This window comes from Brevibacillus sp. YAE8, from assembly GCF_057543335.1.
Window position 1 is genome coordinate 1 of record NZ_BAAIYG010000009.1, and the last position, 115,343, is coordinate 115,343.

The following is a 115,343-nucleotide window of genomic DNA, read 5'->3' on the forward strand; positions in this document are numbered from 1 at the left end:
ATGCTAAGATGTGTATAACTCATGATTGATTCTCCTGTGTAAATGGTGTTGTGGTGACTTCATTTTACACGAATCAATCATGGGCCGTTTTTTTATCTAGGTGTCGCACTTGATATTACAATCTGTCAAAGAAATGCCGTCTCGTGTATTCGCTCGGGTTGCAGCCATACTGCTTGCGAAAGGCCGCCGTGAAGTTGCTCGCGTTGCTGTATCCGACGGAAGCGGCAGCCTGGCCGATGGTGAGCTGCTCCGTTTCCATCAGGGCGAGCGCCTTTTCCAGCCGCGCCTGGCGCACTTGCTCGAAAATGCTCATGCCGTACATCTCGCGAAAGCCTTGCTTGAGCTTGCATTCGTTGATCCCCGCCAGCCGGGAAAGCTGGCGGATGCTGTACGGATTTTCCAGATTGCGCAAAATCGTCTCGCGCACGCCCGCGATGATCTCCATATCCTGCTTGCGCAGATGCGTCCTGCCGCGCGTCGCTGTTGGCTTGCTGAAGCCTTGGCTGACCAGCGCGATAATTTCCATCGCCTTGCTCTCCATGTACAGCCGTTTGAGCGGGCCTTGATACGTGCAGAAAAACATGTCGTGGACGCACTTCTGGATCGCTGGCGTCACATCGTAGGGCTCCACGCTGCCCAGATGCCGCTGCAAAAACGCCTCGAAAACCGGGCGGTCCTCGCCGTTTTCCGAATAACTGAGGAAGTGCTCGGGACTCATGCGAATCTCGACGTGCTGATTGCGAATCCCGGCTTTGCGTTCCAGATACACTTCTTCGTCTTCCAAAAAGACGACGCTGCCTTCCTTGCCGACAATCTGCTTTTCCTGGCCGTTCCAGGCGCAATACGTCTGCCCGCTCAAACTGTAGCTCAGCTCCAGAAGCTGAAAGTTTTCCCGAATCGTGTACTTCATGTCTTCTTCGAGCTGCAAATCCGTTATGACAATCTCCATGCCGGGGCGAATCCGCAGCCGGGTGATGCCGCCCGTGCCGATATGCGGAGGAGCGATCGCCTGCTGCTCCCAGGCGCGATCGCGCAAGGTTGCCTGCATGGACGCGAGAAACTGCGGAAAGTAGTCATGCATATCCGATAATTGCATATGGAATTCCATCGTCATCTATCCTTCCCGACACCCGCAGGCAGCGTCCGGTCGTGTGCCTTCCATCTGCCTCCGTCGGCGCCAGCGGCTGTTTCATCCAGACAAGAATGAATAAGATTCTTATCCCGTATAAGGGCAACTAAGGCTGCGCCGATGGCTTGGCGTAGCCAAGTTTACCCATCATGTTGACGTATTGTACCATATACAAATATCGTTCGGTCAACTGCTCCACTCCCGCCCGCGCATCCCGCAAATACTGGTTTCCCGCCTCGATGACTCCTGCGATCAGCTCCGCGAGAAAGCCCATCTCGTACTCCTTGGCGCCCGCTTCAAGCTGCGCCAGCATGCGAAGATCGTCGGCGTCGAGCTTGCGAATGCCCTTGAGCAGCATCCGCTCCAGCCAGTCAGTCAGCTTTTCGCGATAAATAAAAATCTCTTCCATCTGCCCTCCTCACCCTCCACTGCTGTCATCGTAAATCGAGCTTCAGGCTCGTCAGCGATTTGCCTTGCAGCACACTGATCGGATAGAGCATATCTCCCATCGGCTGGACGAGCAAATAGACGTCCCGCAGCGCAAGCAGGCTCTTGCTGTTTTCCAAATAGCGCAGCGTCCGGTCGAATTCGGCGTGGTACGGCAGGCGCAGAGAAACGCTGTCGCCCGCTTCCGCTTCCACCGTGATGACGAGCTGCTGCGACGCTTCCTCGTAGAAAACTTGCTGAAACGACTTCGCTCGCAGCAAAAAGACGCGGTCTGCTGCCTGCTCGAACAAAAGGCCGCTGCCCTCGCCGATCTGCTCGGACCAGTTGCGGCAAAGCGTCTCGCCCAGCTCCAGATCCTCGATGTTTTCCCGCGGCAGCACCATCATCTTCGTCTCCTCGCTCGATGACAGACGCTGCTCCCGGTTCGTCTTCGCGCTGGTCAAGCTCACCTGGGAATGCGCCAGTTCTTCCATCGTCATCAGCTCGCCCCACGGCGCCTTGCTTTTGTAGCTCGACGCAAACGAAAAGGTCGTCCCCTCGTAGTAGACAGGCCGGGCTTCCGTATAAGTGTAGATGCGCTTGTCTGTCTGGGAGAAAAAGTAATACGTAATCCCTTTGTACCCGGAGCGCGTCTCCCACGGATTGGCCCCGAGCGCGTACAAATTCAGGTGCGGCACGGTGTGGTACTTGCTCTTGAAGCTGCCGAGCAACTGCTTTTTTTGCTCCGGCCGGTCGCTTTTTTCCAGCGCGATCAGCCCCAGGTAGACGCGTGCCAGCCTGTCGAGCAACACTTCCTGCGAAAACTTGACGTGCCGCTGGAAAAACAGGTCAAGCTCGCCCTTGATGCCCCGCAAGTCTTTTTCCAGCGCGGGCATGTTCCCGTTATGGGCGGCGATTGCCAACAGCTCGATGCGCGTGCAGACCGTTTCCGACAGCTTCGCCAGCCCAATGCCGAGCACTTCGGCAAGCAACGCCTTGGCCTCTGCTGCCACCTCCGCGTCATAGCTGACATCTGTCATGTCCGCCTGAAGCTGTTCGCGGTCGTCGATCTGGTGCATCCGGCGATAGCGGAGCAGGCACTCCAGCTTGTGCAGGCAATGGCCTTTTGCCTTGCAACTGCACTTGCTTCGCGCCAGGTCGGGTTCCTGGTCGAAGGACACCGCTACCTGCGCAAACGGAAGCGTTACGGTCAAAAAAGACGTTTCCGCCACTTCCAGCTCCTCGTCATACTCCAGGCGAAACAGCACTTCCTCCACCTGTGCGGCGGTAAAAGTCCCGAGCAGCTCGGACGGGCCAAGCTGCAACAGCCAGCCAAAATCCGGTTTGGCTGCCTCTGCCTCCGCGCCCGCTCCTTCCGCCTGCCGATGATTCTTGGCGTAGTAGACAATCGCGATGACGACGTGCTTGCATATTTTGTCGGACGGGCACGAGCAGGAAAATTGCCCGATATCCGCGTACAGCAGGCACACGCTGCCGTCTGACAGCGCGCACCTGACATGATCGGGCAAAAATTCATACGAAACCGTCACGCCTTTTTCGATTTCCTTGACTGCCCGGTTGTAAATGCCTTTATTCGCGTAGGTGACCAGGTACTCTTCGTTGCACAGCCCAATAAACCGCTGAAAGTCGCTCTTGAAATCCGCCATGGCTACTTCCCGGCTGCGCGCACGACATCGTAGACCGTTTCACTGAATACCCGGCCCGGAATTTCGGCGAGCTTCAACCGATCGACTGGCTTGAAGTACATGTATCTGTACTGCTGGTCGTCATTCGGGTAAAAAGCGAGAGCTTCCAGGCTCACATCGTCCATTCCGTCGTAGTACGAAATGCTGGCCCCGCTGATTTTCAGCTCAGCTACGATGTTGCCGTACAGTTTGTAAAACTCGTAGTAGAAGCCCGCATCTTGCGGCGCGCCTTTGATCCAGCCGAATTTTTCCATCGTTTTGGCAAACGCGGTCGGCGAGTACGCCCCATCCGGGAGCCGGAGCACTTCGTCTGCTTTCAGCTCTGCTTCTGTCGGCACGAACAGTTCGCGGTTCAACTGGTCAAACGGCTGGGAAATTTCATAGTCGGCAAGCTGCGTCCGCCAGCCTTCGAGCGTCTCTGCGTCCAGCTCCATCGGGTGGACCAGCCCGATGTGCTGCTGCTCGGCCAGCTCGTACTCATCCTCATCGACCGTGTTGAACGTGCCGTCTTCCATGTAGCGGAACGTGTCTGTGAGCGACCCGTTCTCGTAAACGCCCCAGATCAGGCCGATCGCGAATTTTTGCATCAGTACGTTTTCCACGAACAGGCGCTTCCACGCTTCGGTCGTCCAGTAGCGCGACTTGGACAGCGATTCCTCCAGACGGAGCGCTTGCAGCTTGACCATGCTCTTCAAGTCTTTTTTCAGTTGGGCAAAGCTCGCCCGCGCTTGCTCCGCCAGTTGCTGATCGTCTTTTTGCGCCGGAGCGGGCAAATTTTTCACCGTCTTGCCTGTGCTGTCGTTCGTAACTTCCAGCTCCAGATCGTTGTTGACCTTCACGGTAAAGGTGCGCTCTCCATACGAGAACACTTGCTTGCCGGAAGCATCGAAGCCGAGCTGGGTGACCAGGCGATCTTCCAGCTCCTCTGCGGAAATGTTCAGATTCGCCGCTGCCATGCCCAATGCTTCCTCTGCCGCCGAGCGAACTTGCTTGTTTTTAATCGTTCGTTTAATCTGATCGATCTGCCGCAGCGCCGCCAGGTCGTCGGAGAAGGACAAAGCCCGGACTCCCTCTGCGGCGAGCGCGCCACGGGAATGATCGGTCCACTCTCTTACCATCTGGCTGATCGTATCGACGCTTCTTCTGTCACCCAGGGCGATTGCGAGCGGCATGACCCATTTTTCTTTCGCCGGGGCTCCCTGGTCGAGCCACGTGCGCAGCACCTCGGCGAACAAATCCGCGGCAGAAGCGGCGCAAAACTGCCCTTTCAAGTTCAGCACATGCGGCGACGGAGCCGTTGGCGATTCCACCGATTGCGTCAAAATATACTCGGTCAGCTCGCGTCCCAGCTCGTTGCCCTGCTCGTCGCGCAGCGCCGGAAGCAGCTCGAGCGGCAGCCATTTGATTCGGGCGAGCTTGCGCTTGTCGATCAGATTGCCCAAATTGGCGATGCCGGCATCCGGACCTTGTCCGTCTGTTTCCAGCAAGGTTTCGATCAGTGCCTTGAACTTGCTCGTCTTCTCTTTTTGCAAAAGCTCCGCGAAAATCTCTTTGCGGTTGTCGAGCGTGCGAATGGCATCGAGTGCCCATTCCTTGACCTTCGCTTTCTTTTCGCTCGTGTACACTTCCACGCACAGCTCGCCGTCCTTCGCGAGCAACAGCGCCGCGTTGGCGATGCCCGTCACTTTTTTCGACGAGTCTGACAAGCCAAAGCGAATCGCCCGGTTGCGCACCTCGCGAGCCAGAGGCTCCTTGCCGTCCAAAATCGTTTCCAGCACAAACACGCGAATATCCGTATCGAGGTTTTCCCACGCCTCCAGGCACAGCTTTGGGTAGGCTCTGACGAGTGCCTGATAATGCTCGGTCTTGACCTCGGCGTAGTAATAGTACGATTTTTTGATCGCCAAAAGCTGGCAGACGAGCTGCTTCACGTCCGCCGCCTCGTCCTGTGCCGCCAAACCGACCAGTCTGGTCAGGTCGCTCTGGAAAGCGTGCGCGAAGCACATGTGTCCAACCATCCGGCCCGACTTGCCGACAAAGCGGCTCATGAACACTGTGAGCCGGACGACAAACGGATGCTCGCCCGGCAAAAAGCCGAGCAGGTGCATCTGCTGTCTGACGCGCTCCGCATCTTCGAGATGGGCATTCGCCAGCGCTTCCTCCAGCGTGCATTTGTCCTCCAAATAATTCGCGAGCTTTTGCGTGCCCTTCAATCGGCGCAGCGCATCGAGGGCGACCGCTTCCAGCGAGGTATCGGCGGCGGAGAGATCGACGCCTTGCTCGGCCAGCGTTTTGTACAAATAGCCTTTGACGATCGGAATGGCGGCGAGGTCGAGCGCTCTTCTCGCTTTGGTGAGGTCAGAGAGCACGAGCTTTTCCGCTTGCTCCCACTGCGTGGGCGGCTGAACCAGATGATTGCGCAATTCCAGCAGCAAATCGTAAGGCGCAGTCAGCGTGACGATTCCGCGCAGCCGCACGTCATGCTGCAAAATGTCGAGCGGGAACAGCTCGAACACGATTTGCAGGACCGTCAACAACTCGCGGTCGCTCTCGTCTTGCTCGGCGAGAAACGCCGTCATCCCGCCTTTTACGTGCATCCGGTAATAAGCGAGGCTGAGCACGATTTCGATGTAGCGTTTCAAATGCCGCTGGTTGAGCAGAGAGCCTTCTGTTGCCGACTCTTCGGGGAAGTATTTCTCGCGCACCGCTGCCCTTCTCTCCTTGCAGTACGCGGGATAGAGCGACTCGCTCGTCAGCGTGTTGCTGTTGATTTGCAGCATGGCGATATCTTTGGCAATTCGCCACAGCTCGCGCGTATAGGCCGCCGTATCGCCCGTGACCAGATGGTAGTAGACAGGCTCGACCTTCTCCTGCACGCCTTCCAGCAGGACAGGCGAAATGGCGTTGGCGTTCGCAAGCAACAGCAAATGCTTAGCCCGTGTAAAGACGGACGTATAATCTCTGCTGATGCTCGCTTTATAGTCCTCGATCGTCTTTTCCATAAAAGTACGAAACAACGGCAGGCCGAACTGCTCCACGGTTGCTCGCATCGCGTCCAGCGCTTTTTGCTCGATGGCCAAAAGCTCCTGTTTGCGCCCTGGGTCCACCTCGATGTCGTGCAGTTCAAGTGTGTCGAGGAAGCAGCGCTCCATCACGCTTTGCCTTTCGTAGTAGCGGTGGCTCGCCTTGTACAACACTTCTGCCGCGCGATAAAAGACCGTTTCCTCCCCGCGTTTTTTCAGCTTATCGAGCTGGGGCATCAACGAATAGCCGTAATACCGCTGATCCTCGGCAATCGGCGGGCATTCGTTCGTCTCCCCTGTCACGTAGTCCATGATTTGGTCGAGCAGATGCGCGTTCAGCGGGCTCGCATCCTTGAATCTGTCCACGAACGGCCCAACGAGTGGATGGGCATCGAGCTTTTTCAGTACCATGTTGCTTCCTCCCTTGCCTTCCCTTTTATTTGATGATCTTTCCGATCCATTGCGACAGCTCGTCAGGCGTAATCGCGGCGACGTGCGCGCCCATGTCCGCGAGCACGCGTGCGGCATGCTTGTTGTAGGTCGCGTTTCCGTTGAAGTCAAGCGCGGTCAGCACCAGAAACTTACAGCCTGCGTCGATAATATCCTTGCTCTGCCGATACATCTCCTTGATCGGATAGCCTTCCTCCAGGTCGCTAACCAAAATGAAAATGGTCCGCGCCGGATTTTCCAACAGCGACTTGCCGTAGCGAAGCGCCTGCGCAATGTGGGTCCCCCCACCCAATTGCACGCTCATCAGCACATCGACCGGGTCGTCCAGCCTGTCGCTCAAATCGACGACTTTGGTGTCAAAGATGACGAGATGCGTCTTCAGTGCCGCCAGCTTGTAAAAAATGCTCGCCATCACCGCGCTGTAAATGACCGAGTCCATCATGCTGCCGCTCTCGTCCACGACGATGACGATGTTCCATTTGTTGTGATGCTGGATGTTGCTGTGAAAATACAGCTCGTCGATGATAAAGCGTTTGTTTGCCCGGTCGTAGTTTTTCAAGTTTTTGCGGATCGTCTTGTGCACGTCGAGATTGCGCATCGTTTTCGTGTAGCCGCGCCGGAAGCGGTTGCGCTTGCCGACGATACTCGTCTGCACTTCGGCTTCCAACTGGCGCCGCAGCTCCTCGACGACCTTGCGCACGACTTCCTTGGCGCTTTTGACGACCTCACCCTTCATCCGGCCCTTGAACTGGAGGATGTTTTTCAGCAGCGTCATGTTTGGCTCCAGCTTTTCCAGCACCTTTTTGTCCGTGAGCAGCTCGGTCATGTTGTAGCGCTCCAGCGCCTGCTTTTCCAAGATTTCCACTGTGTTTTTCGGGAAAAGCTTGCGAATTTTTTGCAGCCAGGTCGGCACAGTGAGCTGGAAGCCTTCCCTGCCGCCTTCTTTGCGGTAGCCTTGCTCCTCTCCGTGCTCGCGGCTATAGAGGAAGTCCAGAATCGAGTCCAGCTCGCGGTAGGCAAACTCGGATCGGCTGTATTCGCCGCTCTGCTCCAGGGAATCATCCGCCTGCGAGCCGAGCAAAAGCCGCCAGCGGTTGATCGCTTCGCGGTTCAAATGAGGTTCCATCTGGCAAACTCCTCCCTGATCTCGGCGTCGAGCTGCCGGGCCTGCTGCAAGGCTGGCTCCGCGATAGCCGGAGCGGTGAGCGCATCCGTACTGGTCTGGAACAAGGCCGCGACCTTTTCAGCGAGCAAGCTGATTTCCATTGGCCCAAAAAAGGCGAAGGCCAGGCGAAGCTGTGGCACGAGCTGCAAAAAGTCTTCGTAGTCGAGCCGCGTAATCATCTGGTTCAAATCCGCAAGCAGCCGTTCCTCGTAAAACAAAAAGTCGCGGCCGACGAGAAAGACGCCGTGCAAATAAGCGGCCGTGTGCAGCATCTGTTCCGGCGAGCCGAACATGTACGCTCTCGCCCGGCGGGAAATTTCCCCGCGCTCGAATGCCCCGAGATTGCACAAAATCGCGGCGGCGACACCTTCCAGCATCGGCGGCAAAACCGGGCCAGCCAGCAAGGTCAGAAGCTGATCGCGAAAAATCTCCCGTGAAGACTCGGATTGCTTTTGCTCGCTTGCCATGTACAAAAACTTGAACTGCTCGGCGATCTGCTGGCACTCATCCGGGTTTGGGTTGCCCTGCTCCGCGATTTTGGCTACGGCCTGATAGTAGACCTCGTCGATCAGCGCCGCAAGCCTTGCCGTGTCTGCGAGGCCAAACAGCCGCTTCTGCTCCCGCAAAATCGTCAGCGTCTTCAACGTTTTGCACAAGGACAAAAAGTGTCCGTCCTCCTTGACGGCCAAAACGACCGCCTCAAACAGCCGTTCGCCGAGCTTTTCCAGGCCCATGACGACCGCCATCAGCAGCCATTTGGCCAAGGCGTGGCTCTGATGCTGCGGCAAGTCCTTCATCGTGTCTTCCAGCTTTTGCGCCGCGGCCTCCTTCACCGTGCCGCCGTAGACGGAAGCTTCGATCAGCCTGGCCTCGACGTAGGAGGAATAGCCGTAGCGCCACGTTTCGCGGACCAGATTGACGAACCTGTCGTTTTGCCAATCCGGCCCGGCCTCTTTGACGCAAAACTCCGTGCCCAAAAACTGCAGGCAGTGAAAAAAGCGGCTCGCCTCCCGATGCGAGCGCTTCGCGTACAGCTCCAAAACTTTTTGATTGCGGCCCGTCGTCGCGATCGAGAGCTTGAGCGACTTGCACGTTTCCTTGAAATCGCGGACGATCGGCACATCCAGCTCGTTTGGCGCCACCTGGCCGATGCCATCTCCGGTCATCAGCTCGCGCAGCGTTTCCGTCGGCTGCGTGGTCGCAAGAGTGCGCTCGCCTTTTGTAAAAGCGGACAGCACCGCGTCTTGCAGCTCGTAAGCGCCGCCCTCCGACTTTTCGCGCAGGACGGACAGTCCGCTGATGAGGCCGTACGCTTCGATTGCGTCTGCCGTCGACACGATCTCGCCTTTTTCCCGCAGCCGTTTCACAAGCTGGGCCAAATACGACAGCGCGCTTTTCGTAAAAGGGCTTTGCTCTTTTTTGTTCAGGGCGTTCCAAACCGTCTCGTAATAGTGGACATGCGGCATGCCGCTGGCGTAGCCGTTCAACTGATCCGCTTCCTGATAGGTGTACACCATGGGGTATATTTTTTCGTCTTTGACCTTTTGCATGCGATACGCGGTCTTGCGGTTCTCCAACAGACCGTATGTATGAAAGCCGCCCGTCACCACGAGAATTTTTTCGTACTGCTGTTTTGCCTCCGCAATTTTTTGCCGCATGTGCGCTTCGCGAATCAAGTCTCCCTCCGCCTCCAAGGTCGCTTCGTCGTAGCATTTTCGCGACAGGTAGCAGTAGGCGAACACGTCTTTGACAAACGCAGGTGTCGGCTTGCGGATTCCTTCGATCTCAAACACTTTTTCCCACAGCTCGTCGAAGCTGCGGCACCGCATCGTCTCGCACAGGCGGGCGATGAACTGCGACCCGGCCAGCATCCGCTCGTCGTGGTAGGATAGCTTTTCGTTCTGCTTTTTCAGGTCGTGGCCGTCCTCCATGCTCTCCAGCCTGCTGCCGTAGCCCAGGTCGATGAAGGCGGCGGGAATTTGTCTCTTCCGCGCTTCGGTGAGCGCGACGTATTCCGGCGAATAGGCCAAAAACGGAAAGTAGCAGACGTACTTGTTCTCCCCGGACGCATACGCGTAGTAAATGCTGATCGGCGGCTTCGTCTGTTCATCCGTCAAAATCGGAATGAGGTGGTTGCTGTTGTCCGGCCCCTCGATCAAAATGATCTGCGGCGCGTATGCCTCAATCGTCTTTTGCAGATGGTAGGCGCAAGCAGGGCTGTGGTGCCTGACCGGAAAATAAACGACCTGCCCGGAAAGATCGTAGACCTCCTGCTCGACCAGCCTGTTTATTTGATCCATTTCTTCTCGTTGTAGTACGCTTCCCATAGGCCCTCTTCCTTTGCCCGTTCTTTGACCACCTTCGTGAAGTACGTTTTCAAAATGCCCGCGTCCTTCTGATTTTCCTTGACGACCGCACCCTGCAAGTTTTGCACCAGCCGCTCCAGCGTAATCGGCTTGCCCTCGTAGTAATAGGCGGTCATCGCGCTCTGCACGTAGACGGATACCGCTTCCGCCGTGCTCATGACGGATTGCGGCGACTCGATTTTGTAGCCTTCCTTCGTCTCGCCCGTGCGCAGTTCCATAAAGGTCGTCGCCAAAAGTTCCACGACATCGCGATCAATCTCGACTTCCACGCCGCTTTGCTGCAAAATCATTTTCGCTTGCGACTCGATGATTTGCGCTTCCATTTTGACGTGGTTGATCGGCGCGATCGTCTCGAAGTTGAAGCGGCGCTTGAGCGCGCTGCTCATCTCGTTGACGCCTTTGTCTCTTAGGTTGGCGGTGGCAATAATATTAAAGCCCGGCTTGGCAAACAAGATGCCGTCTGCAAGCTCGGGAATGTTCATGACTTTGTCGCTCAAAATGCTGATTAAGACGTCCTGCACCTCGAAGGGGCAACGGGTAATTTCTTCGAAACGGGTGATGATGCCCTTGTTCATGCCGTTGTACAAGGGCGACGGGACCAAAGCTTGCAGCGACGGCCCTTTGTCCAGCAGCATGGCGTAGTTCCACGAATACTTAATCATGTCCTCGGTCGTTCCCGCCGTGCCCTGGATCGTATTGGTGCTCGTGCCGCTGATCGCAGCCGAGAGCAGCTCGCTTAACATCGTCTTCGCCGTTCCCGGCTCGCCTACGAGCATGAGTCCGCGATTTCCGGCAAGCGTCACGATCGCCCGCTCGATCAGGGCATCGTCGCCGTAAAACTTTTTCGTAATCTCGATGGACTCTCCTTCGTACGCAAGCGGCTTGTCGGTGCCGAGAATAAAGTCGCGGACCGCTCGCGGCGACAATTGCCAGTTCGGCGGCTTGGCTCCAGTGTCGTTGGCCCGCAAAGCAGCCAGTTGCGCTGCGTACAAAACTTCCATCGGCGGCTTCATCGTTTCCATCCAAATGCCCACTCCGTTTCGGCTTTTTCTGACAAACATGGCTTATCTCAAAAATAATAAGCAAAGCAAACTTGGGAAATGAAGGGTATTTGTGCCCAATATTAGGAAGAATATGTGAAAATTTGCGCTTGGAGTCCTGGTGCGCGGCAATTTGAGGCGGGACTTTCGAGGACAAAAAACCTGGATCCCCCCAGGCAGTCAACAAGCAGCGAAATGATTACATCCACCTTTTTTCGGTCACGGCTTTCTCCTTCTTCCTTGATTGTAACAATGACATGCAAAAAGTTCCATTTTTTCGAAGAGTTCTTTTTGTGAAAATGTAAGCATCGACAAACAGATGGAAGTTTTCTGCCGGGTACGTTCTTTGCCGTCGGATGCATGCTAGGCTTAGCATCGTGCTGTTCCTGTGTCCTGATAGCTCACGCGCTTTGCGCGTCAAAAAAAACAGGCGTGACCGAACATGTTTGTCCGCACGCCTGTTTGCTGTGGCATTTTACCGTTGCCTATTCGCTTGGATTGTCCTATAGCTGTGTGCGCAGGCTCCACAGCTCCGGGAAAAAACGGTGATCGAGCGCCCTGCGCAAATAAGCGACGCCAGAGGAACCGCCCGTTCCGGGCTTTTGCCCGATGATGCGCTCCACGGTCGTCATATGGTTGAAGCGCCATTGCTGCTGCTGGCTGGCGATGTCGACGAGCTTTTCCGCCAGCTCGTACAAGTCCCAGTATTGGTGCACGTCGCGGTAAACCGTCAGCCAGGCTTGCTCGACGCTCGCGTTTGGCTGATACGGCTGCGACCAGTCCCGCTCCAGGCACGCCGGGTCGATCGGCAAGCCGCGCGCCGCCATTTCCTTGATCGCCGCATCGTAAATGCTCGGCGCATGCAACGCTTTGTTCAACTGCCCGTGCAGCTTTGGCTGATGCTCGTACACGGCCAGCACATGAGCGTTTTTGTAACCGAGCGTAAATTCGATCAGCCTGTTTTGAAACGACTGAAAACCGGACGAGTGCCCGAGCTTGTCGCGGAACTGCAAGTAATCGGCGGGAGTGAGCGTGGAGAGCACATCCCACGACTTGATAAGCTGTTGCTGGATGCGCGACACCCGCGAAAACATCTTGAACGCCGGCTCCAGCTCGTGATTGGCAATACAGTCCATCGCCGCGGCAAGCTCGTGCAAAATCTGCTTCATCCACAGCTCGCTCACCTGGTGAATAATGATGAACAGCATCTCATCGTGATGAGTCGACAGCCGCTGCTGGCTTGCCAAAATTTTGTCCAGATGCAGGTAATCGCCATACGTCATTTCCTTCTTGAAATCGGTATGGATATCGTGTTCCAGCGAGGACTTGTCCGGTTCGTTGCTTCCATGCGGATGGGGATTCATCTGTGGTCGGCCTCCTTTTTCCTGCAGACGATATGTATGCGCTTACATTACTGGGCGCGTACTGGCTTTACGTATTAATTCCTTGCCGCCCTGCACAGTTCCTGCTGTTCGGTTCTTGTCCGCCTGCATTTTCTCCGTGAACATGGCCGCCCCAGAGGAAAAGGGCAAGGATGTCGGCTCCTTGCCCCGCCGTTGCAAGCCATGGCGTCACAGTCCCCTTGGCAAACGATTGGAAAACGTGGCTACGCCAAGCCATTGGCGCAGCCTTAGTCGCGCGAAAACAACGGCCTCGCCCGCCCTTCATCCAGATAGGCCCGCGCATGCCCCCAGAAGTATTTGCCCGGCTGCATGTAAGCGGCAAGCCCCGCCCGCGCAATCGTGCGTGCCGCCTCTTCATTCGCCTCCGTCAAAATGCGCTGCTCATCCACGGTCAGCACCTGCCGCTGATCCATGACCAACTGTCCGTCGACGATCACGTGGTTCACATCGCCGCCAACGGCCTGGTACACCAAGCGTTGGACGTGCATCGTTTCCGGCGTCAAATGAGCCTGCTGCATGTTCACCGTAATCACATCGGCCTTTTTCCCTGCTTCGAGCGAACCCAGCTCGTCGTCCCAGCCCACGCAGCGCGCCGCATCAATCGTCACCATTTCCAGCAGCTTGCCGGGCGGCAGGTAAAAGTAATCGCGCAGAGCCGCCTGCTGCAAAAGCTGCATTCTGCGCATCGCCTGAAACATGTCAAACGGCGTCATCGGCGAAGTGCCGTCCGTCGTGATGGCGACGGTCGCCCCCATTTCCAATAGCTCGGTGATCGGCGTCCGGGCGTTGATTTGCCCGAAACCGGGCGAAGCACTCACATTCGTCCCCGTCTCCGCCAAAATTTTCGCTTCGTCAAACGAAATGCCGCGGCAATGCTGCAAGTGGACGTCTGGACCGAGCAAGGCGTACTCTTTGTCTTGCACAGCCAGATGAATCATGCCGCCAAACGCGTCAGAGTGAATCCTCGTGTCGTACTTGCGGGCAATTTCCCGGATTTTTCGCGCCTGGTAACGGTCAAAATCGGTGAGGCCAAACAACTGATCGGCCTGGGTCGGAGCCGACGGGTTGATCGACGTGACGATGACAAACGGCGTGATGTACGCCCGCGTCCTGTCCGAGTTGGCATGGTGCAGCGCCTCGATCACCGCTTCGGCTCCCGCCAGCACTTCTTCGTAGGTCACTTCCTTCGTCACCTTTTTCCCGTCGACCCAGCGGCTGAACGGATGCGGCCACGGCGGGTTGCACGGCCCTGTGCAAACGATCTCCCGCACCCCGACCTCCGCGTACGCCTGCGCATGGTTCAAGGCAAAAACCGGATCGTCGGAGCGCGGCATGGAGCCGAGCACGCTGACTCCTGTCGTAATCCCCGCCTTGAGCCGTTCCAGGGCGGACAGCTTGCCCTCGTAGTACCAGAAATCGTCGGTGACCTCATGCTTGTACACGTTGGTGATAATCGGCATCCAGTCGTTGATGTTGTCGGTGGCAATCGTCTTGAACAGCGAGTGTCCGCCGTGCCCGTGCGCGTCGATAAAGCCCGGCAACACACAGTGGCGGGCACAGTCGATCACGCGCTCGGCCGTGTATTTCTCCGTCAACTGGGCAGTATCCCCGACCTCCACGATCCGCCCGTCGTCAATCGCGACTGCGCCGTCCGCAATCACCCGTCTGTCCTTGTCCATCGTGATGACCACGCCGTTTACGAGCAATACATCGATCATTGGCAATCGCCTCCCTGTCTTTTTGTGCATGAGGGAAAAAGCGTGCTGCGGCCCCCTACCCTACACGATAACGAAAAGCAATGCCGTTGTATTTGCAAGAGTATTACGATTTTTTTCACGATCTTTACCTGTTTCGCCTGCCTGCCCGCTTTTGGCGACGCTTTCGCTGCCTGTATGCCGATACGATTTTGTCAAAAGGCTCCCTAGCTGAAAAAACCACCTTTCCCAAACGGAAAGATGGCGGATGGCTGACAGCGGGCAACGCTTTATGGATGGGTTCTGCGCTTGCGCAGGAAAACGATGAGAAAAACAAGAGCAGCGACAGCGATCACCCCGTAGACAAAGTGGGAGTAGACGTCCATCACGTGCAAAACATCTTGCCACGATTCGCCGAGAAACGCCCCGATCCACACCAGGGCAATGTTCCACAGCAGCGTCCCGATGCTCGTAAACAGCAAAAACAGCGGGAGATTCATCCGGGTCATCCCCGCCGGAATGGAAATGAGGCTGCGCACCAACGGAATCATCCGGCAAAACAAAATCGTCCAGTAGCCGTATTTGTCAAACCAGGCATGCGCTCTCTCGATGTCTGTCTGCTTGACCCGCAGCAGATGTCCCCAGCGCTCTACGACCTTCTCGATTTTTCCTACGTCCAAATAGTAGCCGATCCCGTAAAGCAAAATCGCGCCGAGTACGGACCCGAACGTGGCCGACAAAATGACACCCGGCACGGTCAACGCCGAGTGTGTGGTCATAAAACCGCCAAATGTCAGGATCACTTCAGAAGGAATCGGTGGAAATACGTTTTCCAGCGCCATCATCAAAAAAATGCCCAGATAGCTGTATTGTTCAATGAAATGCGTCAGCCAGTTTTGCATACTACCCCTCTTTTATATCAACCGATGCTTATGATTCAAGTATAGAGACGATTTGTTCATAGTTCAATGAAAAGCGGCATTTGCCCGGGAGAATCTGTGCAAAGCTATGGGCCTTGCGCACGCCAAATCTGGTAAATATGGTACAATTCTTTCTATTAGATAGATTAGCAGAAAATGTAAAAGGAGCGATCCGATGCTGGTTTTGGTTGCCGTCGTTGCCGTTGCTGCTTTGGCTGCCCTGTACGACGCCCTGCGGAAAATCAACGCGAACATTCTCATGCAAGTCGAGCAAAACGAACGAATCATCAAGCTGCTGGAAGACATCAAAAAAAGACAATCATAGTGTTCAACCCAAGTTAAAGATCGTTTACCTGGACTACTCGCAGAGGCGGTCTTTTTTTGTGCTTTTCTGCCCATTCAGAAATCAAACAAAGTGTGTCATATTTTTTGCAAACTGTTTCGAAATGTAGACTTTTCGCATCATTTAAGTATATGATGATATTAGCAAACAATTATTTGTTTGTCGAAAAACAGGTGGATTCCACTTTTTAGGAGGCGTTTCCATGTTCACTATCAGGGAATCAGATTTGCCAGGAATCGGACGAAAGTACCAGGTGGAAACAAGAAGCGGCGACAAGCTGATTATCATTATCCACGATGACGGCCAACGGGAAATTTACCATTTTGACAAAGACGACTGGGACGAAAGCGTCTCCATGGTCACGCTGGATGACCAGGAATCGCGGCAGTTGGCTGGCATCATCGGCGGGATGACCTACAAGCCGAAAGCGCTGGAAACGATCGAGATGGCGCTCGACCAGCTCGTGATTGAATGGTACAAGATCGAGCCCGGCTCAGCCTGCATCGGCAAGTCGATCGGGGAACTGGACATTCGCCAAAAGACCGGGGCTACCATCATCGCCATTATTGAAAAGGATCAAAAGCAAAAAGTGAGTCCGGGACCAGAGTGCGTTCTGACTGCAGGCGTGACGCTGGTTGTGGCAGGTGAGAGAGGGCAGGTGAAGGTGTTAAAATCTACACTCATATCAGGGGGGGCTTGATTTGGAACACATCGTCTTTGAAATTGGTCTAGCCATTGGCTTGATTGCCATCGCAGGGTTCATTTCGCAAAAACTCCGCTTTTCCATCGTTCCGTTTTACATCCTCATCGGCATGGCCGTAGGGCCGCACGCCGCGTCGATCGGTCTGATCGACTTTCGGTTTATTGAAAGCGAACCGCTCATCGACTTCATGGGTCGGATGGGTGTTTTGTTCCTCTTGTTTTACGTCGGGCTTGAATTTTCGGTTGGCCGTCTGATTAAAGCGGGACGCTCTATCGCGATCGGCGGCACTATCTATATAGGCATCAACTTTACGCTCGGCTTGCTCTTCGGGTACTTTGCCGGGGTTCCTTTCAAAGAAATTCTCATTATCGCCGGTATTACGACGATCTCCTCTACTGCCATCGTGGCAAAAGTGCTGGTGGATCTTAAACGGACAGCCAACCCGGAAACGGAAATGATTCTGGGCATGATTATGTTTGACGACCTGTTCCTCGCTGTTTACTTGTCCATCATGTCCGGTCTCGTGCTCAGCGGAGCCACATCGGTCGTCGGCGTCCTCACTTCTGCGCTGATCGCACTAGGCTACATGCTTCTGTTCATCATCGTAGGGCGCAAGCTCGTTCCATTGCTCAACCGTGCGCTCAATATCAAATCAAATGAACTTTTCATGTTGACGGTCTTTGCAGGCCTGTTCCTCGTAGCTGGTTTCTCGGAAACCATCCACGTGGCCGAGGCGATTGGAGCCTTGCTCGTCGGTCTGGTCCTTGCAGAAACGGTCCATATGAAGAGAATTGAGCACATGATTCTGCCTTTCCGCGACTTTTTTGGCGCCATGTTTTTCTTCAGCTTCGGCTTGTCGATTGACCCGCTTCAGCTCGGCGGAGCTGTCTGGCTGTCACTGGCGGCTGTCGCCATTACGCTGATCGGAAACTACACCGCCGGACTTCTGGCCGGGCGCAGCGCAGGCTTGTCGGCACGCGCTTCCTCGAACATCGGGCTGACGATTACGGCGCGCGGGGAATTTTCCATCCTGATTGCGAATATGGGGAAAGCAGGCGGACTGTTGGAAATTTTGCAGCCATTCACCGCCCTCTACGTCCTGATTCTGGCCATTCTCGGCCCGGTACTGACGAAGGAATCGAAACATATTCACAACCTGCTCAGCAAAGTGCTGCCGCTGGAGAGGATGTTTCAGGCAAAAGCAGCCAAGGCATCTGCTCCTGCGCCAAGCGCGGAAAAGCAACAAGGGTAATCATCCATAACGAAGAGAAGGCTGATTTCTGTGCATCCGGCGCACGTCAGCCTTCTCTTTTTTTACCCATGCAAGCTCCCCTCTAGGCGGACTCGCGGCCTGTACGAGCCAACGGGCAACTGAATCAGGCACGTCTTCTGCTCATCTGCCAGCCCGTAAATGCCGTCGCTTTTCGCCGCATCGTACCCGAGCAGCGGGTGTCCTCCCAGCCCGCAGGAAAAAGCGCCAAGCAGCAAGCGGTGTACCGCGATCCCCGCCTGCATCTGCAAAATCCTGTAGCCTCTGTCCCCCCATCTGTCGCGCAACTGATTTCGCTCCCCCGCTACGTGGAAGCAGAGCGGCACCTGAAACAGATTGACATTGTCGAGCGTCATGCCCGCTTGCAGCTCCAGCCGCTGGTCCCCGTACCGTCTCGCCAGCAGACTGTGGCTGTCTGGCTCGTAGCGGTACGCCCCGTTTTCGATGCCGTCCACCTGGTGAATGCAGACGCAGAGCGCGGGCAGCCCGCTGTCTGTGCCGCCGAGGTCATGGCGGTAGCGAAAAGCGCCGAACGCCTCCTGCAAGAGAGCGGATAGCTGCTCCTGGGCGATTTTTCGCCAAACAAAGTCAAGCTCCGGCGAAGTGCGGCGGCGGCAAAACTCCGCGAAATCGTACCGCTGCGGCAAGCTGTCCGGCAAAACATGCCGCTTCTTTGCACTGTCCGCGACTGGCTGCTCGGCGGCGGCTCGCGGAGTTCCAAATGAAGCGGTCGACTCGTACATCGCCGCTTCATTCATTTTGCGCAGCAGCGGGTAGTCTTTTTGCCTCTGCGAGCCGATATGATACCGATGCGTGACAGGTTCTAGCTGCCGGAGCAGTTGTTCAGCCGTCGTCTCCCCTCGGGATTTCGCTCCAGCGGAAAGCCCCGGCGCTGCGGGCAGCGGCCACGCTTCCTGTCGCTTCGCTGCAAGCGGCATGATCGCGTACACGCTCTCTTCGTTTCCGGACAAGCCGAGCAGGTGGTTGATTGCGCGATCCAAAAACAAATAGTGCACCCCTGTTTCGATGCCGCAACCCTCGGCCAAAGCCAACCATTGCCCGAGCAGCACTCCCGTGTCCAGCCCTTGCAGCCGGTATGAAAACAGGTCGTATTTAAAGGCGTTTTTCCAAAAGTAAGCGGAGACAAACAGCGCGCCAAAGCAATGGTGAAGCGCGCAGCGCTGGCCGAGCGACTGGCTTACGTAAGCATCGAAGTCGCCTTCGCGAAGCAGCACGAGCCGATGATGCGCCACATCGTAATGATAGACGCCCTGGGCCATGTACGAGAGCTTTCCGTACAGGTAGACTTCGTTCGGATACAACGCCCCGCCGGAAGGAATCGCCCTGCGGTAAGACTGCACGGGAAACAGCCCCTCCTCCGCGGCCTCTTGCGGAAATACCGTCTGGCTGACTTTTGCCAGTCCGTACATATAGTAGAGCAGGCTGCCGAGCTGGGCGAGCGACGGTTCGCCCTCTACCTTTTCCTCCGCCAGTGACAATGCCACCTCCGCAGGCAACGACACAGCCGGCAAGCCGCTATACAGCTTGTAGGGCAGCGGAGCGTCGTCCCAGTTCACTTCCAGATCGGGCGGCCTGACTTTTTCGGTGGCAAAATGCAGGTCGTGCACGAAACGCTCAAGGCTCATTTCCTCACACTCTCCCCCTTTGGTCGTTGCTTTTACGGAAACGGGTGCGGATGCGGATTCAGTTGGGCGTACGTGAGCGGCTGTTTGGCGTAGCCGAGCGTGACAGGAACGTGCAAGACGCGCTCCAGATTGGTCAGCCGCGTCAAATGGTGACCAAACGTCATCGGTAGCATCCCCGGAATCAGGACGCGCACGCAGGACAGCCCGATGCGGCTCACCTCTGGCGTCGTCTGCTCCACGACGATCACGTCGAGCTGCAAGCGGCGAAATACAGCCAACAGCGCCTTTAAGTCGTCTGTCAGATCCGCGTGCCTGCCCGGCTGCGCAAACGCCTCGGCAAACGACTGCTGCGGCCCGTTATTTTCGAGCAAAAAGCCGAGGCGTTCTTCCGCCTCCGGCAAGCCGTAGAGCATGGCGTGATCGTCCATTTTTTTCACGAGCGAGGCGTCGTGGTACATGCGCACATAGCGGTCGCGGTTCGCTTCAAACTTGTCGTGCAAATTGTTCAGCATCGCTGCCGTCTCGTGCAGCCCGCTTTTGACTGCCCGGATCGGATCGGGATGGGCGCCGCCTGCGCAGACGAGATTCAGCCCTGTCTGTTTGCGGTTTTTCGCGATCATCCACACGCTCGGAATGCCGTTTTCCAGCGTCGCGTTGAACAAGTGCAGGTCGTAGTCGGTGACGGACTCAAGCCGCGCGAGCATCAAGTCCAGCTCCCGGTCGCCGGACGTCGCCGGATCGAGCCTCGGCAGCGGCAGCCGGGCATACCAGGTGAGCAAAAAAGCATCGCGCTCCACCACTTCCAACATGCCGTAAAAAATCGCTTCCTCCAGGCTTCCCCCGATCGCACAGCCATTGGACGTCTCGAAGACGAATCCGTCTCCGTAGCCGAGACTGTAGTAAGCCATCCGCTCGGGAACGAGGATCGGCCGCTCCTTCATGCAGGAATAGCCCCATACCCAGTTCATCGGTCGTTTCGGGTCGAACGGCTGAAAAGGAAAGCCGGGCATAGCGTACTGCTCCCGGGAATGAACGCCGCATGTCACCGGATCGAGCGCGTGTTCGGCCAGATTCGCGTAGCAGTCGTACACAACCGTTTTTTTGCCGCGCGGCGTCAAGCCGCAATAGCGCTCCAGCCCTTCCAGAATCGCCGTCCACTCGCTGTCGGCATAGGAATTGGACCGCCCCGCTGTCGCTTCGTCGTGGGGAAATAGCGGCAGATTGACGCTCACATCCGAGTAAACCGAGACGAGATCGCGCATTTTCCCGTTTAAAAAGCCTGTCCGCGCATCCACGTATTCCGTGCGCAGCGCGGGCTGCAACTCCGCCATCGACTTCACGCGGTAGCTGTCCGGATGCCGCTTCGGACTCGGCTTCCAGGCAAACGTCGCCCGCTCTGGCGTGTCCTCGTCCAGACGACCGCAAATGCCGCAGAGCGGATCGGCGAGAAAAAAGTGGCGAGAGCTTGCCAGCGTCTCTAGGTCGAGCAACTGGAGATGGTCGCGCAACCGGGCTTGTTTTCCCGCAGCCATCCGCTGTACTTCCGCCACTACATAATGGCTCACCTGCAAAAGTCCGGTGCGCGAAGCCCAGGCATCTGCCGCCACCCCGCCTTCTTTTGTGAGTTGAAACTGGTGCTCCCACATTTCCTTGCGATCGCGGCCAGCCATGAGCCGCCGCATGTCCGCGCATTGCGAGCAGCCCGGAAGCCCCGGCTGCACGTACGGCCCGATCACCGCTTCGCCGAAGGACACAAACGCCCTGAGCCAAGGAACGCCCGCGGCTTGTAGCCACTTTTCCGCTTCCAGATGTTCATGCGGCCGCCAGCCGTCTTGCAGCACCAGCGCCAGGTCGGCATGTGTCTCTTCCCGCTCGACCGTCTGCTTTCGCGTCACGCAAAAATCCGCCTGCAACCGTGCTGCGACCAGATCAGCCAGCAGTCCTTCGCCCACGACCAGAATCTCCTTACCCATGCGCTTCCTCCTCTCGCAGCGACAAAGCGACGACCCCCGCCAAATCTTCCTGTAAAAATGGCTCCACAGCCGCATTCAGCAGCACGGGGACCAGCCGTTGCCGGGCCAGCAAGTCGCGCGCCTGCTGCCACAGCTCTGCCTCGCTGTCCGGGCAGGGACGAAGCATCGCCTCTTGCTCGGGCTGTTCGGGCTGGTCCAGTGAAACAAAGGACGTCCTCACGACAGAGGCGAGGACTTCATCCGGCGCTCCTTGCCGTTTTAGCAACGCCGCTTGCAGCGCTTTGCGCAGCGCCGCCACTTCATGCAGGCCAACCGTGCCAACCCATTCTGTCCCGTTCCCAATCCCGACCCAGTACACCGGAAAGCCGCACAGGTCGGCACCGCGGGCGATTTGCGGCTGTTCTTTTTCAATGGCGAACGCGCGCAAGTAAAAAAGACACGGCTCGTCGCGCAGCTCTGGCAGCTTCACGCGAGTCGCTACGGGCGGCCGCAACTGCACCTGCTCGGCCAGGCTGGACTGCAAGCAGTTGTACAAGGCGCGGCACAGCGCCTCCGCTCCCGACTCTCCCGCGCCGATGCCGTAGACGCTCTCCTGTGTGCTGTCCGGCTTGCCGCCGCCAAACATATGCGCAGAAGCTGTCCGGATGCCGCACGCGCCAACAAGGCGGGACACGTACATTTCCGTCCCCAGCAAGCCCGCTTCCCTGCGTGCCTCCTCATGGGTGTAGCCCGGGCATATCCGGGCGGGCAGCAGCTCGGCAGGACCATCCGCTACAGGATCGACTGCCTGCACCTGGCATTGCGCGAGCGGCAGTTGCACCAGTTCTCCTTCGTCCCAGAGGTGAAAAATGCCAATGTCCGGCGAAGTCCACGCCTGGAAGGAAGCAAACAGACCGTGCCTTTGCGGCTCTGCTTCCGCAAGCACCTGCTGTTCGTCCACCGGGACGAGACGCGGGCTTCCCTGTACAAGCGGATGCGCCATAACCGTTCGCCAGCTCCCGGAAAGCGTCTCCAGATCGAGCACGTACAGCTTGCCGCCCGGCTCTGCTGCCGCTACACCTGTCACCTGCTTGAACCATTCGAAGACCGCGACGTTTGCCAACAGTGCGGCTGACGTGGCCGTAAACGGATGGCCGCGGGCGTCTTCGCGCAAATAAACGCGGTGCAGTCGACGTAGCACCGAATCCAGGCACACTGGCGAAGACGGGTGCACCAACGGGCCAGCCACTCCTTTTTGCAGCAGCCCAAAGGCGGGAACGAACGTTTTTCCCATCTCCCGGCACACGGCATGCACGAGAGGCAGCTCGCTCTGCTCTGCATCATCTGCGACGTACAAAACCGCAGAAAACGGCGCAAGCGCCTGCTCCCAGCCCGCTTTTCCCTGCTGCTGGATGGGGACTTCGGTCAGCTCTGCCTCCGGGTCTTTTTGCCTCGCATGCGCATACAGCTCTGCCAGCCGCTCTCGATTGACAGACGACCGATCGGTCAGCGCGAAGTGAACGTGCGGGCAGCCCGACTCCCATAACGCGTGAATCAAAGCGAGCAAAAAGGAGCCAGCCCCTACGGCGAGTGGCTTTTGCTGCCGATACGCCTGAAATGCCTGGCCGCCTGAGCCAGCGAGTTGCTCGACGAAGCCGATCTGCGCGGAAAATCGCTCCACGACCGCAGCGGACAGTTGATGCGGCTTGCAGTCGCTTACGTCCTGGACGAATCCGTTTTGCAGCAGGCTCTCGGCGATCTGATAAATCTGGGTCTGGTATGCTTCCGGCAAATCAGCCGTGATCTCAGCCAGCGTGTGCTCGCCGTTGAAGATCGGCAGCAACTGCTGGACCCACTGATCGATCATTTCCCCTTCCATGCGAAACGTCCCGACGTTATTGCGAAAATAGACGCTGCCATCGGGATTGGGCAAAAAAAACGTATCCCGGTTCACTGCAAGACGCATCGACGGATTCAGTTTGACCATGCTCTTCCTCCTTGCTTGGCTGCGTGCGCCACTTTGCGCCATGAGGGTGTCACGGTCATTTTATGTCGTGCGCTTTGTCCGAAATGCCTGCGCAAAAAAAGCGAAAAGCTCCTGCCTGACAACCGCCTGACAGAAGCTTTCGTGGAGTTGGCCTGCCCGTTTGCTGCGCGGGAGGCTGGGAGACTAGACTAGAAGCATCGGGCGCACTGCGTGCACGGGAAGAAGCACGGAAAGAAGCAGGTGCCAAAACAGCTACAAGAACAACTGCAACCGCCGCATCCGCCACAGCGCCCGCATCTGGCACAGCCTCCGCATCGCCCGTGGCTGCAACGGCCACACCGGCTGCGCACGAGCATCGTTTCCTGTTCTTTTTCTTTATCCCATGGAGTCACGTTCTCCGCCTTGAATTCCGAAGCCTTCAGCTTTTTCAGCTCTTTTTTAAACTCATCCATCCAAATTTTCACCTCCGCCACTGCATGTAGCTACTCTACATGTATGAAGCGGCGATAGGTATTCGTTCCAGTTGCAAACGCCCATTTTTCCCCGGGGCAAAACCGGCAGCGCTCCGCCGCCGCTTCCGCCAAGGGTCGGACGAAGCGTGTAAAATCTGCGGCGCTGGCTATCATATGGTTGTCCGCACCATACTGGAAAAGGAAGGGTTTTGAGGGGATGAGCGCGTCATCATGAAAAAGTGGGTTCTGTTGTTCGGCTATGCCATCGTCTTTTTGATCGGCTTTTTGGAAAAAGATGTTTTGTTGGACTGGCTTTCCAGCGATTCGGCTCAGTTGCTGCCGTACATGTTTTTGGCTTCTGTTTTTCTCGGCCTGTTTCCCGTGATTCCGTTCGGCTTGTTCGCCGGAATGATGGGAGCGAAATTCGGGCCGTTTTGGGGCGCGTTCATCAACTGGACCGGCTCTGTCGGCTCGGCGTGGCTGTTTTTTCTGTTTGTCCGCTCCGGGTATCAAAAAACCGGACGCGACTACTTGACGAAGTCCCCGCGCCTGGCGCTGTTTACCCGTGCCTTCGAGCAAAACGCCTTCGTGGCCGTGCTGTTTGCCCGGCTCATCCCGCTCATTCCTTCTCCGGTCATCAATATTTACGCAGCCATCAGCGCGATTCCCTTCACGTCTTTTGCACTGGCGACCGCTGTCGGCAAAATTCCCGCGATGCTTGTGTTTGCCTTTTTGGGCAACCAACTGTTCCACAACGCGCAGCGCTCTTTGCTTACGCTTCTCGCTTATGCGGGCTTTCTCGGCTTCGCCTATTTGCTCTACCGCAGATGGCAGTCCCGCAGCAAGGCGAAGACGCCGTCGTAGAAAGTTGGTTGTTTTGGAAAGCGTGGGTGAACTTCTCGCGGCCCGTTTTTCCGGCAAGGCTCCGCGCTTGAAACGGCGGGACGGCTTTGAGCGTTGGAATCCGCTGGTGATGGAGCTTAGCAAACGTCCGCGCCTTCCCGACGCAAAAAACAGTCCTCCCACCGCCACAATCGCTGGCGACGGGAACCTAAGCCACCGCCCGCCTTACCGAGAACCCTTCCCCGCTGCAAACGCCAACCCTTTTTCCGCCATAGCTTCCCGGAGCTGCTTCACCGATTTCGGCCCCATGCCGTGCAGCTTGAGAAGCTCCGCCTCGCTGATGGTCGCGAGCTGTTCCAGCCGCTCATACCCGGCCTGGGCGAGCGCCTGCTGCGCCGGTCTGGACAACTTGGGAAAATCCGTCTCCGCTTCGTTTTGCTTCCGATTCGTCATGTCTGTGCCTCCTTCGGCTTTTTCGCTGTACTTGCTCGTCAACTCCGACAAATACGTTCTCATGCTCGCCAAAAGCTCCGGCGAACGCATGACCGTCACTTCCAGCCCCAGCCCGATGAAATATTTTGCAAAAAAATCGAGGTCGCTCACCGCAATGCTGCCCGCAAGCCAGCCCGTCCCATCCGGCCGCGTGTGCAGCAGAGAAGATGCCCACGCCTCCGCCTCGCACATCTGCACGCCCGCCCTTGTCAGCTCCGCGTAAACCGGGATTTCCTCCTGTTCGGCGATCACCCGCTGCGACTCCCGATTCGCCAGATGTACATTCCGCAGATCGAGCGGCTCCTGCTCCGCACCCGCAAACGCCGCCGCATGAATCCGGTCGCAGCGGAACACGCGAAAATCACGGCTCTGCCAACAGTAGGCAGGGCAGTACCACAGCCCGCTTCGCGTGTAGATGCCAATCGGCTGAATGTGGCGGCTGGAGCGCTTTTCCCGCGATTCGTATTCGATGAGCAGCACCTTTTGCTCGACGGCTGCTTCAAGCAGGATGGACAAGAACGGCGACTCCGCTTGCCTTTTCGGCGTGACAAAATCTACCCGGTTCCGCATTTGGTCGATCCGCTCGCGCACATCCGGCGGCATGTAGGTGTAAAATTTGCTCACGGCAGAAGCCGCCTCCGCCGCAAAAGGCAGCGAGGAATAATGGCGCAGCGCATGAATCGCAAAAAAGATGGCGACCGCCTCCTCTTCGGAAAAAGCGATCGGCGGGAGGATGCGCTCTTTCAGCACACGGTAGCCGCCATGCGGCCCTACCTCGGAATAGAGCGGCACGCCCCACTCGCTCAGCTCCTGCAAATCTCGCAGCATCGTCCGCGGCGATACCCCAAACTCGCGGGCCAGCTCCCCGACGGTAAACGAACGTTTGCGATTGACGGTCATCAACAGTTCGAGCAGGCGTTGTGATTTGGGCATCGGTTTCTTTCCTTTTAACTATGACATGTTTTGTCACTATTATCTGCTACCATCAAGATAAAGTCCAGTAAGGAGGAATGACCATGTCCCACGAACAACAACCGCAAGCGGCAACGCGAAAATTTTTCCGCTCACACGAGATGCAGCTCTCGTATCTCGACTTTGGCGGCGACAGCGAAAACGTGCTGCTCCTGCTGCACGGGCATATGAACGATGCGCGGGTCTTTACCGACTTTGCCTCCAGGCTGACGGGCTGGCGCGTGATCTCCCTCGACCAGCGCGGCCACGGCTGGAGCGATCATTCGCCGGAAAAAGATTACTCGCGGGAAGCCTATCTGCAGGACATCCTGGCTTTGATCCAGTCCGAACTGGGCGGACAGCCGGTCGTAATCCTCGGCCATTCTTTGGGCGGGCTCAACGCTTATCAGTTTGCCGCCCGCTATCCGCAATACGTCAAAGCGGTTATCGTCGAAGACATCGGCACCAAAATCCAGGTAGACCTGTCTTTTGCTGAACGGCTTCCAGAGCGCTCCGCTTCGCTTGCGCAACTGAAGGACGCGCTGCGGCAGGTCGGCGTGCGTGCCGTGGATTACTTTGCGGAAAGCGTGTTTGAGGATGAACGCGGCTTTGGCTTTCGCTCGGATTGCCCGGGAATGCGCATCTCGCAGGAGCACTGCAACGGAGCGTGGTGGGAAGATTGGCTGTCCTCGACCTGCCCTGTGCTGCTGATTCACGGCAAACACAGCTTCGTGATGGACGAAGCGCACGCCCGGGAAATGGCTGCGCGCAGGCCAAACACCGAGCTTGCCGTGTTCGCCGAATGCGGCCACGATATCCATTCTTCGGACCCGGACGGCTTTTTTGACGTAGTGACCAAATTTCTCGATACCGTGTCTATCTCCGCCTAAAAAGGTTTTTGGCCCCTCGGGAAGAAATAGTATTCAGAACGCTGGAACAGGGGGCTGTTACGTGAAAAGCAACGCACTTGCAACCGAGGAAATGATTCTCGCTGACTTGACGGAGGCGGTAGCGCAATTCTTCGGCCTGACGATCAGCAAAGCCACTCCCATCAACCGGGGGTGGCTCAATTTGAAATGGAAGATCAGCACGGAAGATGGGAGCTTTTTGCTAAAGCAGTACAACAAAGACAGATTTGCCTTGTACCATTCGGCGGACCTGGCTCTCGCTTTTTCCCAGCAAGCGAGATTGCATGCGGCGGGCCTCCCTTGCCCGAAGCTGCTGGCGCACGCCGGACAGTTTTTGTTGGAATCGGCTGGCAAAGAACGGTTTCTGGTCATGGAATTTTGCCCAGGCACCCTCGTTCCGCCGGGAAAAGCAAATGCAGCGCAAATGTACGAGCTGGGCCGGGCGACGGGAACCATGCACCGGCTGCTAAACGACGGAACGGCTGGAACGCAAAAATCCCCGCAGTTTACGCCCCCACGCCGCGAAGAGCGGCTGGCTCATTGGCACTCGGTCTATGACCAGGCGAAAGCAGCCGGAAAGCCGCAGCTTCTCGACAAGATCGAATGGCAAATCCGCGCGACCGAGAGAGTGGACCTGGAACGGTTCACCGCTTTGCCCTGCGGGTGGGCGCATCGCGATCTGTGGGCGGACAATATTTTGTTTCGTGCGGAGCGCGTAGCGGCCATCCTCGACTTTGACCGATTGAAGTACGACTACCCGGCGCTTGATGTTGCGCGGGCGGTCCTATCGTACGCGTTGGACGAGCAGTTCGATCCTGCCCTCGCCTCGGCTTTCATGGCCGGATACAAGGAGGAACGGCCTGCGTCGGCGGACGGCTGGTTGGCAACTGCCCTGTCGCTGCTCTGGTATATGGAGAGCACCTGGTGGATTACGGCGCGGATGGACGAGCACAGCGTGCCTCCAGCCCGCTTCGCGAAAGAAATGATCTGGCTGGCTGAGCATGGGGAAAGCTTGGCGGAGATGCTTGAGGGATTATAGATGGTTGACAGAATGTTATTATGGTAAACAAATATGGCGAGGAAAAGTGGAGATTGGAAAGCGGCGGTTTGTTTGTCTGAGGAAATGGCTAATGTATTGTTGAACCATATAGCCCGGCCATATGGCTAAACCGTATTGCCAGACCACATTGTCACACCGTATTGCTAGACTATACATAATCAAACCGCATTGCCAACCTGCATCGCCAAACCGCATAGCTATACCACATTGCCCAAGCCCCTCCTTCGCAAAACAACGATGCTTACCAAAATTGTAACCGATCCAAAAAGGCAGCGGCCCGCCTGGAGCGTGCTGCACGTATGCTTGCGGCATACTGCGCGTTGCTCCTGACCGACCACTGCCCTTTTATTTTTTACCCGACAAGGCGTATGCCCCCTCTACCTGCCTCGCTTGAGTAGCGTACTCCCCTTCCAGTCAAAGCCGAGCGGGGCCCCGCTTTTTTCCGGGACCCACCCTTGCGCCACCGCTTCCGTGATGATCGCCTCCACGTCAGATGGCTTGATTGCCCGGCGCTCGCGCGTTGGCGCTGAGCCGCTCGCACCCGCCGACCTCGCGTCATGCACGTCCGCTTTGGCATAGACGCGGATCAACTGCCCGGTTCCTTCCGCATGCTGAATCGTGACGACGATCGGCCCGTCGGCAGCGGGGCTGACCACCCAGCGGTATTCCGTTTGCCCCACGGTAATTTTCCGTGTGCCTTTTTTGCTTAACGCCATACCTTCCTCCTGTTCTTCCTGTCGGTCACTTCTGTCGTTGTTCATGATGCATCGGATTGGCTGGGCGCTCGCCTGACTCGGGGAGCGCGAAGCTCATCGCCTGAAACCAGACAAACACAGCGAGCAACAGCAAAGCCCCGACGACGGGATGCCGTAGCGCAAGCAACGTTGCGGACGGCTCCGCCTTCTTCTGTTCAGGCAGATGCCACCTCTCCATCAGCAAAAGACATGCCGTGTACAGCATCACCAGAAAAAACAAAAGCGGCTCCGCCTGCTCCAGCGTTATCATTTCACCAAGCATAGCCCCCATCATGCCCGCCATCAGGCCGGATAGCGTGCCTTCCACCACGGTCAGCGTCGACAAGGGCAAGCCCACCAAAAAGCCTGCCGTAGCGCCTGACGACATCCCCCACAGCGTGGAACGAGAAAGGCTCCCTTGGAATACGAGCCCAAACAACAGACCAGCGATCAGCCCAACCAGCATCCCGATCGCCATGGCGCCTACCATCCCGTGCATCGGCTGTATGTACCCTCTTCTTCGCCAGACCAGCCAGGCAAACCAGACGTACGCGATAATGACGAACGCAAAAATCTGGAAAACGGCGCTCATGATACCACCTCTACGTATATGTCCCTCCTTACATCGTATGTCCAGGCGGTGCAAAACAGGACAAGAACAAGTGGCGGCGCCCTCTCGCATCGCCCTGCCAAACCAGCCTTCCTGCTACAACTCGATAACCTTTGTCGCGATATTTTTGCAAAACTCGCTGTCATGCTCCACAAACAAAATCGTCGGCGCGTGCTCCAAAAGCAGCTCCTCGATCTGCATGCGCGAAATGACGTCGATAAAGTTCAGCGGCTCATCCCATACGTACAGATGCGCCCGCTCGCACAAGCTTTTCGCGATCAGCACCTTTTTCTTCTGTCCCCCGCTGAAAGCGGCCATATCCTTTTCAAATTGCACGCGGGAAAAATCGAGCTTGCGAAGGATCGCTTTGAACAAGCTTTCGTCCAGCCCGTTGCTTCTGGCGTAATCCGTCAAATTGCCCTGTAAGTGCGATGTATCCTGGGAGACGTAGGAAATTTTCAGTTGGCTTCCTTTGCGGAACGTTCCCGAGTAGCGCACGTCCTCGCCGCAAATCAGCTTGAGGATGCTCGATTTGCCCGAGCCGTTTTTCCCCGACAGCGCGATTCGCTCCCCTTGCGAAACCGAAAAGCGGATGCCGCTCGTGACCTGTTTGTCTCCGTAAAAAATCGCAACGTCCACAAGCTCGACCAGGCGATCTTTATGGTAAGCAAGCGGAGCGATTTTTAACGTATCGCCTTGCTCCACGTTTTTCAGCAGCTTGGACTTTTCCTCGATGGCCGCATGCTGACGCTGCTCCAGCGATTTTGCGCGCTTCATCATTTTCGCTGCCTTGTGGCCGACGTACCCTTTGTCTACCTTGGAGCCGGAATTTCTCGTGCCGTTTTTCGTTTTTTCCACTTCGTGCGACCAGTTGCTGGTGCGCTTCGCGGACTCGGACAGCCGTCTGATGTCCTTTTTCAGCCGCTCGTTTTCGGCCAGCTCATAGTTGTCCTGCCGCTCTTTGTTCTCCCACCACGTCGAAAAATTGCCTTTTTGAATCTCAATGTTCGTCTTGTTGATAGACAGGATGTGGTCGACGCAGTTGTCGAGAAAAGCTCTGTCGTGAGAGACGAGAATAAAGCCGCTTTTCTTCTGGAGGTAGTCGCTGACGAGCTTTCTGGCGCCCATGTCCAGATGGTTCGTCGGCTCATCAATCAGCAAAAAGCTGTTTTCTTTCAAAAACAAGGCCGCAAGAAGCACCTTCGTCTGCTCGCCGTTGGACAACGTCGCAAATGGCCGCTCCAACACTTCCTCGTCCATCTGCAAAAAGGAAAACTCGCGCAGAAGCTCCCAGTGCATGTAATCGGGAATCATCTCCTGGATGATCTCTGCGGTGATTCGCTCCTTGTTTTCGATTGGATACGGAAAATATTCGAACTGCACCTGCGCCGAGATCGTGCCGCTGTATTCATAGCGGCCGAGCAGCAGGTTCAGAAATGTCGTCTTCCCTCTGCCGTTCCTTCCGGTAAAGCCGAGCTTCCAATCGGTATCAATCTGGAAGCTCACGTTTTCAAAAATGTTATCGAAACTGCCGTCATAGGCAAAAGTCAGATTCGTCACTTTGATGGTCGACATAACCTCATCCCCCCTGGATAAAAATAGAAGAGCTGCAAGAAAGTTACTCTCTTGCAGCTCAAATACGTATAACAAAACCTACTCCACCCAGGAGCCGGATTTGGATATATCGCTTGAGTGAACAGATGTAGTAACTTTCTTGCATAGAAGGAAATAAGCATGCGAAAAAAACGCACTTGTTTTCCTTTTTTGAGCAAGAAAGCTTACTTCATCGGCTTCAACTCCAGTCATCAAAGTACAACTATCTTACCATACCGCGCTGCTTCTATCAACTATCCGGCACGCTCGCTCCACGAGCAAATGTCCCGGTGTCGCCAGGCTGCGCGCAGAGCTTCTGCCCCTTGCCCGCCTGGCGAACCGAACCCGAGCGCTTTCGTCATTTGCCGCCGCTTGCGGCTTCGGTTTCCTTCAGCTCCAGCGGATTTTTCTCCAAAAAGTTGGTCGCGAAATGGCCCGAGACAAAATCAGGATGCTCCAGCAGCTTTTCGTGAAACGGAATGGTCGTGTGCACGCCTTCGATCACGAACTCGCGCAAGGCCCGCTTCATGCGAGCAAGCGCTTCTTCGCGGCTTGTGCCCCACACGATCAGCTTGGCGACCATGGAATCGTAAAACGGCGAAATCTCGTAGCCCGGGTAAACGGCGCTGTCGACGCGCACGCCGTAGCCTCCCGGCGGCAAGTAGTTGCGGACCTTTCCTGGCGACGGCATGAAATTTTTCGCTGGGTTTTCCGCATTGATCCGGCACTCGATCGCCCAGCCGTTGATTTTGAGGTCTTCCTGGGAAAAGGACAGCGGATTGCCCGCCGCGACCGAAATCTGCTCTTTGATGAGGTCGATGCCCGTAATCATTTCCGTGACCGGATGCTCGACCTGGATGCGCGTGTTCATTTCCATGAAGTAAAACTGTCCGTGCCGATCGAGCAAAAATTCGACGGTGCCTGCTCCGTGGTACGAAACCGCCTTCGCGGCCGCGACAGCCGCTTGCCCCATCCGCTCGCGCAGCTCCGGATCGAGCGCAGGCGATGGCGCTTCCTCCACCAGCTTCTGGTGTCGGCGCTGGATCGAGCAGTCCCGCTCGCCCAGGTGAACGACGTTGCCGTGCTTGTCGCCCATCACCTGAATCTCCACATGGCGCGGCTCCTCGACGTATTTCTCCAGGTACACGCCCGCGTTGCCAAAAGCCGTCTCCGCCTCTTTTTGCGCCTGGCGAATCGCTTTTTCCAGCTCCTCGGCGTCAAAGGCGACGCGCATGCCTCTGCCGCCTCCGCCCGCCGTCGCCTTGACGATCACGGGATAGCCGATTTTCTCAGCCACCTGCAGCGCTTCGTCGATGTCGTCGATCAGCCCGTCCGTGCCTGGGACGAGCGGCACATTCGCTGCGCTCATCGTCGCTTTGGCGACAGCTTTGTCTCCCATTTTCGTGATCGCGTCAGGATCAGGGCCGATGAACGTAATCGAACAATCCTGGCACAGTTGGGCAAACGAAGCGTTTTCCGCCAAAAAGCCGTAGCCGGGATGAATCGCATCCACGCCTGTGAGCAAGGCAACCGTCATGATCCGGGCCATGTTCAAGTAGCTGTCCTTCGATTCCTTCGGGCCGATGCAATACGCTTCGTCTGCCAGCTCGACGTGCAGCGCTTCGCGGTCTGCTTCCGAGTAGACGGCGACTGTGGCGATTCCCAGCTCCTGGCACGCCCGAATAATGCGCACGGCGATTTCGCCGCGATTGGCAATCAATACTTTCGTGAACATAGGAACGCTCCTTCTTACTGTGGTTTGACGACCAGTAACGCTCTGCCGTAATCGACGAGCTGACCGTCCGGTACAAGCACTTCCGTCACGATCCCGGCCACCGGCGACACAATGTCGGACGACAGTTGCAGCGCGTCCACGGTGCAGCGTCCGACTACCTCCTGCGCCTTGATCGCCTGGCCGACGGTCACTTGCGCGTAAAAGATGCCGACGGATGTGGACAGGACAAGCTGTGTCGCTTCCTCTGGCACTTTTTCTTCGGCGACGGTGGCGACAGGCTCTGCCTCAGCCGTGGCCGCTGCTTCCTGGTAGCCTTGCTCGACTTCGCTTGCTTGCACAGGGAGCTCGGCTGCCGCTACAGCGACAGGCTCGCTTTTTTTGATGACGATCCGGGTCTTGCCCTTTTGCCATTCCAGCTCCTCGATCGAGGACTGGTTCACCAGCTTGATAAATTCACGCAGTTCATGCAGCTTCATTCCAAGACGCTCCCCTCTTACAATGGGATGTTCCCATGCTTTTTATATGGACGCTCTTCCTGCTTGTTGCGGAGCATCTCCAACGCCTGGGCGACCTTCAGGCGAGTTTCGCGCGGGTCGATCACATCGTCGACCATGCCCAGGCTGGCTGCGACGTACGGATTGGCGAACTTCTCGCGGTAGAGCGCGATTTTTTCCGCGCGCGTCGCTGCCGGGTCTTCGCTGCTCTCGATTTCCTTGGCAAAAATGACATTGGCTGCGCCTTCCGGTCCCATCACGGCGATTTCCGCATTCGGCCAGGCGTAGACGATATCGGCGCCAATCGACTTGGAGTTGAGCGCCACGTAAGCTCCGCCGTATGCCTTGCGCAAAATGACGGTGATCTTCGGCACGGTCGCTTCCGAGTAGGCGTACAAAATTTTCGCGCCGTGGCGGATGATTCCCCCGTGCTCCTGGTTGATCCCCGGGAAAAAGCCGGAGACGTCCTCGAAGGTCAAGAGCGGGATGTTGAAGCAATCGCAGAAGCGAATGAACCGCGCCAGCTTATCGGAGGAATGAATGTCGAGTCCTCCAGCCATCACCTTCGGCTGGTTGGCGATGATCCCGACGCTGTGTCCGTCGATGCGGGCCAGTCCGATGACGATGTTGCGGGCGAAGTTCGGCTGCACCTCCATGAAGTCGCCGAAGTCGACGATTTTTTCGATCACCTTGCGCACATCGTACACTTTAGTGCTCTCGGCAGGCACCAGCTCCAACAGTTCCTCCTGCCAGTCCTTGCCGACTTCCGCTTCCGCCACAGGGGCGCGATCGCGGTTGTTTTGCGGCAGGAAGCCAAGCAGCCTGCGCACGCTTTCGAGCACCTCCTGCTCGGACTCGGCCGTGAAGTGGGCGTTGCCGCTGACGGAAGAATGCACCCGCGCGCCGCCCAAATCTTCCGCGGAAATTTTCTCGCCCGTCACCGTTTCGATGACTTTCGGACCCGTAATGAACATCTGGCTTGTCTTTTCCACCATGAACACGAAGTCGGTAATCGCCGGAGAGTAGACAGCGCCGCCTGCGCACGGGCCGAGAATGACCGAGATTTGCGGGATGACGCCGGAGTAGATCGCATTGCGGTAAAAAATCGTGCCGTAGCCGTCAAGCGAGCTGACGCCTTCCTGGATGCGCGCGCCGCCGGAGTCGTTCAGCCCGATGAACGGAGCGCCGTTTTTCGCCGCCAAATCCATCACCTTGGCAATTTTCATCGCGTGCATTTCTCCGAGCGCGCCGCCAAACACGGTAAAATCTTGCGCGAACAAGTAGACGGGGCGCCCGTTGATTTTGCCGTAGCCCGTCACGACGCCTTCGCCGGGCGCTTCCATCTGGTCCAGCCCAAAGTGCGTGGCCCGGTGCTCGACAAACGGATTCAGCTCCACGAACGTGTCCGGGTCGAGCAGCAACTCGATCCGCTCGCGGGCGGTCAGCTTGCCGCGGTTGTGCTGGGCATCAATGCGCGCATCGCCGCCGCCCAACTGGATTTTGAATTTGCGTTCCATCAATTCGTCGATTTTTTCGTACATATCGCTCATCGTCCGACCTTCTTCCTGTCCCTATTTCATGATCGCTTTTTCGTAGACTGCCACCAGTTGCTGAACGGCGCTCGTCGGCGACAGCTCTCCGCTGGCTACAGCCTGTTCAATCGCCGGCAGCAGTTGCGCGACCTGCGGATTGCCGAAAAACGTCGCGCGCAAATAGTCCTGCGCCATGCTGTGCATCCAGTCGAGCAGTTGCGCCTTGCGCCGGGCCTCGAAGCCGCCTGACTTCACGGTCGTCTCGCGGAACTGTCCGATGACGTCCCATATCTCGGGAATCCCTTCGCCAGTCACGGACGAACACATGTACGCCTTTGTCTCCCAGCCGGTTGTCGCAGGCTGCAAGTAGTGCAGCACCCGGTTGTATTCGCCCTTGGCGATCAGCGCGCGGGTGCGGTTTTCCCCGTCTGCCTTGTGAATCAACAGCGCATCGGCAATTTCCATGATGCCTTTTTTGATGCCTTGCAGCTCGTCGCCGGCTCCCGTCAGCATCAGCAGCAAAAAGAAATCGACCATCGACCTGACCGTCGTCTCGCTTTGCCCGACACCGACCGTCTCGACCAGAATCACGTCGTAACCTGCCGCTTCGCAAATCAGCATCGTCTCCCGCGTCTTGCGGTTGACGCCGCCAAGCGTCCCGCCCGTCGCGGACGGCCGGATGAACGCCTGCGGATTGCGCGACAACAGCTCCATCCGCGTCTTGTCCCCGAGAATGCTGCCGCGCGTCACCGTGCTGCTCGGATCGACCGCGAGCACGGCGACCCGGTGGCCTTTTTCGCACAGCATCGTGCCAAATGCTTCGATAAACGTACTCTTGCCCGCTCCCGGCACGCCGGACACGCCGATGCGAATCGAATTTCCCGTGTGCGGCAAAAGCTGGCGGATAACCTCCTGGGCCATCTCCATATGGGCGGCGGAGTTGCTCTCGACAAGCGTAATCGCCTGCGCGAGCACGGTCCGGTTGTTTTCGCGCACGCCCTTTACGTACTGCTCGACGGAGAGGCGCGGGAGGCGGACTTTGGAGGAAAAGTTCAGCGAAGCCTTGCCGTCTCCACCTGCGCTCATAGGCCAGCAGCCTCCAGCCGATGCACAATCTCCTGCAAAACGTGCTGGGCCGCTACCGGAATCACCGTACCCGGACCGAAGATGGCAGCAGCGCCGTGCTCGCGCAAAAACGCGTAATCTTGCGGCGGAATGACCCCGCCGATGACGACGACGATGTCCTCGCGCCCGAGCTTTTTCAGCTCCTCGACGAGTTGCGGCAGCAGCGTCTTGTGCCCTGCGGCCAGCGAGCTGAAGCCGATGACATGCACGTCGTTTTCCACCGCTTGCTTGGCTGTTTCCTCCGGTGTCTGGAACAGCGGCCCGATGTCGACGTCAAAGCCGAGGTCGGCAAAAGCAGTCGCGATCACCTTCGCGCCCCGGTCGTGCCCGTCCTGGCCCATTTTGGCGATCATGATGCGCGGGCGTCTGCCTTCCCACTGCTCGAACTCGTCCGCCATCTTGCGCACGGCTGCCACTTCTTCCGCATCCGCGTATTCCGAGCTGTAGACGCCGCTGATCGAGCGAATGACCGCTTTGTGGCGGCCGACCACTTTTTCGTAGGCGTCCGAAATTTCCCCGAGCGAAGCCCGTGCCCGCGCCGCTTCAATCGCCAGCGCAAGCAGGTTGCCTTCGCCTGTGCGCGCGCACTCCGTAATCGCCGCCAGAGCCGCCTGCACTCTCGCCTCGTCGCGGTTTTGGCGCAGCTCCTGCAACCGCCGGATTTGCGCCTCGCGCACCGCCGTATTGTCGACTTCGAGAATTTCCAGCGGGTCTTCCTTGTCCAGCCGATATTTGTTTACGCCGATGATCGCTTCCTTCGCCGAGTCGATGTGCGCCTGGCGTCTCGCTGCCGCTTCCTCGATCTTCATTTTCGGCAGGCCCGTCTCAATCGCCTTGGCCATGCCGCCCAACGCTTCGATCTCTTCGATGTGCGCCCACGCTTTTTCCACGAGCTGCGCCGTCAGCGACTCGACGTAGTACGAGCCTGCCCACGGATCGACGACCTTCGTAATCTGCGTCTCGTCCTGCAAAAAAAGCTGCGTATTGCGCGCGATCCGGGCCGAAAAGTCCGTCGGCAGCGCGATTGCCTCGTCGAGCGCGTTCGTATGCAGCGACTGGGTATGTCCGAGCGCCGCCGCCATCGCTTCGATGCACGTCCGCACGACGTTGTTGTACGGGTCTTGCTCCGTCAGGCTCCAGCCGGACGTCTGCGAGTGGGTTCGCAGCGCCATCGACTTTTCGTTTTTCGGGTTGAACTGCTTGATGAGGCTCGCCCAGATCAGGCGGGCTGCCCGCATTTTCGCGACCTCCATGAAGTAGTTCATGCCGATCGCCCAGAAAAACGACAGGCGTGGCGCGAATGCGTCGATGTCGATTCCAGCGGCAAGCCCTGTGCGCACGTACTCCAGCCCGTCTGCCAGCGTGTACGCCAGCTCGATGTCCGCCGTCGCGCCCGCTTCTTGCAAGTGGTAGCCGGAAATACTGATGCTGTTGAATTTCGGCATGTGCTTCGAGGTGTAGGCGAAAATATCGGAAATGATCTTCATCGACGCTTCCGGCGGATAAATATACGTATTGCGCACCATGTATTCCTTCAAAATGTCGTTTTGGATCGTTCCGGTCAACTGGTCCTGCGAGACGCCCTGCTCTTCTGCCGCCACGATGTAAAACGCCATGATCGGCAGCACCGCTCCGTTCATCGTCATCGAGACAGACATTTTGTCCAGCGGAATCCCGTCGAACAAAATTTTCATGTCAAGAATCGAGTCTACCGCCACCCCGGCCTTCCCGACATCGCCGACGACCCGCGGGTGGTCGGAATCGTAGCCGCGATGCGTCGCGAGGTCAAAGGCAATCGACAGCCCTTTTTGTCCGGCCGCCAAATTGCGGCGATAGAAGGCGTTGCTCTCCTCCGCCGTGGAAAAGCCGGCATACTGGCGCACCGTCCACAGCTGCGTCACGTACATCGTCGGATACGGCCCGCGAAAATACGGCGGCAAGCCCGGCATGTAGCCGAGATGCGTCATGCCTTGCACGTCTTCTTTTGTATAGAGAGGCTTGACGGGAATTTGCTCCAGCGTCTGCCAAATCTGCTCATCCAGAAGCTTTTTCGCTTCGGCGGATGCCACATGGTTTGGAAACAGATCGGAAATGTCCCGGCTGCCACGATACGGCACTTTGGAAAAATCAGGTCTGTTCATCGTGAGCTCACTCCTGTCCGCTCCTGAAGTTCTCGCAGCATCTGATAGCAATTGGAGCGCAAATGGATGCAGTCATCTACGCCAGCCGCCTTGTACGCGGTCAACTGCTCGGCGTCAGGCAAGCCGGCAAGCAGCACGGTCATGTCGGCAGCTTCCTGCTTGAGCGCCTGGGCGAGCGGCGGCACCAGCTCGGGATAGCTCGCATCGTCGGAGCAGATGACGGTAATTTTGGCTCCGGAGGCGAGCGCCGCTTCCTTGGCCTCTGCGGCAGTGCCGTATGCTTGCGGGCGCAAAACCGCAAAGCCTCCGACGGCAAAAAACTCGGCGGCAAAATCCGCCCTCGCCTTATGCTTCGCCACAGGGCCGACTGCCGCGAGAAAGACGCTCGGGCGCTGCCCGGTTCTGTGCGTATATGCGTCCGCCTGCTTGCGGAGCGCTTCAAACGCCTCGGCCGCGCGGTGCGTGCGCAGCGGGGCAATAACGGTCGCTGTTTGCCCGGAGCGGGTCAACGCTTTGGCGAGATCGCCTATGGTCGCTCCGGCGAGCGCGGCCTGTACGGCATGGCCGACCCACTCTTCTGCGTCGTGCGCGAGCTTTGCCAGCCGTTCGGAAAACGCAGACGGCGCTTTTCTCGCCCGATGAGCGCGCAGCGCGGCGATGCGCTGTTCATGCAGGGCAGGTGCCGCCTGCTGCGGCAACGGCTGCTCGGACGGATTCGGATACATGTTCGTGCCGACGATGCGGCTTTTGCGCTCGGCGATATCTTTTTCCTTGCGCGCGGCGCTCTCTGCAATCACACCTTGCGGGAAGCCTGTCGCAAGCGCACGGAGCATACCGCCCTTTTCCTCTACCTGCAAAAACAGCTCCCACGCTTTTTTCGCCAGCTCATCGGTGAGCCATTCCACGTACCAGGAGCCGCCGGCAGGGTCTGCCACCTTCGCCAGATGGGCCTCCTGCTCCAAAATGATTTGCGTGTTGCGCGCGATTCGTCGGGAAAAATCGGTTGCCGGACGGATCGCTTCGTCGAACGCGGACACATGCAAGCTGTCGACCCCCCCCACAATCGCTGAAAACGCTTCCGTCGTCGCGCGCAGCATGTTGACGTACGGATCGTACACCGTTTTCGTCCAGGCCGCCGTCCGCGCGTGAATCTTCATCTTCTGCGCCTCGGCCGAGCCTCCATAGGAAGCGACGATGTTCGCCCAGAGCATTTTCGCGGCCCGCAGCTTCGCGATTTCCATGAACACGTCAGAGCCGATAGAAAAAGAAAACTGCATCCGGCCCGCCGCTTCCTCAATCGACAGCCCGCGCTCCAGCATGGCCTGGATGTAGTCAACGCCCGTCGCCAGCGAAAACGCAAGCTCGGCAACCGCATGACCGCCGCTTTCGTAGTAGGCGTTGCCTTGGACGAGAATCGTTTTGAGCTGCGGCGCATGCTCGCTCGCCCAGCGCGTCATTTTCGCCATGGCGGCAAACGCCGTGTCCAGCGAGTACGGAAGCTCGCCATCTGCGAGCAGCGCTGCCACCGGGTCTTGGCCGATGCAGCCGCGCAGTTCTCCGGCTTTGCACCCGCTCGCTTCCAGATGAGCCAACACGAGGGCAAACACTGGCAAGCCGAGCGGCCCGGATGGGATGAAAATCGGCAGTTCCTCCAGGTTCAGTCCACGCAGCGCCTCAGCCAAATCCTCCACGGAAAAAAGCGAGACGCCTCCTGCTCCGATGTCTTCTGGCAGCGCTTCATCCGGGTCCAGTCCTGCCCGTGCCGCCCGGTCGAGGACGAGGTGCAGCATCGTTTGTCCGCGAGCCAAATCCGCGAGGGCCGTTTCGTTAAACGACTTGGCGTCCGAGGCCGTCATCTCCTGGCAGACCTCCCAGCGCTGTGCGCCGCCTCCGTACGGACTTTTCGTTCCCCTGACAAATGGCGCCTGGCCCGGCTCCACGTCTAGCTGTGGCAATGTTGCGACATCTTCCGTCCGGTAGATCGGCTGGCGGACGATTCCTTCATACGTCTTGGTCAACAGTTTGGCATCGAATGACGCGCCCTTCAACGATTTTTCTGCCGCTTCCCGCCACTGCTCGTACGTCGGCACGGGAAATTGCGTAAACAGCGTGTCTTTGTTCACTTGTCCAGACCTCCCTTCAATCGCGCTTTCCTTCTAGGCAAGCTTTACGAGAAACAGCGGCTGACCATGCTCAACCAACTGACCATTTTCCACCAGTACTTGAACGATTTCCCCTTTTACCTCTGCCTCAATCTCGTTAAACAGCTTCATGGCCTCGACAATACAAACGATGCTTGACGGCTCTACGCGGTCGCCCGCGGAAACGTACGGCGGAGCATCCTCGGCCGGAGCGGCATAGAAGGTCCCGACCATCGGGGAGGTAATTTTGTGCAAACTTTCCGTCTGTTCAGCGACTGCGGCCGGAGCGACTTTTTCTGCTACAGCTACAGCCACAGGTTGCGGCTTCGGTTGCTGGACAGGCGCTTTTTCAGGTTGTGGCAAGGCAACGACCGCAGCCGCTTTTTTGCCAGGCTCCGTCTTTTGCACGTAGGCCGCTTTGTCGGCTGTCGCAGTCTCATTCGTGCGTCGTTTGATGCGCAGGCGGGATTCCTCGTCTTTTACTTCGAGCGATTCTATGTCCGTCTGCTCCAACAGCTTTACAAGTTCTCTCAATTCATAGATCGTCAGCACACTTATTCCTCCCGTGTTCCGAGTCTGTCTTTTACGAACCGACTGGTTGGTCTGTGGAGTGTCTACTGGACCGACCAGTTGGTCTTTTGCTGATTATAGCAAATATCTGAATAATAGTACAGACCAACCAGTCAGTCTGCGCGATACATTTTTAAGCGGACCGTGAAGCGACTATGCCCCTGCTCTCTTGCCAGCAAACGGCGAGTAGCCGCCTGATCCCTCCTGCTTTAAAACGACTTGAACGGCGTGTCGCCAGACGTCAGGAAAAAACGGTTGAACGCCGGATTTTCCATCGCCTCGGGCTTCAAAACGGAATGCAGCACCATGTCGGCGTAAATGTCCGCAATCTGCTCGATCGAGTACGTCCCTGTTTTTTGATACCATTTGTAAATCCAGTTGACCATGCCGAAAATCGCCATGGAGACGATCGGCACAGGCAGCTCCGGCCGAAATTCGCCTGACTGAATCCCGTCCGAGATGACCGTAAACATGATCTTTTTGTAGCGATCCCGCTTCGTTTCAATATCCGTAAAATATTCCGGGGTCAAAAAGAGGCTTTCCTGATAAAAAATCGTTACCTGTGAGCGGTACAGATCAATCATCATGACAAACGATTTTACGATCGCCTGCAGGCGTTCCGTCGGCGTATCCCATTTCTCGTAAGCTTCCTCTGCCTTTTCCAGAACGTACGTAATGAATTGGTCGTGAATGATGTAGAGGAGTTCATCCTTGGATTTGAAGTTGTGATAAAATCCTCCCTTCGAGGTTCCGCTTTCCTTGACGATTTGGTCGACGGTCACCCGGTGGTAGCCATGTGCTTCGAACAGGCGCATGGATGTTTCGATGATTCGTTCTCTGATTGATTTTTCGCTCATTATCTTCACCCGAGATCATTATAGCATAGAAATCCGTTTCTCAATGGCAGATTGCGCGAACAGCAGCCGGGCAGGAAAAACGCCGATTTTTCATCGGGCGAAAAATCGGCGTCGCGTTTTGCGGATGATCGCTATTCGCTTGCGGAAGCTGGAACCACGCCCAAATACTCTTCCAGGGTGATGCCTTGCGCTTTGATTTCCTTGGCGATTTCTGTCCCGACATAGCGCAAATGCCACGGTTCGTACATGTAGCCGGTAATCGCCTCTTTGCCTTCCGGGTAGCGGATGATAAAGCCGTATTCCTGAGCGTGCTCGGCAAGCCACTTCGCTTCTTTTGTGTCCGCAAAGCAGCTCGTCGCGGCGCATTTGCCGTCGATGCCGGAGACGTCGATCGCAAGTCCCGTCTCATGCTCGCTCGTGCCAGGCACGGCGCTGTACGTGCGCGCCTTTTCTACTCCGTCTTTTTGCACGTAGCGGTTGAACAGCGCTTTTTGATAGGTGTGGGAGCGGTAGGCGGATACGCCCGCAAGCGAGACTCCGTCTGCTTTCGCCGCAGCAAACAACGCTTCCAGTGCCGCTGCTGCCTCTTTGCGCAGCTTCCGCTTCTCGCTCTTTTTCGGGAGCAGGTAAGGCACATTCGGGAAAACGAGGTCGGTTGGCGTGTAGTTTTCCGGGAGCTTGCGCTGCTTGTTGACGAGAACGGCCATGCTCGCTGGCTCGGCGACTACCTCGATATCCGCAAGCATCGCCTCGGTGTCTGCGGCCGCTGTGGCAGGCGGCTTTTTCGGCGGTTGCGCTTCGGTTTGCTTTGCCTCATCCGGCTTGGCCTCGGCCGGCGGCGCGGTTTTTGCAGAAGGTGCCGGCTGCTGATCCGCCGGCTTGCTCTCCTCTGGCTTTACGCTCTTCTGCTTCGTCTGTTCCGGCGCTGTCGCGGGCGGAGCCGTTTTTTCCTGCGGAGCAGGCCCGGCCAAGCCGCTGCACCCCGACAGCGCAAGAAGCGCTGCCGTTACCAGTATGATCGGATGGTTTGTACAATTGGCAAAACGTTTCATCTTGACGTCCTTTCGAATCGGGCCCGGCTACAAAGTCAGCCCAAAAGGTGTTGGGTACGTCCTGCAAAGCGGAAGTACGTACCCATTATGACATAAATCGGGCCCGTTTCGTTACAGGAACGTTGTCTGTATCGGCAAAAAATCATCATGCCACCCCGAGCGATCGGTTGTCATACGTACTATTCTTCTTTTTTCGCAAAGTACGTAGCGAGCACCGACCCGGACAGATTGTGCCAGACGCTGAAAATGGCGCTCGGCACGGCTGCCAGCGGGTTGAAGTGAGCGGCTGCAAGCGCGGCGCCGAGACCGGAGTTTTGCATCCCTGTTTCCAGCGTGACCGCTTTGCGCTTGGCCAGGTTCAGCCCGAACAGCTTGGCGAAGAAATAGCCGAGCAAGTAGCCGAGCACATTGTGCAAGATGACGACTGCGAAAATCATCATGCCCGTTTCGACGATCTTGCCTTTGTTCAGGGCGACGACGATCGCCACGATCAGCACAATCGCGATGGTGGATACGAGCGGCAGCGCTTTTGCACTCGCCTCCGCCTGCTTGCCGAAAAACGCCTTGACGATGACACCGAGTACAATCGGCACAATCACAACCAGGACGATATCGAGAAACAGCGACTTCGCATCAATCGCCATCCACTTGCCGGCCAAAAGCGAGATGAGCGCAGGCGTGGCAATCGGCGCGATCAGTGTGGACACGGCAGCGATGGACACACCGAGCGCCACGTCCCCTTTTGACAAATAGGTCATGACGTTGGACGCCGTTCCGCTTGGACAGCAGCCGACCAAAATGACGCCGACGGCAATATCAGGCGGAAGCTGCAACGTAACCGCGAGGATGAACGCGAGCGAAGGCATAATCAAATAATGGCCGACGACGCCGATCAGCACATCGACTGGCTTGCGAAACACTTCGCGAAAATCTTCGGACGACAATGTCAGCCCCATCCCGAACATAATGCTCCCGAGCAAAAACGAAATGTAGCCTTTTCCTCCGACGAACGCTTCCGGCATGAAAAAACCGAGAATGGCAAACAGGATCACCCATAGCGAAAACGTGCTGCCGACAAACTTGCTGATTCTCTCCACAGTATGCATGTTTCTCTCTCCTACTCTTTCTCTATGTTTTACGGCTATTTAAAATATTTTTGATTATACTGCACGTTTTTTGATTCTTCTATCCTTTTCGACCATTCTATCTATACTTAAAACCTATACAGCTATAGCCTGCGCGTCTCGGGTTCCGCCCTAGAGCACAGCCACTTCGTGCGCCGTGCTGCCGCCTTTTTTATTTTTGCAAGCTCACCTGATCGAGCATCAGATAGCCTGCCGGACTGATGGAAAAGCCCTGGATGTCCGTGCTGATGACGGCGAGGTTTTCCAGGTTGCGGATCGGTACGAGCAAAGCGTCGCGCAGCTCCAGCTCCTGCGCCTTGGCGTAGATCGCAAGCCTTTTGGCCGGGTCTGTCTCCACTCTTCCGGCGTCAAGTAGCCTGTCCAGCTCCGGGTTGCTGTACTGAAAGCTGTTTCCGGCCCCGCCGCCCTGGGTGTGAAACAGGTTGTACTGATTGTAGTCCGCATCGCCTGTCGCATTGCCCCAGCCGCTGACGAATATTTCGTGCGTCCTCGTCTTCTCGATCTGCGTGACAAAATCGGCGTAGCTGACCACTTCGAGCCTGGCATCAATCCCGATTCCTTTTAGCTGCGAGCGGATCACCTGCGCGACCGTAACGCGGTCGTTGCGGTCATAGGTCAGCATGCGGATGGAAAAGCCGTTCGGATAGCCGGCTTTGGCGAGCAGCTCCCGCGCTTTGTTCAAGTCGTACGGATAGCTTTTGACGGAAGGACTGTAGCCGAACACTTTCGGGCCGAGCGGCGAATTGGCCTGCGTTCCTACGTTGTTGTACACGCCTTTGATGATCGCGCCCGTCTCGATGGCAGAGCTGATCGCCTGTCTGACGCGGAGATCGCGCAGCGGCCCCGCCGCCACGTTGAACCCGATAAACTCCGTGCCCAACGCCTCGCTGCGGTAGACGCGCAGACGATTGGACGCGGACAGCCGCTCGATGTCCTGCACCGGAATGGACTCGGCCACATGGGCCTCGCCGTTTTCGACCAGCGCAATCCGCTTCGTGTCGTCGGCGACGACACGGAAGACGACGCGATCGAGCTTCGGCTGATCGCCCCAATAGTGCGGGTTTTTGTCCAGCACGATCTGCCGGCCAGGCTCCCAGGAGCGAAACAGAAACGGCCCTGTCCCGACAGGGTGCGCGGAAAGCTCGCGGCCGTACTCGTCGATGGCTTTCGGGCTGATGATGCTGCCTTCGTGACTGGCCAAAATGGACAGCAGCGGCGCAAACGGCTTTTCCAAAAGAAACTGCACCGTGTACGGGTCGATGATTTTGACTTCCTTGATCTTGTCGAACATCGCAGCCCGCGGAGAAGCCGTTTTTGGGTCCATCACCCGGTCCAGCGTCTTTTTGACCGCTGCAGCGTCAAACGGCGTACCGTCGTGGAAGAACACGCCCTGACGCAGCTTGAACTCCCACACCAGGTCGTTCACCTGCCTCCAGGAGAGGGCAAGCTGCGGCGCGATCACCATGTTGGCATCCCGCTTGACCAGCCCCTCGTAAACTTTTTGGTGCACCACACTGGCTGCATTGATGGTAGAAATGAAGTGCGGGTCGAGATTGGTCGCATCAGACATGCGGGCGACGACCAAGGTGCCTCCCTCAGCCCCCGCTTTTGGTGGCGGGCTCTCGTTTTCCGCAGGCGGTTCCACCCCCATGGAACAGCCCGCAAGCATCGTCGCTGCGAGCAGCAGTCCAAGCAAGCTGTGGAAAAGTCTCTTTCGGATCATGGTGGACTCTCTCGCATCCTTTCCATGTAAGCCTGTGAGGCGCGCTTGTTTTGGATGAGAAAACTTGGCTGCGCCAAGCCATTGCCGCAGCCTTCGTTGCCCTTATACTGGATAAGAATCTTATCCATTCTTAAACTGTACAAAAAGACCGCCTTTCCCCAAAAAATCCACAGAGAATGGCGGCCCGATCCTCGCGATGCGCAAAGAACAGCAACTGGCGTTATTTGTTTTCAAACAGCTTTTTATACTCGCCGAAGCCTTCCTCTTCCAGTTTGTCTTTTGGAATGAAGCGCAGCGCCGCAGAGTTGATGCAGTAGCGCAAGCCGTTTTCCCCCGGGCCGTCCTCGAACACGTGCCCGAGATGGGAGTCCGCGTGCTTGCTGCGCACCTCTGTGCGAATCATGTTGTGAGACAGGTCAATGTGCTCGGTAACGTTCTCGCTTTGCAGCGGCTTCGTGAAAGACGGCCAGCCGCAGCCCGCATCGAATTTGTCCAGCGAGGAAAACAGCGGCTCGTTGGAAACGATGTCGACGTAGATGCCCTCTTCCTTGTGATTCCAGAACTCGTTGGCAAACGGGCGCTCCGTGCCGTTGTTTTGCGTCACTTCGTACTGAATCGGCGTCAGTTTCTTTTTCAGTTCTTCCTGCTTCTGTTTGTCGCGCCACGCTTCCTTGATGAACTTCGCCCTGCCGGACGCCGCCTTGTAATACTGATAGCGCAGCGGATTTTTCTTGTAGTAGTCCTGGTGATACTCCTCCGCCGGGTAAAACGGCTTGGCAGGCAAAATCAAGGTCGCAATCGGCTTCTGAAAACGCCCGCTTTGCGCAAGCTCGTCGCGTGACTGGATCGCCAGCCGCTCCTGCTCGGGGGTGTGAAAGAAAATCGCCGGAGCGTAAGACTGTCCGCGATCTCCGAATTGGCCGCCTGCATCTGTCGGGTCGATCTGTCTCCAAAACATTTGCAGCAGCTCCTCGTAGGAGATGAGCGCAGGATCGTACGTAATCTGTACAGCCTCAAAATGCCCGGTCGTCCCGGAGCATACTTGTTCATAAGTCGGGTTTTCCACATGTCCGCCTGTATAGCCGGACACAACCTTTTCAATTCCTGGCAGCTTGTCAAACGGGCTGACCATGCACCAGAAGCAGCCACCTGCAAAGGTTGCGGTTTCAAACCGGGAATGTTCGCTGTTCATGCCATTCGCCTCCTGAAATATACGACAGCTTCGCTAAGTCGATTGTACATGGTTTGCAAAATGAAAGTCCACTCCGTAGCTGTCGCAAACAGCAACCGGGTAAAAAAAGACCCCGTCTGGACGAGGTCTTGAAATGGGGGAAATGAAATTTGCGCTTACGCTTCCACTTCTTTTTCAGCCCCGGACAGCGCCTGGGCAAAGCCGGAGAGCATCACGACCATGTGGGCAATGCCTTCCTCAAAGTCTTTCAGACGGATAGATTCGTTCGGAGCGTGTACCTTGCAGCCGACCCAGCCTACACCTGTGCTGACGACGGGCAGTTGAAGTTGCTCCCCGAAAATGTACATCGGGCCAGTTCCTGCCGCATTTGGCGCGAGCACAGGCTCGTTTTCATAAATAACCCGTGCGGAATCGAGCACATGGGCGACGAACGGATGGCGGAAAGCGGAGCGGTACGCTTTTTGGCCGTTAATCATCGTGACGGAAATGTCGTCGAAGCCGTGCTTTTGCAGATGAGCCTCGACGCAGCGCAGGATGTGGTCCGGGTCTTGGCCTGGGACGAGGCGGCAATCGACCTTGGCTTTTGCCACCTTCGGCAAAACCGTTTTCGCGCCTTCGCCCGTGTAGCCGCTGTCCAGCCCGCAAATCGTCATCGTCGGATGGAACACCATCGCTTCACGCGGGTCTACCCCTTTTGCCGCCGTAATCAGCGGGCGCTTCAAGCCGTATAGCTGCGCCGTCGCTTCCTCGCTGAACGGCAGCGCGGCCACGACCTGCTTTTCCTCTTCTGTCGGCTCCACGATCCCGTCGAAAAAGCCTTCTACCAAAATTTCGTTTTGCTGGTTTTTCATCGTCGCCAAAGCTTGCACCAAGCGCCACGCCGCGTTGTCGACATACGCGCCCACGGAGGAATGCATGTCGATGTCCGCGCCTACGCACGTCAGCTCCAAATACGCCATGCCTTTGATTCCGGCGACCATGCTGATGCGCTCAGCCTCGTCTTTTCCGCCGAACTCCCAGATGCACGCATCGGCTGCAAACAGGTCTTTGTACTTGCGCAAATACGGCTCCAGGTTCGGGCTGCCGATCTCTTCCTCGCCTTCGATCAAAAACTTGATGTTGCACGGCAGGCCGCCCAGCTTTTGCTGCAAGATTTTGATCGCGGAAAGCCGCGCCACGAGGTCGCCCTTGTTGTCTGCCACTCCGCGCGCGAACAGCTTGCCGTCGATCTCGGTCGGCGTGAACGGCTCGGTCTGCCACTCGTTGAACGGCTCTGGCGGCTGAACGTCGTAGTGGTTGTAGTAGAGCAACGTTTTGCTCGCGTCGCCTTCGCTGCCCGCTGCAAAAAAGGCGTAGACGACCGGATTGCCGCCCAGGTCGTCGAGAACTTTTGTCTCGCCGCCCGCCTCGCGAATCATCTGCACCACGTATTCCACCGTCTCCGGGATCGCTTTATGCTGCGCGGACACTGTTGGAAAGCTGGCGTATTGCTTCAGTCGGTCGACAGCCTCCGGCAATATTTCCTGGACGTAGCCCAATACTTGTTCCTTGTTCATGGTACGCTCCTCCTCAAGACCGAATGGGTGGTACGATTACTGCTGCAAGCTCGGCACCTTTGGCTCCATGTACGTCGCGAACCAGTCTGCGGTGTACTGCAATCTGAGGACGCGCTGCTCCGGGTCGCCGCTGCGGGACAGCTCGTGGCTGGCGCCGGGGAAGCGGACGAAAGACACGGGAGCCTTGCCTTGATGTTTCAGCGTGATGTAAAGCTGCTCGGCTTGGTCGATCGGGCAGCGGTGATCCTGTTCTCCGTGCATAATCAACAGCGGCGTCTCCATGTTGGCGACGAGGCGGATCGGCGAGTGATGCCACATTTTTTCCGGGTTGGTGAACGGATTCGCCTGAATTTCCTCTGCGCTGAAGTAGTAGCCGATGTCGCTCACGCCGTAAAAGCTCATCCAGTTGCAAATGCTGCGATCTGTCACCCCGGCCTTGAAGCGGTTCGTCTGCCCGACGATCCAGTTGGTCATAAGGCCGCCGTAGCTGCCGCCAGCTACCCCGAGGCGCGACTCGTCCACGAAGTCGAACTGTGCGCACGCGTAATCGACCGCGCTCATCAGGTCGAGGTAATCTTTGCCGCCGTAATCGCCGCAGCACGCCTGCATGAAGCGCTCGCCGTAGCCGAAGCTGCCGCGCGGATTCGTGTAGAGCACCGCGTAGCCTTTTGCCGCCAAAAGCTGAAACTCGTGGAAAAACGTGTTGCCGTACATCGAGTGCGGGCCGCCGTGGATTTGCAGGACGAGCGGGTACTTTTCGCCTGGCTGGTAGCCGACCGGCTTCAAAATCCAACCGTGCACGTTCCAGCCGTCTTGTGCGGTAAACTCGATTTCTTCCGGCACGGACAGTTCCACATCCGCAAAAAAGTCGCGGTTCAGCTCTGTCAGACGTCGCTCGGCTCCTGTCGCCAAATCAATCTGGTACAAATCGCCAGGGATGAGCGGATCGCTAATGGCCGCGATCACCGTCTGCTGCTGCTCGTGGAAGGTAAATCCGTACACGTTGCGATTGCCGCCGACGATGCGCGTCGCCTCGCCACCGAGCGACACGCGGTAAATGCCGGAGTTGCCGCGCTCGCTCACGATCACGTACAGCGCGCTTCCGTCCTCTGTCCAGACCGCGCCCGGATTCGGATGTCCCGGGGAGCGCACGTCGCCAATCGTCGAATCGCCAATCTGCACATCCCAGTCTGCCGTCACGCACGTCTGCTGGCCGCTTTCCAAATCGTAGACCCATACTTTCTTTTGCGTCGCATTCAGGTAGGTTTCAGACACGCTGCCAATATAGGCGAGCTTTTTGCCGTCCGCCGACCAGGTTGGATAAAAGAAGGTTCCGTTGCTGCTCGTCAGCTTTTTCCATTCCCCTCCCGCAATCGGGATGAGGTACACATCGAGGCTGTGCTGCATGTCGGGATTTTCCGTGCGGTTGGCCGTGATCGCCAGCCATTGTCCATCCGGCGACCAGGAGCCGACCGTATGGTGGTACGGGCCGTCCGTGAGCGCCGTGATTTCTCCCGATTGCACATCGACCAGTGCCAGTTGCCGGGTTTTTTCGTACAAGTAGCCGTGGTCGTCGGACTTGTATTTCATCCGCTCCACGTGGATGACTTTCGGGGCAGTCGCTTTCTTTTCGCCTTCGCCTTCGCGGTCGTGGAACGTCTCACCGCGATCCAGCAGGGCAGAAAACGCGATGTAGCGGCCATCCGGCGACCAGATCGGAGTGCTTGCTCCTGCCTTGCAGAAAGTGAGCTGGCGCGGCTCGCCTCCGGTAGCGTCCATCAGCCACACCTGTGACGTGCCGGAACGCTTGGAGACGAACGAAAGCTGCGAGCCATCCGGCGACCAGCGCGGATACGTGTCGCGCACAGCGCCTGTCGTCAGCGCCCGCGGCTCTGCCGCTGCCAGCTCTCTTACGTACAGATGGTTGCGGTACGCATGTTCCTCGTCAATCGAGGTTTCTACGTAGACGACGGTGCGCCCGTCCGGAGACAGTTGGGGATCGCTCGCGTACTTCAGTTGGTACAAATCTTCTGCGGTCATTCCTCGTTTGGTCATGCCCCTCACTCCTTTTCACTATGGGAAGGCTGTAGATGCTGCAAGAAAAACTGCGTAATGCTCTGGTTCAGCGTGATGTGGTTGGCGAGCTTTTCCGTGAAATGACCCTCGTCCTCGAAGACGTGCAGCGAAACCTGCTGCCCTCTGGCCTGCATATCTGCCACAAGCTGTTCTGCCTCGCTGACGGGTACGCGGGTGTCGTTGCGCCCGTGGAAGACGAGCAACGGCGCCTTGATCTTGGCGGAGTGATTCAGCGGCGCGATCTCTTCGAAGAAATCGTCGTACTCGCCCAAATATCCGTACTCGACCTCGCGCAGCTTTCTCCGCCATTCCCCGGTGTTTTCCAGGAACGTGCGGAAGTGCGAAATGCCGACGATATCCACTCCGGCAGCCCACAGGTCGGGGTAATGGGTCAGAGCGGCCAGCACCATGAAGCCTCCGTAGCTGCGGCCCATGATACCGATTGCTTGCGGGTCGACCGTGTCTTTTTGCGACAGGTCTTTGACCAGCCAGGCGAGATCGGCGACAGAGTCCATCCGTTTGCGGCGATCATCGAGCTGTACGTACTCCCGGCCGTAGCCCATGCTGCCGCGCACATTCGGAGCCACGACGGTGAAGCCTTGATTGGCCAAATATTGAAAAACCGGATGATACTCGGCGCGAATCTGGCTCTCCGGCCCGCCGTGGACGTAGACGACGACAGGGCTTTTGCCCGTTTTTTCCTTGCTGTACAGGAAGTACGGAACTTCCAGGCCGTCGAACGAACGGAACGTACACAGCTTTGGCTCGACCAGCTTGTCCTGGATCGTCCGCGCCACGCCGATGCTCGTCACGCGCGCGCTTGTTTTTTCGCGGAGCGAGTACGTCCATATATCGCCGGGCAAGGTCGGGCTTTTCAGCGCAAAGGCAAGCTGCTCATCCGCCCGGAAAGCCAATCCGGCAATTACTCCGCCAGGCACGTTTTCCGCCAACTCCCAGCGCTCTTCGGCCAGCGAGTAAACGCCCAAAACGGAACGCCCGCCCTGATTGACGGTAAAAGCAAGCAAATCCTCGTCGGGCGAGAGCTTCGCTTCCTCGATATCCCACTTCGCGATGTGAACGAGCTTCACAAGCTCTGCATCTGCCAGCGAAAAGCGGCAAAGCGCCATCGTATTGTCGTCGCGGTCTGTGACGATGTAGCCGTGCTCGCCGTCCTTCGTCAATTGCAGCGACTGGAAGCGCGCCTGCTTGCTGCAAATCGGCAGCTTCTTCGCCTCTCTGCTCTTTAGATCGAGCAGGTAGAGCGCGTTGTCGATATTCGTTTCCTGCACGGTAAAAATCAGGCCGTTGCCATTCGGCAGCCAGGCGATCGGGTCGCAGCGCCCGTCAAAGCGATACACCTCTTCATAGACACCGCTGTCCACGTCTTGCACGTACAGGTCGAAGCAGCGCGGATGCCTGCGGTTGCTCGACCAGGCGATCTTTTTGCTGCAAGGCGACCAGCCACCGAAGTAGTGGAAACATTGCGGCGCATCCGTGAGCGGCTTGACGGCAGCCCCTTTGTCCGTCAACAAAAAAAACTGCTGCCGTTCGTCGCCTTTGTTGTCCATGCCTACGACGGTTTTCGTCCCGCACGGCGAATGCCCGAAATCGACCACTCTGTCAGGCAAAAAGCTCATCTGGCGCGCGCTCTGGCTCCCTTCGTCCCAGCGCCACAACTGGGCGATGCCTGTCAGCTTGGTCAAAAAGGTCAGCTCGTCTGTCTGCGGCACCACTTTCAACTGATAGGCGGACTTCACTTGCAAATAGTCCATAATCAAGGTTCAATCACCCTTTCCTCGTAAGTTGCGTGTGTATGTAGGTGGATCTTGGCTGACGAATCGTTGCGTGGGGATGACCGTGTAGAAAAGGGAAAAAAGAGGAGAGACTCCTCTTTTTTCTATTTTTTCGTTGCCCAACGCGCACTTGGGAAAGCGTTGACCGGATATGTCAAACCTTCCAAGTTTGGTTTAACCAAATAGTTTTGCTGATAGTGGTAAATCGGAATGAACGGCATGTCATCCATCAGGACCGCTTCGGCTTTATGCAGCAATTCCATCCGTTTGTTCGGATCTTGCTCGACTTTTGCCGCCATGTTGAGTTGATCGTACTCCTTGTTCACCCAGCCAGTGCGGTTGTTCGGGCTGTCGCCCAAATAGTAGTCGAGGTTAAACGCCGGGTCGCTGATTTGGCCTACCCAACCCATACGAGCCATTTGGTAGTTCTTTTGTTTCGTCGTGTCGAGGTACACTTTCCACTCTTGGTTCATCATCTTCACTTCTACGCCCAGGTTTTTCTTCAACATTTCCTGAATCGCCTGCGCTACTTTTTTGTGGCTCTCATCTGTGTTGTACATGAGCGTTACTTCAGGCAGAGTAGACCAGCCCTCTTCCTGCATGCCCTCTGCGAGCAGCTTTTTCGCTTCTGCCACGTCTTCTTTGAAGTAGTCGCCGCCTTCTTCGCGGAAGTCTTTGCCTGTCGGCGTGATCGCTCCGCGCGGTACCATCGAGTAAGCTGGCGTTTCTCCGCCCTGGCTGACCATTTCGGTCAACGCTTTGCGGTCGATTGCCATTGCGAAAGCACGGCGGACCTTTTTGTTGGTGAACGGCTCTTTCGTTACGTTGAACATGTACATGTACGTGCCGTAGTATGGAACGGATTTGTAGTCAGGGCTTGATTTTTCCTGGGCGAGAATGTCAGAAGGCATCTCTTTGTTGAAATCAAGCTCGCCGCTTTTGTACATCTGGTAGGACGTCGTGGCATCGTTCACCATTTTCCAGGTGATCTTCTCCATTTTTACGTCGTCCTTGTTCCAGTAATGCTCGTTCTTTTCAATGACCAGCTCGGAGTCATGCTTCCAGGAAACGAGCTTGTACGCGCCGTTGGAAATGTACGTTTCCGCATCGGCTGCCCATTTTGGATTGGCTTCGGCCAGCTTTTTGTTGATCGGATGCCAGTAGCGGGTTGCGAGCATTTTGTCGAAGTAGGAAGTTGGCGCTACCAGCTCGATTTCCAGCGTTTTTTCGTCTACAGCCTTGATGCCGACGTCTTCTGCTTTTCCAGTCCCTTTGTTGTAAGCCTCTGCTCCTTTAATGTAGTAGAGCAGATAGGCAGTCGTGGAAGCAGTCGCCGGATCAATGTGCTTCATGAACGTATAGGCGAAATCTTCTGCCGTCACCGGCTCGCCGTTCGACCACTTCGCATCGTCACGCAAAATGAACGTGTACTTCAACTTGTCGTCGGACAGCTTCACTTCTTTTGCTGCGCCCAGGATCGGATTGCCCTCTTTGTCCTTGGTGTACAGCCCTTCGCCCAGATGATCCATAATCCAGAAAGAGGTCGTATCTGTGGAGGTGAGCGGGTTCAAGTCAGGCGGTTCTGACTTGGCGTTGAACACGACTTCTTGTTTGACCGCAGCAGTTGGAGCACCTGTAGTGGCACCTCCGTTGGTTGCTGTCCCGCCGCTGCCGCCGCAGCCAGCAAGCGCTGGCACCACGAGCGACAGAGACAGGGCAAAAGCAGCTAGTTTCTTCACAATGGTTCCCCCTGTATAAAAAGATGTAAAATCGTACTACCGATACAAATGGCAGGCGACCCAATGGTTGGGCGCCGCCTCGATCCACTCCGGCACCTCTTGTGCGCATTGCTCGGTTGCTTTCGGGCAGCGCGTCCGGAAGACGCAGCCGCTCGGAGCATTGGCAGGGCTCGGCAAATCCCCCTGCAAAATGATGCGCTCCCGCTTGATCGTCGGGTCGGGAATCGGGATCGATGACAACAAGGCTTGCGTATATGGATGCAATGGTTTGGCGTAAAGCTCGAAGCTCTCGGCCATTTCCACCATTTTCCCTAAGTACATGACGCCAATTTTCGTCGAGATATGCTTGACCATCGACAGGTCGTGGGCGATGAACAGGTAGGTCAGCCCTTTGTCCTGCTGCAAATCTTCCAGCAGATTGACGACCTGCGCCTGGATCGACACATCGAGCGCAGAAATCGGCTCGTCGGCGATGATAAATTCCGGCTCGACCGCCAGTGCCCGCGCGATGCCGATCCGTTGCCGCTGACCGCCGGAAAACTCATGCGGAAACCGGCTGGCGTGCTGCTTGGAGAGACCGACCAGCTCCAGCAGCTCCTTGACCCGATCGGCGCGCGCCCCGCGCGACAAGCCGTGGATGTCCAAGCCTTCTGCGATAATATCCATGACCGTCATGCGCGGATTGAGACTGGCCTGCGGGTCCTGGAAGATCATCTGCACATCGCGGTTGAACTGCGCCGAGTCTTTTCCTTTTAATTGGTGTACATTTTTGCCCTTGAACAAAACTTCGCCGTCTGTCCGGTCGTACAGGCGAATCATCGTCCTGCCGAGCGTCGACTTTCCGCAGCCGCTTTCCCCTACCAGCCCGAGCGTCTCTCCCCGCTTGATCGAAAACGTGACCCCATCTACCGCCTTGAGCTGGATGCCGTTGCCGATCTCGAAATGTTTCTTCAAATTTTTTACTTCCAGCAATGACTCACTCATCTACGTCTGCCTCCCTGCTGCTACGAGCTCATCCAGCTTGGGCGCCCGAGGATCATGCAACCAGCATGCTGCCTGGTGTGCATTTTCAAACACGCTAGCCTCTGGCATCTGCTGCTCGCATATTTCCATCGCAAACTGGCAGCGCGGGGCAAACGGGCAGCCTTTTGGCGGATGGAACAAGTCTGGCGGCGCGCCTTCGATCGGCACGAGCCGTTCTTTTTCCTCGCCATCAATACGCGGCAGCGAGCGCATCAGCCCCCATGTGTACGGGTGCTTCGGATTGGCGAAAATGTCCTCGACCTTGCCCGTCTCGACGACGATCCCTGCGTACATGACGACAGCGCGGTGCGCGATCTCCGCTACGACCCCCAGATCGTGCGTAATCATCACGATAGAAAGCTGCTGCTTGGCTTGCAGTTCGCGCAGCAAATCGAGAATTTGCGCCTGAATCGTCACGTCGAGCGCCGTAGTCGGCTCGTCGGCGATCACCAGCTTCGGATTGTTGGCCAGCGCGATGGCGATGACGACGCGCTGGCGCATGCCGCCGGAAAATTCGTGCGGGTATTGATCGACCCGTTTTTCCGGATCGGGAATGCCGACCAGCCGCAGCATTTCCATGGCCTTTTGCCGCGCTTCTTCCTTCGTCACCTGCTGAGAGCGCACGAAGCCTTCCACGATCTGGGCTCCTACCTTCATCGTCGGGTTCAGTGCGGTCATCGGATCTTGGAACACCATCCCGATTTCGGCGCCGCGCAAGGCGAGCAGCTCTTTTTTGCTCAGGCTCGTGATGTCTTTTCCGGCAAAGCGGATGCGCCCGTCGACGATCCGTCCCGGCGGATTCGGGATCAAGCCCATGATCGCCTGGGCGGTCACGCTCTTTCCGCAGCCGCTCTCTCCGACTACAGCGACGGTTTCGCCGCGGTCGACGTGAAACGTGACGCCGCGCACCGCCTGTACTTCTCCCCCGTATGTCTTGAAATGTACCCGGAGGTTTTCTACTTGCAGCAATTGCTCTGTCATGCCCGGTTCCTCCTATCCTTGGGCGCGGTTACTCACGAATCCGCGGGTCGAGTGCGTCCTGCAAGCCATCGCCGAAAACGTTGAAGGCGAACATCGTCAGCGAGATCATCAAAGCCGGGAAGAACAGCCTCCACCAGTCTCCGGTCAAAATCACGCCCAGCGCATCGTTCGTCATCGTCCCCCAGCTAGCGATGGGAGCTTGTACCCCCAAGCCGAGAAAGCTCAGGAACGATTCGGCAAAAATCGCCGACGGAATGGTGAACGTCAGGTTGACGATAATGACGCCAATCGTGTTCGGAATCAGGTGGCGCAGCAGGATGCGCGGAAATTTTGCCCCGAGCACCTGGGCCGCCATAATGAACTCCTGGTTTTTCAACTGCAAAATCTGCCCGCGCACGAGCCGGGCCATCCCGGTCCAACCAGTTGCCGACAAGGCGATGATAATCGTCAAAATTCCCGGCTCCATGACGACCATCAGCATGATGACGACCAGCAAGTACGGCAAGCCGTACAGCACCTCGATCAGACGCATGATGATCGTGTCGATGCGGTCGCCGCGTTTGCCCCGGCCCGCCATGTATCCGGCAATCCCTCCGATCGTGACCCCGATCACGAGGTCGATCAGCGCCGCTGTGACGCCGATGATGAGCGAGATTCGCGCTCCGTACCAGGTGCGGGAAAACATGTCCCGTCCAAGCTCGTCCGTCCCGAACCAATGCTCGGCGGATATTTCCTGATTCGCGGTCAAAAGGCTCTGGTCCGAGTAGCTGTACGGCACCAGATGCGGCCCGACGATGGCCATGACCACCATCAGCACGATGAGCGTAAAGCCTACCATCGCGAGCTTGTTGCGGACGAGCTTGCGCGTCACCTGTTGAAAATGGGTCAGGCTCGGCCGCATCTGGACAGCTTGCCCGTCTGTTTTTTGTGCTCTTGGTCGAAACAGCTCATTCGCTGCTTGTTCTGCCGCCATTGGCTACCTCCCCCTGCTCGACAATTTGATGCGCGGATCAATGAACATGTACGCCAGGTCAATCAAGAAAATAATCAGCACGAGAATCGCGCTGTAAAACACCGTTGTTCCCAAAATGACCGGATAATCCCGGTTGAAAATACCGTCCACGAAATATTTCCCGATACCCGGCACCGCGAAAATTTTCTCGACGACGAACGTTCCGGTCAAAAGCCCGGCCACCAGCGGACCGAGGAACGTGACGACCGGCAAAATCGCGTTGCGAATGCCGTGGCGGACTACAATCAGAAAAGTCGGAATCCCTTTTGCCTCCGCTGTCCGTATGTAGTTCTGGTTCATGACTTCGATCATGCTCGTCCGCATGTAGCGCGTGATGATCGCGAGCGGCCCGAAGGCAAGTGCCAGGGAAGGCAACACGGAATGCTTCCAGCTTGCGAGCGTCGCGACCGGGAACAGTGGCCACTTGATCGCCAGATAGTTAATCAACAGCGGCGCCATGATGAAGCTCGGTACCGCAATCCCCAGGACGGCCATGACCATCGCCGCATAATCAATCCATGTATTTCGGTTTAATGCCGCAATTATTCCGAATATCAGTCCAAAAAAAAGCGCAATGACGATTGCCTGCATCCCGATCAGGGCCGACGCCCCGAAGCCGTCTTTAATCATATCGTTGACCCCGCGTGTCTCTGATTTGATCGAAGGGCCCAGGTCCAGCATCGCCAAGCTTTTCAGATAAGACAAATACTGCATCGGCAGCGGCTCATCCAGATGGTACTTGGCGCGCAAGTTGAGCAAAATTTGCTCCGGGAGCTGATCGGATTCCGAGGCGAACGGATCGCCCGGGATCATGTGCATTAAGGAAAACGTCAGCGTAACGATAATCCACAGCGTAACGACCATCATCAAAATTCGTTTTAACAAGTAACGCGCCATTTTCTTCTTATTCCCCCTATCCAGGCTTGCAAAAAACGTGCTTCTCTCTCGTTCGGCCCCCTTTAACGGAAATTAACCTAAAACATTCCTTAAATCAACAATATAGTGATATCTTTATTTAATGTCAATTCTGATTTTTTTGTTTTACTCATAATTTTTTCATCGGTTGCAACTCGCCTGTTCTAATAGTAAACTACGCTAATACGGAATTTTTCCCTAAAACATCCCTTAAACGCCTTTTGCTCACGTGCTGGATTTCCTTTGCTTGGGCTGGGTATTTATGGCATTGGCATCAGGAATATAACGATACGATAATGCCGAAAAGAGGATCGATCCACTTCGTGACGAATAGGTTATCCCGTACTTTACCGTTTAGTTGGAGGACATGATGATTATAAGAGTCGGCTTAGTAGGTCCGAAAGATTCCGTGGAATTGATGAAAAAGGTGGGACGAGAGTTCGCAGACCGCCTCGTCCTGATTCCGTTTGTTTACCAGCGCGCGGAGGAAGCGGCTACGATCGTGGTAGAAAACGAGCCGGAGGTAGATATCTGGTTTTTCTCCGGGATTGGCCCCTACTCGATGGCGAAGCAGCATTTGCACAAGCAAAAAGCTTTTTATCCGCAAATCAACGCCAGTGTGCTGACGAAGGTGCTCCTGGAATTGGTGTACCGCGACGGGCTATCGCTGGATCGCGTCAGCTTCGATACCGTATCAGAAATGCATTTTCGCGAAACGCTGGAGGAGCTTGGGCTGACGTGCGAGCAGCCGTATCTCAATCCGTACCAGGAGTTCCGGCTCACCAACCACCTCGTCGCCTATCACACGGCTCTCGTCCGGGAAGGAAAAGTAGACGCCTGCGTCACCGGGATGCTGTCCGTGACCGAAGAACTGCAGCGCCAAGGGATCAAGGTGTACCGGATGGGCTTCACCCGTCTGACGTTCCGCGAAATTTTCAAGCAAATTTTGCAGGAGGGCGAGACGCTGCACTTCAAACGGTCGCAAATCGCCGTGCAACTGCTGGAAGTATCCGATATGGACAAGCTCGCCAATGAACCTGCAAACGCTTACGATTTGCGCCGCCTCGACCTCAAGCTGCAGGAGATCGTGCTCGACTACACCGAATCCATCTCGGGAAGCTTCGTCTCGTTGGGCAACTACAAGTTCATTTTGTTTTCTACACGCGGCTCGTTCGAAGACAACCCGGCGTTCCATCCGACGTGCCTGCTGGAAAAAATCATGCTGCTCACCAACTCGACAGCCAATATGGGCATCGGCTTTGGCGTCACCGCGCTGGCGGCCGAACGCAACGCGCAGCTCGCGCTCGTCCACGCCAAAAAGCACGGAAACGCCGCGATTCTCGTCGATCACGACGGCTCCATCGAAGGCCCCTTGCGCCAGGCCAAAAGCATCAGCTACGAGTACTGGACAGAGGACAAGGAGATCAGCGAAGGACTGAAAAAGGCCGGGGTCAGCATTACGACCTTGAACAAAATCATTTCGGTGCAAAAGGCGTTGGGGCAAAATTACATCAGCGCGGCGGAAATGGCCGAATGGATGGGCATGACGCCGCGCAATGCCAGACGGATTTTGAGCGATCTGGCGGAGCACAACGTCATCGAGCAGATCGGCGAGGAAACCCCGACCAATCGCGGACGCCCGCGCAAAATTTACCGCGTTCTCCCCGCTTTATCGGACAGCCCGTAAGTACAATCGTCCGCATGCCCGATTAGAAAACTTGGCCGCGCCAACCGCTTGGCTCAGCCTTAGTTGCACATATGCTGGATAACCATCTTATCCATTCTTATCTGTACAGTACAAAAAACCAGTCTGAGACACGGTGCGCGTTTGAAGCGATGCCGTGGCGGACTGGTTTTTTGCCGTTTGGTTTTTGGCTTTTGTATGGTTCTAAACGTTGCAGCGATTCGGACGATCGGCGAGCCTTTGCGCCGCCGCCTGCGCGGACCGCTTCGAGCGCACGCTGGCGACGACGACGCCTGCGACGATCAAAAGAGAGCCGCCCGCCTGGATCGCGGTCACCTGCGAGCCGAGCAGCAAAAAGCCGACGAGCATCGCCACGAACGGCTGCAAGTTGAGAAAAATTGCCGCCTTCCCTGTCCCGACAATTTTCAACTGCGAATTCCAGACGATCCCGCACACGCCTTGCATGAGAATCGCGGTGACGATCAACATGCCCCACGCCCACGCTTCATGGCTGATGTGCGCCGTGGAATCGAGCGTCAGCATCGCCGCAGGCGTCAAAAACAGCGTCCCGACCGTCGTCGAATACACCGTCGTAATGAACGGCTGCATCGTCTGCGTCAGCTTGCGAATGATAATCATCGACGCCGAGAACGTCACCATCGCAATGACGATCAACAGCACGCCTTTGGAAATGGAGAGGCCCGCTCCAATCCCCACGACGAAAAAAGTGCCGAGCAAGGCGATGCCCGAACCGATTTTCATGCGCAGCGTAAACTGCTCCTTCAAAAACAGCGAGGCCAGAACGGCTGTCACAATCGGCGCCAGCGACAGGATCAGCGAGGCGGTCGTGGCGTCTGTCGTCAGCAGGCCGTTGAAATACGCCGTCTGGTTGGCCAAGGTGCCGACGAGTCCGAGCAAGACGAGCAGCCCCAACTCGCGCAGCGTAATTTTCACGAATTTTTTCGTCAGCCAGGCGTACAAAATCAAAAACAGCGACGTGAAAATCAGCCGGACATCGGCGAGAAACAGCGGAGGAAACTCTTTGACCAGCATGCTCCCGAACACAAAGTTGCTTCCCCACAGCGTCACACAAAAAAGCAGCAGCAAGTATGAACGAATCATCGTTTTTTCCTTCTTTCACCCGTTACATGATGGAATCCCGTATGCAATCGTACATGAGAAGGCCAAAAAAGTCCATGTGCAGATGCGCCATACTCTGCCCCAATTTATGTCTGGCGGCAAGCCGGGGAACCAAGGTCAAAGACGGAGTGGGCAATCAGCTCGTAGGAGCGCAGCCGTTTGGCGTAATCCGGAATGTCGGTGATGACCATGATTTCCGCTGCTTGATAGCGCTCTGCCAGTTCTTGCAGCTTTTCCCGGACAAAAAGCGGATCGCCCGCGATCGGCGGCCTGCGGAACGCGGCGCTGCTCGCTTGCGCACAGGCGCTCGCCTCCTCCATCGTCTCGGCGCAAATGACGCCGACGGCAACGATGACCTCCGGCTTTGGCTGCCGGACGGACGGCTTGTAGTCTCGCTTGTACGCGGCAATGACGTCCTCCCCTTCCGCTTCGCTCATAAACAGGCCGAACGCGTAGCCTGCCCCGTTTGCCGCGGCGTAGCCCGCGCTTTTTTGATTGGTCCCGAGCAACCATAGCTGCGGCGGCTGTGGCGGGAGCGGTCGGGCGAGGACAGGCTCGCCCTCGACGGTGAACGCGTGGCCCAGCAAGGCAGCCAGTTGCGCGACAAGCTCCGGCATCCGGCCAACCTGCTGCAAAAAATGGTCGTTCAACGCCATCGTCGCATGCGCAGAGCCTCCCGGCGCGCGGCCGACGCCAAGATCGATTCGCCCAGGGTACAAGGTCGAAAGCAGATGAAAAGCTTCGGCCACTTTGTACGGCTTGTAATGCGGCAGCAGCACCGCTCCCGACCCAATCCGGATGCTGCTCGTCTGTGCCCCGATATGCGCGAGCAAAACTTCCGGCGCAGACGAAGCCAATCCGGGCATGTCGTGATGCTCGGACACCCAGTAACGGCAGTAGCCGAGCGCTTCAGCGGTTTGGGCCAGCAGCACTGATTGCCGCAGGGCAACAGCCGGATCGACTCCCCCGTAGATGGGCGACAAATCCAGCACGCTTAGTTTTTCTAAAGTCATATGTGCATTCCACCTAACTGCCTTGTTCTTTTGCCAGGCGCCTCTATGTTTTGGCAGCAAAGTCGATGGGACTGCTTGCCGCCTATGACGTTCCAGCGATCGGGCCTGTCTTGTTCACTATAGCGCTATCCGGTGCGATTCCACAACGATCCAGATGGCAACTGTTTCGACAAATGCGGCGTCCGGCTGTTTGCCTGCCAGTCTGGATGCTGACGTGAATACTACTACTAGCAGCTCTCACAACATAAAAACAGGCCAGCCCCCTTTCGGCAGACTGGCCTGTTTTGTGCGATTCCGTTTATGGCTGCGCTTCTTCCGCTTCCTGCGGTTCTTTTTGCGCATGCTCCTGCTTGTTGTCCTCCTGAGCCGCTGGCTGTTGCTGTTGCGGCTTTTCCTCATTTGGCTTCGGTGCTTGCGCCTCGCTCTCCTTGTCCGCTTCGGTCGGAGCGAGCGCGCTGGCTACGAGCAGCGCGTACGCCCGTGCGCCCTCGGAGTTGAGATGCACGCCGTCCTTGTAAAAGTACGAGTTTTTCCCGGCGCTGGCCGCATGCCAGTCGATCAGCTTGACGTTCGGATGGGTTGCCTCCACATCTGCCAAAGTCTGGTTGACAACGCTTTCCCAAGGCTTCGGAACCCGCGTGTTGATGACGATAATTTGCTCCACGCCATTCAATGCCTTTAGCAGCTTATCCAGTTGGCCTTTGCTGAAGGAGCCATTCGTCCCCAGCTCGATGATGACGCGATTGCCGAGCCGCCCTTGCGCTTTCAAGGCGGCAATCGTGTCAGGCGCTTGCGACATTTGTCGACCGACCTTGCCGTCAATTACGATCCCGGGCAAAAGCTTTTCCAGATACGGCTCCACGTCGAGCATGACCGAGTCGCCGATGGCAGTAATTCCTTTGCCGGATTGGACAGCGACGGCTGGCGCATCCGAAGCTTTCGGCTGTTTGGAATCGGCGGAATTGTCCTGATTTTGCGCGGGCTTGGTGCTGTCCGCAGCAGGCTTGGTTGCGTTTGGCTTTGTTTCGTTTTTCGGCTTTGCCGCCGTCTGGCTATCTGGCTTCGGTGCCGGGTCTGGCTTCGGTGCCGGGTCCGGCTTCTTCACAACGGCTGGCACTTCCGGGCCGTACGGTTTTCCGGCGCGCTCGGCAGCCTGTTCCTTTTGTCCCGCAGCGTCTGCGGCGGAGGCCGACTCCACCGGCTTTGGCTGCGGGGAGCTGTTGCCAGCGGTAGCGCCGGAAGTCAAGGTCGCGACTCCAAAGTAAATGACGCACAGCGCGAAGGCGCATCCTGTGGCGAGGATGCGGGTAGAACGCTTGGAAGCCCCCCGCTTTTTGCCCGAGCCGACGTTCGCCCACAGTCTGCCCAGCGCGCCGTGGCGAATCGGTTCCTCGACGTATTTCCAGGACAAGGCGGCCAGCACGATGCAAGCGACAAGTTGCAGAGCGGCGCGCACGACCGCGATCACGCCTCCGTCCTCCATACCAGTCGGACTCGTGAGCACGATTACGGGATAATGCCACAAATAAATGCCGTACGAGCGCACGCCGAGCCATTTGAGCGGCTTGCAGCCCATCACCTTCGCCAGAGCGCTTGCCGGATGGGCGAGGACAGCTACCAAAAGCGCGCTTACAAGCGACAGCAGCACCAGCCCGCCCTGATACAAAAAGTCATCGTACTGGTTCGTTTTCCAGATCGACAGAAGCAAAATCGCGAGACTCGCGGCTCCGACCACGTCCAGCGTCAGACGCGCCTTGCCGGAGATGTTCGTGGTCAGCTTGCGACTCGGCCACATCATGGCCAGAGCAGCACCGATCAAAAGGGCGAACACCCGTGTATCGGTTCCGTAGTAAATCCGGCTCGGGTCTTCTCCCGGCACATACAGCACGGCCATCAGGATTGCCGAGAGTGCAGCCAGGCCGAGCGTCAGCATCACGAGCGGGCCGCGGCGTTTGACCACGGACAGCCCGAGCGCGACCAGGAGCGGCCAGATCAAGTAAAACTGCTCCTCTACAGCCAACGACCAGAGGTGACCGAGCGGCGAAGGCGGGCCAAACTTTTCAAAATACGATACTTCGGAAAAGACCAGCCACCAGTTGCTGACGTAAAAAACAGCCGCCCACACATCCCCGCGCAAGCGTCCCATTTGCTCCGGGACAAACAGCGCGACGCTCATCACGACGACGACCATCAGCAGCAACAGTGCCGGCAACAGCCGTCTGGCCCTGCGCAGCCAGAAGTCTTTCATATCCAATCGCCCGTGCCTGCTCCACTGGGCAATCAGCAAATCAGTAATCAGGTAACCCGAGAGGACGAAAAAGATCCCGACTCCGAGCAGTCCTCCCGGCGCCCAATTGTAATTCAAGTGATAAATAATGACTGCGAGTACCGCCAGTGCCCTCAGCCCGTCGATTCCGGGCATGTAACGGCTGTTGGAAGCCTTGATCGGTTCAGGCATGGTGGCGGCCTCCTCTGCTGTTTGTTTGGCGAGTCCGTACTTCCACTTGCTTGTGCGTCAGATCCTTGCCATTCGAAAAAACCATTGCTTTGTTCTTGCTTACCGTGCTCGCCATGCAGCTCATCTGCACTCTCCCCTTTTAATTCCGTTCTGTTTCGTTATTAGTTGACGGGGGCAGTCATTACACATCGGGAATTGCGTGCTATATGAATGCAAAAACCCCAGGTTTCTTAAAGGTTGGCTGAAGAAAACGGGGGTTGGTCTCGTTCATTATCTGCAATGGAAAATGAATCCTCCAATCATCATTGCCCGTATTCAGGATGTGGTGCCCTACGTACTTTCCGTAATGTGTGCGCCTTCTTCTTATGTATGGCTGTTTCCCCTCTTTCCTTCCTGATTTTTGTGCGCAAACCAGACTTTCCCAACGATGTGGACGAAGCCTTCGCTGCATCGGTGCCGACCGGATTTTTGCAAGAAAATCTGATCGGCCCAAATCAGTTGCCCGGTCACCTTTTTCATGCCTTCTGCTTTGTGCCCGGCAACCTCTTGTATCCTGATTATAAGACGCACAAAGACAAAAACGCGTTACAAATTGTTTACATTCCCTGCCGATTTTTTCCGGGAAATCACAGGCGCCAAAAGCTGCGGCAAAAGACAGGGAGCAGCGCTTCTGTTTTCAGCCAAATGGCCTGGTTTTATGCGCATTTTTCCGGGCGGCATGCCTCTTTTTTCCGGGCCGGACAGACGCAAAAAGCTGACGGCGCGTTTCCACCGTCAGCTCCACTATGTACTGCTATCGAATCAGGATGTCCGATACACATCAGGCCCGCATGGGATGTTTTGTCCAGATCATTCTGATCCGGTATAGATGCAACCAGGATTCGTCCATGGCTTGGCAGAGCCACGGTTTCGAAAATTAAATGTGATGAGTAAACAAATAGTTCAGGAATAGTCCCCCGCTAATGACCGCGATGACCATACAGACGATGCCGCTTTTCACCCGCTGGGATACAAGACGCATAAAGCCAATACAGAAGAAAGCGCCGGTCACCAAAAAATAGGAGATTCCGATCCAAAACAAATTCCAAGGTAAGCTTGCAAAATCCACGTTACCCAAAAGTGAACACCATCCCTGTCCCAATCTACTTTCATTTTTGCATGGAGGATACTCCATTATAGCATTTTTCACGCTCTCTTCGCCGGTTTCGCTCAGATCGTAACAGAAGTGTCATACATTTGCAAAAGCAAGCCTTGTTTTTCCGGCTCTGTTTTCTCGGCTTCGCCGTCGGGGTTTTTGGCGCGGGACGGCTGGCGCTGTGCCGGGGCTTGGCTGCTGCGTGTTGGTCAGACTGAGTACGAGCGGCATGGGCTGCCTGCACCATGGCTCGCTTGCCGCGATGCCGCTGTCCTTTTTCGCCTGGTCGCTGTTCATGGCGCGGGACGGTTGGCGCTGTGACGGGGCTTGGCTGCTGCGTGCTGGTCAAGACTGCTTACGAGCGGCATGAGCTGCCTGCACCATGGCTCACTTGCCGGGATGCCGCTGTCTTTTTTCGCCTGATCGCTGTTCATGGCCTGGAACGGCCAAAACGCGACGCGCAAAAGCACGCGCTGGCGAGCGCCGATTCAAACAGGCGCGGCGACTGGCCGTTGGACTGGCCGTTGGGCGGCGCCTTGGTATTTTGGTATTTTGGCATTTTGACGCTTTTGTGCTTTGGTGATTTGGTGATTTGGTGATTTGACGCTTTGCCACTTTCCCGCTTTTCCCGCCGCAGAAAAAGCCGCTTTTTTTCCTCCCCGTCCCTCGCGCCTTCATGGTTTCTCCACATTCCTTTGCTACGCTTTTTTCGAAAGTGCGCAAAGGAGGACGCCAGAATCATGAACAAATCATCGTTACGAAGCACAGCCTTCCCGCTTTTGCTGGGCGGTCTGCTGCTTCTGTCCGCCTGCTCGACCGAGCAAGCGACGACCGCGGGCCACGCCGGGCACGACATGGGAGCCGACCAAAGCGCGACGCAGCAACCGGCTGCTCCCTCCCAACCGATGACTGCGTCAGGCGACAATGCCATGGAGGTGCTGACGGGCAATACGTTCACCCTCACGGCAAAAGAGAGCATGCTGCACCTCGACGACCAGACGATGAAAACAGCCTGGACCTACAACGGAACCGTCCCTGGACCGCAGCTTCGCGTCAAGCAGGGCGAGACGATTTCCGTCACCTTGAAAAATGGACTGCCGGAGCCGGTGACGATCCACTGGCACGGGCTGCCTGTGCCAAACAACATGGACGGCATCCCCGGTGTCACGCAAAATGCGGTGAAGCCAAACGAAAGCTTCACCTACCGCTTCAAGGTCGACGTGGCGGGAACGTACTGGTACCACTCGCATCAAAACAGCTCCAGGCAGGTCGACAAAGGGCTGTACGGCTCGCTCGTCGTCGAGCCGAAAACGCCGGAGCCAGCAGACAAAGACGTCACGCTCGTCCTCGACGAATGGATGCAGGACGACAGCATGGCCGAAATGCACGGTGGCGGCGGCTCGATGGCAGGCATGAACCACGGTGCTGACCACGCCGCTCCCGCCACCTCTGCTGCGAGCGGCCACGACATGGCGAACATGAGCGACGCGAAAATGATGCCGCTCATGTACACGATCTTTTCCGTCAACGGGAAGACGGGACCTGCCATCGCTCCGCTGCGCGTGAAGGAAGGCGAAAAAGTCCGCATCCGCCTCATCAATGCCGGGTATTTGTCGCACAAGCTGAACCTGCAAGGACATGCGTTCCAAATCGTTTCCACGGACGGGCAGCCGCTGCACAATCCGCCGCTCACGAGCGGACAGTTGCTCAACATCGCCCCCGGCGAGCGCTACGATCTCGAATTTGTAGCGAACAACCCGGGAACATGGCTGCTGGAGGAGCGAAGCGACAACCCTGGCGCCAAATCGCTTGCCGTGCCTATCGTCTACGAAGGCTACGAAGCGGCGCAGGCCAAACCGGAGTCGGGTCAACTCCCGGTCATTGATCTCACCCGATACGGCGAAGCGGCCCAAAGCAGCTTTTCGCTGGAGCAGCCGTACGATATCACATACCGAATGGACTTGAACACCGACTCGCGCGACGGGCAGATGGTGTTTACGATCAACGGCCAAACGTTCCCGAACGTCCCTCCGCTGGATGTAAAAAAAGGCGACCGGGTCAAGGTGACCATCGTCAACAACTCGCCGGAGGACGTCCACCCGATGCATTTGCACGGACACTTCTTCCAGGTGCTGAGCAAAAACGGCCAGCCCGTGTCCGGCTCGCCGCTGGTCAAGGACACCTTGAATGTGCTGCCAGGCGAGTCCTACGTCGTCGCCTTTGCGGCTGACAATCCCGGCGAGTGGATGTTCCACTGCCACGACCTGGGGCATGCGGCCAAAGGGATGGTGTCCGAGGTCAAATACGCGGGCTTCCAGCGGGACTTCGTCGTCGATTCGACCGTCGGCAACATGCCGGAGTAACAACATTCGCGCTTGCACCCGCTACGGCAAAAACGAAAACCGCTACGCACAAAAAAAGCAGGACGCCATCCATCTGGCTCCTGCCTTTTTGCTTTTTGGAACAGAAACGACGGAAGCGCCGTTTCTTCGCAAAGCGCCGCACGTGCGCCCCGCTGGACTTTTGCACCTAGCCAAAAGCGGTCTTGCCCAAAGCTTGAGCTCGCTTACACAACCTCGCTCGCAAGCGTCTCGCGCCATTGCACGCCTGCGGGAAAGACGCTCTGCACGTGCTTTCGCAACTGTTCGTCTCTCCACAACTCCGGGCTCAGTATGGAGACGATGCCTCTGTCCTCGCGGGTGCGAATCAGGCGGCCAATCCCTTGGCGCAGTCGCAGCAACATGTACGGCAGGTCGACCTCTTCCATCGGCGACGCTGCGCTTTTTCGCTTGGCGGCAAACACCGGATCGTTCGGCGGAAACGGCAGCGACCAGATGATGACGTTCGAGAGAGACGGCCCCGGCACATCCAGCCCTTCCCATAGCGAGACGGCGCACAGGATGCTTTCCTCGTCGTTTTGAAAACAGGAGATCAGGTGGCTGATTTCCGCGTCGCCTTCGTACAAAAAACGCATCGAGGCACACGCAGGGTACGCTTCCGCCGCGTTTTTGAACTCCCGCATTTCTTCCAGGGAGGAAAACAAAAGCAGCGCGCGTCCCCCGGTTTTTTGCAGCAAGGCGACAGCCAGCTCCATTTTTTCGGCAAACGGCTGCGTACAGGACAGCGGCGGAACGAAAGCTTCCATCTGCTCCGCGTAGTCGTACGGGGAAGCGACGGAAAACGACAAGTAGTCTTCAATGCCCAGGCTGTCCGCGATGTAGGCAAACGAATTTTCTACCGACAAAGTCGCAGACGAGAAAACGATCGGCATGTTTTGCGAGAAAACGCGCTCCCGGAGCACTTCCTGCACCATTTTGGGCATGACGACCAAGGTCGGGCCTGTCCACTCTTCGCTCATCCAGGAAATGACGTGATCGGGCCGCTGGAACAGGCCGAGAGCGAGCTGCATCATTTCCAGATGCTCCTCGACGATCCGCAACTGAAAGTCGTCCAGCGTGTACAGGCCGCTCTCCAGCGCCAGCTCCTCTTCAATCGAGCCAATCAGGCTCGTAAAGCGGTGAATGGCTGCAATCAGTTCGGGATGAAACACGATTTCCTTGCGCGCGGAGCCCGCGACTGGCTTGCTCTCGGCGTTCAAGCGCGAAAACAGTTCCTCGCTCTGGATGATCGCTTCTTCGATGGCGACGGCCAGCGACTCCCTGATCTCTCCTTGCAGCAGCCGCGTAATGATCTCTTCAAAAACGGCGTGGTTCAGCTTGTAGGTCAACGCCTTTTGCGCGGCAGGCTCCAGCAAATGCCCTTCGTCAAAAATGACAGAGCTGTGGCTCGGCAAAAGCGGAAGCTGTCCGCCCCGCTTTCTCGCCTCGTACGTCCAGACGTGCTCCATGTAAAAATCATGCGAACAGATGATGAGATCGGCAGACTTGCGGTAGTGGTCGCGCGACAGCGTCTGTCCGCACCGATGCTGCCTGTCGCAGACAAAGCAGTCCTGGAACGCATCCCAGTTCATCTTCGCCCACTGCTGGTCGTTCAATGCCGCGTAAGCACTGCGGTCCCCGTACGGATAAAACGACTGGAGCGCTTCGTGCGTGTGCACAAAAGACGGCAGCCCCTCGTAAATTTCCTGGAAAACTTCATCGCCATCCAGTTGGTGACGGGCCTCGTCCAGCTTCCGCAAGCAAATATACTGGTCCGGCGATTTTCCCAGTCGCGCGTCAATCGTCAGGTTGAGGTGCCTGGCCAGCTTGGCGATGTCCCCTTCCGGCTTCACGAGCTGCTCGATCAGCGACTCGTTGGCACAGGCGATGATCGCCGGCTTTCTCATATAGCGGGCATAGCAGACCGCGTACAGCAGGTAGGCGAGCGTTTTGCCCGTCCCGACTCCCGCCTCGGCGAAAATCGTCCGCTTTTCCTGGAAGGCCCGTTCAAGCTGAAACGCCATGTAGATTTGCTCATCGCGGACCTCGAAGCCCGCCTCTGGCAACGTATCGTAAAAAACGTCCGCTACCCAGTCGCTCACCTGCGGGATGAACGGCTGGGCCGGATCGTGGGCAAAAGGATACCGTTCCACTTCAGACCTGCCTCCATTATGGTAAAAGAATCATCGAGCAATGATGCCAAAGTGTAATGATGACATGACTTGTGGAGAAACACAAGACGTCAGGAGCGAAAAAATCGCGATTCGTGGTAAGATGAAAGAGGAACACCGAAGGAAAATGTAGGAGTGAATGCGACAATGGACAAGGTCATGTTTATCGAAATCGGAATGGGGATTGATCTCCACGGGCAAAACGTCACGAAAGCAGCCGTTCGCGCTGTCCAAAACGCGATCCATCACAATTCGATGCCAGGGCTGCGCTCCGTGCTGCCCGGAAACGATATTCACAATATGAAGGTCAACGTCCGCCTCGCTGTGCCAGCCGACCGCGACAAGCTCGATCTGGACACCGTGCGCGCCGAATTGCCGTACGGAGAAGTGTCGTTTGAGGTCGTGGACGGCGGCATGCTGACGTCAAGCGGCGTCGTGATCGCGGAAAAGGATGACAAGAACGATCTGGCTTACGTCGTCATTGCCTCTGTGGAAGTAGGCTACTAGGCTAGGCCGAGCCGGATTGGGCTGGGCTGGGCGACACGAAGGCGGTCAAGCTGCCTAAAGCGAATCGGGATGGTGCTGATAGCGTTCGAGGTCAATCTCCCCTGCCTCGGAGACTGCTACGCCTTCGCCTTCCAGCAGCATTTTTTGCAAATTCATGGAATCGCGGTCCTGCAATCCGATTTTGCCTTTGGCATTGATGACCCGATGCCACGGAAGCTTGTATTTTTGCGACATGGAGTGGAGAATCCGCACAATTTGTCTGGCTCCGCGCGGACTTCCCGCCAAGGCGGCGATCTGTCCGTACGTCATGACGCTACCCGGCGGGATGCTGGCGATGATTTTTACGGCTCGCTCTGTAAATTCGGTCATTTCCTGCGCTCCTATCTTTCTTGTAAAAAGATGACGTTGAAAAAGGCTTGTGACGGTTTCGCCATCACAAGCCTTTTTTCCTGTTTGCCTGCGCGAACGGCTGGCCCGGCTACAACTAGAACAGCCTTTCCAGTTCGTCTACCAGGCTGCCCACGTAGGCGACAGCGTCGCGGATCGGCTGCGGCTGGGACATGTCCACTCCCGCCTTTTGCATCAGTTCAAGCGGCTTCAAGGTGCCGCCCGCCTTCAATACTTCCAGCCAGCGATCGACGGCTGGCTGTCCTTCCTCTTTGATGCTCGCTGCCATCGCGGTGGAAGCGGTCAAGCCCGCCGCGTACGTGTACGGGTACAGCCCCATGTAGTAGTGCGGCTGGCGCATCCACGTCAAGCTGGCTGCCTCGTCAAGCTCCACGGCGTCTCCCCAGAACTCCGCCAACACTTGCCCTTTCCATTCCGACAGCTTTTTTGCCGTCAGCGGCACGTCGTTTTGCGCCGCCTCGTACACTTTGCGCTGCATGCGGCCTTCCAGCAAGTGCGTCACGAAGTTGTGGTAGTACGTATTCATCAGTTGCAAAATCACCCAGCGCTTGAGGCGCGGATCGTCGGACTGCGCCATGATGTGCTGCCCCAGAAGCAGCTCGTTGATCGTCGACGGCGCTTCGATAAAGTACAAGGACGGACGCGAATTGGTATAGCTTTGCTCGCGGGTCGCCAGCGTGAAATGGCCGCAGTGCCCCAGCTCGTGAGCCAGCGTGAAGGCGCTGCGCATGTTGCCCGACCACGTAATGAGGATGTAGGAGTGGTTGCCGTACGGTGTCGTGCAAAACGCTCCTGTCGATTTGCCCACGTTGTCCACGTAGTCGATCCAGCGTTCGTTCAACGCCTTTTCCATGATTGCGGAGTATTCCGGTCCCATTACTTGCAAAGCAGACTGAATCAGGCGGCCCGCTTCCTCAATCGTAATCGGCGGGCTGAATTCCGGATCAAGCGGCGCCTTCAGGTCGCAGAATTTCAGCTTTTCAAGCCCCAGCTCGCGCGCCTTCAGCTTGGCGTAGCGGCGCATGTGCGGCGCCAGCTCTGTGCCGATGATATCGAGAATGTTGTGGTACATGTCCAGTGTTACTTGCTGCGTGTGCAAGAGCATGTCAGTCACTGTCTCGAAGCCGCGCAGCCTGGACAGCACGGTTTGCTTTTTCACCTCAGTGGCGTACACAGCGGCAAACGAGTTTTGGTAGGCAGCAAGCGTGTTTGAAAACGATTCGTAGGCAGCCCGGCGCAGCGTCGTGTCCGCAGACATTTCGTAGTCGGCTTCAAACAGGGCAAAAGACACCGGGCGCTCTGCTCCGGCCCCGTCCTGCACGGGCGCAAATGACATATCGGACAGCTTCCCGCGCTGGTAGATCGTGTACGGAGCGCCGAATACTTCGCCGAGTGCGGCAAGCGACGCTTCGGTTTCCGCAGACAGCCGATACGGCTTGGTTTCCAGCAGATCGGAAAGGCTTTTGCGGAAAGGCGCAAGACCCGGCTCTTCTTGCAGGAACTTCTCGATCGTGCCGTCCGGCAAGGCCAAAATTTCCGATGGCACAAACGAAAGCTCTGCGTTCAGCCTGGAGACGACGTCCCCGACACGCGCGGAATTTGCCTGATTTTGCGGATTGGTTCCGTCCTCGGATGAGCGCAGGCGAGCATAGGTAGCTGCAAGATTGGCGCGAACCTCGATCGCTTCTTTTGCTTCCAGGCAGGCCAGCAATGTTTCTGCGCCTGTGTGCAGTTGCCCTTTGAAAGCCGTTACGGCCGGCAGTTGGCTGATAATCTCGTCCAGCTCCTGCTCCCACGCTGCTTGACTGGCAAATAAGTCATCCAGATTCCATGTATATTCCACGGCTACCTGGTCACGCGTCTGTCTCGTCTTCACTGTGTCTGCCTCCTTATGATTCCTACAATAAAATGTTTTCTATTATTCAAGTTTGATTCTCGTTTGAATTTTCCTCCCATTCCAAAAAATAAATAAACGAAAAATGTCGCGAAAACTTCCGTAATCTGTCTGTTTCTGCGCTTTCCAAGGAAATTTTTTCAAAATGACTAGCGAGCAACTCCCGTTGTGCAGGTATAATAGAGAGGTGCTGAACGCAAGTGAAAAGGAGGCTTTCCTATGTCTTTCGAGCTTTTGTTTGACCGCTATGCCGATCTCGCTGTAAAAGTCGGCGTCAATGTACAGCCGATGCAAACACTGGTTGTGACTGCTCCGCTCTCCGCTGCTCCGTTCGTGCGCAAGGTGGCGCGCAAAGCGTATGAAGCAGGAGCCAAACACGTACATATCGACTGGACCGATGACGAGCTGACCCGCATGAAATACGACCTCGCGCCGGATGAAGCTTTTGCCGATTACCCGCAGTGGAAGGCAAAAGGGCTGGAGGAGATGGCCGAAAACGGAGCGGCGTTTTTGTACATCAACTCGACCAACCCGGATTTGCTCAAAGGTGTCAAGCTGGAGCGAATCGCGACTGCGAACAAGGCAGCGGGACAAGCGTTGCGGACGTTCCGCAACTACACCATGTCGGACAAGGTAAGCTGGAGCGTGATTGCTGTCCCGTCGCCGGAATGGGCGGCCATGGTGTTTCCTGACTTGCCCGCCGACGAACAGGTGCCTGCCCTGTGGGACGCGATTTTCCGGGCGACGCGCGTGGACACGGACGATCCTGTTCAGGCGTGGCACGAGCATCATGCCACGCTGAACAGCAAAGTAGAGCAACTGAACGCCAAGCAGTACCGCTACCTCCACTACGAGGCGCCGGGCACGCAATTGACCATTGAGCTGCCTGACCGTCACATCTGGATCGGCGGCGGCAGCGTGAACGAAAAAGGCGCGGCGTTCATGGCGAACATGCCGACCGAGGAAGTGTTCACCGCGCCGAAAAAAGACGGCGTAAACGGAACCGTCCGCAGCACGAAGCCTTTGAGCTATCACGGCAATGTGATTGAAAATTTCACCTTGACGTTCGAGCAGGGCAAAATCGTCTCGGTCAGCGCGGAAAAGGGCGAAGAAGCCTTGAAGCAACTCGTTGCGACCGATGAAGGCTCGCACTATCTCGGCGAAGTCGCGCTTGTGCCGCACCAGTCTCCGATCTCGTTGTCCAACATCATTTTTTACAACACGCTGTTTGACGAAAACGCCTCGAATCACCTCGCGATCGGCAGCGCCTACTCGGTCAACATCGAAGGCGGCGCAGCGATGAGCCAGGAAGAGCTGGCAGCCCGCGGCATCAATACGAGCCTGGTGCACGTCGACTTCATGATCGGCTCCGCAGAGATGAACATCGACGGCGAGACAGCGGACGGCGTGCGTGAGCCGCTGTTCCGCAACGGCAACTGGGCGTAAGCCAAATGAGCCGAACGGCACGCTTTCAGCCAACCAAAAAGAGGATCAGGCCCTGTCGGGAGCCATGATCCTCTTTTTGGTTGCCTACGCAGGCGTGATGATCGGATACAGCCTGCCTTGCATGGCAAAGGACGCCTTTCCCGTCTCCTCGGAGACGACGATCACCAGCGCGTCGCTCTGCTCGCTCAGGCCCAGGGCGGCGCGGTGCCGTGTCCCGAGCTTTTTTTCGCCGACGGCAATGTGCGACAACGGCAGGACGTTCGCCGCAGAAACGATCTGATTGTCCCGCACGTACACCGCCCCATCGTGCAGCGGACTGCCCGGAAAAAAGATCGACTCCAGGAGCGAATAGCTCAAAACAGCCCCGATGGGAATGCCCGCCTGCAAATGCTCGGCCAGGGAGTCGTCGCGCTCGATGACGATCAGGGCCCCTTGGCGTTTTTCGGCCAAATGCTGCACGGCAATCGTCAAGTCTATGTATTTTTCCGTGTACGGCGCGAGATAGCATTGCAAGTAAAACGAGGCAGCCACTGTCTCCAGTCGGCTAAATCTGCTGCGTATATGGTCGAACGTACCGAGCAAGCAGCCTTCCTCTTGGTCGAGGGCGAGCAGACTTTGCTCCATCGCCTGGGAAATGCTGAGCAGCTCTTGCTTCAGCTCGGCTTTCAAGGAAGATGAATCGCAGTTTACGTGCACGCAGGAAACCTCTCCCTCCTGTGTTCTCGACTACCCGACTGCTCCTTGCCTTGATTGTTCCCCATCCCGTGCGCTTTCATCCTGCTATCCTCTCGCGAAAGAGCCTGGCGCGCCTCGTCGCAAAAGAAAGCGGGTCAGATGGAGGAAAGCGCCCTTTTTCCCAGAAAAACAGGCGGATTACCCTTCCTTATGATGAGCGGATGCAGCGAATAAAGACGCCCGCCGCTTGCAGCGCCTGGCGAATGCTCTCTGCAAATGCAAGCGCGTGCGCACCGTCCCCGTGGATGCAGATCGTGTCCGCGCGAATCGGCACGTCGACGCCTTGCAGCGACTGCACCTTGCCTTCTGTCACCATGCGCACGACCTGGGCTAACGACTCGGCTTCGTCGGCGATCAGCGCGTCTGGCTGCGTCCGCGGCGTCAGCGTGCCATCCGCCTGGTACGTCCGATCTGCAAACACTTCGTGCGCGGTGCACAGCCCGATTTTTTCCCCGGCCCGCGTCAATTCGCTGCCAGCCAGTCCGAACAGAACGAGCTCCGGATTGACCCGGTAAACCGCCTCGGCGATCGCCTCGGCCAGCGCGGGACGCGTCGCTGCCATGTTGTACAAGGCTCCGTGCGGCTTGACGTGCTGCATGACGCCTCCTTCCGCCTGGACGAACGCTTGCAGCGCGCCAATCTGGTAGACGACCAGCTCGTAGGCGTCCTGGGCGGAGATGTCCATGTTGCGGCGGCCGAACCCGACCAGATCGGCCAGTCCGGGATGCGCCCCGATTGCCACCCGGCTCTCGATGGCCAGCTTCACCGTTTTTCGCATCGTGGAAGGGTCGCCCGCATGAAAGCCGCAGGCGATGTTCGCGGAGCTTACATGCTGCAAAATCGCCTGATCGTTGCCCAGTCGATACGCCCCAAAGCTCTCCCCCATGTCACAGTTCAAATCGACAACCTTCATTTGCTCTGCCTCCATCCCGCGTTGATTTGGATTCCCAGCTTGATTTGTTGCAGCTCGGTTTCTTGCTCGTACAGCGCCTGCTGGGCTTTACGCAAAGACACTTCCTGAAACTGCACGCGATCGCCCGGCCGCAACTGCGCCAAAATCGGCAAGTCAACGGTCGCCACATGGCCGATTTTCGGGTAGCCGCCAACCGTTTGCCTGTCCGCGAGCAAAATGATCGGCTGGCCGTTCGGCGGGACCTGGATCGTGCCCGTAGAGACGGCGGCGGAAATCAGTTCCAGCGGCGACTCCAGCGCAAGCTGCGGCCCTTCCAAACGATAGCCCATTCTGTCGGATTGCGCCGCGAGCTGATACGGCGTCGCGAAAAACTGTCGGCGGCTCTCCTCGGAAAAATAGCCGAACTCCGCTCCGCGCATGACCCGGACGACCGCGTCTTTTTGGTACGGAAAAACATGCTGCGGGACAAACCAGTCCATCTCGCCGCAACCAGCGTTTCGCGCTTTGCTTTTCGCTTGCAACTGCTCTGCGAAAAACAGCGCCAGCTCGCTCGGCTTGCCTGGCTCGAGTCGGTCTTTTTCCCGGAGCGTCCTGCCCCATGCCCCGCCAAAGCCCGCCCGGACATTCGTGCTGCGGCTGCCCATGACGAGCGGAACCTCCCAGCCGCCCGCAATGGCAAGGTAGGCGCGACAGCCTTTTTTGGCATGGGCAAACTTCAGCGTGCTGCCTTTTTTCACCCAGACAGGACGGTTGCTGTGGATGCGCACGCCGTCTATAGCAGGCTGCATGTCCGCTCCACACACGGCCAAGAGCGCATCCTGGTGAAACAACAGCACTGGCCCTTTTACCGTCAGCTCCAGAACGGCGGCGTTCGGCTCGTTGCCGACGAGCATGTTTGCCATGCGCATCGCCAGCGTGTCCATCGCCCCGCCGACGATCACCCCGTGCCGCTGGTACCCGTATCGGCCCAAATCTTGAACGGTCGTGTACAAGCCTGGTGATAGGACTTCGATGCTCATGGTCATGGCCCGATCTGCCCCCATTTCCCGTATTGTTCCTCCGAGATCGGACAGAAGCGGACTCTGTCGCCTGCGCGCAGCAAGCTCGGCGGCTGTTCTTCCGGGCGGAACAGGCGCTCCGGTGTCCGGCCAATAATCTGCCAGCCCCCCGGACTCTCAATCGGGTAGACGCCCGTCTGCTCTCCCCCGATTCCGACGCTTCCCGGCGCAATCGCGGTTCGCGGCGACTGCCTGCGCGGGGTGGCAATGCGTTTGTCCAGTCCGCCCAAATACGGAAAGCCAGGAGCAAAGCCGATCATGTGCACGAGATACTCCTGCCCGGAGTGAATGCGGATCAGTTCATCCGGGGTGATGCCGTGATACGCGGCCACATCCAGCAGGTCAGGGCCAAACGCGCCGCCGTAGCAGACGGGAATCTCCACCAGCCGCGGCTTCGTCTGTTCATCCGCGCGAATGTGCACAAGCTGCCCCGCGAGCAGCGCCTTGAACCGCTCGTACGGCATGTCCGCTGCGCGCGGATCGTACCACGCCACCGGATCGTAATACACCGTGACAGACGTGTACCCCGGTACGTATTCGACCATTCCCGGAAGCGGGTGCTCTTCGAAATAGTCGGCGAGCGCCTTTACTTTTTGCTGTGTCGCCTGGTCAATGGCGTCTCCGAGCTTGATGACAATTCCCGAGTCGCCGAGTGGAAAAAACGCGACTTGCTCCAACCTACTCCCCTCCTATTCCATTTTTGTTCCGATAATCGGTATAATCATTCCGAATTTTAGAGTAAAGGAAAAGAGGAGTTGTCCTCCTCTTCGTATTAGCTGATTTGTCCGCCGCCTTCGACGATGTCTTGCTCCAGGCGCACCGCTGTTTCGATCGCGACTTGCAGTCCTTTGGCGATCGTCTCCACCGACATGCTCGGCTGGCCGGGGTGCTTCGCTGCCTGCTCGGGCAAGTACGGAATGTGGAGAAAGCCGCCGCGGATCGCCGCGTTTTGCTGCGCGAGCGTATGCATCAGTCCGTAAAAAAGGTGGTTGCACACAAACGTTCCTGCCGTTTGGGAAACGGAAGCGGGAATGCCGTTCGCCCTCATTTCCTTGACCATCGCTTTGATCGGCAGCGTGGACCAGTAAGCCGCTGGCCCGCCTTCCACAATCGGGGTGTCGATCGGCTGGTTTCCTTCGTTGTCGGGAATCCGCGCATCGTTAACATTGATCGCCACGCGCTCGACGGTAATGTCCGGCCGGCCGCCAGCCTGTCCAATGCAGAACACGAGATCAGGTTCCGTCTCGCGAATCGCTTGCTGCAAAAGCTCGATGGACTTGCCGAACACCGTTGGCACTTGTCTTGTTTCGATGCGATACCGTTCCGACCGGACGTCAGCCAGTCGCTTGACCGATTCCCACGCCGGGTTGATCGGCTCGCCGCCAAATGGGTCAAAGCCTGTTACCAAAATGGTTTTCATCGTCGCTCTCCCCTGTCCCTGCTATCTGTTTTATGAATCAGCTTCGCCTCGCTCGCCTCCAGCCCAGCGCCGTGGAAATGCGCTCTGCGGCAGCCGTCAAATGGGCGATCAGCGTTGGCAGCCGCTCCTCGGTGAACCGCTCCTGCGGTCCAGCGATGCTGATGCCTGCATGCAGACGACCCATGTGGTCAAAAATGGGCGCTGCGACCGCTACCGTATCGTTTTCCAACTCCGAATAGCTGATCGTGTACCCTTTTTCCCGCGCATCCGCCACTGCTTTGCGCAACTCGTCCCTGTCCGTGATCGTCCCGCGTCCAATCGGCGCAAGCTCCACTTCGCGCAAATACTGCTCTCTTTCCTTTTCTTCCAGAAAAGACAAAATAATTCGCGAACAGGCCCCGGCGTACAGAGGCGATCTGCGCCCGATCTTCGTATAGAGCCGTACCGGGTGTGGCGTATCGAGCTTTTCGATATAGATCGCTTCTTTTCCGTCCCGGACGATGAGATTGACCGCCTCTTCCACTTCGTCCCGCAGGGCGCTCATCACGGGCAAAGCGAGCTGGCGAATATCCAGCCGCTCGGACACCAACTGGCCGAACTGCAAAAACAACAGCCCGAGCGAAAATTTGCCGTCCTCGCCCCTCTGCAAAAAGCCCATTCCTTCGAGCGAGCCGATCATGCGATGGATCGACGTTTTCGGCATGTTCGTCAGCTCGACCATCTCGTTCAAGCTCAATCTGTCGTGGTCGATGAACAGATTGAGCAGCTCCATCGACTTCACGACTGTTTTGTTCTGGTTTTGTATCATGGACTTCTCCATCCTCGCGATCTGGTTGTTTTTGTCCATATTTTATCATTATTGTTGCCAGGAAGAAAAAACAACAGATGGTTTTTGCCTACAGCGAGACGAGATACAAAAGGATGATGTTGAACGCAAGCAAAACGAGCGCTGTCGGGAACTGCACGCGAATGACGTGGTTTTTGTCTTTCAAGTCGAGCAGCGCGGCGGGCACGATGTTGAAGTTCGCTGCCATCGGCGTCATGAGCGTGCCGCAGTAGCCCGCGAACATCCCGATTGCCGCCAGATGGTTCGCATCGACGCCGAACTGGCCGATCAATAGCGGAATGGCGATGCCCGCCGTCATGACCGGGAAAGCCGCGAACGCGTTGCCCATAATCATCGTGAACAGCGCCATGCCTACGCAGTAGGCGAAGACGACCCAGAACAAGGAATGCGTCGGAATAACGTGCGCAACCAGATCAGAGACGACCGTCCCGACACCTGCGCTGGTAAAAATCGTTCCGAGCGTAGCCAGCATCTGCGGCAGCACAGCCGCCCAACTGATCGCTTCCAGCAAGCGCCGCGATTCTTTGACAGGTGTCAACGGGTTGCTTTTGGTCAGCGCCATCCCGACGAGCAGCGAGATCAACGTCGCAAGCCCCAGCGAGACGAGCGTAATGTTTTTCTGGTCGAGCACGAACAGCTCGCCGATTTTCACGTCCTTGAAGCCGAGACTGCCGACAATCGTCAACAGCGGAATCAACAGCGCTGGCACGAACAGCCAGTTGCCCAGCCGCTGGCGGTTCTGCCTGCGCTCCTCAGCGGAGGCTTCGCCGTAGCTTCCCACCTTCAAGCCGCCCAAGCCGACGATCAGCACCATCACAATGACTAAAAGTCCCATGGCAAAAGGCGGGATGATACTGCCGAGCAGCAAGGAAATCCCGTAGAGCGCATAAAAAAGGCCAGAGGTGAAGCGGCGCCGATTTTTCTTGTCCACAAACGTAAACAGGCTGCCGCCAAGCGCAATCAAACCGAGAAATACATAGATCGCTTCCATCGAAATCCACATCGGTTATTCCCCCTTGCCTGTCGATGTGTGCTTGCTGTTGCGCTGTCCCAGCCGTCGGTCCAGCTTGCGGTCGAGCAAAATCAGGCGGATGCTGTGCACGACGAACGCGGCAATCGCGGTCGGAATGGCCCACATCGCCATTTGCAGCGGATCGGACGGAATGTTGTTCTGGTCGAAAAAGCCTTTCATCAATAAAATTGCGCCAATCGCGATAAAGACGTCCTCGCCAAAAAACACGCCGATGTTGTCGGCCGCCGCAGAGTGCGCGCGAATATTTTGCCGCACGTCGTCGGGGAGGTCTTTGCCGTACTTCGCCTCCGCCGCTCCTTCTGCCATCGGCGCGACGAGCGGCCGCACCATTTGCGCATGGCCGCCGATCGAGGTCAGGCCAAACACGGCAGCGACCTCGCGGATAAAAAAGTAGACGTTAATGATGCGGCCTGCCGTGGCGGCCTTGATTTTGGAGACGAGCGCTTCTGCCTGTTCGCGCAGTCCAAAGCGCTCCAATAGCCCGATGACGGGCAAGGTGGCGATAAAAATCGCCATGTAGCGGTTCGTTGTAAACGCCTTGCCAAATTGCTCGATGATCTCATACAGCGGCTGCTTGGCGAGCAGTCCGGTGGCAAGCCCCGCGACCGTCACCACCAGGAGCGGGTTGAGCCGCACGATGAAGCCGATAATCACGATTGCAACACCAATCAAAACCATGTTGGTAGTCTCCTCTCAAATGAGCGCTAATCTAAAGCGGGCGCTTGCGGATGAGGCCGATGCGAATGGTGCCATCTGCCTCGTGCTCCCGGATTTCCTCTATTGCTACTTTCCGATTTTTCATCCAGTCGGCAATTGCCTGGTGGACCACATGGTGGGCGTGTCGGCACGCTTGCAATTCTTTGCCATACACCGTCTCGTCGTTGACCTCTGTCATCAGGTCGGCTGTCACCCACTCCGGGAAGCGCTCGATCAGATCATGAGAGTTGCGGTTAATCGGGCTGTCCCGCGTGTAGGCAATGCTTCCGTTCGACAGCTCAATCGGAAAATGCTGCGGGTCAAAGTCATGGCCCCATCTGCGGTATGTGGCGAGCCAATCGACGTTGTCCTGCGCGACAGCCGCGTCCTGGTGCAGCGAAGCGGTGAGGGCTGCGCGCAGCGAAGTGTAGGCTTCGCGCTGCTCGGGGGTCGCCTCTGTCAGCGCGCGCCAGATCGTGTACATCCGCGCGCTCGGAATCCAGTACGAAACCGGGAAGCGCGGCGGGCTGTTGTAGCCGCTGAACGGCTGAATCCATTCGTGCGACGGAATCCCGTGGTCGTCGAGCACGATGTCAGGCGCCCAGCGCTCCCATACTTTCGGATAAATCCGGCTCTCGCCAAACGGCACGCCGCTTTGAAACCGATACTTGGCAAATTCCAGTCCGCATGCGTTGTAGCGGGCGGCGTGGTGCTTCCAGCACGGGTTGTCCTGCGCAAGCTGCGCGTGCAGCGCGGCTCCGTCGACGTTTTCCAGCGGGATGATGACGAGGTTGACCGCCTCCAGGACAGAAGGATCGTCTGCAAGCTGGGCGATCATTTGCAAAGCGGCGTTCGTGCTCGATACTTCGTTGGCGTGGTGCCTTGCGTTGATGAAAAACGTCGGCCTGTACAGCGCGTGCTTGGCCGTGCTCGTCGCAAAGCTGTGCTGCGCTTTTCGGGCGAACAGCTCGACGGCCCAAATCCAGCGGCCGCTCAGCGAAAAATCGAGCGGCACGACCTGTCCGGGCACTTGCTCGCGGTGTTGTGCGAGCCACTGCTCCACGTCCTCGCCTGTGAAAACGTCCTCCCAAAGCGACTTTCCCTTGGAAGCTTCTGTAGTAGCCTGCTGCGCGATTGGCTGCTGGTCGGCAGGCTGCGCTTGTGATTGCGCCATGGAAAAGCCCAGCCATGCCTGGCACTGCTCTCTCAGCGTAGCGTCCGCAATCCCTTCGAGCGTAACCGACCAGTCGGTTTCTTTGCGGCAAAGCCCGGTCGCTACCGCATCCCGAAACGGCATCCCCGCAAACGGGCGGATGACCGTCGCCGCGCCGCTCGCGTCGACCGCCGTGATCGCATGCTCCGTCGGAAAGGCGTACAAAGCGATCCGCGCCCACGGCTTGCCGCCCTGTTCGACGTGCATGAACGGCACGATTCCGCCAGGTGCGTCCCACTCCGGGTCCCCGACCTTTTTCCCGTGGTTGTGCATGGCGTGCAACGTGTAAAAGTAAATATCTTCGTGCAGCGCTTCCAGGACGGAGCTGTTCTCCTCCAGATGCGGCAGCTTTTTCTCCACGGCATCCATCCCGACATGGCATTCCAGCCGGGAAAACTTCGGCACGCCAGGATTGCCCCCTACCTGCCGGAAAATCATCGGCAGCACCTGCTCCTGGTACCATTGCCAAAAGCGATACGGATTGGTTGCAAACGGTTTCCTCGCAAGCTCGTTTTGCGTTTGCGCTTCCTTTACCCGGACGCCTGCAAACGGAACGAGCACACGACCGCGCTGCGGCTGATCCGGCATGTACGGCCTGCTCTCTGCCCAGCCTTCCCAGCTCCAGTCGGCAAGCACCTCTTTCGACTCGGCAAAAGCACACACGGAAAACATCGGAGCGGCAGAATCTTCTGCAAGCTGCAGGCGAATGCGTTCGAGCGGAAGCGACAGGCTGTCGGCCAAAATCGCATCAAACGGATACAGCTCCTGCAAAAAGCGGTGAACCAGGTCGAAGTGCTTGTCCGCTGGCCGAAACGCCCTCGCCCGCAGTTCGACGCTGTGCACGTCTTTGAGCTGGACGATTTGCGGCAACACCTCCTGCATGGCCCAGTTCAGCCCCGACTTGTTTGCGTCGCGAAACGCGAACCAGACTTCGACGCCGTAGCGCTCCCTGCATTGCCCGGCCAGCTTTTTCGCCCACGCCGCAAACGTCTGCTCGCTCGCCGTGGTCGTCACTTCGATCTCCAAAGCGGCTCCCCCGGAATGTTCGGCATGCTTTTGCACAACGGCCAACAAATAGTCTTCCATCTCTGCTAATTCGCCCGGATCGCTCCACTCCGCCGTCCAGACAGGCAGCTCTTCCGTAACCGCAAGCGGCACGGGGCCACCCGCTCGTCCACCGCCGCCCACATACTGCTCCCATACTTCTGTGGGGCGGGCCAAATGCTCCGGTACTTCCAGGCGCGCGATCTCTGTGCGCTCCCGCAGCGAAAACGTTTGCAAGCCAAGAGACGCGCGCAACGACAAATCTTGGCTGTCGCTCTTTAAGGCGAACAACCGCTGGCGCCAGCCGAAATGCTGTCCTGCGGAAAGCGGCGCAAATCCGTCTGCGAGCAGCTCGCGCACAAAACCGACCAGATGCAAAGCATCGCTCTCGATCCGCAACTGCTTGCCGTCCTCGGAAAGCTCCATACGGCTCTCTCCATGAGCAGCCGGGGCCGTTTTTGTTTCGAAGACAATCTCAAACCGCCCCGCCTCGTTTTCTTCCCCTGCACACCGCGTCACAGGCGTGCGCACATAGCCCGCAGACAAGGCGAGGCGCGCGCCAAGCTCCACGGCCGCCACCGTCTTCTCCAGCGAGCCATCCGGCATGGACAACAACACGTCCAGCGTCGGCAGCAGCTCCCCGTCGTTTTGCTCGTACAGCCCTTCTGTCGTAAACAGTTCGTGCAGCGAAAAAGTCCGGGAGCGGTTGTTGCCTGGAATGGTCGCCGTCTTTTCGGCGGTCAACGGAGCCGCCGGTTTTGGCGCAATCAAAATCGCGCGCTGATGGCCGAAGCCCGCCTGCTCTATTGCATCTTGCCTGTACTCCCCGGATACGAGCGCGCGTGCCGAAAGCAACGTCATTTGCGGCGATGTGCCTGTAATGACGAGAATCGACTCGTCTTCGCCCTCGCTCACATACAGAATGCCTGCCTCTTTTTCGCCGTTGTCCCGCAGCTTGTGCAGAGCGAGTAGCGCCGCTTTGCGTTCGCCCAAAACCGAAGCAAGCCATGCCTGCTCGTACCCTACGACGATCCGCAAAGTACGCGGCTTGTCCCCCTGTACCGGGAGAGCCTGTTCATCGAGCTGATCGAAAATGAACAAGTGCTCAAAAATCGGCAGCGGCAAGTCGGTCAGGTGCAAACCGATCCGACTGGCCAGCTCTGCCATCGCGGCAGATTCCCAGCTCGTGCGCTCGGACGGAACCGTGATTTTCGAGACGATTCCGTCAGGGGCGCTGCTCCCTTTGCTGGCCCGAAAAAAGCCGTTCGTACTCCACAGCTCGTCTATCCTCACCTTGCCTCACCCGTCTTTCTCATTTTGTTCCGAATTTCGGAACTACTATTTCATATTCAGTAAACAAATCATAAATTCATAATGCTTAAAAATCAATAGATCATTTTCAAGTTTCAGAAAAGATAATCAGTTAGGAATGGCAGACACGCAGAAAAAAGCAAGCATCTGCTGCTTGCCTGTCCTGTTTGCGCCTGACTGGCCTAGCCGGCCACGCTCGCCGTTAATGAATATTTTTTTTCTTGAACCGCCCTCCCGATACGTCGTGAATATGGCCGATCGCGAGAAACGCGGATGCGTCGATCTCCTCCACGATTGATTTGAGCTTGGCTTCCTCCAGCCGGGTGATGACACAGAAAATGACTTTTTTGTCGTCCCCGGAGTAGCCGCCCTCTCCGCGCAAATACGTAATCCCCCGTCCCAGCCTGGCAGACAGCGCGTCCCCGATTTCGTTCGGATAGTCGCTAATAATCCAGACCGAGCGCGATTGTTCGAGGCCGACCATCGTCAAGTCGATCATTTTGTACGCGATATAGTAGGCAATCAGCGAGTACATCGCCCGGTCCCAGCCAAAGATGAAGCCCGCGCTGCCGAGGATGAAAATATTGAAAATCATTACGACTTCCCCGACGGAAAACGGACTTTTGCGCGTCAGCAAAATCGCGACGATCTCGGTGCCGTCCAACGACCCGCCTGCGCGAATCACCAGTCCGACGCCAATCCCGATAATGATGCCGCCAAAGACGGCAGACAGCAGCAAATCGTCGGTCAAGCTGGGAACGTGGTGCAAAAAATTCGTCCCGAGCGACATGACGGCTACCCCAAACAGCGTGGAGATCGCGAACGTTTTCCCGATCTGCTTGTAGCCGACCAACAAAAACGGCAAGTTGAACAGAAAGAGGAAAATCCCCAGCTTGATTCCGGTCAGGTGTGACATCATGATCGACAGACCTGTGACCCCGCCGTCGATGATCTTGTTCGGCACGAGAAAAATTTCCAGGCCGACGGCAACCATCAGCGCTCCGACGATAATCGCAAGCGCCCTTGTGACGATTCTTCGCTTTTTGGCCCGCTTATGGGTAATCGGACCCGTTTTTGCGGCTTCCATCAAAATCATCCTTACCCGTTTTTTTCTTTTCTGCATTCAGCTTTCCCCGCTTGCTCCAAAAATAGCCAGCCTGCTTTCAGCGGCTAGTAAGTCCTGCGGCTGGCTACCGATTTTGTAGGCGTTCCACAGCCCCAGCCTGCAAGCGGAACCACGCCAAATGCCGTCCCCGAGGGCGAACCGCCATCTTTTCGGCTGGCTGTATATACGCCCGCTTTCTGACATACGTGTTAGCGAAGGACCTTTTCGCGATCAAACCGTTTGGAGAAGAGGTGTGTTGGCATGGCTCCCTATCCCTCGCTCGGAAAAAGCCCGATCGATCAACTGTTTCTCGCGTACACAGGCTACAGCATCGGCACGGACGGCACTCCGCACTACCAGTTTTGGGAGTGCACCGACTTTTTGCCCTTGCTCTTCCATACCGATCCGGTGACCGGATTGGCGGACGGCGGCATGTTCACCGATTTTCTGTTTTTGGCTCTCGGGATTTTGAATCAGTCGGGGGAAGGCCGCTTTTTGGCGCGCAGCGACAAGGCTCCCGCTGGTTGGAACGAATGGTTGCGCTACATGGATGAGCTGTTCCTTGGCGACCGGAATCTCGACGCGCTCTGCCAGGCGGTGCGTTGCTCGCCGCTGTCGCGCACGAATGTGTGGGTGGCCCTGCCTTACCCGAATCCGCAGCAGTTTGGCGACGACGCCTACCGGATCGAGGCGGTCATCGAGTGGATGTGCCTGTTTCTTACGAGGTGGGCCAAAAAGCCGTGGGACGATTGCCTCTGCCTAAAAGGCTTCTACTGGCTACAGGAAAGTCTGTACTTCCAAGGGCCCAAGCACGACGACCGCCAAGTCATCCGGGCGGTCAACGACGCGATCCACGGCTGCACGCACGCCGGACGGATGCTTCGGAGCATCTGGATTCCGTATCAACAGGCGGCTGGCTGGAACGAGTGGGCACAGCTTGGCTTCGACCTCGCTTTTTTGCAACCGAACTACTACTTCAACCCGAAAAAAAGCGTGGATGCTTCCGCCGCCGCAAGCGAGGCAGCCGGAATGGGCGTCGAAATCGAGTTTGACCTCGGAGTCACCTACGATCGGGAAAAACGCGAGCGGCTGCTGGCGTACTTGCGGGCCGGAGCTTCCGGCGGGACAGACGGGCATGGCAATGCTTTCGGGCCTTTTCAATACGACGCGCCGCTCGCCTGGTACACGGGCGGCTGGTTTTTCGGCAAAAACGGGCGCAAGCAGGCGCTCGTCAGCTTGTACCAGTCAGGCGATCCGCTTTACGACGAGCTTTTCTCCTTTTTAAACGGAATCGCGCCGCCGTAACGATTCTTGCTTTTTCCATTCCCCGACTTTTGCGTTATAATGGAGGGATGACACTTCGTTCGGAGGACCAGAACACATGTTGCAAAGAGAGTTGACACGGGAACAGGCAGTAGCGGCTGGAGAACAAGTCCTGCAAGGAATGGAGAGTGCGATCATCGAGCGTGGCTATTCGTACTTTTCCGATGGGGTTGTCTTTAATACACGCGTCGAAAACAACCGCATCCTGTGCAGCGATGTGCAAGGCACCCAAGTGTACCACGTCCAACTCGACCTGGAAGATGTGCAGGACAGCACCTGTACCTGTCCGTACACCCGTCTTTGCAAGCATATCGCCGCTACTTTTTTTCAGATGTACAGCGTCTTCGAAAACCCGCGCCACTTTTTATCCAGGGCGCAGCAACCGCGTCGGGTGAGCTTCACTCCCGCCATGCTCATCCCGAGCTATCGGCCAGTGGCAAGCGATTTGCACGGGAATGAGGCCGCCCCCGTTTCCTCCCCGCTGACCGCAGCCAGCTCCGTTTCCGACTGGTGGGCGTTTTTCGAAAGCTGGACGCGCAATTTGTTATCCGCGATGGAATCGTACCGCGCTTCCTCCGAAATGTTTTCCAGCTACCAAAACGTCCAGTCCGTCGCCGCGGGATGGCCACGGGAACGGGCCCAGTTGTTTCACATCCACGCCAATTTGTTTCACCTGCAAAAGTTGCAGCAATACGTCAAGAGCTACCGCCAGTCCAACTGGTATCCGGACTTGGCGCAGACGGCGGAACGGCTGCTCGAGCAGTTGGAGGGGGCCATCTACTTTGCCGATCGCCAGGCATTGTGGGCCGACCATCGCCCGGCGCTCGCTGAAACGGTGACGATCATCCAAAAATGGAAGGAAAACGACACGTCCTCCCTCTACTGGGTCTACGCCTATCGCATGATCTGGTGGTCGCTGCTCACCGACCCGGACTGGATCAAACAAGAGGTGGCGGAGCTGGAACAAGCCATGCAGACGCCGAATGCGCCCGCAGCCGAAAGCGAAAAATACCGCCTGCTGCGCGCCCACTTTTCAGTCATGGAAAACGAGGACGCGCTCGCCCTGCAAGTCTGGAAGCCGATTCGCCGCTTGCCTTTAAGTTTTTACTTGCCCTACATGAAAGCTTTCGCCCGCAATCAGGAGTGGCAGCGCTTTCTGTTTTGGACGGAGGCGCTGACCGAGTTGATCGGGTCGGCGGAGGCCGCACAATATCGCTTGGTCATCGCCATCTGGCAAGAAGCGATGAAGCAGGTCGGCCGCTCCGACGAGTGCGGAGCCATGCTGAAAAACTTCCTGCCGAGCAGCTATTCCGAGTACGCCCTGCATTTGTACGAGGAAAAGCAGTTCAAGCAATGGGTCGATTTGCAAATGTCCTATCAGGTGCCGCTTGCCGACATCTCGTCTGTGCACCTGAAAGAAATCGAGGACGCCGATCCGTCCTTGCTGTATCCGTACTATGTGCGCGAGATCAACCGCCTGATCCGCGAGCGCAACCGCCCCGCCTACAAAGAGGCGATCAAGCTGTTGAAAAAAGCGCGGGCCACTTACGCCAAGGCCGAGCAGGAGTCCGACTGGGAGCGCTTCGTGGACAAACTGTCCGCCAAGCACAACCGCCTGCGGGCATTTCAGGAGGAGCTAAGGAGAGGAAATCTGAACCTATGAACACTGTTACAACCATGGTGCTAACCGCAAAGCTTCTGGCAGACGGCCAGTTCCTTATTGCGGGAGCAGACCCAAGCGGGCAGGCGCTCGACCCGGATGAGCTCGCCGGAGCGCTTTTTGCCTGGGATGAAGCCTCCTACTACGGCACGTTCGTGGAAAAAAACGAGCAAGGCTTGCTGCTCGGCCCGACAGAGGCGCTGGCCTTTTTCGCCTCGCCGCCGTGGCTTTTGCACCGGGCTTATTCCGTCGACAAGCGTTTTCTGGAATACCAGGGCGTCGCCGTGTTCCTGCAAAAAACGCTGGCCGCAGGCGCCATCGTCCCAGACTTTGCCGCATGGAAGCAAGGACGATTCGGCTGGAGGGCGAAGCAGGCCCCGGCTTCGTTTGCGCCCTACGGCAACAGGTGGCTTTCGCATGTGTTGGAGGAAGCTGTCCACGCCTTTGGTGAGGTCGGCCGCGCCTGGGATCAGCTCACTGCCCAGTTTCCGGCGCTGCACGTCATGGGCGACAAGCTGTCCGTCCATTTGCAGGAGACGGAATGGCTGCAATCGATTGGCTGGCTGCCGGATGTGACGCCGTTTCGCACCTGTTTGCAAATTGTCGAGCCTGCGCACGCCGCCAGCGAATGGCTGCTCCAGGTTTATTTGCAGGATCGGGAAGAACCGGATCGGCTGTTTGTGATCGAGCCGCATCAGTTCGGCGCTCCAGACGCGCACACCGCGCGCATCCCGCTGGAATGGAAAGAGCACTGGCGGCGTTTTCAAAGCGACCTGGCCAAATGCCGCGACATTTTCCCTTGGCAAACGTCCGGCGCTGACGAACCGGACGGGCTGCGCACCCAGCTTACCAATGAGGAAGCGTGGCTTTTCCTGACGTCCTGCAGCCTGCAGCTCGTCCAGGCTGGCATTCACGTCTTTTTGCCGGCGTGGTGGGAGCAGGCGCGCAGAGTCAGACCGAAGCTCCGGGCGAAAGTCTCTTCCTCTGTCGGGGCGAGCAGACAGTCTTTTTTGGGCATTTCGCAGGTCATGGATTTCGAGTGGAAGCTCGCGCTCGGTCCTGTCGAGCTGAGCGAGGAAGAGTTTGCGCAGTTGATCCGCCAGAAGCAGCGGCTGCTGAAAATCAGGGGGCATTGGGTGCAGCTCACGCCTGACCTGTTCGCCGAGCTGCAGGAAGCGCTGAAAAAAACGAACGCAAAAAACGGCATGACCTTGCGCGACGTGATGAGCATGCACCTGACCGCAAATGTCGAAGCCGAAGAACCAGCGGACGACGACGATCTCGCTGAACCTTACCCGCTGACGGTGGAAGTCCAGCTCAACGCGCATTTGCTGGAGCTGATGCACCGCCTGCAGGAAACGAAGCACATCCCGATTTTGCCGCAGCCGGACACGTTTTGCGGCACGCTGCGCAACTACCAGTTGGAAGGAAGCTCGTGGATGCTGTTTTTGCGCCAGTTCGGTCTGGGAGCGTGTCTCGCCGACGACATGGGCCTTGGGAAAACCGTGCAGTTTATCACCTACTTGCTGCATGTGAAGGCGACAAAAACCGCCCAGTCCCCTTCGCTGCTCATCTGTCCCACCTCCGTCATCGGCAACTGGCAAAAGGAGCTGCAGCGGTTCGCCCCTTCGCTCAACGTGTTCATTCATTACGGGAATACCCGTCCGAAAAAAGAAGATTTTGCTCCGGCCATCGAGGGGGTCGATTTGGTCATTACGTCCTATGCGCTGTCCCACCTCGACGAACAGGAGCTGTCCTCCATCACCTGGAATACGATCTGTCTGGACGAGGCGCAAAACATTAAAAACGCCTATACGAAGCAAGCGTCCGCCGTCCGTGACCTGAAGGCGTGGCACCGGATCGCGCTCACCGGAACGCCGATCGAAAACCGCCTGAGCGAGCTTTGGTCGATTTTTGACTTCCTCAATCCCGGCTACTTGGGCAGCCTCGGCGACTTTACCCAGCGTTTCGTCCTGCCGATCGAGCGCGACCGCGACCAGGCGCTGATCCAGACGGTGCAACGGCTCATTCAGCCGTTCCTGCTGCGCCGCACCAAGACGGACCCGGCGATTCAGCTCGACTTGCCGGAGAAAAACGAAAGCAAGGAATACGTGCCGTTGACCGCCGAGCAAGGCGCGCTCTACGAAACCGCGATCCAGGACATGTTCGCCCGGATGGAAAACGTCTCCGCCATGGAACGGCGCGGCCTCATCCTCACGACATTGACGCGGCTCAAGCAGCTTTGCGACCATCCCGCGTTGATCTTAAACGAGATCACTACGGCGGATGAAGCAAGCCGCTCGCACAAGCTGGAGCGACTGCTGGAACTGGTCGAGGAAATTCGGCAAAAAAAGGAGCGCTGCCTGATCTTTACGCAATACATTGAGATGGGCAACCTGCTCCAGCGCGTGCTGACGCGCGAAGGCTACGGCCCCGTTTACTTTTTGAACGGCGCCACCAAAAAAGAAAAACGGGACGAGATGATCGCCCGTTTTCAGGATGCCTCCCTCCCGGATGAGGAGCGCGGCGCCATTTTCATTCTGTCCCTGCGCGCAGGCGGCACAGGTTTGAACTTGACGGAAGCGAACCACGTCATTCACGTCGATCGCTGGTGGAACCCCGCCGTGGAAAACCAGGCAACCGACCGGGCGCACCGCATCGGTCAGCGGCGGAACGTGCAGGTGTACAAATTCATTTCGCTCGGCACCATCGAGGAACGGATTGACGAAATGATGGAGCGCAAACTCTCGCTCAGCCAACAGATCGTCGGCAGCGGGGAAGGCTGGATTACCGAGTTGTCGACGGCCGAGCTTCGCGAGCTGTTCGCCCTGCGCCACGACTGGAGCAATACGAAAGGATAGTGTCAGATGGAGCCTGTGAAGGAAACCAAGCCCTCTTCTCCCCCGGCTACAGAACACGAGAGCAAAGACTTGCCCGAAGCGTGGAAACGCTTTTTACAGGCAGTCCAAAGCCAGTTCTCCGCACAAAAGCCGCCATCCGCCAAATAAACCACGCCAAAAAGTCCGATCCGCCTCGCCAGCCGATCGGACTTTTTTTTGTTGCTGTCGCCGCAGCGCGTCAAGCGGTATCCGTCGGCCTGTTCAGCGGCAAATACACTTCGACCTTCGTTCCCTGGTTGGGGGCGCTGGAAAAATGGATGTACCCGTCATGGTACTGAATAATTTTATAAGTAATCATTAGGCCAAGCCCCGTCCCTTTTTCCTTCGTGCTGTAAAAAGGCTCCCCGAGCCGCTTCAATCGCTCTTCGGACATGCCGCAGCCTTTGTCCACAATCTGGATCATGACCTGATCGTGCCCCGAGCGCAGCGCCCGGATGCGTATCGTCCCCCCGTCCGGCATGGACTCCACGGCATTGGAGAGCAAGTGGATGAACACTTGCCTGATCTGGCTTTGATCGCACCACAGCCACGTCTCTTCGACATCGTCGATCTCGAGCACCATCTGATGTGCCGGCGCTTCCTCCTGCGCGACCTGCGTGACGCTGCGCAGCAGTTGCGCCAGATTTTGCGACTCAAACTGGTGGGACCTTTGCTGGGTCAAAAAGACAAATTCGCGCAAAATGCTTTCGAGCTGGTGAAACTCGGCGAGCATGATATCAAAGTATTCGCTTTTCCACTGGTCGCGCCGCAGCAACTGCACGAAGCCTTTGATCGAGGTCACCGGGTTTCGGATTTCATGTGCGACTCCTGCTGCGAGCTGCCCGACGACGTCGATCTTGTCCATTTTGCGCAAAAATTCCTCTGCCTGCACCTGCGCCGTACTGTTGCGGATGATGAAGACGATCTGCTCCACCTCGGCCTGCTCGTTTTGCACAGGCGTTCCTTTTGCTTCCAAAATCAGCTTGCTGCCATTGCGGTGCTGGCAGGAAAAGGTAACCGCCCTGGGAAGCTTCCACTCCATAATTTCCTGAAACGTCTGCCAGACGCGTTTGAGCTGTTCGCTCGGCAAAATGGTTTGCAGATGCTGATGCAAAAACACCTCCGGGGATACCTCCAAGACGGTGTGAACGGACGGCGACACGTATGTAACATATCCATGGCAATCAATGACCACGATCATATCCGAAATGTTTTCCGCAATCAGCCTGTATTTCGCTTCGCTTACCCGCTGGGCTTCCTCCGCTTTTTTCAGTTCCGTGATGTCGACACAGGAAGCGATCACTTCCTTCACCCGCCCATCCCGGAAGATCGGGCGCATGACAGCCAGGTAGCAAACGCCGTTGACGACGCCCTCATAGGTGACGTTTTCTTCGCCGCTCCAGGCCCGCTCGTAATGCTCTGTCTTGCGCAGCGCTTCCTTGCGGGGCAAGATGTCGCACAACTCGTTCCCTACGACCTGCTCCGGCGTCAAGCCGATCCGGTAGATCAACTCCCCCGCGCAAAACGTATGGATAAACCGCTCGTCCTGCTTGCGAAATGTAAACGTCATTCCTTGCTGATTGCGCAGCACCTCGCGCAAATAGTTGTGGTTCTCGCCCGCCCCCTGCTTTGCGCGCGCTGGCGCATCGGCAAACGCCTTGCCCTGCGAGCTCATCTTCGCGACAAGCCCCTCTGCCAGCAGCGGCTCGCAAAAGTAATTTCCTTGGGCAAGGTCGCACAGAAGCTCCCCCAACAACTCTGCTTGCTCGCGACTCTCGACTCCTGCAGCCGTCGCCTGCAGGCCCATTGTCTGCGCGATCGCCAATGCGGTTTTGAGCGCAGCCTCTTGCGCAACGTCGGTCAGCGCTTGCTGGATCAAGGTTGGATCGAGCTTGAGCTTGTCTACAGGAACACGCGATAAATACGGGATCGAAACCGGATCTTTTCCGAACTCGTCCAGACTCACCTGCACACCGAACTGCTTGAGCTGGGCGAGGACGCCAATCGTACGCTCCATATCGCCCCCGGCCAATTCCGTTATTTCCAGCTCCAAATAGCGCGGCGGCAACTGGCTTTCCCGCAAAATCGTCTGGATCGTATCCCCGAATCCGACAGACTCGAAAGCATGCGCGGACAGGTTGACCGATACGACCAGCGGCCCGAAGCCGATGTCGATCCATTCCTTGCATTGCGTGCACGCGGCTCGCAGGACCCATTCCTCCAACAAATGAATCACGCCGCTTTTTTTGGCAAGCAGCAGCAATGTCTGTTGCGGCAAAAGTCCCCACTTTTCATGATGCCAGCGAACCAGGGCCTCGACCCCCGTCATCCCTGTTGTTCGCAAATCGAAAAAAGGCTGGTAATAGAGTGTGAGCTGCTGGTTCACAATGGCTTGAAACAGATCTTCATCGGTCTGATTCAGCTCATCCTGGTCGATTGTTTGAATACGAACCACGTCCCTCCTAAAGTTTGTCATCAAACGGGACAGCGACAGCAAGTCCCACAATTCCGAACTATTCTGACACTTCCTCTCTTTCTACTTTATAGGAAGAATGCGCCCCCTGTCCAGAGAAGGAAAAAGCACACCCCCCCTCTCCTGGCTGGAGGGGGGTGAACTCACGCCTGCAGCGCCGCCTGGCGACGGGCTGCGCGCTCGTCTTCCTTCAGCCGTGGACAGGTGTAGCAGTACTGTCCATCCCCGGTTTGATAGTACAGGCAGCATTGATTTTTCAGGCGCACCTGCTTGTTCGGGTCGCGCATGTCCTCCACCCAGCGCACTTTGACCGCGAACGGATTTTTGGGCAGCCCGAAGCACTCCCCGTCCAGCTCGTCGCAAAGCGCCGCGTAATCGTCGCGCAGCCGTTGGCGGATCGCCTCTTCCCGGGCCTCCTGGACGAAAGTATCGAGATAATAGTTAAATCTCGTCGGCAGTTGGCCCCAAATCATTTTCAGCGGATTGCCAGTCGCATCAGCCAGCACCTGGAACAACGGCCGGAGCGTATGTCCGTAAAACTGCCGATACTGCTCGGCGCGCCAGGCAGAACGCGCTGTGCTTGTGCTCGGACCCTCCGCCTTGTGCCACTCGTCCACGACGAAAGAGAACTGGACGTAGCCATCCGCGTCGTACAGCTCAATCGTCAACTGGTCGAGCGGTATGCGAATCGCTACGTTCCATACAGACAGCGCGTACTGCAAGCCGAGCGCGAGCCCAGACAGCCAACTGGCCGCATAAGTGCCGACAGGCTTTTGGTCATGTGCCTTGATAAGCGGCGCGTACGTCTGCACCAACTGTTCCGCATGTCTGGCTTTTAGCAGATCGCTTGCCTTGATCGAGAGCAGCGCGTCTGTTCGGTGCGTAGTCGTCAGGTGAAACTGTTCCGCCAAAAACGGTTCATTCCATGTTTGCAAGACTCTCTCCCCCGTTTTTTGATTGAAAAGCTCGCTTCCAAAACGCCTCCGCCAGCACAAGGACGGGCGCTAGCTGGAAAAAGCGTTTTGCGGCTGCTCCAGATACGAGCCGAACTGCGCCTGATACAGCCGGCTGTAGATGCCATCCTGTGCCAGCAGTTGCTCATGGTTCCCCTGTTCGGTAATGCCCTGCTCTGTCACGACGACGATGCGATCCGCGTTTTTGATCGTCGCCAGCCTGTGCGCGATCACCAGCGTGGTGCGCCCTTGCGACAGCTCCGCGAGCGACTGCTGAATCGCCGCTTCCGTCTCCGTATCGAGAGCGGACGTCGCTTCGTCCAAAATCAGGATCGGCGGGTTTTTCAAAAACATCCGGGCAATCGCGAGCCGCTGCTTTTGTCCGCCAGACAGCTTCACCCCGCGCTCCCCGATAATCGTATCAAGCCCTGTCGGCTGCGCACGGATAAAGTCTTCCAGCTTGGCCCGGCGCGCCGCTTGCCAAATCTCTTCTTCTGTTGCGTGCTGCTTGCCATAAGAGATATTTTCCCGAATGGTGCCGGAGAACAAAAACACGTCCTGCTGCACGATCCCGATCTGGCTGCGCAGCGAAGCCAGCGTCATGTTGCGAATATCCAGTCCGTCAATCGTGATGCTGCCTCCGTCAATCTCGTAAAACCGCGGCAGCAGGCTGCACAGCGTCGTTTTCCCCGCGCCGGACGGACCGACAAAGGCAATCGTCTCTCCCGCGCGTATGCGCAAATCAATGTTTTGCAAAACGCGCGAGCCTTGCTCGTACCCGAACGAGACGCCTTTGTACTCGATATCGCCCTTCAGCGCCTCTACCTTGACCGCATCCGGAGCGTCTGCGATGTCTGGCGCCGTATCCATAATTTCTATGTAGCGCTTGAAGCCGGCAATGCCTTTCGGATAACTTTCGATAATCGCGTTGATCTTTTCCAGCGGACGGAAAAAGACGTTCGTCAACAGCAGGAAGGCGACGAACTCCCCGTAGGTGAGAGAGCCTTCGATGACAAACCAACTGCCGCAGATCAGCACGAACAAAATAACGAGCCGCATCAGAATATAGCTGACCGAGGCGTTCTGGGCCATGATTTTGTAGGACAACAGCTTGGTCAGACGAAAACGCTGGTTGTTTTCCGCAAAGCGCTTGTTTTCAAAGCTCTCGTTGGCAAACGCCTGTACGACGCGCATGCCGCCGACATTGTCCTCGACGCGCGCATTGAAATCCGCCATGTCTCCGTACAGACGGTGGAACGCCTTCGTCATTTTGCGGTTGAAGTACACGACAAAAAAGGTCTTGACAGGGATGACCACAAAAGTGAGCAACGCCATTTCTTCGTTGATGCTGAACATCAGAATGAAAGCTCCTGCCAAGGTCATGATCGCAATGAACAAGTCTTCCGGGCCGTGGTGGGCCACCTCGCCGATCTCCATCAGGTCGTTCGTCAACCGTGACAGCAGATGGCCTGTCTTCGTGTTGTCGAAAAAACGAAAGGACAGCTTTTGGATATGGTCGTACAGCTTTTGGCGCATATCCGTCTCAATGTTGATCCCGAGCATGTGCCCCCAATAGGTGACCACGTAGTTCATTCCCGCATTGATGGCATAAAGCGCAAGCAGCCCAAGACAGGCCCAGACAATCAGCTCCCAGTCTTTGCTCGGCAGAAGCTGATCGACTACCATGTTTACCGCGAGCGGAAATCCCAGCTCCAGAACAGCCACGAAGATCGCACAGGTGAAATCGAGTACGAACAATCCACGATAAGGCCGGTAGTAAGAAAAAAATCTGCGAAGCATCGCAGCAGCACCTCCTTTTTCATTGACAAGCTACATGACACAGCTCCTCACGCTTTTTTTGAAAATCATTTTCATTATAGCTGGATTTGTTGGCAAGATCGATCATCATTTTGCAAAAGAACGCGTCCCTTGCAGTTTGCAGCACGGCTCGTCCCGCTTGCGGCTGCAAAAGGCCACCCCTTTCTGTTTGGACAGATCACGGCCTCTTTTGCCAATATACTTTCGGTCCGCAAAGGGGCACGGCGAATCGCCATAGACTGGACAATCGCCTCCTGTGAAAAAAAACTGGCGATCCTCATCTTCATGGCACAGCTTCCGCATTTCGTCGGAGCTTCGGGGACCATGTACGCGATGCTGGCGAGCACGCTTGCACTCCACCAGCTATTATGAGGGAAACAGGTGAAAACGTGTACGCGATTTCCGGGCAACTGTTTTTCGGTACGATGACGCACTTTGTCGAGCAATTCGATGTTCCAAACGATCCCGGCCAGATTGTCATTGATTTTTCCCGCTCGCATGTCTGGGATATGTCAGCCGTAACCGCCATCTCCAAAGTAGTCGCCAAATACCGCGATGCCGATAAATTCGTGCTCATCACGGGATTGAATGAAGAAAGCAAACAGCTTGTAGATCGGCTTGGAATCACGGTTCCTGCCGGGCATTGACAGACAGCAACTCCCCCTTTTCGCTCCGTCAAAAGGGGTTTTTGTATGCGCCAGACGCGTTGCTTGTGCCCGTTTCGTTTTTTCCTTATTTCATTTTTGCAATAGTACGATCACATTTCTTTATTGGTCAGCGCCAAAAACCAGTGCTAGAATAATCAATATCAAATTTCCGGCTTTTCTACTGCAAAGGTTGTGAACAGAAAGATGGAGTTTTCATGGAAGCGTAATTTGTTTGTGTTATGGGTCGGCGTCTTCTTCTGCAGCACAGCCTACTCGATCTCCATACCATTCTTGCCCATCTTCCTCCATACATCTTTGGGTGTTCACGAGCATTTGGAAGCCTGGTCTGGTATCTCGTTTGGCATTACCTTTTTGGCAAGCGCCCTGATCTCACCGTACTGGGGTTCGCTCGCCGACAAATACGGGCGAAAACCGATGTTGATCCGATCCGGTTTTAGCCTGGCTTTGTTGTACTTCCTGACTTACTTTATTACAGATCCTTACCTTTTCCTGGTGCTGCGCGTGTTTCAGGGGCTGCTCGCCGGCTACGTGCCTGCCGCGATCGCGCTGGTAGCGACGAATACACCGGAAAAAAACGTCGGGTACGCTCTCGGGGTGATGGCAACCTCTGGAGCCACGGGCGGGATTGTCGGGCCGCTCGTCGGCGGGGTAGTCAGTCACCTCTGGGGAAACGCAGAGGCTTTTCTTTTCTCCGGCTGTGTCGTGCTCGTAGCGGCGCTGATCGCGACCTTCCTCGTCAAAGAGACCAACATGAACCGCTCCGGCAGCCGCTCCAACGTGCGGGAAGACTTGCGGGCTGCCATCGCCAACCGCTCGCTCATGACGATTCTCGGCCTCAGCCTGATGGTCACGATCTCCGTCATGCTCTTGGAACCGCTGTTGACCGTCTACGTGTTGCAGCTCGGGGCCTCGCAGCAGGAAGCCTCGCTCAGCGCCGGGATCATTTTCGCTGCCGTCGGTATTGCCACCGTGATCGCCGCTCCGCAATGGGGAAAACTCGGCGGCAAGGTCGGCTACACGAAAATTTTGTTCATCGGCTTGCTCGGCGGCGCCTTCGGCAACCTGCTGCAATTTTTCTTCACCAACCTGTACGGCTTCGGGGTTTTGCGCTTCGCCTACGGCCTGTTTTTCGCGGCGGTTTACCCTTCGATTAACGCGATGATCGTCAAAGTGACCGAACCCGAGTTTCGCGGCAGAGCCTTCAGCCTGAACCAGTCCGCCAACCAGCTCGCGACGATGCTCGGCCCTGTGCTCGGCGGCGTGCTCGGTGGCGCCATCCCGATCCGCTACGTGTTCATTATCAACGGAATCGCCCTGCTCGCTACCGCCATCCTGATTCGCTCGAAAAAACCGGGCCTGGCCGGGAAGCAAGCCCAACAGCAGTCTTCCGATCCGCAACTGGCTGCGAAATAACGCATCGCACGCCCAATAACAAAACTCCCTTTCGCTTCGTCAGACAACGCTTGCCTGGCGGTGGCAAAAGGGAGTTTCTCGTATGGACGATGCCGCTTTTTTCCTGCTTTACTTTTGCTGCAGCGCTACTTTTAACCCGAGCAAAATGTAGACAGACCCGATCATTTTGCCGCTCCAACGACCGATCCAGGAGATGCGTCTGACGAGATGCCCCAGCGGCCGCACAGAGAGGGCGATCAGCGACGTGTAGAAGAAGCCGAGAATGGAAAAAATCAGGCCCAACACAACAAACTGCATCACGGACGCTCCCCGCTCCGGGTGGACGAACTGCGGCAAAAACGCCAGAAAGAACAAAGCCGTCTTCGGGTTCAGCACTTCCGCGATGATCGCTTGCACATACGCCTTCCCCGGCGGCAGCGGCGATACTTTTGGCAACTCGGGGTCTGTCGGTTTCTCCAGCAGCGCCCTTATCCCCAGGTAGATGAGATAGGCGGCCCCGGCGAATTTGACGAGCTGGAACGCCCAGGCGGATGTCATCAAGATCGCCGACAAGCCGACAGCGGCAAAAATCGTATGGATGAAGTCGCCTGTCGCGATTCCAAGCCCCGCCATGATTCCCGCACGTCTGCCGCCCTGAACGGTGCGTGTCGCCGTCAGTAGCACGGCAGGGCCGGGAATTAAAAACAGGCCGATCACGACAGCCAAAAACGTGCTCAACGTCGCCAGATCAAACATGTTCTCCTCTCCTTCTTCTCTTGTTTGTCTATGGATGCCCCCATTATAGCGCGCCCTGGCATTCGTGGCGACAAGATCATGTCCGGGCCTCGTCCCCGCCCGGAAAGCGCACCGTGACCGTCGTTCCTTTGCCCAGGCTGCTTTCCAGCGCGATTTGTCCGCCGTGCGCCTCCACGATGCCTTTGGCAATCGTCAGCCCGAGGCCAGCCCCTCCGCGCTCTCTCGCCCGCGAGCGGTCCCCCCGGTAAAAACGCGCAAAAACGTGCGGCAAATCGTCCGGGGCGATGCCTGCGCCGTTGTCGCGCACCTGCAGCTTAACATGTCCGCCCGCTTTTTCGATCGTCACACAGATCGTTCCGTCGGGCGGCGTATGTTTGCACGCGTTTGCCAGCAAGTTTGCCACGACTTGCGCGATTCTTTGCCGATCGCCTGTCATCCAGGCGTCTTTTGGTCCTTCCAACTGAAAGCGAATCTGGTTGCGCGCAAAAGCGACGTGCATCGCTTCGCTGACTTCCTCGGCGACATCCCGCAAATTCACCTGCTCGCGCCGCATCGGCAGGGCGCCTGCCTCGACCTGAATCACCTGATCGAGATCGTTCACGAGCCGGATCAGGCGGAGAACTTCGGCGCGCGTGCTCTCCAAATGCTTAGGCGTCGCCTCCCAGATGCCGTCGATCATCCCTTCTGTCTGGGCCAGCAAGGTGTTGAGCGGCGTACGCAGTTCGTGCGCAATATCTGCGGTCAGCCGTTTGCGCAACTCCTCCTGTTCGTGCAGGCTCGTCACCAGGTTGTTAAAGGCGACGACCAGCGCGGCAATTTCGTCTTGCCGTTCCGGTACAGGCACGCGCACTTGCAGATCGCCCTGCGCGACCTTTTGCGCCGCCGCACTCACCTGCACGACAGGCCGAACCATCGTGCGGGCCAGCGGAATGCACAGCACGACGACGATCACAAGCAAAACCGCCATCGTCCACAGCGCGGTATTTTTATGCGCCCATTGAAAATGGCCTTCCAAAGCCATGTACGCATTTTCGTCATCGTGGCTGATGACAAGTTGCCCGATTTTTCGACCGCCGTCATAAAGCGGAATCGTTTCGGTTGCGCGCTCGGCATGTTCGGCGTGCGTGGCGTGCTCGCCCTCCCGTCCAGCGCCCGGCGCTTGCCCCCATTCGCCCAGCTTTTCCCCCCGCGCGTCGTGCAGCGCAATGTGCAGGCCGAGCACAGACGAGACGGCCTCCAGTTGCAAAAAAGCGGATTGGTCCCACGCCTGGCTGGCGCGGTAGGAGGCGAGCGCCACCTGGGAAATTTCTTCGTTGTGCTGGCTTTTCACCTCGTTTGCGTACATCATGAAATGCTCGTCCATTTCCTTGACCGCAAGCCATGTCGTAATCAGTACGGCACCGACGCCCATCGCCATAAAGGCGAGCGCCAGCTTCATCCATATGCGCTTCATCGCAAACCTCATTTCCTCACCGGGACGTCAAACCGATAGCCCAGTCCGTACACCGTCTTGATGTAGACAGGCTGCTTCGGATCGTCCTCGATTTTTTGCCGCAAATTTTTGACATGCGTATCAATCGTGCGGTCGTAGCCTTCGAAGTCGTAGCCGAGAACTTCGCGCACCAGCTCGTCTCTGCTCCACGTCCGGCCGGGATGGCGGGCCAGCGTCGTGAGCAGCCGGTATTCGTTCGGGGTGACGTCGAGCGCGACCTTGTTTTTGAGAATTTTTTTGTCGCGAATCGAAATCGTGAGCTGGCCTGCCTCGAACTCGTCGCAGAGCGCCGAATAGTCGCCGGAGCGCCGCATGACGGCCCGCACGCGCGCCACCAGCTCGCGCGGACTGAACGGCTTCATCAAGTAATCATCCGCCCCGATTTCCAGCCCATAAATCCGGTCAGCCTCCTGACTCTTGGCGGTGAGCATCAGAATCGGGACGCGGGAATGCTTGCGGATGCGCTGGCAAACTTCTTCACCGCTGACGTCCGGGAGCATCAAATCGAGAATAATGCAGTCGACGGCCGCCGAGCTGGCTATCTGGATAGCCTCCCCGCCTGTCATCGCCGTCAGCACGTGATAGCCGTCTTTTTGCAGATAGGAAGATAAAATCTCCAAAATTTTGTGTTCATCGTCTACCAGCAAAATCGTAGACATGTCCTGGCCTCCTTTTGCCCCTTATTCCGACTGGCTGGCCTGTCCCTTCCCGCGCTTCCAGAACAGCAGGAAAACAAGCGCGCCTGCTGCAAGCGCGATCACCAGCCTGAGCTTGTTTTCGCCAAAGTAGACGAGATCGTGCCCGACGAATGTCTCAAACACCATCGAAGGAATTTTGCCCACGAGTGTCGCGAGAAGAAAATCGGCGAACGTCATGTTCGTCATCGCCGCCCCGAGATTGATTACCCCCGAAGGGATCAGCGGATTGAGCCGCAGCAAGACGACGGCGAGCCCTTTTCGCACCCGGGTCGCCCGGTTAATCGCCGCTACCCATTGGAACGACGCCAGCTTTTTGCGCCGATCGGCTTTTCGAATGACATAGCGGTACAAGAAAAAAGCGATGCCCGCACCGAGCACCTCCCCTGTGAGGGAAAGGAAAAAACCTCCGTACAAGCCAAATACAACGGCATTGGCCGCAGACAAAAAAATGGACGGCAGGACGCCTGCCACGCTGATGGCGATATTCAACAAGATGCTGCCGATTACTCCCAGCATTCCCCACGAGCGAATCCATTCTGCCAAGCCTTCTATATTCGTCAATCCATCCATGTTCGCTTGCGGACTCCCCTCTGTTGCCTGTTCCTTTAAGCCTATACGAAAATTGTGAAGAAATCATGGAAAAAAACAAACAATCGCTCCCGTTCTCTGGAAGCGACTGTTTGCGGAAGGCGGCAATAGCGCCTTATTTCTGCTCGATGGCCACGTAAATATCGACTTGCGCCTGATTCGGGTCGGCGCAGTGCACACCGTCGTAGCGCTCAAAATCCGCGACGAACGTCCGCTTGACGCCTGACTCCTGCGACCACGCCCAGATGCGCGCCCACGCCTCCTGAATGATCTCGACCATCGGGCCGACTCTGGTTGTAAAGACCGCATATGTAGCGGCCGGGATCGTTTTCACGGTCAGCTCGGCAGGCAGCTCGCCCCCCGCTTCCACCTCAACGCCAACGAGCAACGAGTACGCTCCCTGTTCATCGCTTGCGTAATCCGAGTAGACGCCATAGACGACTCCCGGCTCTTTTTGCCCGGGCGTACGCGCCGGATACCCTTGCTCGTAATAGCGGTGCCACAAAGGCCCGATTTTCCCGTTTGCTCCGCATTCAGCCTCGTTCGTGGTCCGAATTTTCAGACCAGCTACACGCATTTCCCCCAGTTGGACGATCGTCGGATTCATCTGTTTGCACGCTCCTGTTCAAAGAATGGATTACATGCCTAGTATAGCTATCCTACCTTGACACCTGTCTGTCAACGTTTCTGGTCTGTCTCGTAGCATGCCAACATTTTTTTCGCCGTATCCGCGATCCGCTGGCGGATGAAATCCGGCGCCAGCACCTGCACGCTGTCGCCGTAGCTGAGCAGCATGCCTGTCAGCCACTCATCGTCTGCCATCGTCGTGCGGACAGTCATCTCGCCGTTTGGCGCGGTTTCAATCGTTTGCGGATCAAACATGTCTCGTACCCGGACGTGGACACGCGGTGCGCAGCGATACTTCAAAGCGGTCGGCCAGCTCGCGAGCGCTCATCCGGCGTTTGTTCAACAGCATCATGACAATCGCCAGCAATCGTTCTACTTTCAACTCTCGTTCCACCTTTTGGCGGCTCCGCTACCGGAGCTTTCTTACGTGTAAAAAGGAGAATCCGCAGCAAAAAATCCATGCTGCAAATTCTCCTTTGTTCGTTTCTTTCCACTTGAAAACTAGACTAGACGCCCATACGTCTGCGCTGGTTGTTCGGCTTTTTCGTCAACTGGCTTTTCATCGACTGGTTTTTCGCCTTCTGGTTCACAGGGTTGTTCGCTTGGGCCTGTGCCTGCTTCTTTTCCGCCAACTTGCGCTTCATCGCTTCCTGCAGGCTGATTTTTGGCTTTTCCGCTTTTGTTTCCAGTTCGTTTTGGTTTGGCTCCGTCATGCGTAGCAACTCCTCATAGAAATTGGTTATCTTCTATGTATTCTAGTGCAAGACGGGAGGATGTGCCAGTAGGAATCTAACTGTTTTGGGCGCGGAGTTGCATATATTTGACTCCGCTCGCCTGGTGCTTCAAAATGTCCTCCAGCAGCTCTGCGAGATAGGCTCCCGCTTCAATCGGCAAAGTCCCGCCCCGATGAATATTAGAAATAACCGTTCGATCTGATTCTACCGTATGGGCGTCCGGTTTGTAAATCATGTAAGCACTGAGACTTTCTGCCGTCGCAAGCCCCGGCCTTTCCCCGATCAGGGAGATGACGACTTTGCAATTGACGATTTTGGCGACCTGGTCCTGAATCCACACCCGTCCCTTGTGAATGAACACCGGCTTGCCCACGCTGATGTTGCGCATCGCCAATCCTTGCTGCAGGGCGGGCAGCAAATCCGGAATCGTCGCCTCGCAGGCAGACGTGCTCAGTCCGTCGGAGATGACGATCTGCACGTCTTTGCCTTTGTCGCCGTGCTGCTCCAGCCATCTGACCGACTCGTCGGACAGCAGCCGCCCCGAGTCGAGGTTCATCAAATATTCCTGCATGCTCGTCGCCCGCGAATGCAGCTCCGGGAGTTGCAGCCGCTGCAGCCATTCCGGGCTGATCGATTTCATGACCGCATCGTGTGCCGCCGCCTGGTCGATGCGAAACTGCAAATAGCTCGTCGTCTTCATTCTGGTCCCTGCGCGGCCGATCCCGATGCGCGCCGGCGTTCTCGCCATCGCCCGCTCCAATGCTTCCAGATTGTGCGGATTTTCTACGCCGCGCACCTTTTGCTCGGGAAAGTGAATCACTTCCCCCGTCTTTTTGGAAAGCTCATCCATGACCCGCTGGATCAGGTCATCCATGTTGATCTGTTTCATCGTGTGTGCCCTCCCCGCTCGTTAGTCGAAAACCGATAAATCGCCTGCCCGCTCTGTCAGCCGTCCGTTTTCCATCAGTCCCATTTTTTCCAGCCATTTTTCAAATTCGCGCAACGGGCGCAGGCCCAAAAGCTCGCGGTAGCTGGCATCGTCGTGGTAGCTCGTATCCTGATAGCTCAGCATGACGTCGTCGCCGCCGGGCACGCCCATGTAAAAATTCGCTCCGGCAAGCGTCGTCAGCATCCCGGCAATTTCCTGGTCGTTTTGGTCCGCGTACATGTGGTTCGTGTAGGTAGGGGCAATTCCCATCGGCAAACCGTGCAGCTTGCCCATGAACAAATCCTCCAGGTCGGCACGGATCATCTGTCTGCCGTCGTACAGCGTTTCCGGCCCGATGAACCCGGAGACGTTGTTGACCATGAACGGCTTCCAGTGGCGGCAAAAGCCGTACGTACGCGCCTCCAGCGTCTGCATGTCCACGCCTTCGTGCGAGTCCAGCGACACCTCCGAGCCTTGCCCGGTTTCAAAGTACATCACGTTCGGCCCCGAAGCCGTGCCTTTTCGCAGCATCAACTCCATCGCTTCGTCCAGCAAATCTTTGGAGACGCCAAACGCTTCATTCGCCCGCTGCGAGCCAGCCAGGCTCTGGAACATCAAGGAGATCGGCGCTCCGCCGCGCAATGCTTGCATCTGGGTGGTAATGTGGGCGAGGACGCAGTTTTGCGTCGGGATCTCCCATTTTTGCATGAAATCGTGGGACATCTTGAGCAGTTTGGTAACGCTTTCAACCGAGTCGTTGTTCGGGTTGATCCCGATGACGGCATCGCCGGAGCCGTAGGACAGACCTTCCTTCATCGAAGCGAGAATGCCCTCCGGATCGTCAATCGGGTGGTTCGGCTGGCACCGGAACGCCAGTCTGCCCGGCTCGCCGATGAGCGTGTTGCAGTACGCCTGGTGCCTCATTTTTTGCGAAGCCATCACCAGGTCAATGCTCGACATCAGCTTGGCGGTCGCGGCAATCATTTCACTGGTCAAGCCGCGACTGATCCGGGTAAGCTCCGGCATGCCTGTCGAAAAGGACAAAATGTACTCGCGCAGCTCCCCGACCGTCCAGTTTTTGATTTCGTTGTAGATCGACAAATTCAAATCGTCGTAAATGATGCGGGTGACTTCGTCTTTTTCGTACGGAATCACCGGATTTTCGTAGATGTCCTTGAGCTGCATCTCGCTCAGGACGACTTTGGCCGCCATCCGCTCCAGTGCGGAGTTGGCTGCAATTTTGCTCATCTGGTCGCCAGACTTCTCTTCGCTCGCTTTCGCCAATACATCGCGAACGGATGTGAACTGGTAATGTTCTTTACGGATGACGCATGCCAATTTCATCTCGCTTCACTCGCTTTCTTTGGTAGGGCTTCCTTGCTTTCCTGCCCGCCCGGCACAATGGGAGCGAAAACGGTCATCCTGCTTTTTCGCGTTTCTCCCCGGAAAAAACTCGTGCGGGACCAGCTCGTCGTTGAGCAATCGCGGCCATGCGGATGATGTGACCCAAAATTTGCCTGGTGGGGATAGAACCGGTAGTTGTTCGAGCGCTCCTTTGCGCTTTTTTTCTCGCTCTTATACGTCAAAAAGACGCTTGAAAAAGGAGACGGCAGTCCGTCTTCGTTCAAGCGCCATTGCTTTTGTTGCGATTCACTTTTCCAGCGAACTTTGTTTTTCCAACAAGATCGTCTCTACTGCGGGCAGCAGCTCTTCCTCCATGACGGGCTTGACCAGGTAGGCGCAGACGCCTTTTGTCTTCGCTTTCGCTACCAGGTCTTTTTGACTGTACGCCGTCAGCAGCAAAATGGAAGCGTCCGATTGCCCTTTGATAATCCCGGTAGCCGTCAATCCATCCATGACGGGCATTTTTACATCCATGATGATGAGGTGCGGGTCCCACAGTTGCGTCAGAGAAACGGCTTCTTCGCCGTTTTTCCCGTCAGCCACAACGTTGTAGCCTTGTTCCTGCAACATCTCGACCAGGTCCATTCGCGTGATGGGGTCGTCGTCTATGATGATAATTCGATAACGATGACGCAATACTCCACCTCCCATCAAAGAGAATGGACGTGCCAACTGCTCACCAAAATGTCAAGCTTGCACCGACGCCGTTGTCGGCTTTTTCGCAGCTTTTTGAATACTTTTATTATATCCATTATTTTTCGCCATTTCTAGCCTGAATCCTGTCCGCTGTTCCCGGCTTCTCTCGCAGGAGAAGCCGGGCGGACGAAGCGTGTTTTGCGTCATCGTCTGCCGCCCTTTTTCCCTTTTTGGATACGGGAACTCGCGTGTCCTGCCCCTTGTCCCGCTCCTGTACTGTACACTGCGTTTTCTTCGGCTCACCTTCACCTAGACGAGCCATGGCAGATGGCTTACCGGGCTTGCTCCGTCATTTTTTCCCGCAAGTCCGTGACCAGTTCGTGCATCGTTACGCTCTGCAAAATCGCTTCCATCGCATGCTGCGCGCGATGCAAAATCAGCTCCAGGACGAACTGGATATTGGCTCCGACCGGACAGGCAGGGTTCGGCTGCTCGTGGATGTGAAAAAGCTGGCCTTCCTCCACGACCTCGACGGCGCGATATACGTCCAGCAATGTGATTTGCTCCAGCTCTTTCGCAAGCGTTGCGCCGCCCGCCCCGGCCCGGACGTGTACAAGCCCTGCTTTTTTCAGTTGTCCGAGCACGCGGCGGATAATAACCGGATTGGTGTTCACGCTGCCGGCGATCCATTCCGATGTATGGTGAGCATTTGCATCAATGGAGAGCAGAGATAAAATATGAACCGCAATCGAGAAACGGCTGCTGATTTTCATGTCGGTCACCCTTTCGTTGTAATGATTATAGTTACATCCCTGTTTGGAAGTCAAGTTAACCGTTCCGTCACATTTCCGCCTGTGGCGCATTTGTGAATTCTACTATAATTTACGTTGTTATCAGATTCCATATTTTCAATGGGGAGTGTTGCCTGCATGATGCATCCACAGATTGATGTCTCACCAGCAACGGCCTTACTCGATGTACCTGTCCATATTACACTAAGCGGTTTTATGCCGCATCAATTAATCACGCTTCATGCCACCATGACGAACGGTTTGCCGGGCGGAGAGATGTCGGCCTCTTCCCATGCCATTTTCCAGGCAGACGAGAACGGCTTTGTTGATCTTGTGTCCCAGGCGCCTCTGTTCGGCACGTACGAAGGCATTGACCCCATGGGTCTGTTCTGGTCGATGAACGTGCAGACGCTCCGCTATTACAGCTCCTATTCCCTCGAAGACTTTCAGTTTACCCCACGCTCCACAGAGATTCACCTGACGGCAGAGGTGAAACAAAAGCCTGTCGCCAAGGCTGTCGTCAAGCGCATCTTCGTCTCACGCGACGTTTCCATCCAAAAAGTCAGGGAGGACGGCTTGGTCGGCCTCTTTTTCAGCAAGCCTCACCCAGAACCGCGTCCTGCCGTGCTCGTGCTCGGCGGCAGCGAAGGCGGAATCGGCTCCTGCTCCCAGTTTGCCGCCCTGTTCGCCTCTCACGGCTATCCGGCGCTGGCGCTCGCCTATTTTCAATGCGATGACTTGCCGACAGACATCCAGCAAATCCCGATCGAATATGTACAGCGCGCCGTCCAGTGGCTGAAACGGCAGTCTACGGTGCATCCCGGGCAAATCGCCGTTTTCGGCCGCTCCAAAGGCGCCGAGCTGGCGCTGGTCACCGCGTCGCTCGAACCGGACATCCGCGCTGTCATCGCGTCCAGCCCCAGCTCCACGGTCAACATCGGCACAGACCGGGCGTTCACGGACGCGGAAACGTTTTCGCCGCAGTCCTCCTGGTCGTTTCGCGGAGAACCGCTCCCGTTTGTCACCTGGACCGAGGCGCAATGCCAGGAGTCCCGCGAACGGCTGGATGCCGGCCGGCGCATCGACCAAATCCACAAAGCGGCCTGGCGTGCCTGCGAGTGGCTCGAAGACGCAGAAATTCCCGTGGAAAAGATCAACGGCCCGATTCTGTTGCTGTCTGCCGACGACGATCACTGGTGGCCCGCCGCCGAGCATTGCGAACGGATGGTCGAACGTCTGAAAGCCAATCAGTTTGCCCACCCCGTCGTTCATCTGCGCTACGCGGATACGGGGCACAGCATTCGTTTTCCGTATATCCCCACCACGCGGACGCAACTGAACGGCGGAACGCCGAAAAACAATGCGCACGCTTCCGAGCATTCGTGGCAGGAGGTGTTGGGGTTTTTGGAGCGGAGTTTTTCATAAGAAGCCTGGGCGAACTGCACCGATGAGCCTTGCCAGTAAAGGAAAGGCAAGGCTCTCTCGCCTCCAAAGTGATCGGCCGATCTCGCAGGTGAGCTTTGCCGCTTTTCGAAACAAGCTTCTTGAGTTTCGCTATAGTAGAATTACTTTACTATCAGCCAGCGCTCGGAGCCAAACAGGAAATTTTTCGGAAAGAAAGCAAGTGATCCTTGGTGGGAAAAGCTAGGATGGATGTCCCTGCCAGACCATTTCCCCAATGAATGAAAGAAGGCCCCATTCGCACGAGGAAAGAGGCCATGATTTTGAAAAGACTGCCTCCGACTCCGCTGCCAGTCTCCTCGTCTTTCTATTATTTTTCCCAATCGATTGGACGTCATCCCGATGCGCTTTTCGTAAAGATGTCGTTTTGCGAAAACCCGCAAGTGGAGGGAGAGCGTCCCCCTGTAAGGATAATCTCCTGACTTCGCCGACATTCTTGACGTGGATTGGCTCCTACTCTGTTCCTTGCAATCTTTTTGTATCAATATGCTTGTATTTGTCTTGATTCCCCTCAATTTCTCCATCGCTTGGCCCCAGTTGAAACCACTCTTTTCCATCATACAAGGTGTAATTGTAGGTCACATTTGGTTCATCCTTGAACACGGCATCCACCGAGTAGGTAGGCATTTTGGAATATTTTGCTTTTATTTCCAGTGTGTCTGATTCCTTGTAATGATTTGTTGCCACGAGATAGTGCAGCATTTCCTTTTCTAAGTTGTATAGCTTGAATTGAATATATCCATGTTCCCAGCATGTCCGCCAGCCAGCGCGCTGCCGTTTCAGCCAAAACGAACGCCTTTCGTTTCTGTTGAAAATCCGAAGTCACCCCCATCCAAAAACTTCCCCCGCCCAAACAGGTAAAGCCTACTTCCATGCCGAAGTAGGCTTTATACCTTCGATTGATTGAGAAAGGATGAAGAAGCAAATGGACTGCATTTTTTGCAAAATCGTAAACGGGGATATTCCTTCCAAAAAAGTGTACGAGGACGAGCATGTGCTGGCTTTTCACGACATTAACCCTGTCGCACCCGTACATGTCCTGATGATCCCGAAAAAGCATATCCAGTCGGTCATGGCCATCGAGCCTGAGGACAAGGAGCTGATCGGCCACCTGCATCTGTCGTTGCAAAAGGTAGCCGAAATCATGGAAGTAACCGAGCCAGGCTTCCGCGTCGTGACAAACATCGGACAGCATGGGCAGCAAACGGTTTTCCACCTGCACTACCACCTCATTGGCGGCAGACAGTTGGAGTGGAAGTTCTAGCGTTAGACAAAACCTAAACGTTTCCTTGCGAGACGATGTGGCGGGCAATCCCTTCTCCATGAAATCTGCCGTTTTCGATGAAAATGGCATTGGCGTGGTGGCCCGCCGCAATCACTCCCGCTATGTAGAGGCCGGGAACGTTCGTCTCCATCGTCTCCGGATCGTGCTGCGGAACGCCCGTCTCCTCATCGGTGTGCACCCCGAGCGAATGCAGAAACGTCCGGTCAGGCCGATAGCCGATCAGGGCAAACACGTGGTCGTTTGCAAGCGTGACCAGCCCTTCCGCTGTGTTGACGTGGATGGCGCGCTCTTCAATCGAAGCGACAGTGGCTCCGAAAAACATCTGGATGCGCCCTTTTTTGACCAGGCTCTCGAAGACAGGCCGGGTCCACGCCTTCACTTTGTCGGACAGCTCGGTTCTGCGGCAAATCACCGTCACCTGCGCCCCCGCCCGTTCCAGCTCCATCGCGGCATCGACAGCAGAGTTGTTTCCGCCGACGATGGCGACTTTCAATCCCGCGTATGGGTGCGCTTCCTTGTAAAAGGACGAGACTTTCGGCAAGTCTTCGCCTGGCACGTTCAACCGGTTCGGATTGTCAAAGTAGCCGGTGGCAATGATTAGCTTCTTCGCCTGATACAGATGCGTCTTGGCAAAGCGGTCTGTCGTCGCAACCTGAAAGCCATCCTCCGTCCGCTTCGCTTCGGTCACCGTTTCGTAAACATGAACCCGCAGATTTTCGCGGGAAGCTACCAGCCGATAGTAATTGAGCGCTTCCTGTCTCGTCGGCTTTTCGTTGGCGGTGGCAAAAGGAATGCCGCCAATCTCCAGCAAATCCGGTGTGCTGTGGAACACCATGTACGTCGGATAGCGATATATCGAATGTACGAGCGATCCTTTTTCGATGATGAGCGGATCGAGTCCCGCTCTTTTGCAGGAGATCGCTGCCGCCAGACCACAAGGACCTCCGCCGATAATCAGTACGTCTTCCATTTCTCTTCCGCCTCGCTTTTTGTTTCTCTCACGTTTCAATCTTATCATACCATATTGGAATTCCCCCCAAATCATTTTCCGTGTTTGCTTTGCATACCCGTTCCGTTCCCTTGCCTGCTTGACCGCACCGCCATGATCGAAAAAGCTTCACCCAACCTAGTATGGCTTGGCACATTCGAAAAGCTTGCCTCACCTACTCCATCGTTCTCTTGTCGTACTTTTCCGACCTGATATCCAACACTCTTTCGTTGATCTTGATGTGTGTCCCGTCCAGCCATTCCCCCCACTCTTACCAAAAAATGACCAATGAAAGATTGGTTCTGCCTCCTTATACTGGATGTATGATGAAAAAACAAAACATACATATTTGGTTGGTTTCTCTGGCATTTCTGACATACTGCCTCACGCTGGCCGTCGGGGTTCCCGCGTCCACGGCATCTACGAACAGCCTGAAGGATATTGCCAACAGCTACGCCAAAGAGCAAATTCGCTCCTTGCAGAAGGCAGGCGTGATCGCGGGGGATGAAAACGGGTACTTCCATCCGACGCGGCCGGTGACGCGCGCCGAGTTCGTCGCGATGCTCACGCGGACGCTCGGCATCCAGCCTGTGGCGGGCAATATCGCGGCTTATGCCGATGTCCCGAAAAATTCGTGGGCGTACGGGTCCGTACAGGCTGCGGCTGCGCTCGGCATCGCCAACGGGATCAGTCCTACGGCGTTCGGGCCGAAGCGCACGATCTCCCGCGAGGAAGCCGCCGCGTTTTTGGTGCGCGCCCTGGAGCAAAACGTTTCGGCACAGGCGACGCCGGCCGTGCAAGATGCCGCTTCTGTCTCCGGCTGGGCAAAAGCTTCTGTCGCCAAAGCGATCCAGAAAAAATGGCTCGTCGGCTACCAAGGCAGCTTCCGCCCGCAAAAAGCGCTGTCGCGTGAAGAGACGGCCGTGATTTTGCAGCGCATTTCAGATGAGCTGAAGACGCAAAGCGCGGCGGCCAAGCCGCTGATTTCGCTCGGCTGGCAATACCAGTCCACGACCGACGAGTTTATCGCGCAGGTCAAGAAAAGCGGTGTCAACACCTTGTCGCCGCGCTGGTACTTCCTGCAAAAAGACGGCACGGTCAGCGACTTGTCCGACGCGGCCCTGATCCACTGGGCACATGCAAACGGCAAGCAGGTATGGCCGCTGTTCGGGAACCGTTTCGACTCCGCCGCCACGCATGCCGCGCTTGCGGATGCAGCAAAGCGGAAGGCCATCGTCCAGAAGCTGTCCGCCTACGTGGACAAGTACCAACTGGACGGGATCAACGTCGACTTTGAAGGCTTTTCCCCGGCCGACCGCAACAACTTCACCCTGTTCATCCAGGAGCTGTCGGCTGCCCTGCACGCCAAAGGCGCTGTCGTCTCCGTCGACATTCCACCCGATACCAAAACCGATTGGAGTGAACCTTACGACTTTGCCAAACTGGCGAAATCTGCGGACTATTTGGTAGTCATGGCCTACGAGGAACATTGGGTGGGTGGCCCGAAAGCAGGCTCAGTAGCCTCGCTGCCATGGTTGAAAAAAGTGATCGTCGACCTGTTGGACAAAGTTCCGGCCCAGAAGCTGATTGTCGGCCTGCCGCTCTATACCCGCGACTGGTATCAGGCAAAAGGCAGCCTGCAATCGACAGACCTGACGATTCCTGCCTCCTACCAGTTGCTCTCCCAGTACAGGGCAAGCACGGTCTGGGATGCGAGCATTGGACAATACCGCTCGACCTACCAAAAGCAAGGCGTAACCCATACGATCTGGCTGGAAGAAAGCCGCTCCATGGGACTCAAGGTCCAGGCGAGTCTGGAGTGGCAAATCCCGGGACTGGCGTATTGGTACGTCGGCTCCGAGTCAACCGACATGTGGACCGCGATCGCCAACGCGATCAAGCTCAAGCAGGTGCGGGCAAAGCTGTCCTGAACGCTTGCTGCTGGAACGGCCACAAAATCGAACGAAACGCCTCCGCTGTCCGAAGACGCTGCGGAGGCGTTTTTGCTATCTCGCTGTACTGGTAGCGTGGTGGGCAATGCCGAACGCCAAAGCAAAAGCCAAACTCCCTCCCTGGCACTGCGGAGGCATTCTGCTTTTGTGGCATGCGCTGCCTAGCGCAATTTTCGCTCCATGAAAATGGCGCCGTCGAGCGGATTGAAGATGTACGGCTCTATTTCATAAAATCCGAAAGCGCGGTACAGCGCCTGCGCGCTGGTCATCCTTGCCAACGTATCGAGCCGCATGTAGTCGTACGAAAGCTGCTCCGCTTTTTCGATAATCATCTGGACCAGCGTTTTCCCGATTTTCAAGCCGCGATACCGATCGCGGACGTACAGCCGCTTCATCTCGCAAATCCGCTCGTCGCTTTTGCGCACGGCAATGCAGCCCGCCGCCTCCCCGTCTACCAAGGCGAGGAGCAGGGCGCCATCTGGTGCTGCGTACTTGCCGGGCAGCGCCTTGCACTCTGCTTCAAAATCTTGAAAGCCGAGATCGAGTCCGAGCGATTCCGTATATTCGCGAAACAGTTGCTTCACTGCCTCGAGCTCTTCCTTGTTTGCTTCGGTCAAAAAACGATACTCCACCATGCTTTCTCCACCCTTTCCTCTCTGTAGCTCCGCTGTGCCTATTTTTTGATGTTGTGGACGATGTACGTCAGCAAATCGTCGCCTTGCCACAAGGAATCCAGCGATTCGTTGCCCAGCTTGGCGCTCACGACCTTGAGCACCATGTCGTGGCGGATGTATTCCTTCGCCAGCAAAATCAGCATCGGGTCGGTCGTCTGAATGGCCTGCGGCACTCGCCCGTCCAAAAAGCTGCCGATCAGCACCTCTTTGTCGTCCTGAATGACAATCGTCAGCCTTTGGCCCATCCTCTGCCGCTCAATCGAGGACGAGTCCTGGCGGTGATAGAAGGCGTGCCCGAACGAAGGCGTTTCCTGGTCGGCAAACAGCAACGAAAACATTCTGACTCCTTGGGCAGCCGCTTCCTCGGAAGCCTCGCGCAATTCGTCCAGCTCCTCTTCCCACGCCGACAGCCACACCTCTTCTTTTGCCGAGCGCAGCAAGCTCTGCATGGCAGCCAAGATGTTCGCCCGCTCCTCCATATGCTGGATGACATGAACCTCGACCGGCTTTTCAATGACTTGCAGCTCTTGCTCCAAATAGTCAATCGTTTGTTCGTGCTGCTTTTTCAGGTTGGTCATCAGCTCTTTGATCGGCACGGGACGATAAGTCGGCGGCTCCGTCCGCAGCTCGACAATCGCCTGCTTGCTCACCAGCTTGGCAATGACCGCATACACCATCGAGCGCGGCACGGCACTTTTTTTGCTGATCTCGTACCCGTTTAAAAGCGGCTCCTTCAGCAGCGTCATGTACACCTTCGCTTCATTTTTGGAAAAACCGATTTCCTCAAACTTGTCCAGTAACGGTTCCATAGCTACTCCTTTTTAGTAGTAATAGATATTACAACTATAAAAGAACGCGCGCTGCAATGCAATATCGTTTTGCTGATCGGCAATCGAGATTCACGGAGGCCGCTTCTCAAACGGTCTGGAATCATGCCCGCCTGCGATCTGCTCTGTCACAGAACCGATCCTTTTTGCGTTTGCTTCGTATGTTTTCGTAACGAGATCGTCTCGCTTCGGAGGTGTTCCATGGGTTATTTCTCGCTTGCTTGACCATTGGCTTTCGTTCGAGCTGCTTTCGCCAGTGGCGACAGTCCTGCTACTGCTCTATTGGGGACGACTTCATGGCGGTTTCATTAGAAAAATTCGCTGCGCCAATGGCTTGGCGAGCCTTCGTTGCCCTTATACTGGAACAATCTTATCAATGCCTTATCTGTACAAAAAAACCGTCGCTTTGCACATTGCGCAAAGCGACGGTTTCGTCTCGTGTGTGATGCTATTCGTTTAGCCGACTTGCTGCAGCAGCTTTCCCCGCAGTTTGGCGAGCATGTCTTCGGTCATTTTGTCCAGATCGTACTCTGCTTTGAAGCCCCATTCGTTCATGGCGGCGGTCGCGTCGATCGAGTTTGGCCAACTGTCCGCGATCGCCTGGCGCACCGGGTCTACCTCGTAGGAGAGGGTGAACTCCGGAATGTGCTTGCGGATGGCAGCCGCTACATCTTCAGGCTCGATGCTCATTGCCGTTACGTTGAACGCGTTGCGGTGAATCAGCTTGGAGGCGTCGGCTTCCATCAAGGTGATGATCGCGTTCAAGGCGTCTGGCATGTACATCATGTCCATGTACGTGCCTTTGCCGATGTAGGACGTGTACGCGCCTTCCTGAATCGCCTTGTAGTAGATGTCAACCGCATAGTCGGTCGTGCCTCCGCCTGGAGGAGCCACGTACGAGATCAGGCCAGGAAAACGAACGCCACGGGTGTCTACGCCGAATTTTTGATAGTAGTAATCGCACAGCAGCTCGCCGGACACTTTGTTCACCCCGTACATCGTCGTCGGGCGTTGAATCGTGTCTTGCGGCGTGTTGTCTTTCGGCGTGGAAGGCCCGAA

General features: G+C 56.8%; 96 protein-coding genes and 2 pseudogenes (1 of these 98 running past the window's edge). 22 read left to right on the forward strand and 76 right to left on the reverse strand.

Annotation, left to right across the window (positions count from 1 at the left end; translation table 11 throughout):
- Positions 1-115: 115 nt before the first annotated feature.
- The 10 genes from AC27IT_RS13565 to AC27IT_RS13610 all read right to left on the reverse strand — a co-directional run bounded on the left by AC27IT_RS13565 (position 116) and on the right by AC27IT_RS13610 (position 15,304).
- Complete coding sequence (locus tag AC27IT_RS13565; RefSeq protein WP_487091836.1) at positions 116-1,114, reverse strand: helix-turn-helix transcriptional regulator; 999 nt, start codon at positions 1,112-1,114, stop codon at positions 116-118.
- A gap of 121 nt (positions 1,115-1,235) precedes the next feature.
- On the reverse strand, positions 1,236-1,538 hold the full coding sequence (locus AC27IT_RS13570; RefSeq protein WP_025847719.1) for a hypothetical protein: 303 nt from the start codon (positions 1,536-1,538) through the stop codon (positions 1,236-1,238).
- Between the two features lie 25 nt (positions 1,539-1,563).
- The gene (locus AC27IT_RS13575; RefSeq protein WP_487091837.1) at positions 1,564-3,222 is read right to left on the reverse strand and encodes a hypothetical protein; all 1,659 of its coding nucleotides are present in this window, start codon (positions 3,220-3,222) and stop codon (positions 1,564-1,566) included.
- 2 nt (positions 3,223-3,224) lie between these two features.
- Positions 3,225-6,695, reverse strand: coding sequence for a DUF4132 domain-containing protein (locus AC27IT_RS13580; RefSeq protein WP_487091838.1), 3,471 nt, complete (start codon positions 6,693-6,695; stop codon positions 3,225-3,227).
- 25 nt (positions 6,696-6,720) lie between these two features.
- Entirely contained in the window at positions 6,721-7,860 is a 1,140-nt protein-coding gene (locus tag AC27IT_RS13585; protein WP_487091839.1) for a VWA domain-containing protein, read from the reverse strand.
- Complete coding sequence (locus AC27IT_RS13590) at positions 7,845-10,226, reverse strand: DUF5682 family protein (protein ID WP_197187193.1); 2,382 nt, start codon at positions 10,224-10,226, stop codon at positions 7,845-7,847. Before AC27IT_RS13590 ends, AC27IT_RS13585 begins: the two co-directional genes overlap by 16 nt.
- Positions 10,187-11,287, reverse strand: a complete 1,101-nt coding sequence (locus AC27IT_RS13595) for an ATP-binding protein (RefSeq protein WP_025847709.1) — start codon at positions 11,285-11,287, stop codon at positions 10,187-10,189. The genes AC27IT_RS13590 and AC27IT_RS13595 overlap by 40 nt, the downstream gene beginning before the upstream one ends.
- A 521-nt stretch (positions 11,288-11,808) precedes the next feature.
- Positions 11,809-12,669 carry a tryptophan 2,3-dioxygenase gene (gene kynA, locus AC27IT_RS13600; RefSeq protein WP_005829598.1) on the reverse strand — a complete coding sequence of 287 codons (861 nt, stop codon included), beginning with the start codon at positions 12,667-12,669 and terminating at the stop codon, positions 11,809-11,811.
- Between the two features lie 266 nt (positions 12,670-12,935).
- Positions 12,936-14,426, reverse strand: coding sequence for an amidohydrolase family protein (locus tag AC27IT_RS13605; RefSeq protein WP_487091840.1), 1,491 nt, complete (start codon positions 14,424-14,426; stop codon positions 12,936-12,938).
- 266 nt (positions 14,427-14,692) lie between these two features.
- The gene (locus AC27IT_RS13610; protein ID WP_005829594.1) at positions 14,693-15,304 is read right to left on the reverse strand and encodes a DedA family protein; all 612 of its coding nucleotides are present in this window, start codon (positions 15,302-15,304) and stop codon (positions 14,693-14,695) included.
- Positions 15,305-15,497: 193 nt separating this feature from the next.
- Here AC27IT_RS13610 and AC27IT_RS13615 point away from each other — a divergent pair, with 193 nt between their 5' ends.
- From AC27IT_RS13615 to AC27IT_RS13625, 3 genes are all read left to right on the forward strand, one after another.
- The gene (locus AC27IT_RS13615) at positions 15,498-15,647 is read left to right on the forward strand and encodes a hypothetical protein (RefSeq protein WP_167333261.1); all 150 of its coding nucleotides are present in this window, start codon (positions 15,498-15,500) and stop codon (positions 15,645-15,647) included.
- Positions 15,648-15,867: 220 nt separating this feature from the next.
- Positions 15,868-16,365, forward strand: coding sequence for a cation:proton antiporter regulatory subunit (locus AC27IT_RS13620; protein WP_007786369.1), 498 nt, complete (start codon positions 15,868-15,870; stop codon positions 16,363-16,365).
- A gap of 1 nt (position 16,366) precedes the next feature.
- Positions 16,367-17,620: a cation:proton antiporter gene (locus AC27IT_RS13625; protein ID WP_005829592.1), complete on the forward strand. Its 1,254-nt coding sequence runs from the start codon at positions 16,367-16,369 to the stop codon at positions 17,618-17,620.
- 62 nt (positions 17,621-17,682) lie between these two features.
- Here AC27IT_RS13625 and AC27IT_RS13630 read toward each other — a convergent pair whose 3' ends face one another.
- From AC27IT_RS13630 to AC27IT_RS13645, 4 genes are all read right to left on the reverse strand, one after another.
- A complete protein-coding gene (locus AC27IT_RS13630; protein WP_487091841.1) occupies positions 17,683-19,284 on the reverse strand; it encodes a SagB family peptide dehydrogenase in 1,602 nt (533 codons plus the stop codon).
- Between the two features lie 32 nt (positions 19,285-19,316).
- Entirely contained in the window at positions 19,317-21,257 is a 1,941-nt protein-coding gene (locus tag AC27IT_RS13635; protein WP_283859229.1) for a TOMM precursor leader peptide-binding protein, read from the reverse strand.
- The gene (locus AC27IT_RS13640; RefSeq protein ID WP_487091842.1) at positions 21,250-23,223 is read right to left on the reverse strand and encodes a putative thiazole-containing bacteriocin maturation protein; all 1,974 of its coding nucleotides are present in this window, start codon (positions 23,221-23,223) and stop codon (positions 21,250-21,252) included. Before AC27IT_RS13640 ends, AC27IT_RS13635 begins: the two co-directional genes overlap by 8 nt.
- Positions 23,224-23,411: 188 nt before the next feature.
- Complete coding sequence (locus tag AC27IT_RS13645) at positions 23,412-23,675, reverse strand: heterocycloanthracin/sonorensin family bacteriocin (protein WP_081414690.1); 264 nt, start codon at positions 23,673-23,675, stop codon at positions 23,412-23,414.
- A gap of 231 nt (positions 23,676-23,906) precedes the next feature.
- Between AC27IT_RS13645 and AC27IT_RS13650 the strand changes: the two genes are divergently transcribed.
- Entirely contained in the window at positions 23,907-24,539 is a 633-nt protein-coding gene (locus tag AC27IT_RS13650) for a TVP38/TMEM64 family protein (RefSeq protein WP_005829584.1), read from the forward strand.
- Between the two features lie 204 nt (positions 24,540-24,743).
- On the opposite strand, the gene AC27IT_RS13655 is transcribed toward AC27IT_RS13650, so the two are convergent.
- Both AC27IT_RS13655 and AC27IT_RS13660 read right to left on the reverse strand, forming a co-directional pair.
- Entirely contained in the window at positions 24,744-24,971 is a 228-nt protein-coding gene (locus tag AC27IT_RS13655; RefSeq protein WP_235694743.1) for a DNA-directed RNA polymerase subunit alpha C-terminal domain-containing protein, read from the reverse strand.
- Between the two features lie 24 nt (positions 24,972-24,995).
- Positions 24,996-25,943 (reverse strand): annotated as a pseudogene (locus tag AC27IT_RS13660) (helix-turn-helix transcriptional regulator); the annotation flags it as partial.
- 83 nt (positions 25,944-26,026) lie between these two features.
- Between AC27IT_RS13660 and AC27IT_RS13665 the strand changes: the two are divergent.
- Both AC27IT_RS13665 and AC27IT_RS13670 read left to right on the forward strand, forming a co-directional pair.
- Positions 26,027-26,851, forward strand: a complete 825-nt coding sequence (locus AC27IT_RS13665) for an alpha/beta fold hydrolase (RefSeq protein WP_025847698.1) — start codon at positions 26,027-26,029, stop codon at positions 26,849-26,851.
- Between the two features lie 61 nt (positions 26,852-26,912).
- The gene (locus AC27IT_RS13670) at positions 26,913-27,908 is read left to right on the forward strand and encodes a homoserine kinase (RefSeq protein ID WP_327945389.1); all 996 of its coding nucleotides are present in this window, start codon (positions 26,913-26,915) and stop codon (positions 27,906-27,908) included.
- 398 nt (positions 27,909-28,306) lie between these two features.
- On the opposite strand, the gene AC27IT_RS13675 is transcribed toward AC27IT_RS13670, so the two are convergent.
- The 23 genes from AC27IT_RS13675 to AC27IT_RS13785 all read right to left on the reverse strand — a co-directional run bounded on the left by AC27IT_RS13675 (position 28,307) and on the right by AC27IT_RS13785 (position 57,650).
- Entirely contained in the window at positions 28,307-28,645 is a 339-nt protein-coding gene (locus AC27IT_RS13675) for a hypothetical protein (RefSeq protein WP_487091843.1), read from the reverse strand.
- Between the two features lie 25 nt (positions 28,646-28,670).
- The gene (locus AC27IT_RS13680) at positions 28,671-29,255 is read right to left on the reverse strand and encodes a hypothetical protein (RefSeq protein WP_487091844.1); all 585 of its coding nucleotides are present in this window, start codon (positions 29,253-29,255) and stop codon (positions 28,671-28,673) included.
- A 114-nt stretch (positions 29,256-29,369) separates the two neighbouring features.
- On the reverse strand, positions 29,370-30,848 hold the full coding sequence (locus AC27IT_RS13685; RefSeq protein ID WP_487091845.1) for an Lsa family ABC-F type ribosomal protection protein: 1,479 nt from the start codon (positions 30,846-30,848) through the stop codon (positions 29,370-29,372).
- A gap of 376 nt (positions 30,849-31,224) precedes the next feature.
- A complete protein-coding gene (gene accC, locus AC27IT_RS13690) occupies positions 31,225-32,601 on the reverse strand; it encodes an acetyl-CoA carboxylase biotin carboxylase subunit (RefSeq protein ID WP_340673861.1) in 1,377 nt (458 codons plus the stop codon).
- Between the two features lie 14 nt (positions 32,602-32,615).
- The gene (locus tag AC27IT_RS13695) at positions 32,616-33,077 is read right to left on the reverse strand and encodes an acetyl-CoA carboxylase biotin carboxyl carrier protein (protein WP_005829567.1); all 462 of its coding nucleotides are present in this window, start codon (positions 33,075-33,077) and stop codon (positions 32,616-32,618) included.
- Positions 33,078-33,094: 17 nt separating this feature from the next.
- Complete coding sequence (locus AC27IT_RS13700) at positions 33,095-34,645, reverse strand: acyl-CoA carboxylase subunit beta (RefSeq protein ID WP_025847690.1); 1,551 nt, start codon at positions 34,643-34,645, stop codon at positions 33,095-33,097.
- A 21-nt stretch (positions 34,646-34,666) separates the two neighbouring features.
- Entirely contained in the window at positions 34,667-35,713 is a 1,047-nt protein-coding gene (gene meaB / locus AC27IT_RS13705; protein ID WP_005829564.1) for a methylmalonyl Co-A mutase-associated GTPase MeaB, read from the reverse strand.
- Positions 35,710-37,893 carry a methylmalonyl-CoA mutase gene (scpA, locus tag AC27IT_RS13710; protein WP_487091846.1) on the reverse strand — a complete coding sequence of 728 codons (2,184 nt, stop codon included), beginning with the start codon at positions 37,891-37,893 and terminating at the stop codon, positions 35,710-35,712. The genes meaB and scpA overlap by 4 nt, the downstream gene beginning before the upstream one ends.
- Positions 37,890-40,016, reverse strand: coding sequence for a methylmalonyl-CoA mutase family protein (locus tag AC27IT_RS13715; RefSeq protein WP_487091847.1), 2,127 nt, complete (start codon positions 40,014-40,016; stop codon positions 37,890-37,892). The genes scpA and AC27IT_RS13715 overlap by 4 nt, the downstream gene beginning before the upstream one ends.
- Positions 40,017-40,049: 33 nt before the next feature.
- Positions 40,050-40,586: an acetyl-CoA carboxylase biotin carboxyl carrier protein gene (gene accB / locus AC27IT_RS13720; RefSeq protein WP_025847684.1), complete on the reverse strand. Its 537-nt coding sequence runs from the start codon at positions 40,584-40,586 to the stop codon at positions 40,050-40,052.
- 227 nt (positions 40,587-40,813) lie between these two features.
- Positions 40,814-41,461, reverse strand: coding sequence for a TetR/AcrR family transcriptional regulator (locus AC27IT_RS13725; RefSeq protein ID WP_005829556.1), 648 nt, complete (start codon positions 41,459-41,461; stop codon positions 40,814-40,816).
- Positions 41,462-41,592: 131 nt separating this feature from the next.
- On the reverse strand, positions 41,593-42,513 hold the full coding sequence (locus tag AC27IT_RS13730; protein ID WP_007786394.1) for a M15 family metallopeptidase: 921 nt from the start codon (positions 42,511-42,513) through the stop codon (positions 41,593-41,595).
- A gap of 179 nt (positions 42,514-42,692) precedes the next feature.
- Complete coding sequence (locus tag AC27IT_RS13735; protein WP_487091848.1) at positions 42,693-43,619, reverse strand: bile acid:sodium symporter family protein; 927 nt, start codon at positions 43,617-43,619, stop codon at positions 42,693-42,695.
- 190 nt (positions 43,620-43,809) lie between these two features.
- On the reverse strand, positions 43,810-45,381 hold the full coding sequence (locus AC27IT_RS13740; RefSeq protein WP_007786397.1) for a glutathione ABC transporter substrate-binding protein: 1,572 nt from the start codon (positions 45,379-45,381) through the stop codon (positions 43,810-43,812).
- Between the two features lie 220 nt (positions 45,382-45,601).
- Complete coding sequence (gene msrA, locus AC27IT_RS13745) at positions 45,602-46,573, reverse strand: peptide-methionine (S)-S-oxide reductase MsrA (protein ID WP_005829548.1); 972 nt, start codon at positions 46,571-46,573, stop codon at positions 45,602-45,604.
- A gap of 155 nt (positions 46,574-46,728) precedes the next feature.
- Positions 46,729-48,129 (reverse strand): M20/M25/M40 family metallo-hydrolase, encoded by a 1,401-nt coding sequence (locus AC27IT_RS13750; protein ID WP_007783662.1) that lies wholly within the window; start codon positions 48,127-48,129, stop codon positions 46,729-46,731.
- A 36-nt stretch (positions 48,130-48,165) separates the two neighbouring features.
- Positions 48,166-50,184 carry a S9 family peptidase gene (locus AC27IT_RS13755; protein ID WP_005829544.1) on the reverse strand — a complete coding sequence of 673 codons (2,019 nt, stop codon included), beginning with the start codon at positions 50,182-50,184 and terminating at the stop codon, positions 48,166-48,168.
- Between the two features lie 5 nt (positions 50,185-50,189).
- Entirely contained in the window at positions 50,190-51,977 is a 1,788-nt protein-coding gene (locus AC27IT_RS13760) for a S9 family peptidase (protein WP_487091857.1), read from the reverse strand.
- Positions 51,978-52,102: 125 nt separating this feature from the next.
- Positions 52,103-53,737 (reverse strand): peptide ABC transporter substrate-binding protein, encoded by a 1,635-nt coding sequence (locus AC27IT_RS13765; protein ID WP_327945379.1) that lies wholly within the window; start codon positions 53,735-53,737, stop codon positions 52,103-52,105.
- A 36-nt stretch (positions 53,738-53,773) separates the two neighbouring features.
- Complete coding sequence (locus AC27IT_RS13770; RefSeq protein ID WP_007783650.1) at positions 53,774-54,721, reverse strand: ABC transporter ATP-binding protein; 948 nt, start codon at positions 54,719-54,721, stop codon at positions 53,774-53,776.
- Entirely contained in the window at positions 54,722-55,741 is a 1,020-nt protein-coding gene (locus AC27IT_RS13775) for an ABC transporter ATP-binding protein (protein WP_005829535.1), read from the reverse strand.
- 28 nt (positions 55,742-55,769) lie between these two features.
- Complete coding sequence (locus AC27IT_RS13780) at positions 55,770-56,714, reverse strand: ABC transporter permease (RefSeq protein ID WP_005829533.1); 945 nt, start codon at positions 56,712-56,714, stop codon at positions 55,770-55,772.
- A gap of 3 nt (positions 56,715-56,717) precedes the next feature.
- Positions 56,718-57,650 (reverse strand): ABC transporter permease, encoded by a 933-nt coding sequence (locus tag AC27IT_RS13785; protein WP_005829531.1) that lies wholly within the window; start codon positions 57,648-57,650, stop codon positions 56,718-56,720.
- A gap of 388 nt (positions 57,651-58,038) precedes the next feature.
- Between AC27IT_RS13785 and AC27IT_RS13790 the strand changes: the two genes are divergently transcribed.
- On the forward strand, positions 58,039-59,355 hold the full coding sequence (locus tag AC27IT_RS13790; protein ID WP_007783597.1) for a helix-turn-helix domain-containing protein: 1,317 nt from the start codon (positions 58,039-58,041) through the stop codon (positions 59,353-59,355).
- Between the two features lie 201 nt (positions 59,356-59,556).
- Here AC27IT_RS13790 and AC27IT_RS13795 read toward each other — a convergent pair whose 3' ends face one another.
- The 3 genes from AC27IT_RS13795 to AC27IT_RS13805 all read right to left on the reverse strand — a co-directional run bounded on the left by AC27IT_RS13795 (position 59,557) and on the right by AC27IT_RS13805 (position 63,963).
- Entirely contained in the window at positions 59,557-60,474 is a 918-nt protein-coding gene (locus AC27IT_RS13795) for a DMT family transporter (RefSeq protein ID WP_327990712.1), read from the reverse strand.
- Positions 60,475-60,578: 104 nt separating this feature from the next.
- Positions 60,579-61,505, reverse strand: coding sequence for an MsnO8 family LLM class oxidoreductase (locus tag AC27IT_RS13800; RefSeq protein ID WP_026557140.1), 927 nt, complete (start codon positions 61,503-61,505; stop codon positions 60,579-60,581).
- A 298-nt stretch (positions 61,506-61,803) separates the two neighbouring features.
- A complete protein-coding gene (locus AC27IT_RS13805) occupies positions 61,804-63,963 on the reverse strand; it encodes an acyltransferase family protein (protein ID WP_429776946.1) in 2,160 nt (719 codons plus the stop codon).
- Between the two features lie 237 nt (positions 63,964-64,200).
- On the opposite strand from AC27IT_RS13805, the gene AC27IT_RS13810 reads away from it, so the two are divergent.
- From AC27IT_RS13810 to AC27IT_RS13825, 4 genes are all read left to right on the forward strand, one after another.
- Entirely contained in the window at positions 64,201-64,821 is a 621-nt protein-coding gene (locus tag AC27IT_RS13810; RefSeq protein ID WP_157179536.1) for a hypothetical protein, read from the forward strand.
- A gap of 479 nt (positions 64,822-65,300) precedes the next feature.
- A complete protein-coding gene (locus AC27IT_RS13815; protein ID WP_429776945.1) occupies positions 65,301-65,468 on the forward strand; it encodes a hypothetical protein in 168 nt (55 codons plus the stop codon).
- Positions 65,437-65,697, forward strand: coding sequence for a hypothetical protein (locus AC27IT_RS13820; protein ID WP_429776944.1), 261 nt, complete (start codon positions 65,437-65,439; stop codon positions 65,695-65,697). The genes AC27IT_RS13815 and AC27IT_RS13820 overlap by 32 nt, the downstream gene beginning before the upstream one ends.
- Before the next feature lie 141 nt (positions 65,698-65,838).
- On the forward strand, positions 65,839-67,461 hold the full coding sequence (locus AC27IT_RS13825) for a multicopper oxidase family protein (protein WP_487091849.1): 1,623 nt from the start codon (positions 65,839-65,841) through the stop codon (positions 67,459-67,461).
- Between the two features lie 203 nt (positions 67,462-67,664).
- Here the strand turns inward: AC27IT_RS13825 and AC27IT_RS13830 are convergent, their stop codons facing one another.
- Complete coding sequence (locus tag AC27IT_RS13830; RefSeq protein WP_487091850.1) at positions 67,665-69,629, reverse strand: ATP-dependent DNA helicase; 1,965 nt, start codon at positions 69,627-69,629, stop codon at positions 67,665-67,667.
- Between the two features lie 165 nt (positions 69,630-69,794).
- On the opposite strand from AC27IT_RS13830, the gene AC27IT_RS13835 reads away from it, so the two are divergent.
- Positions 69,795-70,154: a Lin0512 family protein gene (locus AC27IT_RS13835; RefSeq protein ID WP_005835290.1), complete on the forward strand. Its 360-nt coding sequence runs from the start codon at positions 69,795-69,797 to the stop codon at positions 70,152-70,154.
- 54 nt (positions 70,155-70,208) lie between these two features.
- Here AC27IT_RS13835 and AC27IT_RS13840 read toward each other — a convergent pair whose 3' ends face one another.
- Positions 70,209-70,523 carry an MGMT family protein gene (locus AC27IT_RS13840; protein ID WP_005835296.1) on the reverse strand — a complete coding sequence of 105 codons (315 nt, stop codon included), beginning with the start codon at positions 70,521-70,523 and terminating at the stop codon, positions 70,209-70,211.
- Positions 70,524-70,638: 115 nt separating this feature from the next.
- Complete coding sequence (gene pepF, locus AC27IT_RS13845; RefSeq protein WP_005835298.1) at positions 70,639-72,438, reverse strand: oligoendopeptidase F; 1,800 nt, start codon at positions 72,436-72,438, stop codon at positions 70,639-70,641.
- A gap of 237 nt (positions 72,439-72,675) precedes the next feature.
- On the opposite strand from pepF, the gene AC27IT_RS13850 reads away from it, so the two are divergent.
- Entirely contained in the window at positions 72,676-73,902 is a 1,227-nt protein-coding gene (locus AC27IT_RS13850; protein ID WP_005835300.1) for an aminopeptidase, read from the forward strand.
- An 84-nt stretch (positions 73,903-73,986) separates the two neighbouring features.
- On the opposite strand, the gene cdaS is transcribed toward AC27IT_RS13850, so the two are convergent.
- From cdaS to AC27IT_RS13900, 10 genes are all read right to left on the reverse strand, one after another.
- The gene (gene cdaS / locus AC27IT_RS13855) at positions 73,987-74,598 is read right to left on the reverse strand and encodes a sporulation-specific diadenylate cyclase CdaS (protein ID WP_005835302.1); all 612 of its coding nucleotides are present in this window, start codon (positions 74,596-74,598) and stop codon (positions 73,987-73,989) included.
- Between the two features lie 187 nt (positions 74,599-74,785).
- Positions 74,786-75,550 (reverse strand): LamB/YcsF family protein, encoded by a 765-nt coding sequence (locus AC27IT_RS13860; RefSeq protein ID WP_005835304.1) that lies wholly within the window; start codon positions 75,548-75,550, stop codon positions 74,786-74,788.
- Complete coding sequence (locus AC27IT_RS13865) at positions 75,547-76,593, reverse strand: 5-oxoprolinase subunit C family protein (RefSeq protein WP_007783584.1); 1,047 nt, start codon at positions 76,591-76,593, stop codon at positions 75,547-75,549. Before AC27IT_RS13865 ends, AC27IT_RS13860 begins: the two co-directional genes overlap by 4 nt.
- Positions 76,572-77,285 (reverse strand): 5-oxoprolinase subunit PxpB, encoded by a 714-nt coding sequence (gene pxpB / locus AC27IT_RS13870; protein ID WP_005835308.1) that lies wholly within the window; start codon positions 77,283-77,285, stop codon positions 76,572-76,574. Before pxpB ends, AC27IT_RS13865 begins: the two co-directional genes overlap by 22 nt.
- Before the next feature lie 95 nt (positions 77,286-77,380).
- A complete protein-coding gene (gene pcp / locus AC27IT_RS13875) occupies positions 77,381-78,028 on the reverse strand; it encodes a pyroglutamyl-peptidase I (RefSeq protein ID WP_005835309.1) in 648 nt (215 codons plus the stop codon).
- A gap of 37 nt (positions 78,029-78,065) precedes the next feature.
- On the reverse strand, positions 78,066-78,836 hold the full coding sequence (locus AC27IT_RS13880) for an IclR family transcriptional regulator (protein WP_007783581.1): 771 nt from the start codon (positions 78,834-78,836) through the stop codon (positions 78,066-78,068).
- 88 nt (positions 78,837-78,924) lie between these two features.
- Positions 78,925-79,878, reverse strand: coding sequence for a DUF979 domain-containing protein (locus AC27IT_RS13885; RefSeq protein WP_487091851.1), 954 nt, complete (start codon positions 79,876-79,878; stop codon positions 78,925-78,927).
- Positions 79,879-79,881: 3 nt separating this feature from the next.
- Positions 79,882-80,586, reverse strand: coding sequence for a DUF969 domain-containing protein (locus tag AC27IT_RS13890; protein WP_005835315.1), 705 nt, complete (start codon positions 80,584-80,586; stop codon positions 79,882-79,884).
- 31 nt (positions 80,587-80,617) lie between these two features.
- Positions 80,618-84,154, reverse strand: coding sequence for a M14 family zinc carboxypeptidase (locus AC27IT_RS13895; RefSeq protein ID WP_487091852.1), 3,537 nt, complete (start codon positions 84,152-84,154; stop codon positions 80,618-80,620).
- A 220-nt stretch (positions 84,155-84,374) separates the two neighbouring features.
- Positions 84,375-85,259 carry a YitT family protein gene (locus AC27IT_RS13900; protein ID WP_007783572.1) on the reverse strand — a complete coding sequence of 295 codons (885 nt, stop codon included), beginning with the start codon at positions 85,257-85,259 and terminating at the stop codon, positions 84,375-84,377.
- Positions 85,260-85,538: 279 nt separating this feature from the next.
- On the opposite strand from AC27IT_RS13900, the gene AC27IT_RS13905 reads away from it, so the two are divergent.
- The 3 genes from AC27IT_RS13905 (at position 85,539) to AC27IT_RS13915 (ending at position 91,121) form a co-directional block, all read left to right on the forward strand.
- Entirely contained in the window at positions 85,539-86,582 is a 1,044-nt protein-coding gene (locus tag AC27IT_RS13905; protein ID WP_487091853.1) for a DUF4855 domain-containing protein, read from the forward strand.
- Between the two features lie 76 nt (positions 86,583-86,658).
- On the forward strand, positions 86,659-88,263 hold the full coding sequence (locus tag AC27IT_RS13910) for an SWIM zinc finger family protein (protein WP_025847639.1): 1,605 nt from the start codon (positions 86,659-86,661) through the stop codon (positions 88,261-88,263).
- Positions 88,260-91,121 carry a DEAD/DEAH box helicase gene (locus AC27IT_RS13915; RefSeq protein ID WP_487091854.1) on the forward strand — a complete coding sequence of 954 codons (2,862 nt, stop codon included), beginning with the start codon at positions 88,260-88,262 and terminating at the stop codon, positions 91,119-91,121. The genes AC27IT_RS13910 and AC27IT_RS13915 overlap by 4 nt, the downstream gene beginning before the upstream one ends.
- 217 nt (positions 91,122-91,338) lie before the next feature.
- On the opposite strand, the gene AC27IT_RS13920 is transcribed toward AC27IT_RS13915, so the two are convergent.
- The 3 genes from AC27IT_RS13920 to AC27IT_RS13930 all read right to left on the reverse strand — a co-directional run bounded on the left by AC27IT_RS13920 (position 91,339) and on the right by AC27IT_RS13930 (position 96,365).
- Positions 91,339-93,594 (reverse strand): EAL domain-containing protein, encoded by a 2,256-nt coding sequence (locus AC27IT_RS13920; protein ID WP_487091855.1) that lies wholly within the window; start codon positions 93,592-93,594, stop codon positions 91,339-91,341.
- Between the two features lie 161 nt (positions 93,595-93,755).
- Positions 93,756-94,547, reverse strand: a complete 792-nt coding sequence (locus tag AC27IT_RS13925) for a Fe-S oxidoreductase (protein WP_327921183.1) — start codon at positions 94,545-94,547, stop codon at positions 93,756-93,758.
- Positions 94,548-94,616: 69 nt separating this feature from the next.
- On the reverse strand, positions 94,617-96,365 hold the full coding sequence (locus AC27IT_RS13930) for an ABC transporter ATP-binding protein (RefSeq protein ID WP_487091856.1): 1,749 nt from the start codon (positions 96,363-96,365) through the stop codon (positions 94,617-94,619).
- Positions 96,366-96,494: 129 nt separating this feature from the next.
- On the opposite strand from AC27IT_RS13930, the gene AC27IT_RS13935 reads away from it, so the two are divergent.
- The 3 genes from AC27IT_RS13935 (at position 96,495) to AC27IT_RS13945 (ending at position 98,464) form a co-directional block, all read left to right on the forward strand.
- Positions 96,495-96,755 carry a hypothetical protein gene (locus AC27IT_RS13935; RefSeq protein ID WP_327945363.1) on the forward strand — a complete coding sequence of 87 codons (261 nt, stop codon included), beginning with the start codon at positions 96,495-96,497 and terminating at the stop codon, positions 96,753-96,755.
- 17 nt (positions 96,756-96,772) lie between these two features.
- Complete coding sequence (locus AC27IT_RS13940) at positions 96,773-97,030, forward strand: STAS domain-containing protein (protein ID WP_283859203.1); 258 nt, start codon at positions 96,773-96,775, stop codon at positions 97,028-97,030.
- Between the two features lie 204 nt (positions 97,031-97,234).
- Positions 97,235-98,464 carry an MFS transporter gene (locus tag AC27IT_RS13945; RefSeq protein WP_007783547.1) on the forward strand — a complete coding sequence of 410 codons (1,230 nt, stop codon included), beginning with the start codon at positions 97,235-97,237 and terminating at the stop codon, positions 98,462-98,464.
- 108 nt (positions 98,465-98,572) lie between these two features.
- Here the strand turns inward: AC27IT_RS13945 and AC27IT_RS13950 are convergent, their stop codons facing one another.
- From AC27IT_RS13950 to AC27IT_RS14005, 12 genes and pseudogenes are all read right to left on the reverse strand, one after another.
- Positions 98,573-99,199: a LysE family translocator gene (locus AC27IT_RS13950; RefSeq protein WP_005835343.1), complete on the reverse strand. Its 627-nt coding sequence runs from the start codon at positions 99,197-99,199 to the stop codon at positions 98,573-98,575.
- 76 nt (positions 99,200-99,275) lie between these two features.
- Positions 99,276-100,652 carry a sensor histidine kinase gene (locus AC27IT_RS13955; RefSeq protein ID WP_283859202.1) on the reverse strand — a complete coding sequence of 459 codons (1,377 nt, stop codon included), beginning with the start codon at positions 100,650-100,652 and terminating at the stop codon, positions 99,276-99,278.
- Positions 100,653-100,660: 8 nt separating this feature from the next.
- Positions 100,661-101,350, reverse strand: coding sequence for a response regulator transcription factor (locus AC27IT_RS13960; protein ID WP_005835347.1), 690 nt, complete (start codon positions 101,348-101,350; stop codon positions 100,661-100,663).
- A 21-nt stretch (positions 101,351-101,371) separates the two neighbouring features.
- Positions 101,372-101,959 carry a TVP38/TMEM64 family protein gene (locus AC27IT_RS13965; protein WP_340673845.1) on the reverse strand — a complete coding sequence of 196 codons (588 nt, stop codon included), beginning with the start codon at positions 101,957-101,959 and terminating at the stop codon, positions 101,372-101,374.
- Between the two features lie 133 nt (positions 101,960-102,092).
- Positions 102,093-102,584: a GyrI-like domain-containing protein gene (locus AC27IT_RS13970; RefSeq protein ID WP_197186503.1), complete on the reverse strand. Its 492-nt coding sequence runs from the start codon at positions 102,582-102,584 to the stop codon at positions 102,093-102,095.
- A 71-nt stretch (positions 102,585-102,655) separates the two neighbouring features.
- Positions 102,656-102,859, reverse strand: a complete 204-nt coding sequence (locus AC27IT_RS13975) for a helix-turn-helix transcriptional regulator (RefSeq protein ID WP_005835352.1) — start codon at positions 102,857-102,859, stop codon at positions 102,656-102,658.
- 25 nt (positions 102,860-102,884) lie between these two features.
- A pseudogene (locus AC27IT_RS13980) lies at positions 102,885-102,986 on the reverse strand (HTH domain-containing protein); the annotation flags it as partial.
- 124 nt (positions 102,987-103,110) lie between these two features.
- Complete coding sequence (locus AC27IT_RS13985) at positions 103,111-103,317, reverse strand: hypothetical protein (protein ID WP_005835356.1); 207 nt, start codon at positions 103,315-103,317, stop codon at positions 103,111-103,113.
- Positions 103,318-103,393: 76 nt separating this feature from the next.
- On the reverse strand, positions 103,394-104,227 hold the full coding sequence (gene eutC / locus AC27IT_RS13990; RefSeq protein ID WP_005835358.1) for an ethanolamine ammonia-lyase subunit EutC: 834 nt from the start codon (positions 104,225-104,227) through the stop codon (positions 103,394-103,396).
- 21 nt (positions 104,228-104,248) lie between these two features.
- Entirely contained in the window at positions 104,249-105,610 is a 1,362-nt protein-coding gene (locus tag AC27IT_RS13995) for an ethanolamine ammonia-lyase subunit EutB (RefSeq protein WP_007783529.1), read from the reverse strand.
- Positions 105,611-105,916: 306 nt separating this feature from the next.
- On the reverse strand, positions 105,917-106,306 hold the full coding sequence (locus tag AC27IT_RS14000) for a response regulator (RefSeq protein ID WP_005836508.1): 390 nt from the start codon (positions 106,304-106,306) through the stop codon (positions 105,917-105,919).
- Between the two features lie 332 nt (positions 106,307-106,638).
- Complete coding sequence (locus AC27IT_RS14005) at positions 106,639-107,079, reverse strand: Rrf2 family transcriptional regulator (protein ID WP_005836512.1); 441 nt, start codon at positions 107,077-107,079, stop codon at positions 106,639-106,641.
- Positions 107,080-107,235: 156 nt separating this feature from the next.
- Here AC27IT_RS14005 and AC27IT_RS14010 point away from each other — a divergent pair, with 156 nt between their 5' ends.
- Positions 107,236-108,522: an acyl-CoA thioesterase/bile acid-CoA:amino acid N-acyltransferase family protein gene (locus tag AC27IT_RS14010; protein ID WP_007783523.1), complete on the forward strand. Its 1,287-nt coding sequence runs from the start codon at positions 107,236-107,238 to the stop codon at positions 108,520-108,522.
- A gap of 489 nt (positions 108,523-109,011) precedes the next feature.
- Here the strand turns inward: AC27IT_RS14010 and AC27IT_RS14015 are convergent, their stop codons facing one another.
- Positions 109,012-109,260 carry a DUF3139 domain-containing protein gene (locus tag AC27IT_RS14015; RefSeq protein WP_122953431.1) on the reverse strand — a complete coding sequence of 83 codons (249 nt, stop codon included), beginning with the start codon at positions 109,258-109,260 and terminating at the stop codon, positions 109,012-109,014.
- Positions 109,148-109,390, reverse strand: a complete 243-nt coding sequence (locus tag AC27IT_RS14020) for a hypothetical protein (RefSeq protein ID WP_310669963.1) — start codon at positions 109,388-109,390, stop codon at positions 109,148-109,150. Before AC27IT_RS14020 ends, AC27IT_RS14015 begins: the two co-directional genes overlap by 113 nt.
- Positions 109,391-109,483: 93 nt before the next feature.
- Here AC27IT_RS14020 and AC27IT_RS14025 point away from each other — a divergent pair, with 93 nt between their 5' ends.
- Positions 109,484-109,822 (forward strand): histidine triad nucleotide-binding protein, encoded by a 339-nt coding sequence (locus AC27IT_RS14025; RefSeq protein ID WP_005836518.1) that lies wholly within the window; start codon positions 109,484-109,486, stop codon positions 109,820-109,822.
- A 13-nt stretch (positions 109,823-109,835) separates the two neighbouring features.
- On the opposite strand, the gene AC27IT_RS14030 is transcribed toward AC27IT_RS14025, so the two are convergent.
- Positions 109,836-110,813, reverse strand: coding sequence for a YpdA family putative bacillithiol disulfide reductase (locus AC27IT_RS14030; protein WP_007783520.1), 978 nt, complete (start codon positions 110,811-110,813; stop codon positions 109,836-109,838).
- Between the two features lie 344 nt (positions 110,814-111,157).
- Here AC27IT_RS14030 and AC27IT_RS14035 point away from each other — a divergent pair, with 344 nt between their 5' ends.
- A complete protein-coding gene (locus AC27IT_RS14035; protein WP_283859200.1) occupies positions 111,158-112,762 on the forward strand; it encodes an S-layer homology domain-containing protein in 1,605 nt (534 codons plus the stop codon).
- Between the two features lie 182 nt (positions 112,763-112,944).
- Here AC27IT_RS14035 and AC27IT_RS14040 read toward each other — a convergent pair whose 3' ends face one another.
- From AC27IT_RS14040 to AC27IT_RS14050, 3 genes are all read right to left on the reverse strand, one after another.
- Positions 112,945-113,418 carry a GNAT family N-acetyltransferase gene (locus AC27IT_RS14040; RefSeq protein ID WP_005836525.1) on the reverse strand — a complete coding sequence of 158 codons (474 nt, stop codon included), beginning with the start codon at positions 113,416-113,418 and terminating at the stop codon, positions 112,945-112,947.
- A 38-nt stretch (positions 113,419-113,456) separates the two neighbouring features.
- Positions 113,457-114,266 carry a TrmB family transcriptional regulator gene (locus AC27IT_RS14045; protein WP_005836526.1) on the reverse strand — a complete coding sequence of 270 codons (810 nt, stop codon included), beginning with the start codon at positions 114,264-114,266 and terminating at the stop codon, positions 113,457-113,459.
- Positions 114,267-114,740: 474 nt separating this feature from the next.
- Positions 114,741-115,343 carry the 3' portion of an L-threonine 3-dehydrogenase gene (locus AC27IT_RS14050; RefSeq protein ID WP_007783510.1) on the reverse strand. 360 nt of this gene lie beyond the right edge of the window, so the window shows 603 of its 963 coding nt (coding positions 361-963); its start codon lies off the right edge, out of view; it ends in the stop codon at positions 114,741-114,743.

Excerpts from the sequence above, each read along its gene's own strand:
- AC27IT_RS13565 (WP_487091836.1), bottom strand. The coding sequence starts at position 1,114 with ATGACGATGGAATTCCATATGCAATTATCGGATATGCATGACTACTTT.
- AC27IT_RS13570 (WP_025847719.1), bottom strand. The coding sequence starts at position 1,538 with ATGGAAGAGATTTTTATTTATCGCGAAAAGCTGACTGACTGGCTGGAG.
- AC27IT_RS13575 (WP_487091837.1), bottom strand. The coding sequence starts at position 3,222 with ATGGCGGATTTCAAGAGCGACTTTCAGCGGTTTATTGGGCTGTGCAAC.
- AC27IT_RS13580 (WP_487091838.1), bottom strand. The coding sequence starts at position 6,695 with ATGGTACTGAAAAAGCTCGATGCCCATCCACTCGTTGGGCCGTTCGTG.
- AC27IT_RS13585 (WP_487091839.1), bottom strand. The coding sequence starts at position 7,860 with ATGGAACCTCATTTGAACCGCGAAGCGATCAACCGCTGGCGGCTTTTG.
- AC27IT_RS13590 (WP_197187193.1), bottom strand. The coding sequence starts at position 10,226 with ATGGGAAGCGTACTACAACGAGAAGAAATGGATCAAATAAACAGGCTG.
- AC27IT_RS13595 (WP_025847709.1), bottom strand. The coding sequence starts at position 11,287 with ATGGAAACGATGAAGCCGCCGATGGAAGTTTTGTACGCAGCGCAACTG.
- kynA (WP_005829598.1), bottom strand. The coding sequence starts at position 12,669 with ATGAATCCCCATCCGCATGGAAGCAACGAACCGGACAAGTCCTCGCTG.
- AC27IT_RS13605 (WP_487091840.1), bottom strand. The coding sequence starts at position 14,426 with ATGATCGATGTATTGCTCGTAAACGGCGTGGTCATCACGATGGACAAG.
- AC27IT_RS13610 (WP_005829594.1), bottom strand. The coding sequence starts at position 15,304 with ATGCAAAACTGGCTGACGCATTTCATTGAACAATACAGCTATCTGGGC.
- AC27IT_RS13615 (WP_167333261.1), top strand. The coding sequence starts at position 15,498 with ATGCTGGTTTTGGTTGCCGTCGTTGCCGTTGCTGCTTTGGCTGCCCTG.
- AC27IT_RS13620 (WP_007786369.1), top strand. The coding sequence starts at position 15,868 with ATGTTCACTATCAGGGAATCAGATTTGCCAGGAATCGGACGAAAGTAC.
- AC27IT_RS13630 (WP_487091841.1), bottom strand. The coding sequence starts at position 19,284 with ATGAGCCTTGAGCGTTTCGTGCACGACCTGCATTTTGCCACCGAAAAA.
- AC27IT_RS13635 (WP_283859229.1), bottom strand. The coding sequence starts at position 21,257 with ATGGGTAAGGAGATTCTGGTCGTGGGCGAAGGACTGCTGGCTGATCTG.
- AC27IT_RS13640 (WP_487091842.1), bottom strand. The coding sequence starts at position 23,223 with ATGGTCAAACTGAATCCGTCGATGCGTCTTGCAGTGAACCGGGATACG.
- AC27IT_RS13645 (WP_081414690.1), bottom strand. The coding sequence starts at position 23,675 with ATGGATGAGTTTAAAAAAGAGCTGAAAAAGCTGAAGGCTTCGGAATTC.
- AC27IT_RS13650 (WP_005829584.1), top strand. The coding sequence starts at position 23,907 with ATGAAAAAGTGGGTTCTGTTGTTCGGCTATGCCATCGTCTTTTTGATC.
- AC27IT_RS13655 (WP_235694743.1), bottom strand. The coding sequence starts at position 24,971 with ATGACGAATCGGAAGCAAAACGAAGCGGAGACGGATTTTCCCAAGTTG.
- AC27IT_RS13665 (WP_025847698.1), top strand. The coding sequence starts at position 26,027 with ATGTCCCACGAACAACAACCGCAAGCGGCAACGCGAAAATTTTTCCGC.
- AC27IT_RS13675 (WP_487091843.1), bottom strand. The coding sequence starts at position 28,645 with ATGGCGTTAAGCAAAAAAGGCACACGGAAAATTACCGTGGGGCAAACG.
- AC27IT_RS13680 (WP_487091844.1), bottom strand. The coding sequence starts at position 29,255 with ATGAGCGCCGTTTTCCAGATTTTTGCGTTCGTCATTATCGCGTACGTC.
- AC27IT_RS13685 (WP_487091845.1), bottom strand. The coding sequence starts at position 30,848 with ATGTCGACCATCAAAGTGACGAATCTGACTTTTGCCTATGACGGCAGT.
- accC (WP_340673861.1), bottom strand. The coding sequence starts at position 32,601 with ATGTTCACGAAAGTATTGATTGCCAATCGCGGCGAAATCGCCGTGCGC.
- AC27IT_RS13695 (WP_005829567.1), bottom strand. The coding sequence starts at position 33,077 with ATGAAGCTGCATGAACTGCGTGAATTTATCAAGCTGGTGAACCAGTCC.
- AC27IT_RS13700 (WP_025847690.1), bottom strand. The coding sequence starts at position 34,645 with ATGAGCGATATGTACGAAAAAATCGACGAATTGATGGAACGCAAATTC.
- meaB (WP_005829564.1), bottom strand. The coding sequence starts at position 35,713 with ATGAGCGCAGGTGGAGACGGCAAGGCTTCGCTGAACTTTTCCTCCAAA.
- scpA (WP_487091846.1), bottom strand. The coding sequence starts at position 37,893 with ATGAACAGACCTGATTTTTCCAAAGTGCCGTATCGTGGCAGCCGGGAC.
- AC27IT_RS13725 (WP_005829556.1), bottom strand. The coding sequence starts at position 41,461 with ATGAGCGAAAAATCAATCAGAGAACGAATCATCGAAACATCCATGCGC.
- AC27IT_RS13730 (WP_007786394.1), bottom strand. The coding sequence starts at position 42,513 with ATGAAACGTTTTGCCAATTGTACAAACCATCCGATCATACTGGTAACG.
- AC27IT_RS13735 (WP_487091848.1), bottom strand. The coding sequence starts at position 43,619 with ATGCATACTGTGGAGAGAATCAGCAAGTTTGTCGGCAGCACGTTTTCG.
- AC27IT_RS13740 (WP_007786397.1), bottom strand. The coding sequence starts at position 45,381 with ATGATCCGAAAGAGACTTTTCCACAGCTTGCTTGGACTGCTGCTCGCA.
- msrA (WP_005829548.1), bottom strand. The coding sequence starts at position 46,573 with ATGAACAGCGAACATTCCCGGTTTGAAACCGCAACCTTTGCAGGTGGC.
- AC27IT_RS13750 (WP_007783662.1), bottom strand. The coding sequence starts at position 48,129 with ATGAACAAGGAACAAGTATTGGGCTACGTCCAGGAAATATTGCCGGAG.
- AC27IT_RS13755 (WP_005829544.1), bottom strand. The coding sequence starts at position 50,184 with ATGACCAAACGAGGAATGACCGCAGAAGATTTGTACCAACTGAAGTAC.
- AC27IT_RS13760 (WP_487091857.1), bottom strand. The coding sequence starts at position 51,977 with ATGGACTATTTGCAAGTGAAGTCCGCCTATCAGTTGAAAGTGGTGCCG.
- AC27IT_RS13770 (WP_007783650.1), bottom strand. The coding sequence starts at position 54,721 with ATGAGTGAGTCATTGCTGGAAGTAAAAAATTTGAAGAAACATTTCGAG.
- AC27IT_RS13775 (WP_005829535.1), bottom strand. The coding sequence starts at position 55,741 with ATGACAGAGCAATTGCTGCAAGTAGAAAACCTCCGGGTACATTTCAAG.
- AC27IT_RS13780 (WP_005829533.1), bottom strand. The coding sequence starts at position 56,714 with ATGGCGGCAGAACAAGCAGCGAATGAGCTGTTTCGACCAAGAGCACAA.
- AC27IT_RS13785 (WP_005829531.1), bottom strand. The coding sequence starts at position 57,650 with ATGGCGCGTTACTTGTTAAAACGAATTTTGATGATGGTCGTTACGCTG.
- AC27IT_RS13790 (WP_007783597.1), top strand. The coding sequence starts at position 58,039 with ATGATTATAAGAGTCGGCTTAGTAGGTCCGAAAGATTCCGTGGAATTG.
- AC27IT_RS13795 (WP_327990712.1), bottom strand. The coding sequence starts at position 60,474 with ATGATTCGTTCATACTTGCTGCTGCTTTTTTGTGTGACGCTGTGGGGA.
- AC27IT_RS13800 (WP_026557140.1), bottom strand. The coding sequence starts at position 61,505 with ATGACTTTAGAAAAACTAAGCGTGCTGGATTTGTCGCCCATCTACGGG.
- AC27IT_RS13805 (WP_429776946.1), bottom strand. The coding sequence starts at position 63,963 with ATGCCTGAACCGATCAAGGCTTCCAACAGCCGTTACATGCCCGGAATC.
- AC27IT_RS13825 (WP_487091849.1), top strand. The coding sequence starts at position 65,839 with ATGAACAAATCATCGTTACGAAGCACAGCCTTCCCGCTTTTGCTGGGC.
- AC27IT_RS13835 (WP_005835290.1), top strand. The coding sequence starts at position 69,795 with ATGGACAAGGTCATGTTTATCGAAATCGGAATGGGGATTGATCTCCAC.
- AC27IT_RS13840 (WP_005835296.1), bottom strand. The coding sequence starts at position 70,523 with ATGACCGAATTTACAGAGCGAGCCGTAAAAATCATCGCCAGCATCCCG.
- AC27IT_RS13850 (WP_005835300.1), top strand. The coding sequence starts at position 72,676 with ATGTCTTTCGAGCTTTTGTTTGACCGCTATGCCGATCTCGCTGTAAAA.
- AC27IT_RS13860 (WP_005835304.1), bottom strand. The coding sequence starts at position 75,550 with ATGAAGGTTGTCGATTTGAACTGTGACATGGGGGAGAGCTTTGGGGCG.
- AC27IT_RS13865 (WP_007783584.1), bottom strand. The coding sequence starts at position 76,593 with ATGGGGGCAGATCGGGCCATGACCATGAGCATCGAAGTCCTATCACCA.
- pcp (WP_005835309.1), bottom strand. The coding sequence starts at position 78,028 with ATGAAAACCATTTTGGTAACAGGCTTTGACCCATTTGGCGGCGAGCCG.
- AC27IT_RS13880 (WP_007783581.1), bottom strand. The coding sequence starts at position 78,836 with ATGATACAAAACCAGAACAAAACAGTCGTGAAGTCGATGGAGCTGCTC.
- AC27IT_RS13885 (WP_487091851.1), bottom strand. The coding sequence starts at position 79,878 with ATGTGGATTTCGATGGAAGCGATCTATGTATTTCTCGGTTTGATTGCG.
- AC27IT_RS13890 (WP_005835315.1), bottom strand. The coding sequence starts at position 80,586 with ATGGTTTTGATTGGTGTTGCAATCGTGATTATCGGCTTCATCGTGCGG.
- AC27IT_RS13900 (WP_007783572.1), bottom strand. The coding sequence starts at position 85,259 with ATGGAAGCCGCAAAAACGGGTCCGATTACCCATAAGCGGGCCAAAAAG.
- AC27IT_RS13905 (WP_487091853.1), top strand. The coding sequence starts at position 85,539 with ATGGCTCCCTATCCCTCGCTCGGAAAAAGCCCGATCGATCAACTGTTT.
- AC27IT_RS13910 (WP_025847639.1), top strand. The coding sequence starts at position 86,659 with ATGTTGCAAAGAGAGTTGACACGGGAACAGGCAGTAGCGGCTGGAGAA.
- AC27IT_RS13915 (WP_487091854.1), top strand. The coding sequence starts at position 88,260 with ATGAACACTGTTACAACCATGGTGCTAACCGCAAAGCTTCTGGCAGAC.
- AC27IT_RS13930 (WP_487091856.1), bottom strand. The coding sequence starts at position 96,365 with ATGCTTCGCAGATTTTTTTCTTACTACCGGCCTTATCGTGGATTGTTC.
- AC27IT_RS13945 (WP_007783547.1), top strand. The coding sequence starts at position 97,235 with ATGGAGTTTTCATGGAAGCGTAATTTGTTTGTGTTATGGGTCGGCGTC.
- AC27IT_RS13950 (WP_005835343.1), bottom strand. The coding sequence starts at position 99,199 with ATGTTTGATCTGGCGACGTTGAGCACGTTTTTGGCTGTCGTGATCGGC.
- AC27IT_RS13955 (WP_283859202.1), bottom strand. The coding sequence starts at position 100,652 with ATGAAGCGCATATGGATGAAGCTGGCGCTCGCCTTTATGGCGATGGGC.
- AC27IT_RS13960 (WP_005835347.1), bottom strand. The coding sequence starts at position 101,350 with ATGTCTACGATTTTGCTGGTAGACGATGAACACAAAATTTTGGAGATT.
- AC27IT_RS13965 (WP_340673845.1), bottom strand. The coding sequence starts at position 101,959 with ATGGATGGATTGACGAATATAGAAGGCTTGGCAGAATGGATTCGCTCG.
- AC27IT_RS13970 (WP_197186503.1), bottom strand. The coding sequence starts at position 102,584 with ATGAATCCGACGATCGTCCAACTGGGGGAAATGCGTGTAGCTGGTCTG.
- AC27IT_RS13975 (WP_005835352.1), bottom strand. The coding sequence starts at position 102,859 with ATGTTTGATCCGCAAACGATTGAAACCGCGCCAAACGGCGAGATGACT.
- AC27IT_RS13985 (WP_005835356.1), bottom strand. The coding sequence starts at position 103,317 with ATGACGGAGCCAAACCAAAACGAACTGGAAACAAAAGCGGAAAAGCCA.
- eutC (WP_005835358.1), bottom strand. The coding sequence starts at position 104,227 with ATGAAACAGATCAACATGGATGACCTGATCCAGCGGGTCATGGATGAG.
- AC27IT_RS13995 (WP_007783529.1), bottom strand. The coding sequence starts at position 105,610 with ATGAAATTGGCATGCGTCATCCGTAAAGAACATTACCAGTTCACATCC.
- AC27IT_RS14005 (WP_005836512.1), bottom strand. The coding sequence starts at position 107,079 with ATGAAAATCAGCAGCCGTTTCTCGATTGCGGTTCATATTTTATCTCTG.
- AC27IT_RS14010 (WP_007783523.1), top strand. The coding sequence starts at position 107,236 with ATGATGCATCCACAGATTGATGTCTCACCAGCAACGGCCTTACTCGAT.
- AC27IT_RS14015 (WP_122953431.1), bottom strand. The coding sequence starts at position 109,260 with ATGCTGCACTATCTCGTGGCAACAAATCATTACAAGGAATCAGACACA.
- AC27IT_RS14020 (WP_310669963.1), bottom strand. The coding sequence starts at position 109,390 with ATGGGGGTGACTTCGGATTTTCAACAGAAACGAAAGGCGTTCGTTTTG.
- AC27IT_RS14025 (WP_005836518.1), top strand. The coding sequence starts at position 109,484 with ATGGACTGCATTTTTTGCAAAATCGTAAACGGGGATATTCCTTCCAAA.
- AC27IT_RS14030 (WP_007783520.1), bottom strand. The coding sequence starts at position 110,813 with ATGGAAGACGTACTGATTATCGGCGGAGGTCCTTGTGGTCTGGCGGCA.
- AC27IT_RS14035 (WP_283859200.1), top strand. The coding sequence starts at position 111,158 with ATGAAAAAACAAAACATACATATTTGGTTGGTTTCTCTGGCATTTCTG.
- AC27IT_RS14040 (WP_005836525.1), bottom strand. The coding sequence starts at position 113,418 with ATGGTGGAGTATCGTTTTTTGACCGAAGCAAACAAGGAAGAGCTCGAG.
- AC27IT_RS14045 (WP_005836526.1), bottom strand. The coding sequence starts at position 114,266 with ATGGAACCGTTACTGGACAAGTTTGAGGAAATCGGTTTTTCCAAAAAT.